Here is a 115,343-nt window from a genome sequence, read left to right as displayed (position 1 = left end):
CGAGCACCGACAGATCGAAGGTGAACGGCGCGTGGTTGGCGAACCTGTCGTCGGGGCCGGCCGCCAGCTCGGCGACCGCCCAGTCCACGAAGGCGCGGGCGTTGCGGTGACTCAGGCACACGCCCTTGGGGCGGCCGGTCGAGCCGGAGGTGTAGAGGATGTAGGCCGGCTCGTCGGGGCCGACCGCCGCGTTGACCGGCGTCACGTCCTCCAGGTCGGCCAGGTCCATGGCGATGTCCTGGCACCGGTACGCGGGGCCGAGCTCGCCGGAGATCAGCGGCAGGCGCTCGAAGGTGGTGCAGACGACCCTGGCCGAGCAGTCGCGGGCCACCATGGCCGCCCTGTGCATCGGCATCATGCCGTCGAGCGGCACGTACGCGGCCCCGAGCCGCAGCACGGCCTGCATGGCCACGATGACGAAGGGGGACTTCTCCGCCCAGATGACCACGCGGTCACCGCGTACGACCCCGAGGGCGGCGAGCTGGTGCGCCAGCGCGTCGGCCCGCCGGTCGAGCTCGTCGTAGCTCAGCGCCCCCTCGGGCCCCGCCACGGCGACCCGCAAGGGGTATCGCGCGGCGGAGTCGATGACGAGCTGGTGCAGGTTCACAACCCGACCTCCCTTGCGATGACTTCCTTCTGGATCTCCGTGGTGCCGGAGAAGATCGCACCTGGTACGGCGTCCCGCAGCTGCTGCTCGATCCCGGTCTCCACCAGGTATCCGGAGCCGCCGAAGATCTGCACGGCGTCGAGGCCGTTGGCCACGGCGGCCTCGGAGACGGCCGTCTTGGACAGGGCGGCGGCCAGCACGTGCTCGCGCCCCCGGTCCTCCTGGTCCAGCAGCCAGCAGGCGCGGTAGAGCAGCAGCCTGGCCGCTTCCAGGCGCTGCTTCATGGTCGCCAGGCGGTGGGAGACGGCCTGGAAGCGGCTGATGCTCTGGCCGAACTGCTTCCTGCCGCGCGCGTGCTCGACGCACCGCTCGATCTGGTTCTGCATCACGCCCAGGTAGAGCCCGAACAGGCAGGCCCGCTCCCAGCCCATGGAGTGCTGGAAGATGGCGCTGCCCTGCCCCTCGTAGCCGAGCAGGTACGCGGCGGGCACGCGGCACCGCGAGAAGGTCACCCGCCCGGCCGCGCAGCCGTGCAGGCCCATCTTGCGGAACGGCCCCTCCACCGAGACCCCCACCAGGTCCCGGGGGACCGCGAAAGCGCTGACCCCGAGGAACCCGGAGGCCGGGTCGGTCACCGCGTAGGTGACGAACAGGTCGGCCATGGGCGCGTTGCTGGCGAACGACTTCACGCCGTCGATGACGTAGTGATCGCCGTCGGCGACCGCGGTGGCGCTCAGCCGTCCCACGTCGGAGCCCGCGTCGTCCTCCGTCATCGCGTTGGCCGCCAGGATCGTGCCGCCGGCCAGGCCGGACAGCAGATGGTCGCGCACCTCCGCGCCGGCGAAGTCGCGTACGGGCACCGCGCAGGCCAGCAGGTGCGCGGCCACCCCGAACACCAGTCCGGTGTCCGGGCAGCCGCGCCCGAAGGCCTCCAGGCACAACGCGGTGTCCAGCGCGCCGAGGCCGGACCCGCCGTGTTCCGCGGGCAGGCACAGGCCGGTCAGTCCGAGGTCGGCGGCCGTTTCCCAGTCGTCCCTGGAGAAGGGGCTGTCCGGGGTTCTGCGCGCGAACCGGCTCGTCACCGCGCCGAGAATGTCGTCGTAGCGCTTGGTCTGTGTGTCGGTCAGGTCGAAATCCATACCGGGCTCTTTCGATCATCCGAATATGCGTGGGCGAATGCCATTCCGCCCGACTGTTCCCACTGTCGTGCCGAGCGCTGAAGGCGTCCTAAGCCCGTACCAAACCATTTGGGCCGCTTTTAGCGGCCATTCAGCGTTTATCGCGATATTTGTTTAAATCCGACAAAGGAGAGGACATGCGGACAACAGATGTGTTCATCAGGGGGCTCGGTGTATACCTGCCCGACTCGGTGAGCATCGATTGGGCCGTCGCGCAGGGGCTCTTCCCGGCCGACCAGGTCGGGGTGCAGGGATGGACCGGCGCGGCCATCGCCGGTGACGTACCGGCGCCGGAGATGGGCCTGCAGGCCGCCCAGCACGCGCTCAAGCGCGGCGGCTGGCAGGCCGACGACGTGGACCTGCTGCTCTACGCCAACTCCTGGCACCAGGGCCCTGATGGCTGGCAGCCCCAGTACCACCTGCAGCGCCACCTCCTCGGGGGCCGGCCGCTGAGCGTGCAGCTGCAGCACGGCTGCAACGGCATGTTCAGCGCGTTCGAACTGGGGGCCAGCTACCTGCTGGCCGACGAGCAGCGGCGAGCCGCGCTGCTGGTCTCCTCGGACAACTGGGGCACACCGATGATCAACCGGTGGCACCCGGGCCCCGGGCTGATGATGGGCGACGCGGCCTGCGCCGTGCTGCTCACCCGTGAGCCCGGTTTCGCCCGGCTGCTGTCGGTCTGCTCGATCACCGTCCCCGAGGCGGAGGAGGTGCACCGCGCCGGCGAGCCGATGTTCCCGCCCGGCGTCACCGTGGGGCGCGCGATGGACCTGCACGCCAGGAGCCAGCGCTTCCGCGAGCAGATCATGGCGGGCCAGGGCGACCCGGCCGCGCTGCTGAAGGTGCAGCAGACGATGCTCCTCTCGGTCGAGCAGAGCCTGGCGGAAGCCGGGATCACGGCCGCCGACGTCACCCGCGTCGCCTTCATGAACATGTCGCAGGAGGCCATCAACGATCGCGGCACCGCCGCGCTCGGCCTGCGTCCCGAGCAGACGACCTGGGACTTCGGCAGGACCGTCGGCCACATGGGGGCCAGCGACCAGGTCATGTCGTTCGAGCACCTGGTGGACTCGGGCCGGCTCGGCGCCGGAGACCACATGCTGCTGGTGGGCGTCGGCCCCGGCATCAACCTGTCCGCCGCGGTCATCGAGGTGGTCGACACGCCGCCCTGGAAGTGACCTGACGCACGAGGAGGGGGCGGCCCGGCGGGCCGCCCCCCTTCTCGTGCGCGGCTACACGGCCGCTTCCTCCTTGGCCGCGGCCTGCGCGGCCGGGGCCGTACGCGGCAGGAACAGCGCCGGTACGACCGCGACGGCCGCCAGCGCCACCACCCACCAGAAGGTGTTGGCGTACGACGCGGCGATGCCCGCCATGCCGGCCGCCGCGCGCGCGGTGAACTGCTGCTGCAGCACCACGATGAGCACGGCGAGCCCGATCGAGCCGCCGAGCTGCTGGAAGATCCGGACGGCCGTGGTGCCCCGCGGCACCGCCGGTCCGTCCAGGCCGCGCAGGGCTGCCGTCGTGACGGGGACGAGCACGCAGCCGAGCCCGGCGCCGCCGAGGATGAGCGCGGAGCTGATGAACAGCGTGCTGGTGTCAGGGCCGAGCCCGAGCAGCATCGCGCCGCTCAGCCCGGCCAGCACGAGCCCGCTCAGCACGATGGGGCGCGGCGCCATGCGGTCGCTGAGCCCGCCCGCGACGATCAGGGCGACGCCCATGCCGATGCCCTGCGGGGCCAGCAGCAGGCCGGCCACGAGCGGGCTCTCGCCGCGTACCTGCTGGTAGTAGAGCGGGACGAGGACGGTCGCGGCGAACATCGGGATGCCGGTCAGCAGCACGACGAGCGACGACATGCTGAAGCTGCGCGAGCGGAACAGGCTCAGGTCGATCAGCGGCTCGCTCCTGGTGACCAGCGCGTGCACGACGAAGCCGAGCACGAGCGCGGCACCGCCGACCAGCGTGCCGAGCACCAGAGGATCGGTGAAGGAGCCCTTTCCTGCCGCCTCGGACAGCCCGTACACCAGGACGGCCAGTCCGGGCGAGAGCAGGACGAGACCGGTGAGGTCCAGCCTGCTCGCCCCGGGCACGCGCGGCGTGTCGGGGATGACGCGGCGCGCGACCACGATGGCGGCCAGGCAGACCGGCAGGTTGACGAAGAAGATCCAGCGCCAGCTCAGCTGGTCGACGATGACGCCGCCGAGCACGGGGCCGAACACCGGGCCGAGGATGGCGGGGATGCCGATGGCGGCCATGACCCGGCCGAGATAGCGCGGGCCCGCGGCCGTCGCGAGGATCATCTGCGCCAGCGGGATGATGGTCCCGGCGCCGAGTCCCTGCACGACGCGGAAGGCGATGAGGCTGTCCGCCGACCAGGCGATGCCGCAGAGCATCGACCCCACCAGGAACAACCCGATCGAGGCGATCCACACGCGCCTGCTGCCGAAACGGCCGACCGCCCAGCCGGTGGCCGGGATGGTCAGCGCCATGGCCAGCATGTAACCCGTGCCCACCCACTGGATCCTGGGCAGCGTGGAGTGGAACTCGTTCAGCAGCGTGTTGAACGCGACGTTGACCATGGTCGCGTCGAGCTGCATCACGATGGAACCGAGCATGATGGCGCCAGCCAGCTTGAGCAGCCCGGCAGGGATGCTGTCCTGGGCCGGCGCTCCGCCCGTGGCCGTCTGCTCAGACACGGGTGAACTCCTTTCAAGAGAGAGAAGGAAGGCGGGCCTGCTTTCGGTCCGTGCGTCCAGTTGAATCGTCGGTTCGCCCCCGGTCCGGGGGCACCCCAGACCCACCCCTAATCAGGCGGCCGCCTCCCGTGACCACCACCAGCGGTTGTCGCGGTACCAGGCGACGGTCTCCGCCAGGCCCACGTCGAACGGCACCGCCGGGGCGAAGCCCAGGGTCCGCTCGATCTTGCTGGAGTCGAGCGAGTAGCGCTCGTCGTGCGCCTTGCGGTCGGGGACGTTCCTGACGCTGTCCCATCCCGCGCCGCACAGCTCCAGCAGGCGGCCGGTCAGCTCCAGGTTGGTCAGTGTCGCGCCGCCGCCGATGTTGTAGATCTCGCCCGCTCCGCCGCTGGTCAGGACCTGGTGGATGGCCCTGCAGTGGTCCTCGACGTGCAGCCACTCGCGTACGTGGTGGCCGTCGCCGTACAGCGGGACCGTGCGGCCCCTGAGCAGGTTCGTGACGAACAGGGGGATGAGCTTCTCCGCGAACTGGTACGGGCCGTAGTTGTTGCAGCAACGGGTGACCGACACGGACAGGTCGTGGCTGCGCCAGTACGCGCGGGCGATCAGGTCGCTGGCCGCCTTGGACGCGGCGTACGGGGAGTTGGGCTCCAGCGGCAGCGCCTCGGTCCACGAGCCTTCGGAGATGCTGCCGTACACCTCGTCGGTCGAGACGTGCACGACGCGCTCGACGCCGGCCCGCCGGCAGCTTTCGAGCAGGGTCTGGGTGCCGACGACGTTCGTCATGGCGAAGTCGGCGCCGCTCATCAGCGAGCGGTCGACGTGCGACTCCGCGGCGAAGTGCACCACGGCGTCGTGTCCGGGCAGCACCTCGGCCAGCAGCCGCCCGTCGCAGACGTCGCCCTTGACGAACGTGAGGTCGGGATGCCCCATGGGCAGGTTGTCGAGACAGGCCGCGTAGGTCAGCTTGTCCAGGACCGTGACCGTGTCCCCCTCCGTGCCGGGGTAGGTCTCGGCCAGCACGTTGCGCGTGAAGCAGGAGCCGATGAAGCCCGCTCCCCCGGTGACGAGCAGCCTCACAGCGGCACCTCCAGCCTGCTGTTGTCGCCCACGACCAGGCGCAGCGGCCCGCGCCGCACGTGCGCGGAGCGGCCGACCAGCGAGCCTTCGATGGCGCGTACGCCGTGCACGTTGACCTGGTCGAGCAGGACCGAGTTCTGCAGGCCGGCGTCGGTCAGCGTGCACTCCGCGCCGATCGACGTGTACGGTCCCACGTCGCTGCCGCGGATGACGCAGCCGGGCCCGACGATGACGGGCCCGATGATCCTCGACCCCTCGACCCTGGCCCCGGCCCCGATGACCACGGGACCGACGATCTCACTGCTGCCGTCCACGCTCCCCCGCTGGTCGGACACGAGGCCCTCCAGCAGGGCGCGGTTGCAGTCGAGCAGGTCGCCCATGTTGCCGGTGTCCTTCCAGAAGCCCTCGAAGACGTGGGCCCTGACCTCGCGCCCGGCGGCCACGAGCCACTGGATGGCGTCGGTGATCTCCCACTCGCCGCGCTTGCTGGGCGTGATGTTGCGGATGCCCTCGTGGATCTCGCCGGTGAAGAAGTACGCGCCGGTCACCGCCAGGTCGCTCTTGGGCTGCTTGGGCTTCTCCTCCAGCCGGACGACCCGGCCGTCCTCGACCTCGGCCACGCCGGACTGCGAGGGGTCGTCGACCCTGGTCACGACGAGCTGGACGGCCGGACGGAACGTCTGGAACTCCAGCATCGGGGTGAGCAGCCCGCCGGCGAAGATGTTGTCGCCCAGGTACATGACGAAGTCGTCGCCGGCCAGGAAGTCCTGCGCGATCATGACGCAGTGCGCGAGCCCCAGCGGGTCGTCCTGGCGCAGGTAGGTGATGGACATGCCGAACTCGGAGCCGTCGCCCACGGCCGCGCGGATCTGCGCGCCGACGCCGTTGACGATGATGCCGACCTCGGTGATCCCGATCTCCCGCAGCGCGTCGAGGCCGTGGAAGAGCACGGGACGGCCCGCGACGGGCACGAGCTGTTTGGGGATGCTGTGACTGAGCGGCCGCAGCCGCGTGCCGGCGCCGCCGGCCAGGACAAGAGCTTTCATAGTGTTTCCTCAAGGGTGGTGACCACCTGGGCGGGCGAGGGCTGCGCCAGCATCTCCTGCCGGAGCCGCGCCGCCGCCTCACGTGTGCGGTCGTCGAACAGGACCTTGGCCACACCGGACTCGATGTCGCCGGCGTCGGCCGACTCCGCCTTGAGTGACACGCCAGCGCCGGTGTCGGCCAGCAGGTCCGCGTTGAAGCTCTGGTCGGGTACGGGGGCGACGATCACCTGGGGGACGCCGTGGTAGGCGGCCGTCAGCATGGTGCCGGCGCCGCCGTGGTGGACGATCGCGTCGCAGGTCGGCAGCAGCAGGCTCAGCGGGAGGTTCTCGACCGCGCGTACGGCGTCGCCGTGCTCACGGGCGAAGGCCGCGCCGTCCCGTACGGTGACGACCGCCTCCACGTCGAGCCCCGCCAGCACCCGCAGCATGTCGGACACCTTGGACTGGTCGGGCGACTGCAGGCCGGGCACGGCGGTGGTCGTGCTCCAGCTCACGCAGACGCGGGGCCTGGCCGGCGGGCCGTGCAGCCAGCCGGGCAGCACGCCGGGCCCGTTGTACGGGACGCAGCGCACGGGCAGCCGCACCGGCACCGGCACCTGCAGCGGGACCGGGCACGGATCGATGGTGTGGACCGCGTAGTCCTCGCGCGGCACCACGCCGAAGCGCTTGTAGAGCTCGACGAGCTCGGCCGGCCACCGCTCCGGGGGCAGGCCCGCGCCGGGGAAGCCGATGTGCCGCGAGACGTCGGGCCCGAACAGGTGCCTGACCAGCGGAATCCCCTCCGGCTCCGTGACCAGCGGCGCCACCAGCGCGGTCGGGTCGGCGATGACCAGGTCGGGCCGCCAGCTCCTGGTGAACCCGGCCAGGTCGTCGGCCATCGCCTCGGCGGCCTTGACGTGCGGGGCCATCCGGGCGGAGAGGATCTTCCCGAGCTCCTCCGGCGACAGCCGTCGCGCCGCGCCCATGCTGGCCGGCTGGCTCAGCCGCCGCTGGACGTCGGCGAGCCCGGCCAGCAGGTCGTAGCCGCCGCCGACGGGCACCGCCGTCATGCCTGAACGGAGTATCGCGTCGACGACGCCCGGCTGCCCGGCGACCCGTACCTCGTGCCCGGCGGCGCGCATGGCCCACGCCTGGGTCGCCATGGGCATGTAGTGCGACGGCCACGCGAGCGGGATGAACAGCACTCGCATGCTAGACATGAGCGGCGACCTCCACGTATCGGTCTATGACTGAGCGGTAGTAATCGGGGCCGAACCCCAGCTCCGCCACGGCGGGGACCAGGCGGGTGAGCCGGGCGAGCGAGACCGAGTAGGTCCCGTGCGCCTCGACGTAGATGCGCTCCGGCGCGAGGCCGAGTCGCTCCTGCAGGTGATCGACGATCAGCTCGGCCGGGACGGACACGCCGGAGGCGACGTTGACCACCTCGTCCGTGTGGCCGCTGTCGAGCAGCTCGTCGAGGATGGTCACCGCGTCGGCCACGTCGATCACATCCCGGCAGGCGCCCCGGTAGACGGTGACCACGCCGCTGCGCACCTGCTCCACCAGGGAGGGGAGCAGCTGGTGCGGCTGCTGGTGCGGGCCGGCGACGTGGCCGAGCCGCAGGATGAGGTGGCGCACGCCGGACAGGGCGATGGCCCGTTCGAGTGCGAGCTTGTGGCGGCCGTAGTGGGTGCCGGGGAAGACGAAGCCGTCCTCGCGTCCCGGGCACCCCTCCGCGCCGTACATGCCGGCCGACGCGGTGGAGAAGAACACCAGGGTCTCGCCCCAGCGCCCGCACCGGCGCAGCCAGTCGTAGACGAAGGCCGACTCACGGTGGTAGTCGGCCTCGGACGCGTTCCGCGTGTCGGTGACACCGGCGGCCAGGACCACCGCTCCGGGATGGGAGCGGCCGCGGGACCTGAGGTTCCGCGCCAGGAAGCCGCGTCCGATGATCTCCATTGGCTCGCTGCCCTCTCTGAGAAGTCTGAGGGCGACCAGCACATCAACCGGGTCTGAAGGGCGGGCAATGCGGCGCTGAAGGCGGTCAGGGCGTTAGAGCGGCTTAAGGCGCCCCGATCACGATGAGTGCTCCCACCGCTCCATCCTGAAAGGGAACGACCGACATGCGGAAACTCGCCCTCGCGGCGGCGCTCACCCTGACGTGCGCCGCCGTCCCCGCCAGCGCCGCGACCGGCGGCAAGTGCGTCACCTTCCCCGACCTGTCCGAGCACGTCACCATCACCACCGTGGTCCACGGCGACCCGACCACCCGGGTCGGCGAGTACGGGAAGAGCCACAGCGACTTCTACGACACCTCCGGCAGGCTCGTCGGGACCGAGGAAGGCGAGTTCGTGGTGTACGCCTCGGCCGACGGCAAGCCCTTCGAGCTGTTCCAGTACACCTCGAAGATCGCCGGCGGGACGACGTTCGGCGGCGCCAACATCTCGATCCTGAACGTCATCTCCGGCGGGACGACGAGCATGACCGCCGTCGGCACCGGCGGGTGGCTGCGCGGCAAGGTCGGCACCCGCGACTTCGTCTTCGTCGGCCGTCCCGCACCCGACCAGACCCGGTTCACCACGACCATCAAGCTGTGCGGCTGACCGGCGAAGAGCCGTGCGCCTGACGACCGTCGGGCTGTGCGGCTGACGACCGTCGGGCTGTGCAGCTGACGACCGTCGGGCTGTGCGGCTGACGACCGTCGGGCTGCGCGCCTGACGACCGTCGGGCTGCGCGGATGACGGGCAAAGAAGGGCGTTAGGGCCGCTTAAGCGGCCCCGCCCAGGATGACAGGACATCCCCGACCACGAAGGACGGCCCGCTGCGATGACGAGTGATCACACGTCCGCCACCGAGGCCGTCGCAATCATCGGGCTGTCCTGCCGACTGCCCGGCGCCGCCGGCCCGAGAGCGTTCTGGCGGCTGCTTCGCGACGGTGTGGACGCGGTTTCCGAGGTGCCGGCCGGCCGCTGGCCCGGCGAGGCCGGAGTCCGGCATGGCGGTTTCCTCGACGACATCGACCGTTTCGACGCCGGGTTCTTCGGCATCTCCCCCCGGGAGGCCGTGGCGATGGACCCGCACCAGCGCCTCACGCTCGAACTGAGCTGGGAGGCCCTGGAGGACGCCTACATCGTGCCGCGCGGGCTGGCGGGCGGGACGACCGGGATCTTCGTGGGCGCGATCTCCAGCGACTACGCGGGCCTGGTGCTCAACCGGGGCGAGTTCTCGCCGTACACGCTGCCGGGCCTCAACCGGGGGCTGATCGCGAACCGCGTGTCGTACGCGCTGGACCTGCGCGGGCCCAGCATGACCGTGGACACGGCGCAGTCCTCCTCCCTCATCGCGGTGCACCTGGCCTGCGACAGCCTGCGCGCCGGAGAGTGCGAGCTGGCCGTGGCGGGCGGCGTGAACCTGAACATCCTCGGCGAGACCACCGCCAGCGTCGCGCTGCTCGGCGCACTGTCCCCCGACGGCCGCTGCCGCACCTTCGACGCCGGGGCCAACGGCTACGTGCGCGGCGAGGGCGGCGCCGTGGTCGTGCTCAAGCCGCTGTCCAGGGCGCTGGCCGACGGTGACCGCGTCTACGCCGTCATCCGCGGCAGCGCGGTCAACACCGACGGGCTGACCGACGGCCTGACCGTGCCGAGCCCGCGCGCCCAGTCCGAGGTGCTGCTGCGGGCCTGCGCGCGGGCCGGGCTCCAGCCGTCCGACATCCGGTACGTGGAGCTGCACGGCTCGGGCACCCGCGTGGGCGACCCGGTCGAGGCGGCCGCCGTGGGTGCGGCGTACGGGGTGGCCAGGCCTGCGGGCGATCCGCTGCCCGTGGGCTCGGTCAAGACGAACATCGGCCACCTGGAGGGCGCCTCCGGGATCGCCGGGCTGGTCAAGACGGTCCTGAGCATCCACCACCGGCAGCTCCCCGCCTCTTTGCACTTCGAGCGCCCGAACCCGGACATCCCGCTGCGCGAGCTGAACCTGCGGGTGCAGGACTCGCCGGCCTCGTGGCCGGAGGGGCCGCTGGTGGCGGGGGTGAGCTCGTTCGGCATGGGCGGCGCGAACTGCCACGTCATCCTCTCCGAGCCACCCCGAACCCTCGTCCCGTCACGCCCCTCCACAGAACAGGCCCCCTCACGGACCACCGCCGAGCCAGGAACATCGGCCACCGCCGAGACGGCGGGGCGGCGGGCGGTTCCCTGGGTGTTGTCGGGCGCCTCCGACCAGGCGGTCCGCGAGCAGGCCAGGAGCCTGGCCGCGCACCTGGACGAGCACCCCGGCCTCGCACCCGCCGACCTGGGCTACTCTCTGGCCACCACCCGCACGCACTTCCCCAGGCGGGCCTCGGTCACGGCCGAGGACCTGGACGGCTTCCGCGCCGGTCTGGCCGCGCTGGCCCGCGGCGACAGCGCGATCGAGCAGGCCGCCGCGGGGCCGCGCCGCAAGGTCGTCTTCGTCTTCCCCGGTCAGGGCTCCCAGTGGCCGGACATGGCGGCGGAGCTGATGACGTCGTCCCCCGTGTTCGCGAGCCACCTGGCCGCCTGCGCCCGGGAGCTGGACCCGATCACCGGCTGGTCGCTGCTCGGCCTGCTGCGCGGCGAGCCCGGCGCGCCGCCGCTGGACCGGGCCGACGTGGTGCAGCCAGCGCTGTTCGCGCTGATGACCTCGCTGGCGGCGCTCTGGCGCTCGGCCGGGGTCGAGCCGGACGCGGTCATCGGGCATTCGCAGGGCGAGATCGCGGCCGCGTACGTCGCCGGGGCGCTCAGCCTGCGCGACGCCGCCCGCGTGGTGGCCCTGCGCGGCCAGGCGCTGTCGGCGCTGTCCGGCAAGGGCGGGATGGCGGTCGTGCCGCTGCCCGTCGAGGAGACCTCGGAGCTGCTGACCGGACCGGCGGACGCGCTCAGCGTGGCGGCCATGAACGGTCCGGCGACGACCGTGGTCTCGGGGGACGTCGAGGGCATCGACCATCTGCTTGCGGCGTGCGCGGCCAAGGACGTCCGCGCGCGTCGCGTCCCCGTCGACTACGCCTCGCACTGCGTACACGTCGAGGAGATCCGCGACCGGCTGCTCGGGCTGCTGGCCGGCATCGAGCCCGCCGCCTCGGACGTGGCCTTCTACTCCACGGTCACCGGCACGGCGGTGGACACGGCGACCCTCGACGCCGCGTACTGGTACGAGAACCTGCGCAGGCCCGTCCTGTTCGAGCAGACCACCCGGGCCCTCATCGAGACGGGCCACCAGGTCTTCATCGAGTCCAGCCCGCACCCGCTCCTGGTGGCCGGCATCCAGGACATCGCCGACAGCGTCCGCTCCACAGGCGGCCCCCGAACGCACGGGAACGCGTCCGGCAACGGCCACACCCACGCGGACGCACGGAAATCCGGCCGCACACACCCGAACGCGCCGGGGGACGACGGGGCCCGCCCGGACGACGCAGGGACCGGCCGGACCCATCCGGGTGCGCTCTGGAAGGGTGCTGCCCGGGCGGTCGGCGAGGTCGGCGAGGTCACCGCCATCGGCACCCTGCGCAGGAACGACGGCGGGCTCCGCCGCTACATGTCCGCGCTCGGCCAGGCCCACGACCGTGGCGTGGCGGTGTCGTGGGAGGCCGTCTTCGCCCCGCTCGGCGCCCGCCGCGTGCCGCTGCCCACGTACGCGTTCCAGCGCGAACGCCACTGGCCCGCGGACGCTCCGCCCCGCCGCACCGACGCGGGCTGGTGGCCCGCCGTGGCCGGCGCCGACGCGGCGACCCTGGCCAGGACCCTCGGCCTCGACGAACGGGGCCGCCAGGCGCTGGACACCGTGCTGCCCGCGCTGACGGAGTGGCACCAGCGGCAGGACGACGCGAGCGAACTGGAGCGCTGGGCGCACCGGCTCTCCTGGACCAGGCTTCCCTCCCCCAGGGGCCGGGCCGGCGGCAGGTGGCTGGTCCTGCTGCCCGGCCCGGCCGTCCCCCCGTACGCCGCCGCGGTGGCCGAGGGGCTGGCGGCGGCGGGCATGGACGTCACGCCCATCGAGATCACGCCTTCGGACGGGTGGAGCGGCATCTCCGCCGCCCTGGACGAGGCCCCGGTGTCCGGCGTGCTGTCCCTGCTCGCCCTGTCCGACGACCGACCGGCCACCCACGTACCCGCCCTCCTCGACCTGCTGCCCACCACCCCTGCGAATCAACTGGCCGACCATCTGCACAGCGACCTCCGTCTGTGGTGCGTCACCCGTGGCGCGGCAGGCGGACGTGATGAAAGCCGCCCGCCCAGCCCGGCGCAGGCCCAGCTCTGGGACCTGAGTCCGGCGCTGACGCGGGCCCACCCCCGCCTCTGGGGCGGGGTCGTCGAGCTCCCCCCGCCGCTCGACGAGCGCTCGGTCGGTCTCCTGGCAGGGATCCTGGCCGAACCGGGCAACGGGGACCAGGTCGCCGTAAGCCCATCGGGCGCGCGGTCCCGGCGCCTGGTCCCCACCACCTTGACCGGTCCCGGCACCCGTCCGGGCCGGGGCCCCACCGGCACGGTGCTCGTGACGGGCGGCGACGCCGAGTGCGGCGGGCACCTGGCCCGCCGGCTGGCCTCGGACGGCGCGGACCGCGTGCTCCTGGCCGGCTTCCCCGCCGACCCGTCACTCGACGCCGACCTCGGCGACCGCGCCACCCGCGTCTCCCTCGGCGACCTGCCGGCCGGCCTCGCGCCGACCGCCGTCTTCGTCACCGGCCCGCTGACGGCCGACGAGAGGGACGTACTCGACGCCTGTACGCCGGCCCAGCCGCCACCCGCCTTCATCGTCATCTCCCCGGCCACGTGGATCACCGGCGAACCGGCCACCCCCCAGCCGCCCACCCCGTCCGGTGCGGGTGGTGTGGTCGGGGAAGCACTGGCCGGGGCGGTGCTCGACGGGATGGTGCGGGAGCGGCGTTCGCGCGGCCTGCCGGCCACCTCCATCGTGTGGGGCTCCCGTGACGTCGTGACCGCGCGGATCGTCGCGGCAGCGGCGCTGCGGGCGCTCGACCGCGACGAGGAGCGGCTGATCCTCGTCGAGCCGGCCGTGGCGGAAGCCCCGGTCACCGCCGGCGAGCAGGACGGCCCCGAGGAGTCGTGGGCGGAGCGGCTGAGCTCGCTCGACCCCGGCGACCGGGAACGCGCCCTGATCGGGCTCGTCCGCGCGAACGTGGCCGCCGTGCTCGGTCACGCCACCCCGGAAGCCGTCGACATGGAGCAGGCCTTCAAGCGGCTCGGCTTCGACTCGGCCGCCGCCGTGGAGCTGCGCAACAGGCTGAGCGCCGCGACCGGCCTGCGGTTGCCGGCCACGCTGCTGTTCGACCACCCGACACCGGTCGCGGTCGTCGCGTTCATCGAGAGCCACCTGGCGCCCACGGGCCTCGATCTGGAGGCGCTGCACGCGTCCATCCTCGAGAGCCCGCCCGACCAGGCGACCTGCGCCGAGATCGCGTCCCAGACGCGGAGTTTCCTCTTCAGCCTGAACCGGATTCTCGGCGACGACACCACGGAAAAACTCGAGTCCGCCACGGACGAGGAAATCTTCGACTTCATCGACCACGAGCTCGGAATGGTCGGGAACGAGAGCTGACCACTCCCGGTAATTGTGAAGGTGTGAACATCAGATGGCGAATGACGAAAAGCTCCGCGATTATCTCAAGCGCGTGACCACCGATCTGCACCACACCCGCAGGCGGCTGGCCGAGGCCGAGGCGAGCAGGCGTGAGCCGATCGCGATCGTGGGCATGGCCTGCCGTTTCCCCGGCGGTGTCGGCTCACCCGAGGAGCTGTGGCGGCTGGTCGCCGACGGTGTCGACGCGATCGGCCCGTTCCCGGAGAACCGGGGGTGGGCGCTGCATGAATTGTTCGACCCGGACCCTGACGCGATCGGGAAGACGTACGCGAAAGAGGGCGGCTTCCTTTATGACGCCGACCGGTTCGACGCTGATTTCTTCGGCATCAGTCCGCGCGAGGCGCTCGCCATCGACCCGCAACAGCGGCTGCTGCTGGAAACGTCATGGGAGGCGGTCGAGCGCGCCGGCATCGACCCGGCCGTGCTGCGCGGCAGCCGTACCGGGGTGTTCGCGGGCGTCATGGGCCAGGAGTACGCCTCGCTCTGCCACACCGGCGAGGAGGGCATCCAGGGGCACCTGCTGACCGGCACCACGCTCAGCGTCGCCTCCGGGCGCATCTCGTACACGCTCGGGCTTGAGGGCCCCGCGGTCACCGTGGACACCGCGTGCTCGTCGTCGCTGGTGGCGCTGCACCTCGCGGTGCAGGCGCTGCGCAACGGCGAGTGCGGCCTCGCCCTGGCGGGCGGCGCCACCGTCATGGCGGGCCCGGGGATGTTCCTGGAGTTCAGCCGCCAGCGCGGGCTCGCGCCCGACGGCCGGTGCAAGCCGTTCTCGGACGCGGCCGACGGCACGGCGTGGGCCGAGGGCGCGGCGGTGCTGGTGCTGGAGCGGCTGTCGGACGCGCTCGCCAAGGGGCGTCGCGTGCTGGCGGTCGTCCGGGGCAGCGCGGTCAACCAGGACGGGGCCAGCAACGGCCTGAGCGCGCCGAACGGCCCCTCGCAGCAGCGGGTGGTCCGTGAGGCGCTGGCGTCCGCGGGACTGCAGCCGTCGGACGTGGACGCCGTCGAGGCGCACGGCACGGGCACCACGCTGGGCGACCCGATCGAGGCCCAGGCTCTGCTCGCCACCTACGGCCAGAACAGGGAGACGCCGCTCTGGCTCGGCTCGGTCAAGTCGAACCTCGGCCACACCCAGGCCGCCGCCGGCGTCGCCGGGGTCATCAAGATGATCCAGGCCATGCGGTACGGCCTCCTCCCCAAGACCCTGCACGTGGACGCCCCCAGCCACCACGTGGACTGGGCGGCCGGAGCCGTCAGCCTGCTCACCGAGCCCACCCCGTGGCCCGAGCTCGACGACGACCGGCCGCGCAGGTCGGCCGTGTCCTCCTTCGGGATCAGCGGCACCAACGCCCACGTCATCCTCGAAGCGGTCTCCCACGAGGAGGCCGAGCCGACGGCCGCCGACGGCCCGATCCCGTGGACGCTGTCGGCCAAGAGCGAGCAGGCGCTCCGCGACCAGGCCGCCCGCCTGGCCGGCCACCTGGACGCGCACCCCGAGCTGTCCCCGGCCGACGTGGGTTACACGCTGGCCACCACCCGCAGCCGCTTCCCCTACCAGGCGGCCGTGGTGGGCGCCACGCGTGCGGACTTCGAGGAGACCCTGCGCGCCCTGGCCGACGGGCAGCCCGCGGTCGGCCTCACCCTCCACCAGCCGCCGCCGTCCGGCAAGACGGCGTTCCTGTTCACCGGGCAGGGCAGCCAGCAGTCCGGCATGGGCGCCGACCTGTACCGCACCCAGCCCGTCTTCGCCGAAGCGCTCGACGAAGTGTGCGCCGTGATAGACCCGCACCTCGACCGGCCGCTCAGAACCGTCATGTTCGAGGCCGTGCACAGGGGCCTGCTCAACGACACGCGGTACACCCAGCCCGCGATCTTCGCCTTCCAGGTCGCCCTGCACCGCCTGCTCACCCACCACGGCATCGCCGCCGACTACTACGCGGGCCACTCGCTCGGCGAGATCACCGCCTCCCACCTCGCAGGCGTCCTCAACCTCCAAGACGCCGCCCGCATGGTCACCACCAGAGCAGCCCTGATGGCCAGCCTGCCGCCCGACGGCGCGATGACGGCGGTCACGATCACCGAGGACGAGCTCCGGCCGTACCTGACCCAGGACGTGTCCGTCGCGGCCGTCAACACGGCCACGTCGCTGGTGATCTCCGGGCACCACGAGCCGGTCCAGGCCCTGACCGTGACGCTGGCCGAGGCCGGGTACAAGACCCGCCCGCTCAACGTCCAGAACGGCTTCCACTCCGCCCAGATGGAGCCCGTCGCCGACCGGCTCACCGTGGCGCTGGACGACTTCGACTACCAGCCGCCGGCCATCCCGATCGTCTGCAACCTCACCGGCCGCCTCGCCGCGGACGACGACCTGCGCACCGCCGCGTACTGGACCCAGCACCTCCTGCGGCCGGTCCGCTTCGCCGACACCCTGAGCACCCTTCAGGAGCTCGGCGTGACCACGTTCGTGGAGCTGGGCCCCGACGCCGCGCTCACCCCGCTGGCCGCGCAGGCCGGTCACGCCATCCCCACCAGGAGCCAGCGCAGGCCGGAGACCACCACCCTGGCCACCGCGCTGGCCCAGCTCCCCGCCGACCCGGGCACGCTCTACCCCGGCGCCCACCCCACCGCGCTGCCCACGTACGCCTTCCAGCACCAGTCGTTCTGGCTCGCGCCCGCGCAGAACGGCGGCAATCCCGCCAGCCTGGGGCTGGCCGCCACGAAGCACCCCATCCTGCACGCCACGGCGGACCTGCCCGACGGCAGCCACCTGTTCACCGGCCGCATCACGCTGCACGACCAGCCCTGGATCGCCGAGCACGCCATCCACGGCACCCTCATCTTCCCCGGCACCGGCTACATCGACCTGCTCCTGCACGCCGCCCACCACATCGGCTGCGACCAGATCGAGGAGCTGACGCACTACGTCTTCCTGTCGGTGTCGGAGGGCGAGGCCCGCAGCGTCCGGCTCGTGATCGGGGCCGACGACCGCGACGGCAAGCGCTCGTTCACGGTGCACTCCCGTCCGGAGGACGCGTCGGAGGACGGCGAGTGGACGCAGCACGCGGCGGGCGTCATGGCGAAGACCGAGCAGGCGCCCCGCGTCATCGAGGGCCAGTGGCCGCCGGCCGGCGCCGTCCCCGTGGACCGGGAGGAGCACTACGAGCGGCTGGCCGGGACCGGGCTCGGGTACGGGCCGCTGTTCCTCGGCATGCGCGCGGCGTGGCGGGCGGGAGAGTCGTACTACGCGGAGGTGTCGCTGCCCGAGGGGGCCGACCCCGGCGCGTACGGCATCCATCCGGCGCTGCTGGACTGCGCCATCCACCCGATCGTGATCGACTCGGCGCAGAGCGGCGTGCGCGGTGACGGGCCGGGGCAGGTGCTGGTGCCGTTCTCGTGGGGCGGCGTGTCCCTGTACGCCACCGGCGCGACGACGCTGCGGGTCCGGCTCGACTACATCGGCAAGGACACGCTGCGGCTGACGATCACGTCGCCGACCGGCGCCCCGGTGGCGGCGATCGACTCGCTGACCGTGCGCGCCGTGTCGACCAAGCAGATGGACGCCTCCCGCGAGAACCCGCTCTACGAGGTCGCGTGGAAGGAGGTCACGTCGCCGGAGCCGGTCGAGTCCGTCGTGCTCGACGACTTCACCATGCTGGAGAACGCCCCCGAGGTCATCGTCGTCCCCCTCCACAGCACGGACGGCGACCACCTCGACGCCACCCACGCGCTGGCCGAACGCGCCCTGCGCCTGATCCAGGACTTCCTCGCCGACGAACGCCTGGCCGGCTCCCGCCTGGTCCTCGTCACCCAGGGCGCCATCGCGACCGGCCCGGACGACGTCATCACCGACCTGGCCGCCGCCACCGTCTGGGGCCTCGTCCGCACCGCCCAGAACGAGCACCCCGGCCGCTTCCAGATCCTCGATGTGGACCAGCCTGGCCACGACGGCTGGATCAGCGACGAGCCGCAGGCCGCCGTCCGCGCCGGCAAGCTGCTCGTGCCGCGCCTGGCCAAGGTCGCCGAGTCGGACCCGGTCCCCGTCACGCTCGACCCCGGCGGCACCGTCCTGATCACGGGCGGCACGGGCGCGCTGGCCGGTCTCCTCGCCCGGCGGCTCGTCACCCGGTACGGCGTCCAGCACCTGCTGCTGGTCAGCCGGCGCGGCCAGGACGCCCCCGGCGTGGCCGGCCTGACGGAGGAGCTGGAAGCGCTCGGCGCCCAGGTCACCGTCGCGGCCTGCGACACCGCCGACCGCGACGCCGTGGCCGCCCTCCTGGCGACGATCCCGGCCGAGCGCCCGCTGACCGCCGTCTTCCACACCGCGGGCGTCCTGGAGGACGCCACCGTCGACGCCCTCACCCCTGACCAGCTGCACGCCGTACTCAGGGCCAAGGTGGACGCCGCCTGGCACCTGCGCGAGCTGGCGGGCGACCTCGACGCGTTCGTCCTGTACTCCTCGATCGCCGGCCTCATCGGCAACGCCGGCCAGGCCAACTACGCCGCCGCCAACACCTACCTCGACGCCCTCGCCCACCAGGCAAAAGGCACCTCGCTCGCCTGGGGACTGTGGGACACCGGCATGGGCGCGACCCTGGACGCCGGTGACACCGGCCGCCTGGCGCGCACCGGCCTGCTGGCCATGCCGGCCGAGACCGGGCTCGGCCTCCTCGACGCCGCTCTGACCAGCGGCCGCACGCTGCTCGCCCCGGCCAAGCTCAACACCCGCCCGTCGGGGTCGAGCGCGCCGCCCGCGCTGCTGCGCGACCTGGTGCGCACCGCCCGCCGCACCGTGGACAGGACCGCGGGCTCGGGCGCGCCGCTGCAGCAGCAGCTCGCCGGGCTCGGCCCCGACCGGCAGCGGGAAGTGCTGCTCGGCCTGGTACGCGGCCACATCGCCACCGTGCTCGGCCACGCGAACCCGGAGGGCGTCGACGCCAAGCGGACGTTCCAGGACCTGGGCCTGGTGTCGCTGACCGCGGTCGAGCTGCGCAACAGCCTGACGGCCGCGAGCGGGATCCGGCTGCCCGCGACGTTGGTCTTCGACTATCCGACGCCGGCCGCGCTGGTCGAGTACCTGCGTGACGAGCTGGTCGGGGAGATCGGCGAGGAGGCCGAGGTCGTGGCGGCACCGGTCGCGCAGGGCGACGACGCCGACGCGATCGCGATCGTGGGGGTCGGCTGCCGCTTCCCCGGCGGGGTGCGTTCGCCCGAGGAGCTGTGGCGGCTGATCGCCGACGGGACCGACGCGATCGGGCCGTTCCCGACGAACCGCGACGGCTGGGACATCGACGAACTCTACGACCCGGACCCGGACGCGATCGGCAAGACGTACGCGCGAGAGGGCGGCTTCCTCTACGACGCCGACCAGTTCGACGCGGGGTTCTTCGGCATCAGCCCGCGTGAGGCGCTGGCCATGGACCCGCAGCAGCGTTTCATGCTGGAGACCTCGTGGGAGGCGCTGGAGCGGGCGGGGATCGACCCGGCCACGCTGCGCGGCAGCCGTACCGGCGTGTTCGCGGGCGTCGTCGGCCAGGAGTACGTCTCGCTCTGCCACACCGGCGACGAGGGGATCCAGGGCTACCTGCTGACCGGCAACCACATCAGCGTGGCCTCGGGCCGGATCGCGTACTGCCTCGGGCTCGAAGGCCCGGCGATCACCCTGGACACGGCCTGCTCCTCGTCGCTCGTGGCGATGCACCTCGCGGTGAAGGCGCTGCGCAACAGGGAGTGCGAGCTGGCGCTGACCGGCGGGGCCACGATCATGTCGGCGCCGGGGATGTTCCTCGAGTTCAGCAAGATGCGCGGGCTCGCTGCCGACAGCCGGTGCAAGAGCTTCGCCGACGCGGCCGACGGCACGGCGTGGGGCGAGGGCGCGGCGATGGTCGTGCTGGAGCGGCTGTCGGACGCGCGGGCGAACGGGCGGCCCATCCTGGCGGTGATCCGCGGCAGCGCGGTCAACCAGGACGGCGCGAGCAACGGCCTGAGCGCCCCGAACGGTCCCGCGCAGCAGCGGGTGATCCGCCAGGCGCTGGCCGACGCCCGCCTGACGGCCGCCGACGTGGACGCCGTCGAGGCCCACGGTACGGGCACCTCGCTCGGCGACCCGATCGAGGCGCAGGCGCTGCTGGCCACGTACGGCCGGGCGCACGAGCCGGAGACGCCGCTGTGGCTGGGCTCGATCAAGTCCAACATCGGCCACACGCAGGCCGCCGCGGGCGTCGCCGGGGTCATCAAGATGGCCCTGTCGATGCAGCACGGGCTGCTGCCCAGGACGCTGCACGTGGACGCGCCCAGCCACCACGTGGACTGGGAGGCCGGCGGGGTCAGCCTGGCCACCGAGCCGACCCCGTGGCCGGAGCACGACGACCGGCCCCGCAGGGCGGCCGTGTCCTCGTTCGGGATCAGCGGCACCAACGCCCACCTCATCCTCGAAGCCCCGCCCGCCCGGCAGGCGCACCGGACGCCCGATCAGGACGGCCCCATCCCCTGGGCGCTGTCGGGCAAGACCGAGCAGGCGCTGCGTGACCAGGCCGCCCGCCTGGCCGACCACCTGGACGCGCACCCGGACCTGTCACTGGCCGACGTCGGTTACGCGCTGGCCACGACCCGCGCCAAGTTCCCGCATCAGGCGGCGGTGGCCGGTGCGACGCGCGAGGAGTTCGGGGAGGCGCTGCGCGCCCTGGCCGGCGACCTGCCCGCGCCGAATCTCACCGTCCACCAGCCGACCGGCAAGACCGCGTTCCTGTTCACCGGGCAGGGCAGCCAGCAAGTCGGCATGGGCGCCGACCTCTACCGCACCCAGCCGATCTTCGCCGAAGCGCTCGACGAAGTGTGCGCCGTAGTAGACCCGCACCTCGACCGGCCGCTCAAAACGGTCATGTTCACCGACGCCGACGCACTCAACGACACCCGCTACACCCAGCCCGCCATCTTCGCCTTCCAAATCGCCCTGCACCGCCTGCTCACCCACCACGGCATCACCGCCGACTACTACGCAGGCCACTCCCTCGGCGAAATCACCGCCTCCCACCTCGCAGGCGTCCTCAACCTCCAAGACGCCGCCCGCATGGTCACCACCAGAGCAACCCTGATGGCCAGCCTCCCCCCGGACGGCGCCATGACCGCCGTCACCATCACCGAACAAGACCTCCAGCCCTACCTCACCCCCGACGTCTCCATCGCCGCCATCAACACCGCCACCTCCCTCGTCATCTCCGGCCACCGACACCCCGTCCAAACCCTCACCGCGACCCTGGCCGACGCCGACTACAAAACCCGCCCCCTCAAGGTCCAGAACGGCTTCCACTCCACCCAGATGGAACCCATCGCCGACCAGCTCACCGCAGCGCTCAACGACTTCGACTACCAGCCACCAACGGTCCCGATCGTCTGCAACCTCACCGGAGACCTGGCCACCGACAACGACCTGCAAACCGCCGCGTACTGGACCCAACACCTCCTCCGCCCCGTCCGCTTCGCCGACACCCTCACCACCCTCCAGGAACGCGGCGTCACCACCTACCTGGAGCTCGGCCCCGACGCCGCGCTCACCCCCCTGGCCGCCCAGGTCGGCCAGGCCATCCCCACCCGCACCCAGCGCAAGCCGGAGACGATCACCGTGGCCACCGCGCTGGCCCAGCTGCGCGCGAACCCCGAGACCCTCTACCCCGGCGCCCGCCCCGCCCCCCTGCCCACCTACGCCTTCCAGCAGGAGCGGTACTGGCTCGACCACCTCCCCCAGCCGGCCGGCGACCGCAACCTGAACCACCCGCTGCTGCACACCGCGATCCGGCTCCCCGACGGCAGCCACCAGTTCACCGGCCGCGTCTCGCTGAAGGACCACCCGTGGTTCGACCAGCACGCGGTCCACCACACGGTGATCCTGCCCGGCACGGCCTACATCGACTTCCTGCTGCACGCCGCGCACCACGTCGGCATGACCCACATCGACGAGCTGACCCACCACGCGTTCCTGGCCATCCCCGAGGACACCGCGAGAGTCCTGCACGTGACCGTCAGTCCCGCCGAGGAAGGGCGGCAGGCGTTCACCGTCCACTCCCGTCAGCAGGACGAGGAGGAGTGGATCCACCACGCCAGCGGCTGCTTCACCACCCGCGAGCCCACCAGGGTCACGCCTCCTGCCGCATGGCCGCCGGAGGGCGCGGTGGCGGTGGACGTCGCGGCGCACTACGAGTCGATGGGCGAGCGCGGCTACCACTACGCGCCGCCGTTCCGCGGCATGAAGGCCGCGTGGCGGGCCGGCGACGACATGTACGCCGAGGTCGAGCTGCCCGAGGACCATCACGGGACCGCGCGCAGGTTCGGCATCCACCCGGCGCTGCTGGACTGCGCGCTGCACCCGATGACCCTGCTGTACGAGGACCAGGTGCGGCTCCCGTTCGCGTGGACCGGGATCGAGCTGCACACGCCGGGCGCCACCGCGCTGCGGGTGCGGATGGAGCACACCGCGCCCGACACCATGCGGATCACCCTCACCGACCCGTGGGACGCGCCGGTGGTGAGCATCGAGAGCCTGATCGTGCGGCGCACCTCCGCGCAGCAGATCCCCAGCTCTGCCGGGCAGCAGCCGCTGTACGAGCCCCGCTGGGCCGAGGCGGGCCGCCCGGTGGAGACGCCGGGCTCGTGGGCGGTCGTCGGCCCGGATACCATCACCACCGACGTCCCGACATATCCGGACCTGGCCGCGTTGCTGGCCGCCGGACCCGCCCCCGAGGTCATCGTCGTCCCCGCCCACGGCCAGGACGGCGACCACCTCGAAGCCACCCACGCCCTCGCCGAGCGCACCCTGCGCCAGGTCCAGGACTTCCTCGCCGACGACCGGCTCACCGGCTCCCGCCTGGTCTTCAACACGCGGGGCGCCATCGCGACCGGCCCCGGCGACCCCGTCACCGACCTCCCGGCCGCCACCGTCTGGGGCCTCATCCGCACCGCCCAGAACGAGCACCCGGGCCGCTTCTCCATCGTGGACGCCGACCGGCCCGAGCCGATCATCACCTCGGAGCCGCAACTGGCCGTCCGTGGCGACCGGATGCTCGCCCCGCGGCTCGCCAAGGTCACCGAGTCCGACGCCGTGCCCGTCACGCTCGACCCCGAGGGCACGGTCCTCATCACCGGCGGCGGCGGCGAGCTGGCCGGTCACCTGGCCCGCCACCTCGTCACCTGGTACGGCGTCGGCCACCTGCTCCTGGCCGGCCGCCGCGGCCCCGACGCCCCCGGCGTGGCCGGGCTGACCGAGGAGCTGGAAGCGCTCGGCGCCCAGGTCACCGTCGCGGCCTGCGACACCGCCGACCGCGACGCCCTGGCCGCCCTGCTCGCCGCCATCCCGGCGGACCGGCCGCTGACCGGCGTGTTCCATCTGGCCGGCGTGCTCGACGACGCCACGGTCGGCGCGCTCACGCCCGATCAGCTCCACGCCGTGCTGCGGGTCAAGGCGGACACCGCCTGGCACCTGCACGAGCTGACCGGGGACCTGGAGGCGTTCGTCGTGTACTCCTCCGTCGCCGGGCTCATCGGCAACCCGGGGCAGGCCAACTACGCCGCCGCCAACACCTACCTCGACGCGCTCGCCCACCACCGCGGCGGCATCTCCCTGGCCTGGGGCCTGTGGGACGCCGGCATGGCGGCGACGCTCGGCTCCGGCGACACCGGCCGCCTGGCCCGCACCGGCATACTCCCGCTCTCGATCGAGGCCGGGCTCGGCCTCCTCGACAAGGCGCTCACCAGCGGCCGTTCCCTGCTGGCGCCCGTCAGGCTGGACACCTCCGCCCTGCGCACGCGGGCCGCGTCGGGCACGGTCGCGCCGGTGTTGCGCGATCTGGTCCGCACGGGACGCCGTACCGGGGAGCAGGCCGCCGCGTCGAGCGTGCCGCTGCGGCAGCAGCTCGCCGGGCTCGGCGGTGACCGGCGCAGGGACGTGCTCCTCGACCTGGTACGCAAGCAGATCGCCGCGGTCCTCGGACACGGGAACCCGGAGGCGATCGACGTCGAACGCGGCGTGCTCGACATGGGGCTCGACTCGCTCACCGCGGTCGAGCTGCGCAACAACCTGGGCACGGCGGCGGGAGCGCGGCTCCCCGTCACGTTGATCTTCGACTATCCGACGCCCCTGGCCCTGGCCGAGCACCTGGACGGCGTCGTCGCGCCGGACGAGCAGGCCGCCGGCGCCGCCCCGGCCACGCAGCCCATCATGGCCGAGCTGGACCGGCTGGAGTCGGGCCTGGCCGCGGTGCCCGCCGGGACGCGACCCGAGGTCGCGAGCCGGCTGCGCGAGCTGCTGTTCCAGCTCAACGAGCCCCAGAACAACGCCATGAACGCGCAGAGCATCGAGTCTGCGGCGGACGACGAGATCTTCGACTTCATCGACAACGCGCTCGGCCTGTCCTGAGTTAAGGAAACGAATTCCATGTCGAACGAGGAAAAGCTTCGCGGCTATCTCAAGCGGGTGACCACTGACCTGCAGCGCACCCGGCAGCTGCTGGCCGAGGCCGAGGCGGCCAGGCACGAGCCGATCGCGATCGTCGGCATGGCCTGCCGCTTCCCCGGCGGGGCCGGGTCGCCGGAGGACCTGTGGCGGCTGGTCGTGGACGAGGTCGACGCCATCGGCCCGTTCCCGACGCGGCGGGGCTGGAACCTCGACGAACTGTTCGACCCGGATCCTGACGCGTTCGGCAAGTCGTACGCGAGGGAGGGCGGGTTCGTCTATGACGCCGACGGGTTCGACGCGGAGTTCTTCGGCATCAGCCCGCGCGAGGCCATCGCCATCGACCCGCAGCAGCGGTTGTTGCTGGAGACCTCGTGGGAGGCGATCGAGCGGGCCGGGCTCGACCCGACCTCGCTGCGCGGCAGCAGGACGGGGGTTTACGCGGGGGTCTCTGCGCAGGAGTACGTCTCGCTGACGAACCCGGGCAACGACGACGTCCAGGGGCATGTGCTGACGGGCACCACGGTCAGCGTGGCCTCCGGGCGGATCGCGTACACGCTCGGGCTCGAAGGGCCCGCCGTGTCGGTGGACACGGCCTGCTCGTCCTCGCTGGTGGCGCTGCACCTGGCGGTGCAGGCGCTGCGTAACGGCGAGTGCGGGCTGGCGCTGGCCGGCGGCTCTACGATCATGGCCGCGCCGGGGATGTTCCAGGAGTTCAGCCGCCAGCGCGGGCTCGCGCCCGACGGGCGGTGCAAGGCGTTCGCCGACGCGGCCGACGGCACGGCGTGGGGCGAGGGCGCGGCGATGGTCCTGCTCGAACGGCTGTCGGACGCGCGGGCGAACGGGCATGACATCCTGGCCGTCGTCCGGGGCAGCGCCGTCAACCAGGACGGCCGCAGCAGCCAGCTCACCGCCCCGAACGGCCCTTCGCAGCAGCGCGTGATCCGCCAGGCGCTGGCCGACGCGCAGCTCACCCCGCCGGACATCGACGCCGTCGAGGCGCACGGCACCGGCACCAGCCTCGGCGACCCGGTCGAGGCCCAGGCCCTGCTCGCCACCTACGGCCAGAACAGGGAGACCCCGCTCTGGCTCGGCTCGGTCAAGTCGAACATCGGCCACACCCTGGCCGCCGCCGGCCTGGCCGGCGTCATCAAGATGGTCCAGGCCATGCGGTACGGCCTCCTCCCCAAGACCCTGCACGTGGACGCCCCCAGCCGGCACGTGGACTGGGAGGCCGGAGCCGTAAGCCTGCTCACCGAGCCGACCCCGTGGCCCGACCATGACGACCGGCCGCGCAGGTCCGCCGTCTCGTCCTTCGCCATCAGCGGCACGAACGCGCACGTCATCCTCGAAGCGGTGTCCCCGGCCGGCCGGGAGCCCTCGATCACCGACGGCCCGGTCTCCTGGACCCTGTCGGCCAAGACCGAGCAGGCCGTCCGCGACCAGGCCGCCCGCCTGGCCGAGCACATCCGGGAGCACCCCGAGCTGTCCTTGACCGACGTCGGCTACAGCCTGGCCACCCGCACCCGCTTCCCCTACCGCGCCACCGTCGTCGGCAGCACCCGCGAAGAGCTCTTGGACCAGCTCGACGCCCTGCCCGAGCCCACCACCGTGCCACCAGGCAAGACCGCGTTCCTGTTCACCGGCCAAGGCAGCCAGCAAGCAGGCATGGGCGCCGACCTCTACCGCACCCAGCCGATCTTCGCCGAAGCACTCGACGAAGTGTGCGCCGTAATAGACCCGCACCTCGACCGGCCGCTCAAAACGGTCATGTTCACCGACGGCGAGGCCCTCAACGACACGCGGTACACCCAGCCCGCCATCTTCGCCTTCCAAATCGCCCTGCACCGTCTGCTCATCCACCACGGCATCACCGCCGACTACTACGCAGGCCACTCCCTGGGTGAGATCACCGCCTCCCACCTCGCAGGCGTGCTCAATCTGGAAGACGCCGCCCGCATGGTCACCACCCGCGCGGCGTTGATGGCCAGCCTGCCACCGGACGGCGCGATGACCGCCGTCGCCATCACCGAGCAGGAGCTACGCCCCTTCCTGACCCCCGAGGTGTCGATCGCCGCCGTCAACACGGCCACTTCCCTGGTCATCTCCGGCCACCGAGACCCAGTCCAGGCCCTGACCACGACGCTGGCCGAAGCGGGCTACAAAACCCGCCCCCTCAAGGTCCAGAACGGCTTCCACTCCACCCAGATGGAACCCATCGCCGACCAGCTCACCGCAGCGCTCGACGACTTCGACTACCAGCCACCCACGGTCCCGATCGTCTGCAACCTCACCGGCGACCTGGCCACCGACAACGACCTGCAAACCGCCGCGTACTGGACCCAGCACCTCCTACGCCCCGTCCGCTTCGCCGACACCCTCACCACCCTCGGCGACCTCGGCGTGACCACGTACCTCGAACTCGGGCCGGACGCCACGCTCACCCCCTTGGCCGCCCAGGCGGGCCACGCCATCCCCACCAGAAGCCAGCGCGCACCGGAGACCACCACCCTGGCCGCCGCCCTGGCCCAGCTCTCCACGAACCCCGGCCCCCTCTACCCGGGCGCCCGCTCCACCACGCTCCCGACGTACGCCTTCCAGCACCAGTCGTACTGGTTCACCGCCCCCCAGACCGGCGGCGACCGCAACCTCAGCCACCCGCTGCTGCACACCGCGACCCAGCTCCCCGACGGCAGCCACCACTTCACCGGCCGCGTCTCGCTGAACGACCATCCCTGGCTCCGCCGGCACGCCGTCCACGACACCGTCGTCCTGCCCGGCACGGCCTACATCGACTTCCTGCTGCACGCCGCGCACCACATCGGCTGCGACCAGATCGACGAGCTCACCCACCACGCGTTCCTGGCCATCCCCGAGGACACCGCCAGAACCCTGCACGTCACCGTCAGCCCCGCCGACGACGGCCGCCGCGCCTTCGCCGTCCACTCCCGGCGGCAGGACGAGGACGAGTGGACCCCCCACGCCGGCGGTTACCTCACCACCAGCGAGCCCGTCCCTGCCACGCCGCCGGCCGTCTGGCCGCCGGAGGGCTCGACGCGGATCGACCTCGACGGCCTGTACGACCGGCTGAGCGATCGCGGCTACCACTACGGCCCGCCCTTCATGGGGCTGCGGGCGGCGTGGGAGCTCGGCGACGACGTCTACGCCGAGATCGACCTGCCCGAGGACCAGCACGACCTCGCCCGCAAGTTCGGCATCCACCCGGCCCTGCTGGACAGCGCGCTGCACCCTTCCGCGCTGCGCGCGCTGACCGATGGCCAGGTGAGCCTCCCGTTCACCTGGAGCGGCGTGTCACTGCACGCGGCGGGTGCCACGAGCCTGCGGGTACGGGTGTCGACGATCGGCAGGGACGTGGTCGCGCTGGCGATCACGGACGCGTCCGGCGCGCCGGTGGCCACGATCGGGACTCTCACCTCCCGCGTGGTCTCCGCCGGTCAGGTCGCCACGACCGCCGAGTCCCTCTACGGGATGGAGTGGACGTCGCTGCCGGCACCGGAGCCGGTCGAGTCCGTCGTGCTCGACGACCTCACCACCCTGGAGAACGCCCCCGAGGTCATCGTCGTCCCCCTCCACAGCACCGGCGAAGACCACCTCGAAGCCACCCACGCGCTGGCCGAACGCGCCCTGCGCCTGATCCAGGACTTCCTCGCCGACGAGCGGTTCGCGGACTCGCGGATGGTCTTCGTCACCCAAGGCGCCATCGCCACCGCCCCCGACGACGTCATCACCGACCTGGCCGCCGCCACCGTCTGGGGCCTCGTCCGCACCGCACAGAACGAGCACCCGGGCCGCTTCTCCGTCATCGACGTGGACCAGAACGGCCACGACGGCTGGATCACCGGCGAGCCGCAGGCCGCCGTCCGCGCCGGCAAGCTCCTGGTCCCCCGCCTCGCCAAGGCCGCCCCCGCCGGCACGACGCCGCTCTCCCTGAACCCCGGCGGCACGGTCCTGATCACCGGCGGCACCGGCGCGCTCGGCACCCACCTGGCCCGCCACCTCGTCACCCACTACGGCATCCGCCACCTGCTCCTGGCCAGCCGCCGCGGCCCTGACGCCCCCGGCCTCGCCGACCTGGAGTCGCTGGGCGCGCAGGTCACCGTCGCGGCCTGCGACACCGCCGACCGCGACGCCGTGGCCGCCCTCCTGGGGACGATCCCGGCCGACCGCCCGCTGACCGCCGTCTTCCACACCGCCGGCGTCCTCCAGGACGCCACCGTCGACGCCCTCACCCCGGACCAGCTCCACGCCGTGCTCCGGACCAAGGTGGACGCCGCCTGGCACCTGCACGAGCTCACCGGCGACCTCGACGCGTTCGTCCTCTACTCCTCCATCTCCGGCCTCGTCGGCAATCCCGGCCAGGCCAACTACGCCGCCGCCAACACCTACCTCGACGCCCTCGCCCACCGCTATGGAGGCGTGTCCCTCGCCTGGGGACTGTGGGAGGCCGGCATGGGGGCCGCGCTGGACGCGGCGCAGGTGTCGCGTACCGGCATCGTGCCCTTCGCCCCCGAGACCGCGCTCGGCCTGCTCGACACCGCGCTCGCCGCCGGGCGGTCCTGCCTGGCGCCCGTCCGGCTGGACGCCTCCGTGCTGCGCGCGCAGGCCGAGGGCGGGACGATCGCGCCGGTGCTGCGGGATCTGGTCCGTACGGCACGCCGTACCGGAGAGCGGGGATCCTCCCTCGCGGACCGGATGGGGGCGCTGGACGCGGGCGCGCGGGAAGGCTTCCTCCTTGAGGTGATCAAGGAGCAGGCGGCCGCCGTGCTCGGGCACGGCTCGGGTGCGTCGATCGACTCCGAGCGGTCGTTCCAGCAGATGGGGTTCGACTCGCTGATGTCGGTGGACCTGCGCAACCGGCTCAACACCGCCACCGGGCTGCGGCTGCCCGCCACGACCCTGTTCGACTATCCCACCGCCGACGCGTTGGCCGGTCACCTGCGCGACCAGTTCGCGGACACCGCTCCCGCGCCGGCGCCCGTCGCCGTGACCCGCGCGCCCGCCGTCGATGACGATCCGATCGCGATCGTCGGCATGGCCTGCCGCTACCCCGGCGGGGTGGCCTCGCCCGAGCAGCTCTGGCGGCTGCTGGCCGACGGTGTGGACGCCACCGGCCCGTTCCCCGGCAACCGGGGCTGGTCCGTGACCGACCTGTACGACCCGGACCCGGACGCCGCCGGCAAGACCTACGCCCGCCGGGGCGGCTTCCTGTACGACGCCGACCGGTTCGACCCGGCGTTCTTCGGCATCAGCCCGCGTGAGGCCGTCGCCATCGATCCGCAGCAGCGGCTGTTGCTGGAGACCGCCTGGGAGGCGATCGAACGGGCCGGCATCGATCCGGTCGCGTTGCGCGGCAGCCGTACCGGGGTGTTCGCGGGGTTCGCCGGGCAGGAGTACGCGACGCTGTGCGACGTCGGTCCCGAGTCGTCGGCCGGGTATCTGCTGACCGGGATCGCGGGGAGTGTGGCGTCGGGGCGGGTCTCGTACACGCTGGGGCTTGAGGGTCCCGCGGTCACCGTGGACACGGCCTGCTCGGCTTCGCTCGTGGCCATGCACCTGGCGGTGCAGGCGCTGCGCAGCGGGGAGTGCGACCTGGCGCTTGCCGGGGGCGCGACCGTGATGGCGAGCCCGGGGATGTTCCTGGAGTTCAGCCGCCAGCGCGGGCTCGCGCCCGACGGGCGGTGCAAGCCGTTCGCGGACGCCGCCAACGGGGTGGCGTGGGGCGAAGGCGCCGGGCTCGTGCTGCTCGAACGGCTCTCCGCGGCCCGCGCCAACGGGCATCCGGTGCTGGCGCTGGTCCGGGGCAGCGCGATCAACCAGGACGGGGCCAGCAACGGCCTCACCGCCCCGAACGGCCCTTCGCAGCAGCGCCTGATCGGTCAGGCGCTGGCCGTCGCCCGCCTCGCGCCGAGCGACATCGACGCGGTGGAGGCGCACGGCACGGGCACGATGCTGGGTGACCCCATCGAGGCCCAGGCCCTGCTCGCCGCCTACGGCCAGAACAGGGAGACCCCGCTCTGGCTCGGCTCGGTCAAGTCCAACCTCGGCCACACGCAGGCCGCCGCCGGGGTGGCCGGGGTCATCAAGATGGTCCAGGCCATGCGGTACGGCCTGCTGCCCAAGACCTTGCACGTGGACGCTCCCAGCCACCACGTGGACTGGACGGCCGGCTCGGTCAGCCTCCTCACCGAGCCCACCCCGTGGCCTGAGCACGATCGGCCGCGCAGGTCGGCCGTGTCCTCCTTCGGGATCAGCGGCACCAACGCCCACCTCATCCTCGAAGCGGTCCCCCAGGACGAGGCCGAGCCGACGGCCGCCGACGGCCCGATCCCGTGGACGCTGTCGGGCAAGACCGAGCAGGCCGTCCGCGACCAGGCCACCCGCCTGGCCGAACACGTGCGCACACACCCCGAGCTGTCCCCGGCCGACATCGGCTACAGCCTGGCCACCCGCACCCGCTTCCCCTACCGCGCCACCGTCGTCGGCGCCACCCGCGAAGAACTCCTCGCCCAGCTCGACGCCCTACCCCAGCCCACCACCGTGCCACCAGGCAAGACCGCGTTCCTGTTCACCGGCCAAGGCAGCCAGCAAGCCGGCATGGGCGCCGACCTCTACCGCACCCAGCCCGTCTTCGCCGAAGCGCTCGACGAAGTGTGCGCCGTAGTAGACCCGCACCTCGACCGGCCGCTCAAAACCGTCATGTTCACCGACACCGACGTACTCAACGACACCCGCTACACCCAGCCCGCCATCTTCGCCTTCCAAATCGCCCTGCACCGCCTGCTCACCCACCACGGCATCACCGCCGACTACTACGCAGGCCACTCCCTCGGCGAGATCACCGCCGCCCACCTCGCAGGCGTCCTCAACCTCCAAGACGCCGCCCGCATGGTCACCACCCGAGCGGCATTGATGGCCAGCCTCCCCCCGGACGGCGCCATGACCGCCGTCACCATCACCGAACAAGACCTCCAGCCCTACCTCACCCCCGACGTCTCCATCGCCGCCATCAACACCGCCACCTCCCTCGTCATCTCCGGCCACAAAACCGCCGTCCAGGCCCTCACCGCGACATTGGCTGAGGCGGGCTACAAAACCCGGCCCCTCAAGGTCCAAAACGGCTTCCACTCCACCCAGATGGAACCCATCGCCGACCAACTCACCCAAGCGCTCAACGACTTCGACTACCAGCCACCCACGGTCCCGATCGTCTGCAACCTCACGGGCGAGCTGGCCGCCGAAAACGACCTGCAAACCGCCGCGTACTGGACCCAGCACCTCCTCCGCCCCGTCCGCTTCGCCGACACCCTCACCACCCTCGGCGACCTCGGCGTGACCACGTACCTCGAACTCGGGCCGGACGCCACGCTCACCCCCCTGGCCGCCCAGGCGGGCCACGCCATCCCCACCAGGAGCCAGCGCGCACCGGAGACCGCCACCCTGGCCGCCGCCCTGGCCCAGCTCTCCACGAACCCCGGCGCCCTCTACCCGGGCGCCCGCTCCACCACGCTGCCCACCTACGCCTTCCAGCAGCAGTCGTACTGGCTCACCACGACCAGCACCGACCTGACCGCCACCGGCATGCAGGCGGTCGAGCATTCCGTCCTGCGGGCCGTGACCCGGCTCCCCGACGACGGCTACCTGTTCACCGGCCGCATCACCCCGCACGACCAGCCCTGGGTCGCCGACCACGCCGTCCACGACGCCGTCATCCTGCCCGGCACCGCCTACGTGGACCTGCTCCTGCACGCCGCGCACCACATCGGCTACGACCAGATCGACGAGCTCACTCTGCACGCGCCCCTGGTCGTCACCGCCACCCACCAGCTCAACCTCACCGTCCAGCCGGCCGACGACGACCGCCGCGCGTTCACCGTCCACTCCAGGACCCAGGACGACGACGAGTGGACCCACCACGCCACCGGCCATCTCGGCATCGACGGGGCGGCTGCGCCTGAGGTCCTGGCCACCTGGCCGCCCGAGGGCGCGTCGAGCGTGGACATCGACGACCTCTACGCGCACCTGTCGCTCACCGGCCTGCAGTACGGGCCGCTGTTCCAGGGGGTCGGGGCCATCTGGCGGGACGGGGAGACCGTCTACGCCGAGGTCGCGCTGCCCGAGGACGCGGACGTGTCGCGGCACGCCATCCACCCGGCGCTCCTGGACGCCGCGCTGCACCCCGCCGTGCTGGCGATCCAGGACGGCGACGACGGGTTCGGCGCCGCCCGGATGCCGTTCGCGTGGACGGGGATCGCGCTGCACGCGACCGGGGTCACCGCGGCGCGGGTGCGCATCCGGCGTACCGGTGCGGAGACCGCGGCGCTGACGTTGCACGATCGGGACGGCGCGGTCGTCGCGGAGATCGAGTCGCTGACGGGACGGCCCGTCACCGCCGGCCGGCCGGCGTCGGACCCGGTCTACCAGGTCGAGTGGACCGAGACGGCCGCGGACGCCGACCCCGCCCCGTGGGTCGTGCTCGACGGCGACCTGGCCGCACTGGAGGACCCCGCCGATATCATCGTCGTCCCCAGCCACGGCTCGGCGGGCGACCACCTCGAAGCCACCCACGCGCTGGCCGAGCGGACGCTGCGGCTGCTCCAGGAGTTCCTGGCCGATGAGCGGTTCGCGGACTCGCGGATGGTCTTCGTCACCCAGGGGGCCATCGCGACCGGCCCCGGCGACCCGATCACCGACCTGGCCGCCGCCACCGTCTGGGGCATGGTCCGCTCGGCGCAGAGCGAGCACCCGGGACGCTTCCACCTCGTGGACACCGACGAGCCCCGGCAGGTGACCGTCCCGGCGGAGCCGCAGGTGGCGGTGCGTGACGGCAGACGGCTCGTCCCGCGCCTGACCAAGGTGACGGGACCCGGCGCGGCCCCCGTCACGCTGGACCCGGACGGCACCGTACTGATCACCGGCGGCACCGGCGCGCTCGGCACCCACCTGGCCCGCCACCTCGTCACCCACTACGGCATCCGCCACCTGCTCCTGGCCAGCCGCCGCGGCCCCGACGCCCCCGGCATCGCCAACCTGGTGTCGCTCGGCGCGCAGATCACGATCGCCGCCTGCGACACCGCCGACCGCGACGCCCTGGCCGCCCTGCTCGACACCATCCCGGCCGAGCACCCGCTCACGGCCATCTTCCACACGGCCGGCGTGCTGCAGGACGCCACCGTCACCAGCCTCACCCCCGACCAGCTCCACACCGTGCTCCGCGCGAAGGCGGACCCGGCCTGGCATCTGCACGAGCTGACCGGCGACCTGGACGCGTTCGTCCTGTACTCCTCGATCGCCGGGCTGCTCGGCGGCCCGGGCCAGGCGAACTACGCCGCCGCCAACACCTATCTCGACGCCCTCGCCCACCTCGGCAAGGCCACGTCGCTGGCCTGGGGCCTCTGGGACACCGGCATGGGCGAGTCGCTCGACACCACCAGGATGGCCAGGAGCGGCCTCCTCCCCATGCCCGCCGACACCGCGCTCGCCCTCCTCGACACCGCGCTGGCCACCGGCCGTCCCCTCGTCGTCCCCGCCAAGCTGAACACCTCGGCCGTACGCGATCACGACCTGCTGCGCGGCCTGGTCCGGCCCGCCGCCCGCCGTGGCGCGGCCACCCGGCAGAGCACGGGATCGGTGACCGACCGGCTCGCCGGCCTGGGCGCGGCCGAGCAGGAACGGTTCCTGCTCGACCTGGTGACCGGCCGGCTCCGCGAAGTGCTCGGGTACGCGCCGGGCACCACCGTCGACCCCGACGGCGGCTTCCTCGACGTGGGACTCGACTCGCTGATGGCGGTCGAGCTGCGCAACCGGCTCAACGCCGCCACCGGGCTGCGGCTGCCCGCCACGATCCTGTTCGACTACCCGAGCTCCGCGGCCCTCGCGGCGCACCTGCGCGGCATCCTCGTCGCCACGACCACAGCGGCCCCCGTCGCCGCCGCGCGTGCCGCGGTCGCCGGCGACGACCCGATCGCCATCGTCGGCATGGCCTGCCGCTACCCGGGCGACGTCGACTCGCCCGAGGACCTGTGGCGGCTGGTCACGGAGGCCGCCGACGCGACGGGGCCGTTCCCCGACAATCGCGGCTGGCCGCTGGCCGACCTGTACGACCCCGACCCCGACGCCCTCGGCAAGAGCTACGCCTCCCGCGGCGGCTTCCTGTACGACGCCGACCGGTTCGACCCGGCGTTCTTCGGCATCAGCCCGCGCGAGGCCACCGCCATCGACCCCCAGCAGCGTCTTCTCCTGGAGACCGCCTGGGAGGCCATCGAACGGGCCGGCATCGACCCGGCCACGCTGCGCGGCAGCGCCACGGGCGTGTTCGCCGGGATCATGTACGACGACTACGCGACCCGGATGTTCCAGCAGTCGCCGAGCGAGTTCGAGGGCTATCTCAGCACCGGCAGCGCGAGCAGCGTGGCGTCGGGGCGCATCTCCTACACCTTCGGCTTCGAGGGCCCGGCCGTCACGATCGACACGGCCTGCTCCTCGTCCCTGGTCGCCATGCACCTGGCCGCGCAGGCGCTGCGCAACGGGGAATGCGACCTGGCGCTGGCCGGCGGCGCGACCGTGATGGCCACGCCGAGCATCTTCGTCGAGTTCAGCCGCCAGCGCGGGCTCGCGGCCGACGGGCGGTGCAAGAGCTTCTCCGACACGGCCGACGGCGTGGCCTGGGGCGAGGGCGCGGGTCTGCTCCTCCTGGAGAAGCTGTCCGACGCCCGCGCCAACGGCCATCCGGTGCTGGCGATCGTCCGGGGCAGCGCGATCAACCAGGACGGCCGCAGCAGCCAGCTCACCGCACCCAACGGCCCGTCCCAGCAGCGCGTCATCCGCCAGGCCCTCGCGAACGCCTGCCTCACCCCCGCCGACGTGGACGCCGTCGAAGCCCACGGCACCGGCACCACGCTGGGCGACCCCATCGAAGCCCAGGCCCTCCTCGCCACTTACGGCCAGGACCGCGAGGTCCCGCTATGGCTGGGGTCGGTCAAGTCGAACATCGGCCACACCCAGGCGGCCGCCGGCGCGGCCGGGGTCATCAAGATGATCCAGGCCATGCGGTACGGCCTGCTCCCGCCCACGCTGCACCTCGACGAGCCCAGCCGGCACGTGGACTGGGAGGCCGGCGCGGTCAGCCTGCTCGCCGAGCCCACCCCCTGGCCCGAGCACGATCGGCCGCGCAGGTCCGCCGTCTCCTCCTTCGGGATCAGCGGCACCAACGCCCACGTCATCCTCGAAGCGGTCCCCCAGGAGGATGCCGAGCCGACGGCCGCCGACGGCCCGATCCCCTGGATCCTGTCGGGCAAGACCGAGCAGGCGCTCCGCGACCAGGCCGCCCGCCTGGCCGACCACCTGGACGCGCACCCCGAGCTGTCCCCGGCCGACGTCGGCTACGCCCTGGCCACCGCCCGCGCCCAGTTCCCGCATCAAGCGGCGCTGGTGGGCAGCACCCGCGAGGACTTCCGGCAGACCCTGCACGCGCTGGCCGACGACCGGCCCGCGCCGAACCTCACCCACCACCAGTCCCCGCCCCCCGGCAAGACCGCGTTCCTCTTCACGGGTCAGGGCAGCCAGCAGTCCGGCATGGGTGCCGACCTCTACCGCACCCACCCCGTCTTCGCCGACGCGCTCGACGAAGTGTGCGCGGCGCTGGACGCCCACCTGGAACGGCCGCTGAAGACGATCATGTTCGACGCGGCCTGCACGGAGGAGCTCAACGACACCCGCTACACCCAGCCGGCCGTCTTCGCCTTCCAGATCGCCCTGCACCGGCTGCTCACCCACCACGGCATCACCCCCGATTACCTGGCCGGGCACTCGCTCGGCGAGATCACCGCCTCCCACCTGGCCGGCGTGCTCAACCTGGAAGACGCGGCCCGCATGGTCACCACCAGGGCCGCCCTGATGGCCACGCTCCCGCCGGACGGCGCCATGACCGCGGTCACCATCAGCGAGCAGCAGCTGCAGGCCTATCTGACTCCTGAGGTGTCCATCGCCGCCGTCAACACGCCCAGCTCGCTGGTCGTCTCCGGCAGCGGGGAGGCCGTACGGGCGCTGACCGCGACCCTGGCCGAGGCCGGGTACAAGACCCGCCCGCTCAACGTCCAGCTCGGCTTCCACTCCACCGAGATGGTGCCGATCGCCTCCCGGCTCACCCGGGCGCTGGAGGACTTCGACTACCGGCCGCCCGCCATCCCGATCGTCTGCAACCTCACCGGCGATCTGGCGACCGGCGCCGAGCTGCAGACCGCCGACTACTGGACGCAGCACCTGCTGGAGCCGGTCCGCTTCGCCGACACCCTGTTCACCCTGCACGGGCTGGGCGTGACCACGTACCTGGAGCTGGGGCCCGACGCCACGCTCACGCCGCTCGCGGCCACCCAGGTCGGCCACGCCATCCCGACCAGGAGCCAGCGCAAGCCGGAGACGACCACCCTGGCCACCGCCCTGGCCCAGCTCCGCGCGAACCCGGCGACCCTCTACCCCGGCGCCCGCTCCGTGGCGCTGCCCACCTACGCCTTCCAGCGGGACAGGTACTGGCTCAACAGCACCGCCACCGGCGGCGACCCCGCCAGTCTCGGGCTGGCGGCCACCACCCATCCCATGCTGCACGCCACGGCCGACCTGCCCGACGGCAGCCACCTGTTCACCGGCCGCGTCACCCGGGACGAGCAGCCCTGGGTCGCCGACCACGCCGTCCACGACACCGTCATCCTGCCCGGCACCGCGTTCGTGGACCTGCTCCTGCACGCCGCCGCGCACGTCGGGTCCGACCGGATCGGCGAGCTCACCCTGCACGCCCCGCTGGTCGTCACCGCGACCCACCAGCTCAACCTCGCGATCCAGCCGCCGGAGGAGGAGCGCCGCGCGTTCACCGTCCACTCGCGCACGCAGGACCAGGACGAGTGGACCCTGCACGCCACCGGCCATCTCACCGCCGGGCAGGCCGCGCCGCCGCACGCCCCCACCACCTGGCCGCCGCAGGACGCCACCCCGATCGACCTGGACGACCTCTATCTGGGGCTGTCCGGCGTCGGTATGCACTACGGACCCGCGTTCCAGAACCTGGACGCGGCCTGGCGGCACGGCGACGACGTGTACGCGGAGGTCAGGCGGGACGGGGCGGGGTTCGACCTCGATCCCATGCTCCTGGACGCCGCGCTGCACCCGCTGGCGCTGACCGGCGACGGGTCGATCCGGCTGCCGTTCTCGTGGAGCGGGGTCCGCCTGTACGCGACGGGGGCCGACCGGCTCCGCGTGCGCCTGACCGTCGCCGGTGAGGACGCCGTGTCGATGACCGTGCACGACGCGTTCGGGGCGCCGGTGGCCGTGGTGGAGGAGCTGGCCACGCGCCGGATCGTGCCCGGCCAGTTCGGGGAGCCGGCGCTGCGGAACTCGCTGTTCGAGGTCACCTGGCAGCCGGTCGCGGCCTCCGATGGCGCGGAGCCGGGCTCGGTGGCGGTGCTGGGCTCGTACGCGGCCATGCCCGATGTACCGAAATATCAGGACCTTGCGGCTCTCCTGGACGCCGGCCCCGCCCCCTCGGTCATCGTGGTCCCCAGCCACGGCACGGACGGCGACCACCTCACGGTCACCCACGCGCTGGCCGAGCGGACGCTGCGCCTGGTCCAGGACTTCCTGGCGGAGGAGCGGTTCGCGGACTCGCGGATGGTCTTCGTCACCCAGGGGGCCATCGCGACCGGCCCCGGCGACCCCATCACCGACCTGGCCGCCGCCACCGTCTGGGGCCTGATCCGTTCCGCGCAGAACGAGCACCCGGGACGCTTCCACCTCCTGGACGCCGGCGAGCCGGCCGAGGTGACCGGCACCCGGCCCCAGCTCGCCGTGCGCGACGGCAAGCAGCTCGTCCCGCGCCTGACCAAGGCCGCCGAGCACGACGCGGCCCCCGTCACGCTGAACCCGGACGGCACCGTACTGATCACCGGCGGCACCGGCGCGCTCGGCACCCACCTGGCCCGCCACCTCATCACCGGCCACGGCGTCCGCCACCTGCTCCTGGCCAGCCGCCGCGGCCCCGGCACCCCCGCCGCCAGCGAGCTGACCGCCGAGCTGACGGCACTCGGCGCCGAGGTCACCATCGCGGCCTGCGACGTCTCGGACCGCGCCGCCCTGGCCGCCCTCCTGGACACGATCCCCGCCGACCGCCCCCTCACCGGCGTCTTCCACACCGCGGGCGTCCTGCACGACACCACCATCACCGCGCTCACCCCCGACCAGCTCCACACCGTGCTCAGGACCAAGGCCGACACCGCCTGGCACCTGCACGAGCTCACCGGCGACCTCGACGCCTTCGTCCTCTACTCCTCCATCTCCGGCCTCCTCGGCAACCCGGGCCAGGCCAACTACGCCGCCGCCAACACCTACCTCGACGCGCTCGCCCACCAGGCGAAAGGCATCTCGCTCGCCTGGGGGCTGTGGGAGGCGGGCATGGGCCAGGATCTCGACACCGCGCGGCTGGCCCGCGGCGGCGTCCTGCCCATTCCCACCGACACCGGGCTCGCCCTGCTCGACGCCGCGCTGGCCACCGGACGGCCGCTGCTCGCCCCGGCCAAGCTCAACACCGCCGCCCTGCGCGATCACGACCTGCTGCGCGGCCTCGCCCCCGCCCGAACCCGGACGACCGCGGCCGCCGGGCTGGCCGACCGGCTGGCGGGCAAGGACACGGCGGAGCAGACGGAGCTGCTCCTGGAGTTCGTACGGGCGGAGGCGGCGGCCGTGCTCGGGCACGCCGCGCCCGACCAGGTGGCGCCCGACCGCGGGTTCCTGGACCTGGGCCTCGACTCCCTCACCGCGGTCGAGCTGCGCAACCGCCTGAGCACCGGAACCGGGCTGCGGCTGCCCGCCACGCTCCTGTTCGACTACCCGACGCCGTCGGCCATCGTCGACCACCTGCGCGCCGAGCTGTGCCAGGAGGAATCCGACCCCGAGTCGGGCCTGCGCGCCGCGATCGCCGCGATCCCGCTGGCCCGGCTGCGGGAGGCGGGCCTGCTGGACGTGCTCGCCGAGCTCGCGGGCGCGCCGACCGGCACAAGTACCAGTGCGTCGACCGGCTCTGCGGCCGACGCGTCCATAGCGTCCGCGGACGCTCTGGACGCGATCAGGACCGCAGACGTCGACGACCTCATCAACCTCGCGCTCGGCACGGCCGACGCCTGACGCACCAAGGACGGTCATGGCTACTTCAACCGACAGGGCCATCGAGGCGCTGCGCGCGGCGCTGCTCGAGAACGAGCAGCTGCGCAGGCAGAACCGGCGGCTGGTCGAGGCGTCGAGCGAGCCGATCGCGATCGTCGGGATGGCCTGCCGCTACCCGGGCGGCGTCGCCTCGCCCGAGGACCTGTGGAACCTCGCGGCAGGCGGCGTGGACGCCATCTCCGCGTTCCCCGAGCGGCGCGGCTGGAACATCGAGGAGCTGTACGACAGCGACCCCGAGCGTCCGGGCACGACCTACGCCAAGCAGGGCGGGTTCCTGCACGACGCGGACGGGTTCGACGCGGGCTTCTTCGGCATCACGCCGCGTGAGGCGATGGCCATCGACCCGCAGCAGCGGCTGCTGCTGGAGACGTCGTGGGAGGCGTTCGAGCGGGCCGGCGTGGACCCGGACGCGCTCAGGGGGAGCCGCACGGGCGTGTTCGTGGGCATCATGTACAACGACTACGCGGGCCGCCTCTACCACCGGATCCCGGAGGAGCACGAGGGGTCGCTGGGCATCGGAAGCTCGCCGAGCGTGGCCTCCGGCCGGATCTCCTACACCTTCGGCTTCGAGGGTCCGGCGGTCACCGTGGACACCGCGTGCTCGTCGTCGCTGGTGGCGCTGCACCTGGCGGTGCAGGCGCTGCGCAACGGGGAGTGCGCGCTCGCCCTGGCCGGGGGCGTCACGGTGATGTCGACGCCGGGCATCTTCGTGGAGTTCAGCCGGCAGCGCGCGCTGTCGCCCGACGGGCGGTGCAAGGCGTTCTCCGAGGCCGCCGACGGCACCGGCTGGGGCGAGGGCGCGGGCATCCTGCTCCTGGAGAAGCTCTCCGACGCCCGCGCCAACGGCCATCCGGTGCTGGCGATCGTCCGGGGCAGCGCCATCAACCAGGACGGCCGCAGCAGCCAGCTCACCGCACCCAACGGCCCCTCACAGCAGCGCGTGATCCGCCAGGCCCTCGCGAACGCCCACCTCACCCCCGCCGACGTGGACGCCGTGGAGGCGCACGGCACCGGCACCACGCTGGGCGACCCCATCGAGGCCCAGGCCCTGCTCGCCACCTACGGCCAGGACCGGGAGGTCCCGCTCTGGCTCGGCTCGATCAAGTCCAACATCGGCCACACCCAGGCCGCCGCCGGGGTCGCCGGGATCATCAAGATGATCCAGGCCATGCACCACGGCCTGCTCCCCAAGACCCTGCACGCCGGCACCCCCAGCCACCACGTGGACTGGACCGCCGGAGCGGTCAGCCTGCTCACCGAGCCGACGCCCTGGCCCGCCCGCGACGACCGGCCCCGCAGGGCCGCCGTCTCCTCGTTCGGAATCAGCGGCACGAACGCCCACGTCATCCTCGAAGAGGTCCCCCGGGTACCGGCCCAGACAGCGGCGCAGCCCCCGGTCACCCAGGCGGCGGCCGAGCCGGCGGCCGTCGGTGACCCGGTCCCGTGGGTGCTGTCCGGCCGGACCGAGCAGGCGGTGCGCGACCAGGCCGCCCGGCTCGCCGTGCACCTGACCGGGCACCCCGAGCTGGATCCGGCCGACGTCGGGTACACGCTGGCCACCGCCAAGACCCACCACGCCTATCGGGCGGGTCTCGTCGGGAGCGACGGCGGCGAGCTGATGCGCGGGCTGGAGGCGCTGGCCTCGGGACGCGCGGCGGCCAGGCTCGTCAAGGGCACCGCGAACGGCGGCAAGGTCGTGTTCGTCTTCCCCGGTCAGGGGTCGCAGTGGCCCGAGATGGCCAGGGGCCTGCTGGACTCCGAGCCGGTGTTCGCCGGCCATCTGCGGCGGTGCGCGGAGGCGCTCGCCCCGTACACCGACTGGTCGCTGATCGACACGCTACGCGGCACCGGCGCCTCGCTGGAGCGGGTGGACGTGGTGCAGCCGGTGCTGTTCGCGGTCATGACGGGACTGGCCGCGCTCTGGCAGTCGGCCGGTGTGCGCCCGGACGCGGTCGTCGGCCACTCGCAGGGCGAGATCGCCGCCGCGTACGTCGCCGGGGCGCTCTCGCTGGAGGACGCCGCCAAGGTCGCGGCCCTGCGCAGCCGGGCGATCACCGCGCTGGCCGGCACGGGGACGATGGCCTCGGTCCCGCTGCCCGCCCCCGAGGTCGCGGCCCGCTACGGCTGGGTCGAGATCGCGGCGGTCAACGGTCCTTCCGCCACGATCGTGGCCGGCTCCGATGAGGCCGTGGCCGAGCTGATCGAGCGGTGCCAGGCGGACGGCGTACAGGCCAAGACCGTCAAGGTGGACTACGCCTCGCACTCCTCGCACGTGGAGGCGGTCCGCGACCAGCTGGCCGAGGCGCTGGCCGGGATCCGGCCGCGCAGCTCGCGGATCGCGTTCTACTCGACGGTCACCGGCGAGCCGCTCGACACGGCCGGGCTGGACGCCACGTACTGGTACACGAACCTGCGCAGCACGGTCCGCTACGAGACGGCGGTGCGCGCGCTGCGCGCGGCGGGACACCGGGTGTTCGTCGAGGCCAGCCCGCATCCGGTGCTCACCTCCGCGACCGAGGACACCCTGGACGGGACGGGCGTGGCGATCGGATCGCTGCGCCGCGACGACGGAGGGCGCGAACGCGTCCTGCTGTCCTTCGCCCAGGCCCACGCCCACGGCGTCCCGGTGAACTGGACCGCCGTCTTCGCCGGCATCGGCGCCGGGGACCGGGACACGGCGACCACCACCGCCGGCCCGGACGAGACGGCTCCCACAGTCGGCCAGGTCCGGACGGCCGCCGGTGGCGGGGACGGTGACGACGTCGTGGCGCGGGTCTTCCGGCGCGTGGAGCTGCCGACCTATGCCTTCCAGCGCAGGCCGTACTGGCTGGATGCGCCCAAGACGCTCGGTGACGCCTCGGAGCTGGGACTGGCGCCGTGCGCGCACCCGCTGCTCGGAGCAGGCACGGACCTGCCGGACGGCGGGCGGCTGTTCATGGGGCGGGTCGGCGCCGGGTCCTTCCCCTGGCTGGCCGACCACGTGGTCATGGGCTCGGTGATCATGCCGGGGAGCGCGTTCGTGGAGCTCGCCCTGCACGTGGCGGACGTGGTCGGGGCGGCCGGGGTGGAGGAGCTGACGTTCCAGGCGCCGCTGGTGTTCCCCGCGGACCAGCCGGTCCAGCTGCAGGTCACGCTCAACGGGAACGACCTGGCCATCCACTCCCGCCCGGCCCCCGACGACCCGTGGACCTGCCACGCGGCGGGCGCCCTGAGCACCGAACCGCCCCACACCCCGGCCCGGTCGGCGACGCCGCCTCCTGGTGCGGAGCCCATCGCCGTCGAGTCCTTCTACGACGAGCTGGTGGCCGGCGGTTTCGAGTACGGTCCCGCGTTCCAGGGCCTGCGGGCCGCCTGGCGCCACGGCGGCGACGTCTACGCCGAGGTGGAGCTGGCGGAGGAGCAGCGCCAGGAGGCCGGGCAGTACGCGATCCACCCGGCGCTGCTGGACGCCGCCCTGCACACCGCCGGCCTGCTGGAGTCCAGGGAGCCGGGCCTGGCCTTCTCCTGGAGCGGGATCACGGTGAGCCGCCCCGGCACGGCGAAGGTCCTGGTGCGGCTGTCGCCCGAAGCCGGCGGCTCCATGTCCCTGACGATCGCGGACGAGGACGACCGGCCTGTCGCCGGGATCGCCGCGCTGGCCATGCGCCCGGTGACCGTGCCGCGGCGGCTCCCGTACCGGCTGGAATGGTCGGCCGCGCCCGCCCGGCGGGACGGCGTGCCCGAGGCGGTGGTGGTCTGGCCCCAGGCGGGCGAGCTGCCCGAGCAGGTGCACGAGACGGCGGAGCGGACGCTCGCGCTCGTCCAGGAGTGGCTGGCCGACGACCGTGACGGCCGCCTGGCGCTGGTCACCAGCGGCGCGGTGGCCATCAGCGCCGCCGAGGACGTCCGCGACCTGGCCGGGGCGGCGGTCTGGGGCCTGGTACGCACGGCGCAGGCCGAGCACCCGGACCGCTTCGTCCTCGTGGACGTGGACGACCCCGACGCGCTGCCGGCCGCCCTCGCCACCGGCGAACCCCAGGTCGCCATGCGCGCCGGCCAGGCCAAGATCCCCCGCCTGACCCGCATCACCCACCCGCCCACCCCGGCCGAATCCAGTGACACCGGCCCCGGCAACGCCACCTCAGACGGATCCGGTGAGGCCGTACCGGGCGGGTTCCGCGGTATCGATCCGGAGGGGACCGTGCTGGTCACCGGGGCCACCGGCGGGCTGGGCGGGCCGCTCACCAAGCACCTGGTCAGCGGGCTCGGCGCCCGGCGCCTGCTGCTGGCCAGCAGGCGCGGGCAGGACGCCCCCGGCGCGGCCGAGCTGGCCGGCGAGCTGCGCGAGCTGGGCGCCGACGTTCGCCTGGCCGCCTGTGACGTGGCCGACCCGGACTCGCTGGCCGCCCTGCTGGCGGAGATCCCCGCCGCGCACCCGCTCACGATGGTCGTGCACGCCGCCGGCGTCGTCAGCGGCGGCATCGTCGGCTCACTCGGGACGGCGGAGCTGCACACCGTACTGCGCCCGAAAGTGGACGCCGCCTGGAACCTGCACGAGCAGACGCGACGGCTGGGCGTGCGGTCGTTCGTCCTGTTCTCGTCCCTGTCGAGCGTGTTCGGCAACCCCGGCCAGGCCAACTACGCCGCGGCCAACGCCTACCTCGACGCCCTCGCGCACCGCCGCCGCGCACTCGGGCTGCCCGCCGTCTCGCTCATGTGGGGCGTGTGGGAGACCGACGGCGGCATGGCCGAGCTGCTCGACGGCACCGACAGGGGCCGCATGGGCAAGGCGGGCGTCGTGCCGATGTCGTCGGAGGTGGCGCTGGAGCTGTTCGACGCCTCGCTCGAACTCGACCTGCCGGTCGTGGCCCCCGCCGAGATCGACCTCTCCGCGCTGCGCGGCCTCACCCGTGCCCCCGCCAGGCGCGCGGGCACGGGCGAGACGCCCTGGCCGGCCCGCCTGGTGGGCCTCACCGGCGACGAGCAGCACCAGGTGCTTCTCGACCTGGTACGCGAGCACGTCGCCGCCGTCGCGGGACACGACGCGGCCGAGGACATCGACCCCGACCTGGCCTTCCAGGACCTGGGCTTCAACTCGCTGACCGCCGTGGAGCTGCGCAACCAGCTCGGCGAGGCGATCGGCCGGCGGCTGCCCGCGACGATGGTCTTCGACCACCCGACCGCCACCGCGCTGGCCGGCTACCTGCGCGACAGCCTCCAGCCGAAGGAGACCGGCGGCCCAGGACGGCTGATGGCGGACCTCGAAAGCCTGGAGAACGCGCTGGACCTGCTGCCCGAGCAGGACAGGCAGCGGGCGGCGGCACGGCTGCGCGCCATCCTCTGGAAGATCGACGGCGACGTGCCGGAGACAGACGAGATCGACCTGCTGTCCGCGGAGGACGAGCAGCTCTTCCAAGTCCTTGAAAACGAGCTCGCGCGCGGAGGGGATTCCCCACGATGAACGAAGACCGGCTACGCGAATACCTCAAGCGAGCGACCACCGACTTGCGCCAGGCCAACCTACGGCTCAGGGAGAGCGAGGCCAAGGACCGCGAGCCCATCGCGATCGTGGCCATGAGCTGCCGCTTCCCCGGAGACGTGGACTCTCCTGAAGGCTTGTGGCGGCTGGTCGCCGAGGGTGGCGACGCGATGTCCCCCGTCCCCGAGGCCCGGGGCTGGGAGGAGGCGTGGGAGGGCGGCTTCATCGGCGACGTGGCCGGGTTCGACGCCGAGTTCTTCGGCATCAACCCGCGCGAGGCGCTGGCCATGGACCCGCAGCAGCGGCTGCTGCTGGAGCTGACGTGGGAGGCGTTCGAGCGGGCGGGCATCGACCCGGCCGCCGCGCGCCACTCGCGCACGGGCGTGTTCGTGGGCAGCAACGGCCAGGACTACCTGCGGCGCACGGTCGCCGGGATGGAGAGCGTCGAGGGGTACCTGGGCACGGGCATCTCGGCGAGCGTCATGTCGGGGCGGATCGCGTACACGTTCGGCCTGTCCGGGCCCGCGATCACCGTGGACACGGCGTGCTCGTCCTCGCTGGTGGCGCTGCATCTGGCCGCGCAGTCGCTGCGGGCCCGGGAGTGTGAGCTGGCTGTGGCCGGCGGGGCCACCGTGATGGCCACGGCGAGCGTGTTCACCGAGTTCAGCCGCCAGGGCGGGATCGCGCCCGACGGCCGCTGCAAGGCGTTCGCGGCCGCCGCCGACGGCACGGGCTTCTCCGACGGGGCCGGCGTCGTCCTGCTCGAACGCCTCTCCGAGGCCCGCAGGAAGGGCCATCCCGTGCTGGCCGTGCTCAAAGGCAGCGCGGTCAACCAGGACGGCGCCAGCAACGGGCTCACCGCCCCGAACGGTCCCGCCCAGGAGCGCGTCATCCGAGCCGCCCTGGACAGCGCGATGCTCGGCCCCGAGCAGGTGGACGCCGTGGAGGCGCACGGCACGGGCACCAAGCTCGGCGACCCGATCGAGGTGCAGGCACTGCTGGCCACGTACGGGCAGCAGCGCGCCACGCCGCTCTGGCTCGGCTCGATCAAGTCGAACATCGGCCACACGCAGGCCGCGGCCGGCATCGCCGGTGTGATCAAGGTGGTCGAGGCCATCCGGCGCGGCGTGCTGCCCGGCAGCCTGCACATCGACGCGCCGACCCCGCAGGTGGACTGGTCGGCGGGCGCGGTCGAACTGCTGACCCGGAACGTCCCCTGGCCCGAGACCGGCCGGCCGCGCCGGGCGGGCGTGTCCTCCTTCGGCATCAGCGGCACGAACGCCCACCTCATCATCGAACAGGCCGAACCCCCCACCGAGCCTCCTGTCGCGGCCCCGAAGCCGGTCGGCGGGGTGGCGGCGAGGGCCGGTGCCGGGCTGCCGGCGATCGTCAGCGCCAGGTCGGAGGAGGCGCTGTGCGCGCAGGCCGCCCGGCTACGCGCGTTCGTCGCGTCCGAGTCCGGCCTGGAGCCGGCCGACGTGGCCGCCGCGCTCATCGACCGGGCCAGGTTCACCCACCGGGCCGCCGTCGTCGCGGAGGACCGCGACGCGCTGCTGTCCGGCCTGGACGCGCTCGCCGCAGGTGGGGAGAGCGCGCTGCTGCTCCGGGGCACGGCGAGCAAGCGGAAGACCGCGTTCCTGTTCTCCGGGCAGGGCTCGCAGCGGCCCGGGATGGGACGGGAGCTGTACGAGGCGTTCCCGGTGTTCGCGGCGGCGTTCGACGAGGTGTGCGCGGCTCTGGACCCGCACCTGGAACGGCCGCTCAAGGACGTCGTGTTCGCCGCGCCCGGCACACCTCTCGCGGCCCTGCTCGACCAGACCGCCTACACCCAGCCCGCCCTGTTCGCGCTGCAGACCGCCCTGTTCCGGCTGGTCAGGCAGCTGGGGGTGACTCCCGCGTACCTGATCGGGCATTCGCTCGGCGAGCTGAGCGCGGCGCACGCGGCGGGCGTGCTCAACCTCGACGACGCCTGCGCGCTGGTCGCGGGCCGGGCCCGGCTCATGCAGTCGGCCCCGTCGGGCGGAGCCATGATCGCGATCCAGGCCACGGAAGCCGAGGTCCAGACCGCCATCGCCGACGCCCAGCAGGCCGGCGGGCAGGTGGCGATCGCCGCGGTCAACGGGCCGCGGTCCGTGGTCGTCTCCGGTGATCGCGACGCGGCCGAGGCGGTCGCGGAGACGTTCAGGGCGGCGGGGAGGAAGGTCACGAAGCTGCAGGTCAGCCATGCCTTCCATTCGCCGCACATGGAGCCGGTGACCGCGGAGTTCGCCGCGCTCGCCGCCGGGCTGGACTTCCACGCGCCGCAGCTCCCGATCGTCTCGAACCTCACCGGCGCCGTCGCCACTCCCGAGCAGCTCGCCTCGCCGGACTACTGGGCCGACCACATCCGCAACGCGGTCCGCTTCCACCAGGGCGTGGCCGAGCTGCGCCGCCTGGGCGTCGACACGTTCCTGGAGCTGGGCCCGGACGCCACGCTGACCGCGATGGCGGGCCAGCTGGCCGACGACGCGTCCGTGCTGGTGCCGTCGCTGCGCCGGGACCGCCCCGAGTCCGCGACGTTCCTCGCCGGGCTGGCCGAGCTGCACACGTACGGCGTGCCGGTGGACTGGTCGCCGCTCGCCGCCGGCGCCGAGCGCGTCGTGCTGCCGACGTACGCCTTCCAGCGGCGCCGCTTCTGGCTGGAGACCGCGGAACCCGCGGGCGACGTGTCCGCGGCCGGGCTGAACGCCGCCGGCCATCCGCTGCTCGGCGCGGCCGTCTCGATCGCCGACGGCGACGGGCTCCTGCTGACGGGCCGGCTCAGCGTACGCAGCCACCCGTGGCTGGCCGACCACGTCGTGCACGGCGTGGCGCTGCTGCCCGGCACGGCCTTCGTCGAGCTGGCCCTGCACGCGGCCCAGCTCGCGGGCTGCGCCGGGGTCGACGAGCTCACGCTGCACGCGCCGCTGACGTTCGCCGGGGACGAGCAGGCCCAGGTGCAGGTACGCGTCGACGCCGCCGACGAGGCGGGGCTGCGGCCGGTCGTCGTGCACTCCCGCACCGGCGACGGCGACTGGATCCGGCACGCCACCGGCACCCTCACCACCGGCGACCCCGCGACCTCGCCTGCCGGTGCCGCATGGCCGCCTCCCGGGGCTGTCCCCGCCGACGCCGGCGAGCTCTACCCCCGCTTCGCCGACCTCGGGGTCGCCTACGGCCCGGCCTTCCACGGCGTGCGCGCCGCTTGGCTGGCCGGTGACGACGTCTACGCCGAGGTCGTGCTGCCCGAGGAGGTGGACGCGGACGGGTACGGCGTGCACCCGGCGCTGCTCGACGCCGCCCTGCACGCCTCGCTGCTGGCCGGCGAGTCCGGGCAGGTACGGCTGCCGTTCTCGTGGTCGGGTGTGACGCTGCACGCGGCCGGTGCCACCAGCCTGCGGGTACGGCTCTCCGGCACGGGCGACAACAAGGCCGCGCTGACCATCTGGGACGACACCGGGGCACCGGTCGCGACGGTCACCACCTTGACCGTGCGCCCTGTCAGCGCCGCGCAACTCGCCGGATCCTCAGGCGGCCCGGACGCCCTCCTCAGAGTCGACTGGATCGACGCCGGCTCCCTCTCCCTTGACGCAGGCGGGGCCGGGGCGTTGCGGTGGGCCGTGACCGGCGCACTACCGGTCGAGCCGGGGCCTGAGGTCGCACGATGGCCCGACCTCACGGGCACGACCGACCCCACGAGCGCGGCCGATGTCGTAGTCGCCTTCTGCGACGGGAATGCGCAGGAGGCCGCCGGCCGGGCGCTCGCTCTCGTCCAGGAATGGCTGGCCGGCCGGCGCGAAGACGCGAAGCTGGTCCTGCTGACCAGGAACGCCGTGGCCGCCCAGCCCGGCGAGCGCGTCGCCGGCGTGGGCGCCGCCGCCGTCTGGGGCCTCGTCAGGTCCTGCCAGGCGGAGAACCCCGGCACGTTCGTCGTCCTGGACATCGACGACACCACCACCTGGCCCGGCGTCGCGGCCGCGGTCGAGTCGGGCGAGAGCCAGGCCGCGATCCGCAGCGGCGTGCTCCGCGTACCCCGGCTGGAACGGGAGACGGCGGCCGACCTGCTGAAGCCCCCGGACGGCCCGTGGCGGATCGACGTCACGCGCCCGGGCACCCTGGCCAACCTGACCATGGCCGGCACCCCGGACGCGACGCTCCCGCTGGAGCCCGGCCAGGTGCGCGTGGCGATCAAGGCGGCCGGGCTGAACTTCCGCGACGTCCTGATCGCCCTCGGCATGTACCCGGGCGCGGCGCTGATCGGCAGCGAGGGATCGGGCGTCGTCATCGACGTGGGCGCGGGCGTGACCGAGTTCGCGCCGGGCGATCGCGTGATGGGCCTGTTCACCGGCTGCATGGGGCCGGTCGCCGCCACCGAGCGGCGGATGCTCGCGCATGTGCCGTCCGGCTGGACGTTCGCGCAGGCCGCCGCCTCCCCGATCGTCTTCATGACCGCCTTCTACGCGCTGCGCGACCTCGCGGGGCTGCGCCCGGGCCAGCGGCTGCTCGTGCACTCGGCGGCCGGCGGCGTCGGCATGGCCGCCACCCAGCTCGCCCGCCACTGGGGCGCCGAGGTGTACGGCACCGCCAGCCCCCCGAAGTGGGCCGCGCTCCGCGAGCTCGGCTTCACCGGCGACAGGATCGCCGGCTCCCGCACCCTGGACTTCGAGCAGGAGTTCCTGGCGGCCACCGGCGGCGAGGGCGTGGACGTCGTGCTCGACTCGCTGGCCGGCGAGTTCGTCGACGCCTCGCTGCGGCTGCTGCCGCGCGGCGGCCGGTTCCTGGAGATGGGCAAGACCGACATCCGGCGGCCCGGCGAGGTCGCGGCCGGCCATCCCGGCGTCGACTACCAGGCCTTCGACCTGACCGATGCCGGGCTGGACCGGATGCGGGAGATCCTGCTGGAGCTGGGCGAGCTGTTCGACCGCGGCGTGCTCCGGCCCCTGCCGCTGACCTGCTTCGACGTGCGCGCGAGCGGCGAGGCGTTCCGCTACCTGAGCCAGGCGCGGCACATCGGCAAGGTCGTGCTCACCATCCCGCAGGCCCTCTCGCTCCACGAAAAGGCGGCGCTGCGGCCCGACGGCACCGTGCTGGTGACCGGCGGAACGGGCACGCTCGGCGCGCTGGTGGCCCGCCACCTGGTGACCGAGCACGGCGTGCGGCACCTGCTCCTGCTCGGCCGGCGCGGCGCCGCCGCGGAGGGCGTGGCGGAGCTGGTGGCCGAGCTGTCCGGGCACGGCGCCGAGGTGGGGGTGGCCGCGTGTGACGCGGCCGACCGCGACGCCCTGGCCGCCGTGCTCGCCGGAATCCCGGCCGACCGGCCGCTGCGGGCCGTCGTCCACGCCGCGGGGATCATCGACGACGGCATCGCGACGTCGCTGACCCCCGAACGGCTGGACTCCGTGCTGCGGGCCAAGGCGAGCGCCGCCTGGCACCTGCACGAGCTGACCGCCGGGCTGGATCTGGACGCGTTCGTGCTGTTCTCGTCCGTCGCCGGGGTGCTCGGCAGCCCGGGTCAGGCGAACTACGCCGCCGCGAACACCTTCCTCGACGGCCTGGCCGCGCACCGGCACGCGCTCGGCCTGCCCGCGACCTCGCTCGCGTGGGGCATGTGGGCGCAGACCAGCACCATGACGGCGAGCGCCCGCCAGGACCTGCTGGTGCCGCTGACCTCGGAAGAGGGGCTGTCGCTGTTCGACGCGGGCCTGGTCACGGCCAGGCCGCTGCTCGTACCCGTCAGGATCGACCAGCAGGCGCTGCGCGGGCTGGCGGAGTCGGAGCTGCTGCCGCCGATCGCCGGGCGGCTGCTCGGCACGGCGGCGCGGCCGAAGCGGGCGCGGCGCGGCGGTGACGCCGCAGGGCTGCGGCGGCGGCTGGCCGGGCTGGGCGAGCCTGAGCGGCGGCGGGCGGTCCTGGAGCTGGTGCTCGCCGACATCGCCGCCGTGCTCGGGCACGAGTCCGCGCAGGCCGTCGCCCCCGACCGGCCGCTGCAGGAGATCGGGTTCGACTCGCTGACGGCGGTGGAGCTGCGCAACCGGCTGAACGCCTCCACGGGGCTCCAGCTCCCCGCCACCCTCGTCTTCGACCATCCGACCGCGATCGACATGGCCGCGTACGTGGACTCCCTGGTGGAGGGCACCGACGAGAGCGCGCCGGTCCCGGGCCGCGCCGCCGCGGCGGGCTCGGACGAGCCGATCGCGATCGTGGGCATGGCCTGCCGCTTCCCCGGCGGGGTCAGCTCGCCCGAGGAGCTGTGGGAGCTGGTCAGAAGGGGTGACGACGCCGTCACCGGGCTGCCCGGCGACCGGGGCTGGGACCTCGCGCGGATCTACGACCCCGCCGCGGAGCGTCCCGGTACGACGTACACCGACCAGGGCGGTTTCGTACGGGACGCCGGCCGGTTCGACGCCGACTTCTTCGGCATGAGCCCGCGCGAGGCCCTGGCGGCCGACCCGCAGCAGCGGTTGCTGCTGGAGACGTCGTGGGAGGCCATGGAACGCGCCGGGCTCGACCCGGCGAGCCTGCGCGGCACCCGTACCGGGGTGTTCGTGGGCATGGCGTCGCAGCAGTACGCGGTGGGTTCCGGGACGACGCCGTCGAGCGCCGAGGGTTATCTGCTGACCGGTACGACGGGCAGCGTGGCGTCGGGGCGCATCTCGTACACCTTCGGCTTCGAGGGCCCCGCGGTCACCATCGACACGGCCTGCTCGTCGTCGCTGGTCGCCATGCACCTGGCCACCCAGGCCATCCGCAGCGGGGAGTGCGACCTGGCCCTGGCGGGCGGGGTGGCGATCATGGCGACGCCCATGCTGTTCATCGAGTTCAGCCGCCAGCGCGGCCTGGCCCCCGACGGACGCTGCAAGCCGTTCGCGGAGGCCGCCGACGGCACCGGCTGGGGCGAAGGCGCCGGGCTCCTCCTCCTGGAGAAGCTCTCCGACGCGGAGGCCAACGGTCATCCCGTGCTCGCCGTCATCCGCGGCAGCGCCGTCAACCAGGACGGCGCCAGCAACGGGCTCACCGCACCCAACGGACCCGCCCAGCAACGCGTCATCCGCCAGGCACTCGCCAACGCCCACCTCACCCCCGCCGACGTCGACGCCGTCGAAGCCCACGGCACCGGCACGACGCTGGGCGACCCCATCGAGGCCCAGGCCCTGCTCGCCACCTACGGCCAGGACCGGGAGGTCCCGCTCTGGCTCGGCTCGATCAAGTCCAACATCGGCCACACCCAGGCGGCGGCCGGCTCGGCCGGGGTCATCAAGATGGTCCAGGCCATGCGGCACGGCCTCCTGCCCAAGACCCTGCACGTCGACGCGCCCAGCCACCACGTGGACTGGGCGGCCGGCGCCGTGAACATCCTCACCGAGCCGACCCCCTGGCCCGAGCGCGACCGACCCAGGAGGGCGGCCGTCTCCTCGTTCGGGATCAGCGGCACCAACGCCCACCTCATCCTCGAAGCCGCCCCCGCCACGAACGCCGCCGAACCGGACCCCGGCCCGTCCATCCCGTGGCTGCTGTCCGGCAAGACCGAGCAGGCCGTCCGCGACCAGGCCGCCCGCCTGGCCGGCCACCTCACCGCCCACCCCGAGCTGGCCGCGGCCGACGTCGGCCACACCCTGGCCGCCCGCGCGCACCTGCCGCACCGCGCCGCCGTCACCGGCCAGGACCGCGCCGAGCTCGTCAGCGGCCTGCGCGCCATCGCCGCCGCCGAGCCCGCGCCCAACACCCTCCAGGGCGAGGCCGTCACCGGGCGCAAGGTCGTGTTCGTCTTCCCCGGTCAGGGCGCGCAGTGGCCGGGCATGGCGATGGATCTCTACGACTCCTCGCCCGTCTACCGCGACCACCTCGACGCCTGCGCCGACGCCCTCGCCCCGCACACCGGCTGGTCACTCATCGACGTGCTGCGCGGCGACGGCGACGCTCTGGAGCGGGTGGACGTGGTGCAGCCCGCCCTGTTCGCGGTCATGACGTCGCTGGCCATGCTGTGGCGGGCGTCCGGCGTCCACCCCGACGCCGTCATGGGCCACTCCCAGGGCGAGATCGCCGCCGCGTACGTGGCCGGCGCCCTCACCCTCCCGGACGCCGCCCGGATCGTCGCGCTGCGCAGCCGCGCCATCACCGCACTCGCCGGTACGGGCGCCATGGCCTCCGTGCCGCTGCCCGCCGAGCACGTCGAAGCCGACCTCGAAGCCCTCGAAGGCCGGGTCGCGGTCGCCGCCACCAACGGCCCCCGCGCCACCGTCATCTCGGGCGACCCCGGCGCCATCGCCCGGCTGGTGGAGACGTACCAGGAGCAGGGCGTCAAGGCCCGCACCATCCCCGTGGACTACGCCTCCCACTCCCCCCACGTGGAAAGCCTGCAACAGGAGCTGCTGGAGCTGCTGGCCGGCACCACGCCCCAGCCGTCCACGGTGCCGTTCTACTCCACCGTCACCGCCGGCCGGCTCGACACCACCGAGCTCACCGCCGGCTACTGGTACCGCAACCTGCGCGGCACCGTACGCCTCCAGGAGACCACCCAGCGGCTGCTCGACGCCGGCCACCACCACTTCGTCGAGATCAGCCCCCACCCCGTCCTCACCAGCGCGCTCGAACAGACCGCCACCATCGCCACCCTCAAACGCGACCGCGGCGACCGGGCCCAGTTCGACACGGCGCTGGCCCACGCCCACACCCACGGCCTGCCCGTCACCTGGCCCACGTCCGGCCGCGTGGACCTGCCCACCTACCCCTTCCAGGGCGAGCGCTACTGGCTGATCGCCGGCTCCGGCTCCCGCACCGGGCTCAGCGCCACCGGCCACCCGCTGGCCGACGGCCTGACCCACCTCGCGGGCAGCGACGGCCGCCTGCTCACCGGCCACCTCTCGCTGGAGTCGCACCCGTGGCTGGCCGATCACGCGGTGCTGCAGTCCCCGATCCTGCCCGGCACGGCGTTCGTCGAGCTGGCCCTGCTCGCCGGGCAGCAGGCCGGGCTCGGCCGCCTCGACGAGCTGACCCTGCAGCAGCCGCTGCCGCTCGACCACGGCGTGCATCTCCAGGTCAGCCTGGACGCCCCGGACGAGTACGGGCAGCGGGCCTGCGTCATCCACTCGCGCGCCGACGATGCCGCGCCCGACGCCCCATGGACGCGTCACGCCGCCGGACGGCTCAGCGCCGCCGCGCCGCCGCCCCCGGCCGAGCGGCAGTGGCCACCCGCGGGGGCCGAGCCGCTGAACACCTTCGACCTGTACGACCGGCTCGCCACCCTCGGCCTCGACTACGGCCCCGTCTTCCAGGGACTGCGCGCGGCGTGGCGCTCCGGCGACACCGTCTGCGCGGAGGTCGCCCTGCCCGAGGAGGCCGACGGCTTCCTCGTCCACCCGGCGCTGCTCGACGCCGCGCTGCACGCGCTGGCGCTGCTGCCGGCCGCGCAGGAGGAGTCGAGGCTGCGGCTGCCGTTCACGTGGGAGGGCGTCTCGCTGCACGCTCCCGCGGGCTCGGCCATCCGGGTACGCCTGACGCCCGAGGGCGACGACGCCGTCCGGCTGGAGGTCACGGACGAGAGCGGCGAGCCGATCCTGTCGGCCGAGGCCATGACGCTGCGCGAGATCGCCAGGGAGCAGCTGGCGGGCAATCGTGACTCGCTGTTCGAGCTGAGCTGGGTGCCGATGAAGGCCGCGGAGCCCGGCGGCGTCCCCTTGGCGGTGCTCGGAGACGACGGCCTGGCGGCCGCGCTGGGCGCCGTGCCGCACGCCGACCTGGCCTCCGTACGCGCGGCGGCGCCGCCCGTCGTGCTGGCCAGGCTGGGCGGCGGCGCGGACGTGCGCTCGGTGACCGGGCAGGCGCTCGAACTGCTGCAGAGCTGGCTGTCCGAGGCCGCGCTGGCGTCGTCCCGCCTGGTCGTCCTGACCAGCGGCGCGGTCACGACCGGGCGCGGCGACGCGGTGACCGCCCCGGTCTCGGCCGCCGTGTGGGGCCTGGTCCGCACCGCCGAATCGGAGAACCCGGGGACGTTCACCCTCATCGACACCGACGGCTCTGAGGACCTGGCCGGCCTGGCGGGCGCGATCGAATCGGGCGAGCCGCAGGTCGCGCTGCGCGGCGGGGCCGCGTACGTGCCCCGGCTGGCCCGGTACGCCGTCACCGACGCCGCACCCCCGGCCCTGGACGGCACGGTGCTGATCACCGGCGGGACCGGCACGCTCGGCGGCCTGCTCGCCCGCCACCTGGCCACCCGCCACGGCGTCCGCGACCTGCTGCTGACCAGCCGCCGCGGCCCCGACGCCCCGGGAGCGGCCGAGCTGGCCGCCGGCCTGGAGTCCCTCGGCGCCCGCGTCACCATCGCCGCCTGCGACACGGCCGACCCCGACGCGCTGGCGGGCCTCCTGGACGGCGTCCGGCTGTCGGCCGTCGTCCACGCGGCGGGCGTGCTGGACGACGCCACCCTGGGCGCGCTCACCCCCGAACGGCTCGATGCGGTGCTCAGGCCCAAGGCCGAGGCCGCCTGGCACCTGCACCGGCTGACCAGGGATCAGGATCTGTCAGCGTTCGTGCTGTTCTCCTCGGCGGCCGGCGTCTTCGGCAGCCCGGGGCAGGGCAACTACGCCGCCGCGAACGCCTTCCTGGACGCCCTGGCACAGCATCGCCAGGCGCAGGGGCTGCCCGCGACCTCGCTGGCGTGGGGTCTGTGGGGCGAGACCAGCAAGATGACCGCCGAAGCGGCCCCGGCTCGCGACGGGCTCGTGCCGCTGGGATCGGAGGAAGGGCTGGCGCTGTTCGACGCGGGTCTGGCCGCGGGGGCCGCGGCGCTCGTACCGATCCGGCTGGACCTGGCGGCGCTGCGGGCGCAGGCGGGCGGCGGGATGCTGCCTGCGGTGCTGCCCACAGTGCTGCGCGGCCTCGTCACCGTCCCGGCCCGGCGCGCCGACACCTCGGCGGCGGCGCTGACGCAGCGGCTGACGGGCCTCGACGCCGCCGCCCAGACGCGGCTCCTGCTCGACCTGGCCCGCGGCCACATCGCGGCGGTCCTGGGCCGTGGCGCGTCCGAGTCGGTCGATCCCGACCGGGCCTTCCAGGAGCTCGGCTTCGACTCGCTGACCGCGGTGGAGCTGCGCAACCGGCTCAACGCCGCCACGGGCGTCCGGCTGCCCGCCACGGCCGTCTTCGACTATCCGACCGCCGCCCTGCTCGCCGCGTACCTGCGGGAACGGCTCGTACCCGAGGCGCCGGGCGCACCGGTGCTGGCCGAGATCGACCGGCTGGAGGCCGCGCTGGACGCGGCCGAGCCGACCGACGAGGACCGGGCGCAGATCACGACGCGGCTGCAGGCCATGGCCGCCCGCTGGTCCGACGCGCAGGCCACGCAGAACGACGACGTCCAGGACAGGATCCGCTCAGCCACCGCCGACGAGGTCTTCGCCTTCATCGACAGGGAGCTGGGACGGGCTTGACAACCGTCACACAAGGGTTTGATGCGACATGACGAACGAAGAGAAGCTGGTCGACTACCTCAAGTGGGTGACGGCCGACCTGCACGCCACCCGGCAGCGGCTGGCCGCGGCCGAGGCGGCGGCGTACGAGCCGATCGCCATCGTGGGCATGGGCTGCCGCTACCCCGGCGGCGCCCGCACGCCGGAGGAGCTGTGGCGGATCGCGGCCGACGGCGTCGACGTCGTGTCCGGTTTCCCGTCGGAGCGCGGCTGGAACGTCGAGGAGATCTACGACCCCGACCCCGAGGCCGCCGGGAAGTCGTATGCCAGGGAGGGCGGGTTCGTGCACGACGCGCACCTGTTCGACCCGGGGGTGTTCGGTATCAGCCCGCGTGAGGCGCTGGCCATCGACCCGCAGCAGCGGCTGTTGCTGGAGACCGCGTGGGAGGCCGTGGAACGGGCGGGGATCGCTCCTTCCTCGTTGCGCGGGAGCCGTACGGGGGTGTTCGCGGGGGTGATGTACGACGACTACGCCGCGCGGCTGATGGATCGCCCGCCTGCCGGGTTCGAGGGGCTCCTGGGCAACGGCAGCGCGGGCAGCGTGGCGTCCGGGCGGATCTCGTACACCTTCGGATTCGAGGGCCCCGCCGTCACCGTGGACACGGCGTGCTCGTCCTCGCTGGTGGCGATCCACCTGGCGGTGCAGGCGCTGCGCAGCGGCGAGTGCGACCTGGCGCTGGCCGGCGGGGTGGCGATCCTGGCCACGCCCATGCTGTTCATCGAGTTCAGCCGCCAGCGCGGCCTGGCCCCCGACGGACGCTGCAAGTCCTTCGCCGACGCCGCCGACGGCACCGGCTGGGGCGAAGGCGCCGGGCTCCTCCTCCTGGAGAAGCTCTCCGACGCGGAGGCCAACAACCACCCCGTACTCGCCGTCATCCGCGGCAGCGCCGTCAACCAGGACGGCGCCAGCAACGGGCTCACCGCACCCAACGGACCCGCCCAGCAACGCGTCATCCGCCAAGCACTCGCCAACGCCCACCTCACCCCCGCCGACGTCGACGCCGTCGAAGCCCACGGCACCGGCACCACCCTCGGCGACCCCATCGAAGCCCAGGCCCTCCTCGCCACCTACGGCCAGAACCGCGACGTCCCGCTCTGGCTCGGCTCCATCAAGTCCAACATCGGTCACACCCAGGCCGCCGCGGGCGTCGCCGGCATCATCAAGATGGTCCACGCCATGCGCGACGGGCTGCTCCCCAAGACCCTGCACGTCGACGCCCCGAGCCGGCACGTGGACTGGGAGGCGGGGGCGGTCAGCCTGCTCACCGAGCCCACCCCCTGGCCCGGCCACGACGACCGGCCCCGCAGGTCCGCCGTGTCCTCGTTCGGGATCAGCGGGACGAACGCCCACGTCATCCTCGAAGCGGTGGCTCCGGCGGAGGTCGAGCCCGGGGCCGCCGACGGGCCGATCCCCTGGGTGCTGTCGGGCCGGACCGAGCAGGCGCTCCGCGACCAGGCCGCCCGCCTGGCCGAGCACCTGACCCGGCATCCCGAGCTCGACCCGGTACGCGTCGGCCACGCACTGGCCAACGCCCGTACGCACTTCTCGCACCGGGCGACCGCCATCGGCCACGGCAGGGAGGAGCTCATCGAGCGGGTGACCGCGCTGGCCGGCGACCAGGCCACGGGGAACCTCGTCTCCGGCGTCGCCACGGGCGACGGCAAGATCGCGTTCTTGCTGACCGGGCAGGGCAGCCAGCAGGCCGGCATGGGTGCCGACCTCTACCGCACCCAGCCGGTCTTCGCCGCGGCGCTGGACGAGGTGTGCGCGGTGCTGGACGCCCACCTGGAGCGGTCGTTGCAGGAGGTCATGTTCACCGACGGCCAGGCGCTCAACGACACCCGTTACACCCAGCCGGCGATCTTCGCGTTCCAGGTCGCCCTGCACCGGCTGCTCGCCCACCACGGCGTCACCGCCGACTACCTGGCCGGGCACTCGCTCGGCGAGATCACCGCCGCGCACCTGGCCGGGGTGCTGACGCTGGAGGACGCGGCCCGCCTGGTCACCACACGGGCCGCCCTGATGGCCACCCTTCCGCCCGACGGCGCGATGACCGCCGTGACGATCACCGAGGAAGAGCTCCAGCCGTACCTCACGCCCGACGTGACCATCGCCGCCATCAACAGCCCGACCTCGCTCGTCGTCTCAGGGCACAAGGACGCCGTCCAGGCCCTCACCGCGACCCTCGCGGGAGCCGGCCGCAAGACCCGCCCGCTGAAGGTCCAGCACGGTTTCCACTCCCCCCAGATGGAGCCCGTCGCCGACCGGCTCACCGAGGCGCTCGACGGCTTCGACTACCGCTCGCCGTCGATCCCCGTCGTCTGCAACCTCACCGGCCGGCTCGCCGCCGGCGACGACCTCCGGACCGCCGCGTACTGGACCCGGCACCTCCTCCAGCCGGTCCGCTTCGCCGACACCCTCGCCACCCTCGGCGACCTCGGCGTCACCACGTTCCTGGAGCTCGGCCCGGACGCCACCCTCACCCCCCTGGCCGCCACCCAGACCGGGCAGGCCATCCCCACCCGCACCCACCGCAAGCCGGAGGCCACCACCTTCGTCACCGCCCTGGCGCAGCTGCACACCCACGGCCGCGCCGTCACCTGGCGCTTCCCCACCGAGCACCCCGCGCCGCTGCCCACCTATCCCTTCCAGCGGCAGCCGTACTGGCTCAACCCCGTGGCGAAGCCGGCGTCGAGCGCGCGCGAGGCGCGCTTCTGGGACGCCGTGGACCAGGAGGACCTGGACGCTCTGGTGTCGGCGTTGCGGGTGCCGGAGGAGCAGCGGACGTCGCTGCGCACCGTCCTGCCCGCGCTCGCGTCGTGGCGGCGGCAGCAGCGGGCCAGGTACCGGCTGGTGTGGAAGCCCGCGCCGTCCGCCGGGCCACGACGGCTCACCGGTACGTGGGCCGTGATCGTCCCGCCCGGCTCCCGGACGGCGGACGAGGTGGTGGCGGCCCTGTCCGCGGACGGTGTGACGGTCGTCAGGGTCCCGATGGGCGGCGAGCTGCCGCGTACCGGGATCGACGGTGTGCTGTCCCTGGCCGCGCTGCACGAGGAGCCGCACCCGTCGCTGCGGTCGGCGACCGAGGGCGTCGCGGCGACCGCCGACCTGCTGCGGTCCGGGGGCTGCCTCGACGCGCTGCGGTCGGCGGACGAGCGCGACGTGCCGTTCTGGGTCGCGACCAGCGGGGCCGTCCGGGTGGGCGGGGCCGATGAGCCGCCCCGCCTGTCGCAGGCCCAGGCTTGGGGCCTGGGCCAGGCCGATCCCCGGGTGCGCCTGGTGGACCTGCCCCCGTCTCTCGACCCGGCCGTGGCCGCGCTGCTCACGACCGTGCTGGCCGACGGCGGCGAGGACCAGGTCGCGGTACGCGGCTCCGGCGCGTACACGCTGCGCCTGGCGCCCGCGGCGGCCACCGAGCCCGCGTGGGACCGGTCGGGCACGATCCTGCTCACCGGCGCGGACACCGCGGCCGGTGGCGCCTTCGCCCGCCGCCTGGCCGCCGACGGGGCCGAGCGCCTGCTGCTGCCCCTGCGGCCGGGCGGGCGGCGCGCGCAGGCTCGCCTGGAGGCCGAGCTGAGCGCGCTCGGCGCCCGGGTCACGGTGGTCGCCTGCGACCCGTCGGACCGGGAGGCGCTGGCGGCGGCACTTCGAGCCGCCCCCGCCGACCGCCCCCTGACGGCCGCCGTCCACGTCGCCGCCACCCATCCCCCCGTGTCCGGGCCGTCCCTGCTCGAACGCGCCGACGCCGCGCTCGACGCCGAGCTGCGCGTCATGACGAACCTGGACGAGCTGACCCGCGACCTGGGGCTCGCGACGTTCGCGATCGTGTCACCGTCCTCGGCCACCTTCGGCGTGCCGGGCCTGGTGGAACGCGCGCCGGCGGACGCCTGCGCGCAGGCGGTGGCAGAACGCCGCCGCGCCGCCGGACACGCCGCCGTCTGGATCGCCTCGGGCCCCTGGGCCGGCGACGACCGCCCCACCGAACCACCCCAGCCCGAGCCCGAGCCCGAGCCGGAGCCGGAGCCGCGCGAAAGCGCGTCCGGCGGGACGCCTGGGTTGCGGGATACCGCGCCGGCCGCCGTGGTCGCCGCGTTGTGGCAGAGCGACGGCAACCTCGTGGTGGCCGACGCCGACTGGAAGCGGCTGACGGCCGAGCGGAGCCGGGCGCTGCTGCGCGGCGTGGGCGACGAACCGCCGACCGTGGCCTCACCGGTTCCCGGATCGTTCGCGGGCGCCGCAGGGCCGGGGATGTTCGCCCCCGGAATGTCGGTGCTGCGGGACCTCAAGGACCGCCCCGAGTTCGAGCAGCTGCAAGTGCTCCTCGACCTGGTACGCACCTACGCCGCCATGGTCCTGGGCCACGACACGCCCGAGGAGATCACCCCCGACAGCGACCTGCTGACCCTGGGCTTCTCCTCCTTCACCGCATTGGAGCTGAGCAGCCACCTGGCCACGGTCGGCCTGGACATGGAGCCGACGGCGATCTTCGACGCCCCGACGATCGCCGCGCTCGCCAGACACCTGCAACTCGGCGCCGTCGGCGCCACCCGATCCTCGGGAGGATGATCAGGATGGACGTCGTCATCGCGGGCGCGGGACCCGTCGGCCTGATGCTCGCCTGCGAGCTGGGCCTGGCCGGAATACGCCCCTTGGTGCTCGAACGGCGGGCGGTCGCCCGCCCCGACTCCCCGGGCATGGCCATCAACGCCACCACCGTGGAGCTGCTCGACCGGCGCGGCCTGGCGGACCGGGTGCGCGCGGGCGGCCTGGAGTGGCCGCAGGCGCACTTCGCCCACCTCATGCTGGACCCCGCCAGGCTGCGGGAGCGGCACGCGAGCACCGTACTGGTGCCGCAGGCGCACCTGGAGTCCTGCCTGGAGGCGCGGGCCCGCGAGCTGGGCGCGGAGATCCGCCGCGGCCACGAGGTGACCGGCGTCCGCCAGGACGGCTCCGGCGTCACCGTGTACGCGGGCGGCGACGAGCTCTCCTGCCGGTACCTGGTGGGCTGCGACGGCGCGAACAGCGTCGTGCGCCGGCTGGCCGGCATCTCGTTCCCCGGCGTGGACGCCCCCTTCCACGGCATCGTGGCCGAGGTGGACGCCGACGGCGAGCTGATGCCGTATCTGGGCGCGCACCAGTACCCGGGCGGGGTGTTCACGGTCGGGCCTTCGGGTCCTGGGCTGCTGCGCGTCTCGACCGGCGAGTTCGGCGTGCAGGGCTGGGACGACGAGATCCCCGCGACCGTGGACGAGATCGAGGCGAGCATCGCCCGGCTGGTCGGGCACGACGTCAGGATCGGCACCCCGCACTGGCTGGCCCGCTGGCACAACGTCACCCGCCACGCCGAGCGCTACCGCGCGGGCCGGGTGTTCGTGGCCGGCGACGCGGCGCACGTGCACTTCCCGCTCGGCGGGCAGGCGCTCAGCACCGGCGTCGAGGACGCCGTGAACCTGGGCTGGAAGCTCGCCGCCGACCTGGCGGGCCGCGCCCCGGCCGGGCTGCTGGACAGCTACCACCGGGAGCGGCATCCGGTCGGGGCGCGGGCCTGCCTGACGACGCGGGCGCAGGTCGCGCTCATGCATCCGTTGCTGGAGGTGTCCCCGCTGCGCGAGGTGATCTCCGAGCTGATCGGGTACGACGACGTCAACGAGCACCTGGTCAGGATGGCCGGGGGCCTGGACGTGACGTACGCGGCCGACGACGACCGCCCTCTGGTGGGCCGCCGGTTCGGGGCGGTCCCGCTGAGCACGCCCGACGGCGTGGTCTCCCTGGCCGAGGTGTCACGTGCCGGGCGCGGCCTCCTCCTCGACCTCTCGGCGCACACCGCCGCGGGCACGGATCCCGGCGTCCTGGCGGCGGTCTCGGGCTGGTCCGGCCGGATCGACGTGGTCGTGGCGTCCCCCACGACCGAGATCCCCGCCGATCGCCTGCTCCTGCGCCCCGACGGCCGGGTGGCCTGGACGGGCGGGCGCGGCGACGGCGTACAGGGACTGAAGGAAGCACTGCAGACCTGGTTCGGCGACCCCGCCGCATGACGCAGCGCGCACCCCGCCGCACAGCTCCACCACCGGCTCGGACACTCCGCCGCATAGCGGCGGATTAGTCCGGCTTAAGCCCCTGAATCCACCATTGGCCTAGTCACCGGCATTTCCTAGGAGGACTCCGGATGCACAGCCCAGACATCCACATCCTGGCGGCCGGGACCGCGCTGCCCGGCCCCCCGATCGACAACGCGACCCTGGCCCGCCTGCTCGGCATGCCCACCGTCTGGGAGCGCTGGATCGACGCGTTCATCGGCACCGACAACCGCCACTTCGCCGTCGACCTGGCCACGGGAGAGCGCCGCCACACCCTCACCGACCTGGGCGAGCAGGCGGGCGCGCGGGCCATGGCCGCGGCCGGCGCCAAGCCGGGGGACATCGACCTCATGGTCATGGGCACCTCGTCGCCCGACATGCTCATGCCCGCCACCGTCAACCTCGTCGCCGACCGGCTCGGCATCAACGACATCCCGACCTACCAGCTCCAGTCCGGCTGCTCCGGCGCCGTGGGAGCGCTCGACGTGGCGCACCAGATGCTCCAATCCGGCCGCCACCGCACCGCCCTCGTCATCGGCGGGGACTCCTGCGCCAAGCACCTGGACGTCACCGTCGACATGGCCAAGCTCCCGCCCGGCGAGCAGGTGAACGCGGTCCTGTTCGGGGACGGCGCGGGGGCGGTCGTGCTGAGCTCCGAACCGCGCACGGACTCGGTCGTGCTGCGCCGCGTCTTCGCCCGGCTCACCGGCCTCAACCGGCCTCCCGGCCAGGTCATCGAGTGGTACGGCGCCGCCGAGCTCAACTCCGGCAAGCCGCCGGCCGTGGAGGACTACAAGGCCATCGAGGACTCAGTCCCGATCATGGCCGCCGAGGCCCTTCAGGAGCTGCTCGAAGACCTGGACTGGAAGGACGACGAGATCGACTTCGTCCTGCCGCCCCAGCTGTCCGGCACGATGACCGCGCGCATACTCAAGACGCTCGACCTGCCGATGGCCGACGAGGTGAGCTGCGTCCGCAGCACCGGGAACACCGGCAACGCGCTGCCGTTCTTCCAGATCGAGCTGGCCCTGCCCCGCATGGTGACGGGTGACAGGGCGGTCGGCGTGGCCATCGAGTCGAGCAAGTGGATCAAGGCGGCGTACGCGCTGGAGAAGGTCTGATGACGATCGAGGACCTGCACAGGGCGGGCCGCCTGGCCGCCGAGTACCCCCGCGTGCGCGGCCTGCTCGGGGATATGGAGCAGAACGGCTCCGGCCTGAGCAGCGCCGAACTGATCCGGGCCGGCCGGCTGCTGGCCAGGCTCGACCCGGAGGAGGTGCTGCGCGAGCATCCCGAGACGCCGACGACGACCGTCGCGATCACCGGCCACAGCACGCTCTCGATGCTGCCTCCCGCGCTGACCGCCGAGCTGGCCAGGCACGGCCTGCTGGCCGCGGTCGCGCTGGGCGACTTCGACGGCTACGTGTTCGAGCTCGGCGACCCCGCCAGCGACCTGTACACCCGCGACCCCGACCTGGTGCTGTGCGTGCTCGACCCGGCGATCGTCTTCGACGAGGTGCCGTGCCCGTGGCGGCCCGAGGACGTCGCCACCGTGTTCGAGGCCAAGATCGACCTGATCGAGGGGCTCGCCGCCAGGTTCGCCGGCACCGCCAGGGGCACGCTGGTGCTCAACACGCTCCCGCTGCCCCGCCGGTTCCCCGCCCAGCTCGTGGACCTGACCTCGCGGGCGCGCCTCGGCGCGATCTGGCGCGAGGCCAACGCCCGCCTGCTGCGGCTGTCCGGCCAGGGCTCGACGGTGGTCATCGACCTCGATCCGCTGCTCGCCGACGGCGTGCCCGCGTCCGACACCCGGATGAGCGTGTACGCCAAGGCGCACCTGTCGGCCGAGCTGCTGGCCGCGTACGCCAGGCAGGTCGGGCACCTGGCCCGCCACCTCGCGGGCCGGACGAAGAAGACGCTCGCCGTCGATCTGGACGGCACGGTGTGGGGCGGCGTGCTCGGTGAGGACGGCCCCGACGGCATCGAGGTGGCCGACAGCGTCAAGGGGGAGGCGTTCCGCGGGTTCCAGCGGGCGCTCAAGCAGATCTCCGGCCAGGGCGTGCTGCTCGCCGCCGTGAGCAAGAACGACCTGCGCCCGGTACGCGAGGTGCTGAGCAGCCATCCCCGCATGACGCTGCGCGAGGACGACTTCGTCAGGATCGTGGCCAACTGGCGTCCCAAGCACGACAACCTGACCGAGCTGGCCGGATCGCTCAACGTGGGGCTCGACTCGTTCGTCTTCGTGGACGACAGCCCGTACGAGTGCGGCCTGGTCCGCCACGCCCTCCCCGACGTCGCGGTGATCGCCGTGGACGACGACCCGGCGCTGCACCTGGACCGGCTGCTCGCCGACGGCTGGTTCGACACGCGCGTGCTGACCGACGAGGACCGCGGCCGGGTCTCGAAGTACCGCGACGAGCTGGTGCGCAAGGACTTCCTCGACAGCTTCGACTCCTTGCAGGACTACCTGCGCGAGCTGCGGGTCGCCGTGCGGCTGGGCCCGGCGGGCGAGGCGGAGCTGGCCCGCGTGTCGCAGCTCTCGCTGCGTACCAACCAGTTCAACCTGACCACCAGGCGGCTGCAGCCGCAGCAGGTGCGCGAGCTGGCCGGCGACCCGGCCACGCAGGTGCTGGCGATCAGCTCGGCCGACAGGTTCGGCGAGAACGGGCTGGTCGGCGTGGTCACCGTGCGGCGCGATGGCGACGTCGCCCACCTCGACGACTTCCTGCTGAGCTGCCGGGTCTTCTCCCGCGGCATCGAGCAGGCCTGCCTGTCCGCCGTGCTGCGGCACGCCAGGGACAGCGGGGCGCGGGCGGTGGCCGGCTACTACCGCAGGACGCCCAAGAACGGCATGGTCGCCGAGTTCTACCCCCGCTACGGCTTCCGGCCCGCCGAATCGGACGGAACCTTCGTGCACGACCTGGCCGACATCGTGTCCGCGCCGGAGACCGTACAACTGACCGCGAGCCTCGGAGGGCCGGCGTGACCACCATCGACGACTTCATCGCCCTCGTCCAGGACGAGATCGGCATCCCCGTGACCGTGGCGGACGCGGAGCGCGGGTTCGACGAGCTCGACCACTGGGACTCGGTGCACCTGCTCGCGCTGCTCATCGCGCTGGAGCGGGCCACCGGGCAGCGCGTCTCCATGCCCGACGTGATGGAGGCGACGAGCCTGCAGGACATCTTCGAGCTGGCGGTGCCGCGATGACGATCGCGCCGGTGGCCAGGCAGCGCCGGCACACCCTGCACTTCCTGCGCGAGATCCGCCCGATCGTCCCCGTCTTCCTCGACACCGAGGTGGACGCCACGGCGGTGCTCGGCCACCGCCGGGCCGCCCGCGCGGCGGGCGAGCAGTACTCGATCGTCACCTACCTCCTGTACACGGCCGCCCGCGTGCTGGCCGCGCACCCCGAGGCGAACGCCGCCGTCCGCGGCCGGCTGCGCCCCAAGGTCGCCAGGTACGGGACGGTCAACGGCAAGCTCACCCTGGACCGCGTGATGGGCGGGCAGCGCGTCGTGCTCTCGGCCGTCTTCCCCCACCTGCAGCGCACCAGCCTGGACGACGTCCAGCGGCGGGTGAACCATCTGCGGGACGGCGACCCGGCCCGCCTGCCGGAGTTCGCCCCGGCCCGGCTGCTGCACCGGCTGCCGCCGCTGCTCGGGGGCGCGCTGTTCCGGCTGGGCGTGCGGCCGCTGCGCAGGCGGGCTGCGGCGTTCGGCACGTTCGCGGTGACCTCGCTCGGCCACCGGCCCGTGGACGGCTTCTACTCGGTCGGCGGCACCACCATCACGCTGGGCGCCGGTCGCATCGTGGACCGTCCCGTGGTGCGCGACGGGGAGCTGGCGGTCGCCCCGGCGATGCGGCTGAGCCTGACCTTCGATCACCGGGTGATCGACGGGGCCGAGGCGGCGGACGTACTGACCGCCATCAAGGACGGTCTGGAGCGCTTCACCGAAGGGACTTGCGATGAACGACGTGGACGAGCTGAAGAAGTTCGTCGTGGTGCACGCGCGGGGGCAGCGGATTCCCCGCTACCGTGAGCTGCTCGACCGCATCACGCATGACGGGGAGGGCCCCGGCTCGTGGACCGGCGAGTGGTCACGGGCCGCCGCCGAGCTGGCCGGGCGCGGGCGTCACCTGGACGCCTGCCGCCACTACGCGATGGCGCGCTTCCCCTTCGCCGACGGCCCGGCCCGGCAGGCGGCGATCGCCGAGGGCGTGACCGAGCTCGACCACTGGCGGTTCTCGGCGGGCATGGACATCCAGCGGCTGGACCTGCCGATCGGCGACGGCCGCGTACGCTGCTGGGCCGGCGGCCTGTCGGCGGCCGAGCCGCGTCCCCTTCTGCTGATCATGGGCGGGATCGTCACGGTCAAGGAGCAGTGGGCGCCGCTGCTGGCCCAGATCGGCCGGCTTGGCATGGCGGGCATCGTCACCGAGCTGCCGGGCGTGGGCGAGAACACCCTCCGTTACGACGCCGGCAGCCACCGGATGCTCTCCCAGCTGCTCGACGCCGTCGCGGACGTCGCCGACGTGAGCCAGACGTACGCCATGAACCTGAGCTTCAGCGGCCACCTGGCGCTGCGCTGCGCGCTGGAGGACCCGCGGATCAGGGGCGTCGTCACCACGGGCGCGCCGATCTCGGAGTTCTTCACCGACCTGGACTGGCACGCGCGGCTGCCCCGGGTGACGACCGACACGCTCGCCCACCTCACCTGGACCGACCCGGCGGACCTGGCCGAGTCCATGCGGGACTGGGCGCTCACCGGCGACCAGCTCGCCGCGCTGGACATCCCGGTCTGCTACGTGGCCAGCTCCCAGGACGAGATCATCCCCGCCGGGGACCCGGCGCTGCTGGCCCGGCATGTCCGGGACCTGCACCTGATCGAGCACGACGACGTGCACGGCTCCCCCGGTCACGTCATGGAGACGCGCCTGTGGAGTGTGCTGTCGCTGTTCCGCATCCGCCGGATCAGCAACCTGCAGAGCGCCACGTTCGGTCTGCTCTGGCGCGCCGCCAAGGCCCGCCGCGCGCTCACCGCCTCCCGGGCGTAGGACGCCATGTCATGAAAAGGACCCCCGCGGTTTCGCGGGGGTCCTTCTCGTGTGAGCCGCGCGGCCTCCTGGAGGTTCGGCCGCCTGCGCTCACGCCGACTGGGCCGTGCTCTCGTAGGCGCACATGTCCATCAGCCGGTCGTCGGCCAGCAGGATCGAGCTGTGCAGCTCCTGCAGCGCCTTGCAGGGCTCCAGGCCCAGCTCCTTGGTGAGCGTCGCCCTGGCCCTCTGGTAGACCTGCAACGCGTCCCCCTGCCGTTCGGCCCGATAGAGCGCCAGCATGAGCTGCCGGTAGAACGTCTCGCGCAGCGGATACTCCATGACGAGCGCGTAGAGCCGGCCGATGAGCTCGCGGTGCCTGCCCAGCTCCATCTGCGAGTCGATCAGCATCTCGATGCACTCCATGCGGACCTCGTTGAGCCAGATCACGAAGCCCTCGATGATCGGCCCGGTGCGCAGGTCCTCCAGCGCGGGCCCGCGCCACAGCGCGAGCGCGTCCTCGAAGCACGTGACCGCCTGCTCGTGGTCGTGCCGGCGGACGTGCGCCCGGCCGAGCTGGACGTACCGCTCGAAGATCTGGAAGTCGAGCTCGGCGTCGCCCATCCGCAGCAGGTAGCCGGGCGGGCGGGTGACGACGGCGGAGTCCGGCGAGCCCTCGCGGGCCAGGAACTTACGCAGCTGGGAGATGTAGACGTGCAGGGCCGCGATCGCCCTGCGCGGCGTCTTGTCGCCCCACAGCTCGGTTTCGAGCTGCTCGATCGAGACGACCTGGTCGGACCTGATGAGCAGGGTCGCGAGCAGCGTCTCGACCTTGCGCGCGCTGATGAAGGAGCTGGCGCCCCCGTCGACGACCCGCAGCGGGCCGAGGATCTCGTATCTCACGACGCCGTCCCCTCCGCCGTCGGCACGGGCAGGCTCCGGTTGAGCGCGCCGGTGATGACGGCCAGCACCTCGCGGCGGCGGGACTCCAGGTAGAAGTGGCCGCCGGGCAGGACCTTCAGGTCGAAGCGTCCCGTGGTGTGGCCGGCCCAGTCGGCCGCCTCCTCCAGGGTGACGTCGGGGTCGCTGTCGCCGATCACCACGGTGATCGGGCAGCTCACGGGGGTGCCCAGGGTGTCGACGTACGTCTCGACTGCCTGGTAGTCGGCGCGCGTCGTCGGCAGGATCGCGGCGCGCAGGTCGGGCTCGGCCAGCAGCCTGGGGTCGGTGCCGCCCAGCCGGGTGAGCTCGGCCGTCAGGCCGGGATCGTCGAGCAGATGCACGCGCCCGTCGCGGTACCTGGACGGCGCGCGCCGCCCCGAGGCGAACAGCAGCAGCGGGACCGACCGGCCCAGCGCCTCGCGTCTGCGCGCGACCTCGAAGGCGAGCAGCGCCCCCATGCTGTGTCCCCAGAACGCGAACGGCATGTCCGTCCATTCATCGAGCGCCTCCCCGATCAGGTCCGCCAGCACGGCCAGGTCTGTCACGCACGGCTCGGTGCGCCGGTCCTGCCGGCCCGGATACTGCACGGCCAGCACTTCGACGTCACGGCCGTCGAACGAACGCGACATGGGAAAGTAGTAACTCGCGGATCCGCCGGCGTGCGGAAAACAGAAAAGCCTGATCTTGCCGGTCGGTACGGCGTGGAAACGCCGGACCCATTTCCCGCTGCCATTTCCGAGAGAGCCCATGGGCGTCTCCTGTCCTCATGTACAGATGGATCTCCTTGATCCTCAGATTAGGGAGCGCGATCGGCGGCAAACACCCCTGCGGCACCCCTAAGAGCGGCCTTAGAAATGCGAAAGAACCGGCCCTGACGTGCGAAATCGTGGCCGCCCCGCGGTTGCGGGACGGCCACCCGGAGGTGCTGAGCTGGGCGTTATTCGGACCAGTCGGCGATACGGGCATCGGCCCGGAAACGGAGCGCGGGATCGGCGTATTGAGCCTCGGGGACCGCGTAAAGGGCGTCCACGCCGGCGCGCTGAAAGCCGTATCCGGCCGCGAGGAGGGCGAGCTCGTCCTCGGGGACGGTGAGGCCGGCGGCGGTGAGAAGGTGGCCGACGATTTCTGAATGATCGGCAGTGGTCATGGTGGTCTCCTTCGTTGACCGAGCTGAGGTCAGACGGCGGGGTGGGGTCAGGCGGCGGGCTGGAGTCGTCAGACTGCGGGCTGGGGCACGGCGGCCAGGGCAGGGACCTGCCGGTGCCAGTCGGTGACCTGCTGGTAGGCGTCGCCCGCGCGCAGGATCACCGACTCCTCGAACGGCCGCCCGGCGAACTGCAGCGAGAGCGGCAGCCCGCCCTCGGTGAAGCCCATCGGGGTGACCAGGACCGGGTTGCCCACGCAGTCCCAGTACTGGGTGAAGATGTGGGCGAACATCGCCTCCACGTCGATCCGGCCCTCGGCGTCGGTCAGCGACTCGTACGTCGGAGCGCCGGTCGAGGCGGTCGGGCACACGATCACGTCCACCTCGTCGAACAACCGGGCGACCGCGTCTTGCGCGACCCGGCGTACGCGCTGGGCCTGCACGTAGTCGGCGCCGCTGACCAGCGCGCCCCGCGCGAGCATGGCGCGGGTGGCGGCGAAGTAGTCGCCCCAGCGCGCCGCCAGGTCGTTGCGGTGGTAGGCCAGCGCCTCCGCGCACGCCGTCACCAGGTTGGCGGTCAGCATCTCGGTCCAGTACGGAAGCTCCAGCTCGACCGTGGTGGCGCCGAGCCCGGTCAGGGTGGTCACCGCGGCCTCGAAGGCGGGTGCGGCGGCCGGGTCGGCTCCCTCCGGGAAGTGGCGGGCGCGGACGACGCCGATCCGCAGGCCCTCCAGCGAGGGCACGTCGAACAAGCCCGCAGGCAGGTCGAGCGGCAGGTCCACGCAGTCGGGGTCGCTCGGGTGGTGGCCGGCGATCACGTTCAGGACGGCGGCGCAGTCGCGGGCGCTGCGCGCCAGCGGCCCGACGTGGTCCAGGGAGTAGCCGAGCGGCGCGACCCCCGACTTCGGCACCCGTCCGAACGTCGGCATCAGCCCGCTCACCCCGCAGAACGCCGCCGGGATGCGGATGCTGCCCGCCGTGTCGGTGCCGAGCCCGGCCAGGAACATCCCGGCCGCGACGCCGTTGCCGGTGCCCGAGCTGGAGCCGCCCGGCCAGGTACGCGGGTCCCACGGGTTGCGCGGCGTGGGGAACGGCTTCGAGGGGTCCACCATCCCGCAGGCGAACTCCATCGTCGTGACCTTGCCGGTGATCACCGCCCCGGCCGCCCTGAGCCGCGCGACGACCGGCGCGTCCTTGCCCGCCGCCCACGCCGGGTCCAGGATCAGGCTCTGCGCGGTGGTCGGCCCCTCGGCGGCGGCGATGATGTCCTTCACGCCGAACGGGATGCCGTGCAGCGGCCCCTTGTCCACGCCGGCGGCCAGCTCCGCGTCCGCCCTGGCCGCGGCGGCGAGCGCGGTCTCGTCGAACCTGGCCAGATACGTGCCGAGCGCCCCGTCCAGGCGGTCGGCCTGGGCGATGGCGTGCTCGGTGAGCGCCACACTGGTCACCTCGCCGGCGCGGAGTGCCGCGGCGGCCTCGGTGAGCGTCAAGGGAAAGGTCGTCAAGGGAAGAGTCACGTCGCTCCTAGCGGGATGAGGGCATGGGCGTACGCCCGGGATGAGGGCATGGGCGAACGCCCGGGGTGGGATGGGACGGCCGCTAGCGGGCGGCGGGCGGGGTGTGGCGGCGGGCGGCGTTCGAGACGAACAGGAAGCGGTCGCCGCGGACGTGGATGTAGGCGAGGTTGAAGGGCCGGCCGGTCGCGTCCCTGATCACCTGCTCCATGGTGATCAGCGGCGAGCCCTCTGCGATGCCGAGCCGGGCCGCGGTGGCCGCGTCGGCCGGGCTGCAGCCGCAGACGAACTCCGACTCCTCGTAGCCGATTCCGGCCTCGTTGAGCAGGTTGTACCAGTCGTGCACGAACGGCTTGTCCCGCATGCGCTCGGCCTCGGGGTTGAGCACGTAGTTGGTGGCCATGCCGTGCGGCTCGTCACCGAACAGCGACACGTACTCCAGCCGCAGGCACGGCGTCCCCGCGGGCACGCCGAGGCGGTCCGCGGCGAGGGCGGGCAGCGGGATCATGGACCGGTCGAGCACCTGGGGGCGCAGCCGGCGGTTCAGCAGGCTCTCCTGGCTGGGCGGCTCGACGCCGTGGGCCTCCACGAGCTGCGTCATCACGGCCTTGACGACGACGTGCGTGCCGACGCCCTGGCGGCGGTCGATCAGGCCCTCGCGGCGCAGCACCGCGAGGGTCTCGCGGACGGTCGCGCGGGTGGCGCCGTACGAGGCCATGAGCTCGGCCTCGGTGGGCAGCAGGCCGTCGGCGAACGCGTCGCGGAGGATGGCGGACCTGAGGAGGTCGCGCAGCCGGCGCAGGTCCGCCTCGCGTTCGACACCTGACTGGTGCGATCGGAGCGGACGGGCCACCATGAGCCTGGAATTTACGGACATGCCGTTTCTCGCCGATTCCCGCGCCGTTTCGAGCGGGTAAACCGGCGCGGGGCCCTCCAGGCGGGCGGGATGCTCCAGGACGGGGCTTCGGGCGAGATGCATGGCGCCTCCTCGTGCGAGTGCTGCCTCGCCGAAGGACGCTAGGAAGCGCGTGTTGCCCGGGGATGACCCCGCGATTGCGCCCGGTTACGCCGTTACGCACCCCGCCCGCACGGCCGTGACCAGCGGGGACGCGTACGGGCTCGGGTGGTTCCGCCGGACCGGCGGCCGATCCGCCGGGCGCGGCCCCCGGTCCGTGGGTCCGCACCCGCGCGGGCGACCGGCAGGGTTACTCCGACAGGGCGCCGCGCAGCTTGGTGAGGACGGCGCGCAGGATCCGGGAGACGTGCATCTGCGAGATCCCGAACTCGGCGGCGATCTCCGACTGGGTCATGTTGCCGTAGAAGCGCATCAGCAGGATGTTCTTCTCGCGCGACGGCAGGGCGTCGATCAGCGGCTTGATCGAGTGCCGGTCCAGCATGTGGTTCAGCGACTCGTCCTGGGCGGGCAGGAAGTCGCCCAGCTCGGCCCCGTCGTCGTCGGCGCCGCCCACCGGCGCGTCGAGGGACAGCGCGGTGTAGGCGCTGGAGGCTTCGAGGGTGAGCAGCACGTCCTCTTCCGAGATGCCCATCTTGGCGGCGAGCTCGGCCACGGTCGGCGAGTGGCCGAGGGCCTGGGTCAGCTCCGCGGTGGCCTTGTTCAGCTCGATGCGGCGCTCCTGGTAGACCCGCGGCACCCTGATGGCCCACGTACGGTCCCGGAAGTGCCGCTTGACCTCGCCGATCATGGTGATCATGGCGTAGCCCCTGAACTCGTGGCCGAGGCTCGGGTCGAATCCGTTCACGGCCTTCATCAGGCCGACGTAGGCGGCCTGGCGCAGGTCCTCCATGGGCTCGCCGCGGTAGCGGTAGCGGCGGGTGACCTCGTTCACCAGCCCGTCGTGCATCTCCACCAGGCGCTCGCGAATGCGGACCGCGTGCAGGTCCGAGATCTGGGAGTCGGCCATGTCGGCCAGGAGCTCTTCGGCGGTCAACTGCTCGAACGCGATATCCAGGACGGCCATTGTGCTTACTCCAAGCTGTGCAAGCGGCCTCCGCCCAAGAAAAAAAGCCCGAGCAGAGGCACACCTCAGTTTCGTGAGACGAAGCCCTCTGCTGGACTTCGAGATCAAGAATGCCCCACAGAACGGCAGCCATGCACCAAAGGATGGTCACAAATAGGTCACGACATCAAAGGAGTTCTCCTTCGGACACCTCGACCACCGGTGCGAACATGAGGGTCTCCACCTCCTGCGGGAACATCCTCCTGAGCAGGTCCGCGCCCCCGGCCACGGCCATCGCGCAGATCACCTCGATGCCCGGCCGCAGCCCGAACCGCCTCAGCCGGTACGCCCAGGCCAGGTCGTCGTCCGCCGCCGAGCCTTCGGGCTCCGCCGCGCGCCGCAGGGCCGCGGCCCACCAGTTGGCCGGCTCCGCGCGCAGGATCTCGTCGAGCCCGGCCAGCGCGGCGGCCGGCCGGCCCGCCGCCCGGTGCTGCACCGCGCGCACCGCCAGCGCGAAGGGGTCGCGCGAGTCCCGTGCCAGCCGCCGCGACACCTCGGCCGGGTCGTCGGGAGGCGGATCGTCCTCGGCCCACAGGGAGGAGGCGATCTCCGTGAACTCCTCCGCCTCCATCCGCTCCTCCTCGGCGTCCAGATGCTCCAGCACGACGAGCGCCCGCGCCATGTCGGTGACGAACTCCGGCGCGGGCACCGCCTGCTGCAGCATCTCTTCGAGCTGGCGCTCGACGAGGGCGATCGCGGGATCCAGCTCGTTCGCCCGCAGCAGGTCACCCAGCGCGCGATAGTTCTGCCCGAGCAGCCGGTGCACGGCGCCGCGCAGCGCCAGCACCCCCACGTCGTCGGGGTCGGCCTCCAGCACGCGGTCGAAGTCGGCCCGGGCCTCCTCCAGCCGGGTGAGCCGCAGCGCGGCCATGCCCCGGTGCTCGTACATCGCCTTGTCATCGTGACCGAGCTCGATCGCCCGGGTGAAGTCGTCGAACGCGGGCTCGAACAGCTCCAGCTCGTACTGGACGAATGCGCGGGCCCCGACGGCCACCACGTCCTCGGGGTCGAGCTCGACGGCCCGGTCCAGGTCCGTCAGCGCCATGGCAGGACGGCCCAGGGCGAGGTTCGCCTGGCCGCGCAGCACCAGGAGCTCGCTCTCGTCAGGGTCCTCGGCGAGCGCCCGGTCGAGGTCTGCGAGGGCCGCCTCGTGGCGCCCGAGGTCGCACAGCACGTGGCCGCGTTCGCCGTAGGCCGAGCCCTTGCCGGGATCGAGGCCGATCGCCCGGTCCAGGTCGGCCAGCGCCTCGTCGTACCGGCCCAGCTCGCGGTGGGCCTGGCCGCGGACGAAGTGGGCGTACGGCACCTCGGGGTGCAGCGCGATGGCCCGGTCGAGGTCCGCCAGCGCCTCCTGGAAGCCGCCGACGGCGCGGAGCATGCTGGCGCGCCCGGCCAGCGCCCAGAAGTCCTCCGGGTCGAGCTCGATCGCCCGGCCGTAGGAGGCGAGCGCTTCGTCGTCGCGCTCCGGGTACGTCCAGAGCACGTCCGCCCGGCCCCGATGCGCCGCGGCGTCGTCCGGATCGAGCTCGATCATCCGGTCGTAGTCGGCCAGCGCCTCGTCCGTGCGGCCGCACGCCAGCAGGAGCTCCACCCGCTCGGCGTAGACCCAGCCCAGCTCGGGGTCCAGCGCCGCCGCCCGGTCGAGGTCGGCCAGCGCCTCCGAGAAGTGCCCCATGGCGTTGAGCGTCTGGCCGCGCGACCCGATCGCGTACGCGTATTCCGGGACGAGGTCGACGGCCACGGTGAACTCCTCGACCGCGGCGGCGAACCGCCCCGCCAGCCGGTGCTCCTCCCCGCGTATGGCCGCCCGCTCCGCCAGCTCGATCCTGGAACCCACATGTCCCCCATCGGTGTGACAAATCGGCTATATCGAAGGACTCCGCGGTCCTGCGGAAAAGTTCCGCCTCAAGCGAGGCTCTCGGTCAGAGTTCGTGCCGCCCGCGTGACCAGCTTGCCGTATTCCGCCCTGAGCTCGTCGGGCATGCGGCTGGCCGGGGTGGAGATGCTGAGGCTGGCGATCGGCCCGTCGGAGCCCAGCACGGCGGCGGCCACGGCGGCGATGTCGGAGCGCCATTCGCCCCGGTTGTCGGCGTACCCGCGCGTGTGCACCGCCGCCAGCTCGGCGCCGAGCGCCGCCGGATCGGTGATCGTGGTCTCCGTGTACGCCGGCAGCTCCGCCGGCGCCCTGGCCAGATGAGCGAGCACGGCCTTGCCGTTGGCCGAGGCGTGCAACGGCAGCCGGATGCCCAGCGGCAGGACGATGCGCAGCGGCTTGTCGGTCTCCAGCCGTTCGATCAGGACGACCGCGTCACCCTCGGGCACCATCAGGTGGATCGTCTCGCCGGTGCGCTGGCGCAGCTCCTCCATGACCGGCATGGCCGCGTCGCGCAGGCCCAGCTCGGTCCTGCGGGCCACCTGCAGCGCCTTGCTGGTCACCTGCCAGCGCGTGACCTCGCCGCCGGCCGGCCTGATCCACCCGGCCTCGTGCAGCGTCCGCAGCGAGCGCTGCACCGTGCTCTTGGGCAGGCCGAGCCCGCGAGCCAGCTCGCCGACCCCGGCGGGCTGCCGGGCGGCGACCTCTTCGAGGACTCGAAGGGCGTTGATCACGTTCTGCATCCATTGACTCCTCTGCGGGTCGATTTTAATGTTAATGAACCGCAACACGGCACGCCGTGCCGTAGCACGGCACGGAGGTAGTCAGACAGTGGGCCGTCATTTCCTGCAGATCCCCGGGCCGACCAATGTCCCCGACCGGGTGCTGCGCGCCATCGCCCAGCCCACCATCGACCATCGGGGCCCCGCCTTCGCGCGGCTGGCGGGCGATCTGCTGGAGCGGCTGAAGCCGGTCTTCGGCACGAGCGGGCACGTGATCCTCTACCCGTCGTCGGGCACGGGGGCGTGGGAGGCGGCGCTGGTCAACACGCTGTCGCCGGGTGACAAGGTGCTGGCGTTCGAGACCGGGCACTTCTCCTCGCTCTGGTGCGAGATGGCCACCCGGCTCGGGCTGGTCGTCGAGCTGGTCCCCGGCGACTGGCGGCACGGGGCCGACCCCGGCGCCCTGGCGGATCGGCTCACCGAGGACGTGGCCGCCGTCATGGTGGTGCACAACGAGACCTCGACCGGCGTGCGCAGCCGGATCCCGGAGATCCGCGCCGCCATGGACCGGGCCGGGCATCCGGCGCTGCTGCTGGTGGACACGATCTCGTCGCTGGGCTCGATGGACTACCGGCACGACGCGTGGGGCGTGGACGTGACCGTGGGGTGCTCGCAGAAGGGCCTCATGCTGCCGCCCGGCCTCGGCTTCAACGCGGTCAGCGCGAAGGCGCTCGCGCACCGGGGCCGGCTGCCGCGCTCGTACTGGGACTGGGAGCCGATCATCGCGGCCAACCGGCAGGGCTTCTTCCCCTACACCCCGCCGACCAACCTGCTGTACGGCCTCGGCGAGGCGCTGAGCATGCTGGAGGAGGAGGGCCTGGCCGCGGTCTTCGCCAGGCACGACCGGCACGCCGAGGCGACGCGGCAGGCCGTCCGCGCGTGGGGGCTCGAGGTGCTCTGCGCCGACGAGCGTGAGCACTCCAGCTCGCTGACGGCGGTGCTGATGCCGGACGGGCACGACGCCGACGCGGTCAGGCGGCTCATCCTGGAGCGCTACGACATGTCGCTCGGCACCGGGCTCGGGCGGCTGGCCGGGCGCGTGTTCCGGATCGGGCATCTCGGCCACTTCAACGACCTGATGCTCGCGGGCACGCTGAGCGGGGTCGAGATGGGGCTGAGCGCGGCGGGCGTACCGATCAAAGAGGGCGGGACGCGGGCGGCGCTGGCCGCCCTGGAGAGCGGCGAATGAGCCGGGACCACTCTGGCGCGAGCCTGGCGCGGACGCTGTCGCCGCTGATCGGCGGTGACGTCAGGGACGACCCGTACACCAGGCACCTGTACTCCTCCGACGCCAGCATGTACGCCATCGAGCCGCTCGCCGTCGCCTTCCCCCGCGACGAGGGCGACGTGCAGGCGCTGGTGGCGGCGTGCGGCGAGCTGGAGGTCCCGGTGCTGCCGCGCGGGGCGGGCACCAGCCTCGCCGGGCAGACGGTGGGCGCGGCGGTGATCGTCGACTTCTCCCGGCACATGAACCGGATCCTGGAGATCGACGGCAGGACCGCCAGGGTGCAGCCGGGCGTGGTCCAGGACCAGCTCAACCGGGCGGCCGGCAAGCACGGGCTGATGTTCGGGCCGGACACCTCGACCAGCAACAGGGCCACGATCGGCGGGATGATCGGCAACAACTCGGCGGGCAGCCACTCCGTCCTGTACGGCTCCACGGTCGACCACGTCCAGGCGCTGCGCGTGGTGCTCGCCGACGCGACCATGCCCGACCTCGCCACCGACGCCCGGCTCAACGACGCGGTGGCCGCGATCCTGAGCGGGCTCGACCTGTCGGGGTTCCCGCGCTTCTGGCGGCATTCGGGCGGCTACCGGCTGGACCTGGCCGCCCGCGACCTGCCGTCGGTGGACCTCAGCAAGCTGATCACCGGCTCCGAGGGCACGCTGGCCGTCGTCACCGAGGCCACGGTGGGGCTGGTCGAACGGCCGCGGGCCAAGGCCATCGCCGTCGGCCACTTCACCGCCACGCCCGCGGCCATCGCGGCCACCGCGGACGCCCTGTCCTTCGGCGCCGCCTCGGTCGAGCTCCTGGACAAGGCCATCCTCGACCTGTCCAGGCAGCGCGTCGACTACGCAGGTCTCGGCGACATCCTGGAGGGCGATCCGGAGGCGCTGCTGTTCGTCGAGTTCTTCGGCGACAGCCCGGCCGAGGTGGCCGACCGCGTGGACAAGCTGGCCGCCACCTGGAAGTCGGGCGGCCACGGCTACCACACGCTCAGGGCCGTCACCGCGCAGCAGCAGACGGCCGTGCTCAAGGTGCGCAAGGCCGGGCTGGGCCTGCTGATGGCCTCCAGCGTGGGCAGCCGCAGGCCGCTGGCGTTCGTGGAGGACACGGCCGTGCCGCCGGAGCGGCTGCTGCCGTACGTGACGGAGTTCGCGCGCATCCTCGACCGGCACGGCCTGCGCGCCGGCTTCTACGGCCACTGCTCGGTCGGCTGCCTGCACATCCGGCCGTTCGTCGATCTGCGCGCGCCCGGCGAGATCGGGACGATGCGGACGGTCGCCGAGGAGATCGCCGAGCTGGCCGCCAGCCACGGCGGCGTGAACTCCAGCGAGCACGGCGACGGGCTGGCCCGCTCGGAGTTCAACCGGCGGCTGTTCGGTGACGCGGTCTACGAGGCGATGCGGCAGGTCAAGCGGGTCTTCGATCCCGGCGGCCTGCTGAACCCCGGCAAGATCGTGGACGCGCCGCCGATGACCGACCACCTGCGCGACCCGGCGCTGCCCGAGCCGCCCCCGCTGCGCACGACGCTGTCCTTCGGTGCCGGTGGCATGCACGCCGCCGCCGACCGGTGCATGAACGTCGGCGTCTGCCGCAAGGAGGACACGGGCGTCATGTGCCCGTCGTACATGGCCACCCGCGAGGAGGAGCACTCCACCCGCGGCCGGGCCAACGCCCTGGTCAAGGCCCTGTCCTCGCCCGATCCCCGGCAGGCGCTCGGCGACGAGCGGCTGCACGGCATCCTCGACCTGTGCCTGGAGTGCAAGGCGTGCCAGTCGGAGTGCCCGCTGGGCGTGGACATGGCGGCGCTCAAGAGCGAGTTCCTGCACCAGTACCAGCAGGAGCACGGCGTGCCGCTGCGCTCGCGCCTGTTCGGCGCGATCAGGACGCTCAACCGGCTGGGCTCGGCGACCGCGCCGCTGTCGAACTGGCTGGCCGGCGCCGTACGCGGCCCGCTCGGCCTGAGCAGGCGGCGCCCCCTCCCCCGCTTCCGCCGCGACAACCTGGTCCGCTGGCACGCCCGCAGGCCGCCGGCGGCCGGGCGCGAGGTCATCCTGCTCGCCGACTCCTTCACCACCTACAGCGAGCCCGGCATCGGGCGGGCCGCCGTCGAGCTGCTGGAGCGCGCCGGCTATCGGGTACGCCTGGCCGCCGAGGGCTGCTGCGGCCGCGCCAGCATCTCCAAGGGCCTGCTCGACCGCGCCAGGACGATGGCCGGGTCGATGGTGGACCGGCTGTCCGGCTCCGACGCGCCCATCGTGGGCCTTGAGCCGTCCTGCCTGCTGACGCTGCGCGACGAGTACGCCGCGCTGCTGCCGGGCGATCCCCGCGTCGCGGCGGTGGCGGCCCGCGCCCGGCTCGTCCCCGAGCTGCTCACGGAGGCGATCGACGACGGCTCGCTGACGCTGGGCGACGCGCTGAGCGGGCGCTCGATCCTCCTGCACGCCCACTGTCACGAGAAGGCCGTCACCGGTACGTCGGCCACACGAGCACTGCTGTCCAGGATCCCGGGAGCGGAGGTGGCGGAGATCGACGCCGGCTGCTGCGGCATGGCCGGATCGTTCGGCTTCGAGGCCGAGCACTACGACCTGTCCATGAAGATCGGCGGTCTCCGGCTCTTCCCGGCGATCGCCGCATCCTCGCCCGACACTCTGCTGGCGGCGACGGGGGTCTCCTGCCGGCAGCAGATCGCCCACGGTGCGGGACGCGCTGCCCGCCACCCGGTCGAGCTGGTCCATTGGGCGGCCGGCCGGCCATAACGTTCGGGGGAGATCGGAGTAAGCAGTGTCCGCAGAGCTCCTGTCCATTCTCGCCCTCATCGTCATGTTCGTCGTGGCCACCCTCTTCCCGGTGAACCTGGGAGCGCTGGCCCTCGTCGGAGCCTTCCTCGTCGGCACGCTGGCGGCCGGCATGAGCACCGACGACATCCTCGGGGCCTTTCCCGGCAGCCTGTTCGTGATCCTCGTCGGGGTGACGCTCCTGTTCGCGATCGCGACCAACAACGGCACCGTCGACTGGCTCGTACGAGCCGCGGTGCACCTGGTACGGGGGCGGATCGCCGCCATACCGCCGGTGGTCTTCGTCATCTCGGCGCTCCTGACGGCCGTCGGGGCGCCGGCTCCGGCGGTGGCGGCGATCCTGGCCCCGATCGCGTTCGGGTTCGCGGCCGACTACCGGATCCATCCGATGCTCATCGGCCTCATGGTCGCGCACGGGACGCAGGCGGGCGCGTTCTCGCCGATCAGCGTGCTCGGCGGGATCGTGAACGGCGTCACCAAGGACGCCGGGCTGCCGAGCGACAACCTGGTGCTGTTCCTGTCGAGCTTCGCCTTCAACGCCGCGGCGGCGGCCGTGGTCTTCTTCATCTTCGGCGGCCCGCAGCTCGTACGGCGCGGCGCCATCCCCGTCACGACGCCCGCGTCCGACGGCGACCCGGCCGGCGAATCACCCGCGTCCGGCGGCACGGTCACGGCCGAGAAGCCTTCGTCCGGCGGGACGGCCGGAGACCCGTCATCGTCCAGTGGCACAGTCACGGCCGAAGACCCGTCCTCGTCCGGCGGCACGGTGCGGGCCGGAGCGCCATCCTCATCCGGCAGCACGGTCACCGCCGGAGCGCCATCCTCGTCCGGCGGGTCCGTCGCCACCGCCGTCGAGCCCCGCACCGGGCTGGACGGCGGGCTGCGGCTCACCGCGCACCAGGCGCTGACGCTGACCGGCATCGTCGCGCTGTGCGTCGCGGTGCTGGTGTTCAAACTCGACGTCGGCCTCACCGCCATCACCGTGGCCGTGATCCTCTCCCTCACCTCCCCCCGCTCCAACAAGGGCGCCGTCGAGCGCGTCGCCTGGCCGACCGTGCTGCTGATCTGCGGCGTCGTCACGTACGTGGGCGTGCTGCAGGAGATCGGCACCGTCGACTACGTCGGCTCGTCGGTCGCGGCGATCGGCATCCCGATCCTGGTGGCGCTGCTCATCTGCTACGTGGGCGGCGTCGTGTCGGCCTTCGCCTCCACCGTCGGCATCCTGGGCGCGCTGGTCCCGCTGGCCGTACCGCTGCTGTCGCAGGGCACCCTGGGACCGATCGCGATGATCGCGGCGCTGTCGGTGTCGTCGGCCATCGTGGACGTCAGCCCGTTCAGCACGACGGGGGCGCTGCTCGTGGCCAACGTCAGGGGCATGCCGCGGGACGACTTCTACCGCCGGCTCCTCGTGTACGGCGGGGCGATCGTCCTGGTGGGTCCCCTCGCGGCCTGGGCCGTCCTGGTCGTCCCTGGCTGGCTCGGCTAACGCCGGCCACCACCAGCCCCGGCACCCCGCCCGTGACCGGCCGCCCGCCCCAACGGCGCCTCCGGCCACGGACGGATGCCAGGTCCGGTGCCAGCCACAGTCGGGCACCGGTCGCAAGCGGCCACCGGTCAGGGCTTGCGGCCGACTCCGGCGAGCCACCACGAGGTCGCCTCCGGGGCGGCCCTGCGCCACGAGCTCACCCCCACCAGCCCCGGCTCCACCAGCTCCAGCCCACCGAAGAGCGCCTCGATCTCCGCACGCGAGCGGAAGTGCAAGCCCCCCTGGTACAGCTCCCTGGCACGGGCGATGCGCAAGTCACCGGGCACTCCCCCGTCCGACAGATGCGTGATCACCACATGGCTCCCCGACGGCAGCCGATCGACCAGCCGCCGCACCAGGCCGGCGGGATCATCGGAGTCGGGCACGAAATGCAGGACGGCGATGAGCACCACCCCCACCGGCACCTCGAGGTCGATCAGCTTGGTCAGCTCGGGCGATTTCAGAATCGCCTCGGGCTCGCGCACGTCACCGGCCACGACCGCGGTGCCCAGACCCCGGCCGAGCAGCGCCCGGGCGTGGACGAGCACGACCGTGTCGTTGTCCACGTACGCGACTCTGGCGTCGCGGTGCACCTTGCGCGCGACCTCGTGCACGGGCCGTTTCGCGGGAATCCCCGCCCCGATGTCGACGAACTGCCGGATGCCCGCCTCCTTCGCCAGATAGCCGACGGCGCGGGTCAGGAAATCACGGTTCTCCATAGCCGCGATCCGCACTTGAGGCGCCATCGACAACACCATTTCGGCGGCGGTCCGATCGGCGGCGAAATTATCCTTGCCGCCGAGGAAGTAGTTGTAGATCCGGGCCGCGTTGGGGATCCGCGCGTCGACCTCCGGGACTCCCGCCTCATCGTCGGACATATCCCCAAGATATAGATCACCAGGGCCCTCCGTGAAGGGGATAACTCGGGATCCTGACAGCAGGAGAACTCCTTCCGAAAGCGCTCGGCCACCATTAACGCCGGCCACTTGGCTTTCCCTATCGACAATGCCAGGATCCACCAGGGAAAGGCGCGCAAAACACCACGGGCAGGCGATACTAAGAACCTCGGGGCACGCGGTCCGGGGCAGAATCAATAGCGACCCTCTCGCTGGCGAGGATGCCCCCATCGACCGCCTGGAAGGCCGATGCCAGGCGGGCCGACGGCGATCCGCTGGACACCGGAGAGCCGCACCTCAATTCGCGAATGTCGAATTCCCGATTGCGCTCTGCCCGGCCCGAGGCCCGACGCGGCAACTCCCCGCCAGGCCGACCGGACCCGGCCGGGTCACGCCGTACCAGGCGGACCCGGACCGGTGACACCACGCCGCGCGACCGAGCCCAGCCCGATGACACCACGCCGAGCGGACCGGACCCGGCCGGGTCACGCCGTACCGGGCAGGCCCGGACCGGTGAAGCCGCGCTGGGCGGGCTGGCCGCGAGCGTTTCTCGATCGTGGCCGGCCGTCGGCGCGTTACTCGGCGCGCAGGTTGTCGATGTAGACCTCGCCGCCGCTGTTCAGGAACACCCAGACGGCCCGGATCGCGCTCGGGTCCAGGGTGACGCCTGCGGGGCAGCTGATCTGGTCGAACCTCTCGGTGATCGTCCTGCTGGAATGGGGGTTGGTCCAGGCCCAGAAGCCGCCCTGGCACCAGGACATGGCGTCGCCCACCTGGATGGCGATCTCGCCGACGGTGCCGATGTCGCCGGCCTGCACATCGAACTTGAGCATGGTCTTGCCGGTGAGGTCGAGCGGCGCGCTCAACGCCCGGCCGAACCAGTTGCCGCCCGCGGGGGTGGCCACCTTGAGCCCGGCCGCGCCGTCCGTGTGGAAGAGCGGTGATTGCGCCACGGTGCCGCCGTCGCCCGGGTTGGCGATGGTGAAGCCGTCGGTGCCCGACTCGAAGGAGAACAGGGTTTGCGACTGCGGCAGGACAGGGCTGTCGTCAGGCACGCCGCCGCAGGTCAGGACCGGGTTCGCCCAGTCCGTCCGCACGGCGGCGGCGCTGCCGGACGTGGTGACCAGGCGCAGCCAGGCCGCGCCGGTCAGGTCGGCCGTCAGAGTCTTGGCCGCCTGTCCCGTCGCGACGCTTCCGCTGGTCGCGGCCAGGGTGTCGTCGGCGTAGACGGAGAACGTGGCCGTGTCGCCCGCGCCCGCCGTGTCGTCGATCCCGGCGTCGGTGACCAGCTTCGAGCAGCGCCCGCCGAGGTAGTACGTGATCTCGCTGGCGGCCGTGGTGCCGAGGCCGCGCGTGTGGACCGCGCCGCCGACGGTGATCAGGCTGCCGTCGTTCTCCAGCGGCCCGCCGTTGCTCTGGTCGAGCTCGACCGGTCCTGTGGCGTTGACGGAGGTGACCGGGGAGAGCGTGCTGAGGTGCCTGCGCCCGTCGGCGGGAGCGTTCACGACCACGGCGACGATCTCGCTGCTCGTGGTGGCGGCGCGATGCCTGGGGCCCCAGCGGTACGCGGCGGTGACGGTGATCGGGTAGCGGCCCGCAGGGGTGTCCGCGGGCACACCGATCGCCCAGGTCGTCTCCAGCGTGGCGTCGGTCGCGAGCCGCTCGCGCCGATGCCCGCCGACGACTGCGCCGCCGCCGCCCGTGGCAGCCGACGTGACGATCTCAGTCGGCGTGGCGGTCCAGCCGGCGGGGACCTTCGTGCTGACGTCGAGGTCGTGGATGGCGCCGGCGCCTCGGTTGGTGACGGTGGTCGTCAGCGTGCCGCCCCCGGCGGGGCCTGGCACGACGGTGCCGAGCTCCGCGCCGACCGCGACCGCGGGCGCCGTCGCCGACGGGTCGCGCAGCGGCCGTACGCGGTAGACGACCGTGCCGTGCGCCGGTACGCCGGCCGAGATCGTGGACCTGGCTTGGAGCGTGTCGCCCGTCCACACGTCACGCAGCCGGTACGCCCCCGCCCGCGCGAGCCCCGTGTCACCGGCCGCCACGCTCACGACGGCCAGGGAATCGGTGGAGTTGTACAGCGCGATGGCCCGGTCACCGCCGGCCAGCGGCTTGTCCAGGACCATGAGACCCCCGGAATCGGACACGACCGACGCCTGGACGCCCAGCCGGTCCTGGTCGATGGCGATGACCTCCCGGTTGCCGAGAATGGACAGGGTCTGCGCCGAGGCCTGCCGCAGGTCGGTCCCGATGATCAGCGGCGCGGCCATCATGGCCCACATGCTCATGTGGCTGCGGTATTCGGTCGCGCTCATCCCGCCGTTGCCGACCTCCAGCATGTCGGGGTCGTTCCAGTGGCCGGGCCCCGCGTAAGGGGCCAGGGGCGCGTTCTGCCTGATGATCGAGCGGATGCTGGACCAGCTGTCGCTGATGTCACCCGTGGTGCGCCACAGGTCGCCGATCCCCTCGGCCCAGAGCCAGGGCTGGGAGGTGCCCCACTCGCAGATCGAGTACACCATCGACCGGCCGGTCGCGTCGATGGCCGCGCGCATGGCGGTGTAGCGCCGGACATAGTCGGCCTGCGACCCGTCGGACTGGTTGTTGCAGTTGTCGTACTTCAGGTAGTCGACGCCCCAGTCCGCCCACGTCTGGGCGTCGACCTCCTCGTGGCCGAGGCTGCCCGGGTAGCCGGCGCAGGTCTTGGTGCCCGCGTCGCCGTAGATGCCCAGCTTGAGGCCCTTGGCGTGGATGTAGTCGGCGACGCCCTTGATGCCGTCCGGGAACTTCACGGGGTCGGGCACCAGCCGGCCGTCCGCGCCGCGTTCCCTGGCCGACCAGCAGTCGTCGATGTTGACGTACTGGTAGCCGGCGTCCTTGAGCCCGCTGGAGACGAAGATGTCGGCCGTCTCCTTGATCAGCGCCGCGTTGACGTCGCAGCCGAACGCGTTCCAGTTGTTGAATCCCATCGGCGGTGTCGCCGCCTGCACGGGCGCCGCCTGTGCCGGTCCTGGCACGACGACGGCTCCGGCGATCAATAAGTACGAGGTGAGCGCTGCGACGGCACGCCTCAGCCGTCCCTTGTTCCCCATCACGCGCCTCCAAAGGCAGTGAACGCGGATCCGGGAGCCACCGAAGCGGTGTCCGCGATTGAGGACGCTATAGATCGACACGACAGCCGTCAATATCCCGATTAACTGGTTCACGAACCGAAATATCGTATTTATCCGGGCCGTTGCCGATGGACCGTTCCGCCCGCGACGCTACGCCATGATGCGGTTAAGCGGCCTCACTGCTCGAAGAGGGTCTTGGCGAGCTCGTACGACTGCCCCGCCACATCCTCCTCGGCCTTCCCGAACGCCTCCATGACCGCCTCCGCCAGCGCCTGCGAGCCGAGGCGCAGCGCCCTGGGGTCGATGTGCAGCGCGGCCAGCGACCCGGTGGGCGTCAGCTCGACCGCGACCTGGCCGCCCGCGCTCTCGCCGCGCCCCCTGGTGTCCTCCATCCGGCGGCGCACCTCCTCGAACCCGGCCGTCAGCGCGGCCATCTCCGCGAGCGCGCGGTCGAGCTCCGGATCCCCGGTACGCGGTGGTGTCGTCATCGTTCCTCGTTCAGCGCTTGAAGATGAACGCCCTGGGCGCGTGTGCGAGCGCCGAGCGCAGGGCGCCCTCGTCGGTCAGCGAACCGCTGGCGACCAGGGGGTAGATGGTGGCGGCCGACACCGTACGCCGGAAGAACTTGCCCGCGGGGCCCGCGCCGAGCAACGTCTCGGTGAGCTTCGTGGCGGGGAAGAACCTGCGGACGTCGGCCATGGCCTTGATGCCGCCGTTGTAGGCCATCTCGGCGGCGAAGTGGTTGCCCGCGTACGCCCAGAGGTTGCCCATCGGCTGACCGGTGGCGGCGGAGCTGGCCGCGTGCACGCCGGTCTTGAGCGCCGTCCACAGGACCGAGTCGGCCAGCGCGTCGAGCCCCTCGCGCACCACGTAGGTGCCCACGCGGCGCTTGCCGATCCGCTGTTCCAGGATGAACTTGGTGATCTTCTGGAAGAGCGTGCGCTCCAGCCTGGCCCTGGCCACGAGCCATTTGAACGCCTGCTCCGCCGCGAACCTGGCGGCCGGGTAGATGAAGCCGAACATCATGGTGAACGCCATGGCGGCGAGCTGGGTGCCGATGATCCAGAGCTGTTCCCGGTGCTTCTCCACGGCCTCGGCGTACTCGTCGCAGCCGTCGGCCAGCTCCAGCAGCTCCTCCTGGATGGCGGCGTAGCGGGGCGCCAGCTCGTACGGCCACACGTCGGCGAAGCGGTCCACGGCGCGGCTGTCGTTCGCCTCGCGGACCTTCGTCACGCCGGTGCCGGTGTCGCCCGCCAGCTTGCCGATCGACGTGGCGAACTCGCGCAGGTCCTTGGCCCGCGCCCGCAGGTTGGACGCGTCGGCCTCGGGCACGTGCACGTTCGCGAACCAGGCGAGCGCCTGGAAGGGGTCGAACATCAGGCGCCCACACCACGCGGCGGGGCCTGCGGGATCGGCGGCTCAGGGATGTCGGGGATCTCGGGCAGCGTACTGATGATCTTGTGCTCCAGGTAGTCCCACAACTTGTCGAAGTCGCGCAGATTGCCGGCCCACGTGAAGTTCTGCTCCGCGATGCGCGTCATCGAGCCGGCCAGGGAGTCGAACCCGTCGGCGTACCACTCGGCGAACGCCCGGCCCTCCTCGTCGCCGCCGACCAGGCCGGACGTGCTGCTCAGCGAGGCGGCCGCGCGCTTGAGCCCGACCACGTCGTCACCGAGCTCGTCGAAGAGGGCGGCCAGCTCGCGGATCGACTTCCAGTCGATGAGGACCTGATCGCGTGGTCCCGACATGAACCCTCCAACTACGACAAACAGGCATGATCACCTGCATTGAGACATTAACACCGACAAATTTCCTCGGTGTTAATTGCGGCGTCACTTCAGGAATGAGGAACGTTCAGGAATGAGGAACGTTCAGGAATGAGGAACGTTCATCCACTGCGGCATCTCTTCGAGCAGGTCGCCCAGCTCGTCCAGCGGCTCCTCATCGACGGTCCCCGCCCGCGCCAGCTCCTCGACGCGCTGGCAGAGCGCGGCCTCCCTGCTGGCCCCGACCGTCGCGCAGCTGCCCTTGAGCCGGTGCGCCAGCGACGCCACCGTGGCCGTGTCGCCGGCCGCCGCAGCCCCCTTGAGCTCGTCGAACGTCCGCGCGGCGGTCTCCAGGTACGCCTGCGCGATATCGGCCAGCGCCTCCTGCGACAGCCCCGCCAGCTCGGGCGGGAGCCCGGCCGAGGCCGCCCATGACGGGATCTTGGCCAGCACGTGCGGCCAGTCCACCGGCTTGGCCAGGTGGTCGTCCATCCCCGCGGCCAGGCACCGTATCCGCTCGTCCGGCAGCGCCGCCGCGGTCATCGCGATGATCGGGGTGTGCGCCTCCTCGCGCCTCCTGATCTCCACGGTCGCGGCCAGGCCGTCGAGCACGGGCAGCTGGCAGTCCATGAACACCAGGTCGTAGCCGCCGCCCAGCACGGCGCGCACGGCCTGCGCGCCGTCGTTCACCGCCTCGACCTCGTGGCCGGCCTGGCGCAGCACGATCGTGGCCACCTGCCGGCTCACCTCGTCGTCCTCGGCCACCAGGATGCGCACCCCGCCGCCGGTCCCCGCGGCCTCCAGGCCGGCGCGCGGCTCTCCCGGCCCCTCGTCGGCGCGCAGGGCGTTCTCCACCGCGGCGAGCAGGCGGCGGCGGCTGAGCGGCCGGGTGATCGACTGCACGGTACGCTCTCCCGCCGCGGCCGGCCAGGCGAACCCGGCCCGGCCCGGCGTGACGACCACGATGACGCTGGTGTCCTGGAGCAGCGGATCGTTGAGTATCGCGTGCGCAAGAGACTCGGACGCGCCCAGGTCGAGCGCGACCACGGCCAGCTCGTACGGCTCCCCGTCCGCGACGGCGGCCCGCAGGAGCGTCAGAGCGGACTCCTCCTCCTCGGCCTCCTTCACCTCGACGCCGGCGTCGCCCAGGAACCGCTCGGCCATCGCCCGGTCCTCGGGCCGCGGGTCGGCGACCAGCGCGCGCAGGCCCGCCAGCGCCCCCGCCCCCGGCTCCGACCAGCGCTGGACCTTCACCGGCAGCGTCACCCAGAAGCGGCTGCCCACGCCTTCGACGCTGTCGAGCCCGATCTGCCCGCCCATCAGCTCGGTGAGCTGCCTGCTGATGGCCAGGCCCAGGCCGCTGCCACCGGTCCTGCGCGTGATCGGCGAGTCGACCTGGCGGAAGACGCCGAAGACCCGCTCGCGGTCGTCGGGACCGACCCCGATCCCGGTGTCGGCGACGGCGAACCTGAGCACCGCCCGCGATTCGCCCGGCTCTCCCTCGTCGAGGGCGACGTGCAGGTCCACACCGCCCTGGACGGTGAACTTGAGCGCGTTGCCGATCAGGTTCGTCAGGACCTGACGCAGCCGCGCGGGATCCCCCGTCACCTGACGGGGCACGTCCTCGTCGAGCCGCAGCGTGAGCCAGAGCCCCTGCTGGTAGGCGTGCGGCGCGAACGGCGCGATCGCCTCGTCGCAGAGCCGTGGCAGGTCGAACGGCGTCTCCTCGACCTGGAGGTGGCCCGCCTCGATCTTGGACAGGTCGAGGAAGTCGTCGAGCAGGCGCAGCACGTTGGCGGCCGACCCCTGCGCGGTGCTCGCGTAGTGACGCTGCTCCTCGTCCAGGTGGGTGCCCATGAGCAGCAGGTTCATGCCGAGCACGCCGTTGATCGGGGTGCGGATCTCGTGGCTGATCTTGGCCACGAACTCGGACTTCGCACTTGACGCGCTCACCGCCGCGTCCCTGGCCACGGCCAGCTCGTCGGCGTACCTGGCCAGCGTGGCCTGCGCCCGCCTGCGGCCTCTCGTGGTGTGGATCTGCAGCCCGAGTCCGATCAGAATCAGCAGCGCGAGCAGGGCCGCGACGGTCAGCACGTTCGCCCGTAACTGCTCGGCGGAGGCCAGCGCCGTGGCGGCGGACACCTCGGCGGTCACCGTCCAGCCGATGCTCGCGATCGGCTCGGACGCCGACAGCACGGTGCCGTCGACGCCGTGGAACTCGCCGTTCCAGGTGCGCCCGGCCAGCGCCGCGTCCACGCGCGGATCCTCACGCAGGGAGGTGAGCGCGTAGAGCTGCCTGCCCGGGTCGGCCACCAGCACGCCGGCCTGGTCGGTGATCAGCAGCCGGATGGCCTGTGCCTCGGCGGCCTCCTCGGCGAAGACCTGGATCGCGTCCAGGCTGTAGACCACGGTGAGGATGCCGAGCATGCGCTTCTCGTCGGCGCTCAGGATCGGCGTCGCCACCGCGACGGCCCTGGACACGCCGACCATCGTGGGCGTGTACGCCTGCGAGACGTACGCCTGCCTGCGGTCGCGCACGGCCCGGTACCAGTCGGTCGTGGTGGCGTCCTGGGGCAGGACGCTGTGCGGCTCGGCGCCCAGCATGCGGCCCTCGGGCGAGAGCAGGATCAGCCCGCTGACGCCGTCACGCAGCTCCTTCAGGTCGCCGAGCCGGTCGCGCAGGGCGGCGGCGGAGGTGTGCTCCACCTGGTCGCGTACGTTGTCCCGCTGCGCGAAGGCGGTGACGAGCTGTTTCAACGAGCTCATCTGCTGGTCCACCACGACCCGGCTCACCGAGGCGGTGGTCTTGACCCGGTCGTCGACCTCGTTCCGCACCGCCTCCCTGGACAGGGAGATGCTGGAGGAGGTCAGCAGCGCCAGCGGGAGCAGGCCGAGCAGCGTCCACAGGGCCGTCACCGCGAGCAGCCATCTCACCGGCGTCCGTCCCTCCCCCGTTTCACTCGTCGTACAGACTAAGAGGGATCAAGCGCGCACGGAGGATCGCAGTGAGCAGAACGCGCAAAAGTAGATCTATGTTAATAAAACCAGCCTAAGCTGCCGAGATCTACAACAGTTTTTGACGAGGAGTGGCGATGCCTGAGCCCAGGGACATCACCGTTCTCATCGTGGACGACGATCCGGTCGTCACCGCGGCTCTCCACGCGCAGGTGAACCGGGTGCTCGGGTTCAGGGTGGTGGGCATCGCCCACACGGGGCACGCGGCGCTGGCCGCGGCCCGCCGGTTCGCGCCCCGGCTCGTCCTGCTCGACCTGCACCTGCCCGATCTGCCCGGCTTGGAGGTGGCGCACCGGCTGCGCCAGCCCGACCAGCCGCCCACCGACGTGATCGTCATCTCCGGTCATCACGAGCTGGGGGCGGTCCGCGCCGCCATCCAGCGCGGAGCCCTCTACTACCTGGTCAAGCCGACCAGAGCGGGCATCCTGGAGCAGACGCTGCTGCGCTACGCGGCCACGGCCGAGCAGTTGGCGGCCGGCGACCGGCACGCCGAGCAGCAGGAGATCGACCGCATCTTCCGCTCGCTGCACCTCGACGAGGTGGCCCGGCCGAAGAGCATCTCCCCCGCGACAGAACAGGCAGTGCTCGACGCCCTGTCCTCCGTCGAGGAGGACGTGTCGGCTCGCGAGCTCGCCGACATGATCGGCATCAGCCGCGCCACCGCCCGCCGCTACCTGGAGCACCTCGCCGAGCGCGGCCAGGTCGAGGGCCGGCCACGGTACGGGCCCACCGGGCGGCCCCAGCACCGGTACCGGGCACGGTGAGGCCGCTCAGGGCGCTGCTCGCGGTGCTGATCTGCCTCCTGCCCGCGGGCTGCGGCGAGGACGGGGACTTCCCCGAGGACTCGACCATGGCCCGCATCAGGGATCGCGGCGTCCTCATCGTCGGCATCAAGTTCGACCAGCCGATGTTCGGCTACAAGGACCCGGCCAGCGGGCGGATCACCGGGTTCGACGCGGAGATGGCCCGGCTGGTGGCCAGGGACCTCACGGGCGGCGAGCGCAACATCCGCTTCGTCGAGACCGTGTCGCGCGAGCGCGAGAACTTCCTCTCCCAGCAGGTCGTGGACCTCGTCATCGCCACCTACTCGATCACGCCCGCCCGCTCCGAGCTGGTCAGCTTCACCGACCCCTATTACTACGCCGGCCAGGACATGCTGGTCAGGACGAGTGACGAGAGCATCGACGAGGTGTCCGACCTCGGGGACAAGACCGTGTGCACGGTGGAGGGCTCCACGTCGGTCGACCGGCTGCGCGAGCGCGTGCCCAGCGCGGACCTGGAGATCGTGGACGCCTACAGCGTGTGCGTGCCCGCGCTCCTGGCCGGCCGGGTGGACGCGGTCAGCACCGACAACACCATCCTGCTCGGCCTGCTCGCCCAGCACTCGGACACGCTCAAGCTGGTCGGCAAGCCGTTCGGGCGCGAGCCGTACGGGATCGGGGTGCGCAAGCAGGACACCGCCTTCCGCGACTACCTCAACCAGCTCATCGCCCGCTCCCTGCGCGACGGGGGCTGGGACCGGGCCTTCAGGGACACCATCGGAGTGACCGGTGTGACCCCTGATCAGTCCAGACCGGCCAATCGCTGAGCAGAACGATCACAAGTCTTTTCGTGACACATGCGGCTCCTACGGTTACGCCAACGCTGACCGAGACAAGGAGCGTGACGCATGACCGAGTCGGACCTGATCGTCCTGGACCAGGTCAACAAGCGGTACGGCGACCTGCATGTGCTCAGGAACGTCAGCCTGAGCGTCCGGCAGGGCGAGGTCGTAGTGATCATCGGCCCGTCCGGAGCCGGGAAGTCCACCCTGTGCCGCGCGATCAACCGCCTGGAGACCATCGACTCCGGCACGATCACCGTGGACGGGACGCCGCTGCCGGACGAGGGGCGGCCGCTGGCCAAGCTCCGCGCCGAGGTGGGCATGGTCTTCCAGTCCTTCAACCTCTTCGCGCACAAGACCGTCCTGGACAACGTCGTCCTCGGCCAGGTCCACGTGCTGAAGCGGCCCAGGGAAGCGGCCGTCGCCAAGGCCCGTGAGTTGCTCGACCGGGTGGGCATCGGCGGCCAGGCGGCCAAGTTCCCCGCCCAGCTCTCCGGCGGCCAGCAGCAGCGGGTCGCGATCGCCCGCGCGCTCGCCATGGATCCCAAGGTGATCCTGTTCGACGAGCCCACCTCGGCGCTCGACCCGGAGATGGTCAACGAGGTGCTCGAAGTCATGACCGCGCTCGCCCGCGAGGGCATGACCATGGTCGTCGTCACCCACGAGATGGGCTTCGCCCGCCGGGCGGCGGACCGCGTGGTGTTCATGGCCGACGGCGAGATCGTCGAGCAGAACACCCCCGGCGACTTCTTCGGCGCGCCCAGCAGCGAGCGCGCCCAGTCCTTCCTCGCCAAGATCCTCACCCACTAGGAGGTCCCCCATGTTCGGCAGATCCCTTTACGCCGTCTTCGCCGTGGTAGCCCTGGCCGCGACCGCCTGTGGCGGAGGCCAGGAGAGCTACGCGTCCGTCGTGGACAAGGCCAAGAACGACAAGAAGCTCGTGATCGGCGTCAAGAGCGACCAGCCCGGTCTCGGTCTGCGCACGCCTGACGGCAGCTTCACCGGGTTCGACATCGAGGTCGCCAAGTACGTGGCCAAGGAGCTCGGCGTCGAGACGAAGGACATCACCTTCAAGGAGACCGTGTCGGCCAACCGGGAGGCGTTCCTCCAGCAGGGCCAGGTGGACATGGTGGTGGCGACGTACTCGATCACCGACGCCAGGAAGCAGAAGGTCTCCTTCGCCGGGCCGTACTTCGTGGCCGGGCAGGCCCTGCTGGTGCGTGCGGACGACGCGAAGCTGACCGGGCCCGACACGCTGAACGGCAAGAAGCTGTGCTCGGTCGCCGGCTCCACTCCGGCGCAGAAGGTCAAGACGGAGTACGCCAAGGAGGTGCAGCTCCAGGAGGAGCGCACGTACTCGGCGTGCGTGGACCGGGTGCTCGGCGGCCAGCTCGACGCCATCACCACCGACAACGTCATCCTCGCCGGCTACGCCGCGCAGCACGCCGGCAAGCTCAAGGTGGTCGGCGAGCCGTTCAGCACCGAGAAGTACGGCATCGGGCTGAAGAAGGACGACACGGCCGGACGTAAGGCCATCAACGATGCGCTGACCAAGATGTTCTCCGACGGGAGCTGGAAGAAGGCGCTGGAGTCCAGCGTCGGCGCCTCCGGATTCCCGGTGCCGGCGGCCCCGCAGCTGGAGCGTTACTGACCTCATGGAAGCGCTGCTGCTCGAACGCGAGACCATCTTCGCCGCGTTCTGGATGACGGTACGGCTGACGGCGGTCAGCGCGCTCGGCTCCCTGGTGCTGGGCACGTTGCTGGCCGCCATGCGGGTCGCCCCGCTCGGCACGCTGCGCGGCGCCGCGAACTGCTACGTGGTCGTGGCCCGCAACACGCCGCTCACCCTGGTGCTGCTGTTCACCGGACTGGGCGTCGGAGCGAACCTGGGCGTGGAGCTCTCCGACGACATCGCGACCAACAACTTCTGGCTCGCCTCCATCGGCTTGACGGCCTACACCTCGGCGTTCGTCTGCGAGGCCCTGCGCTCGGGGCTCAACACGGTGCCGGTGGGACAGGCCGAGGCCGCCCGCTCCCTGGGCCTCGGCTTCATCCAGACGCTCGCGCTGGTCACGCTGCCGCAGGCGTTCCGCGCGGTGGTGGCGCCGCTGGGCAGCATCCTGATCGCGCTGACCAAGAACACCACGATCGCGCTGGTGGTGGGCGTGGCCGAGGCGTCCGTCCGGATGCGCGAGATGATCGAGACGTACGGGGATCAGGTCATTGAGATCTTTCTGGGATTCGCCGCCGGGTTCGTCCTGCTGTGCCTGCCGATGGGGCTGCTCTTCGGCTGGCTGTCCCGGCGACTGGCGGTGACGCGATGAGCTACGCCAACCTGTACGAAGTCCCCGGGCAACGCGGGATCCGCCGCAACCGGCTGCTGGCCGTGTTCGTCGGTGCCGTGCTGCTGGCTCTGGCGTACGTCGTCTACGTGCGCTTCGACGCCAAGGACCAGTGGGCGGCGGAGAAGTGGACGCCGCTGCTGCGAGGCGACGTCTGGGTCACGTTCATCCTGCCGGGACTGGCCGGAACCCTCGGCGCGGCACTGGCGGGGGTGGTGCTGGCGGGCCTGTTCGGGCTCGTGTTCGCCACCGCCAGGATGTCGGACCACCGGTGGGTCCGGATGCCGGCCGCCGCGATCGTGGAGTTCTTCAGGTCCGTCCCGCTGCTCCTGCTGATCTTCTTCGCCTTCTTCGGGTCGTTCGCGCTGATGGGCGTGAACATCTCGGCGTTCGCGGCGGTCGTCTTCGGCCTCACGCTCTACAACGGGTCGGTGATCGCGGAGATCATCCGGGCCGGGGTGCACAGCCTGCCCAAGGGCCAGGGCGAGGCGGCGTACGCGATGGGCATGCGCAAGGGGCAGGTGATGCGGCTCGTCCTGCTGCCCCAGGCGCTGAAGGCCATGCTCCCCGCAGTGATCAGCCAGTTCGTGGTGCTGCTCAAGGACTCGGCGCTGGGGCTCATCGTCGGCTACGACGAGCTCGTGGACCGGGGGCTGAACGGGATCGCGGCCAACTTCTCCAACATCATCCCGGCGGCGATCCTCATCGCGGCCATCTTCATCCTGATCAACCTGTCGCTCGACCGGCTCGCCACCCGGCTGAGCAACCGCTGACGGCGTGGCGCCCCCGGTCCTCGCACCGGAGCGCCGCCGCCGGCCGGCCACCTCGCCGCAGCGCCGCCGCCGGCCGGCCGCCCCGCCACCGCGCCGCCGTCAGCCGTCCGCCTTGTCGAGGCGCTGGTAGAGGCCGTACACGAAGCGGGCGCGGTAGTTCGTACCGTCGTGGGCGAAGTCGACCGCCCAGTGGTGCGGCGCCGCACCCTCGCACTGCACCGCTCCTGGGAAGCTCGCGGCGACGTCGGCGACGACGCAGGTCCAGGGGGTCAGGTCCGCGAACGACAGCGCCGCGTCGCCGCCAGGGCGGACGAACCACTGGTTCCACACCGCGCGGTCGGGCCCGGCCAGGACCTCGAACTCCAGGCCCGGCCAGGACGGCAGCGCCCAGCGCACCTCCTCGCAGCTCAGGCTCCCGATCGGCCGCTCGCCCCGGTGCGCCGGCGGGCCGAGCAGCCGCCGCAGCATGGACAGCCCCTGCGGGACCCTGCTGGAGTGGGCCATCTTCGTCCACGTGGTGTGCGCGGCGCGCAGCTCGGCCCACGACGCGCCCATGCCGACGAGCGCGTCCTCCACCCGATCGGGGTTGAGGTCCCGCATCCGGTGCATCAAGGCCAGCTCGAACTGGCGGATCCCGAATCCCATGACCGCCAGCCTGCCAGAGCCGCCGTCACCGCGCACGGAGCCCGAATTATCGCCATTTAATAGCCATTTGTATTTCATCATTCCCTAAAAGCGCGCCGCGTTTCGCCATTTCCCTTCACCGAATCCCGCGAATGTATAGTCGCCGTATCCATTCAGCGGGGGGCGGGCCGGAAATTGTCGCTTTTGTTGCGTATGGCACGAGTGCGGAGAGTCGCGGCAGGCGTGGCATTCTGCTGGGTCGCTCTCACGGTCGCCGCCGTCCTCGCGACCGGTCAGCTCAACGACGTCAGGATCACCAGCGGCACCTCGATGCTGGCCCGCGACGCCGAGTCGGCACGGGTGCTTGACCTGCTCGCCAAGCAGGGCGGCAGAATGGTCCCGACCCTGGTGGTCTACGAACGCGCGGGGCCGCTCGGGCGCGCCGACCACGCGGCGGTCAGGCGGCACATCCGGCAGTTCGCCGGGGTGCCGGGCGTGATCGACGAGAAGATGACGCCCATCCCCAGCCCGGACGGGCACGCGCTCCAGGTGCCGGTGCTGCTGTCGGGCAAGCAGGGCGTGCTCGTCAGCCCGATGGTCGAGCGGCTGCGCCAGATCGTCACGACGGACCGGCCGCCCGGGCTGAGCGGCTACGTGACGGGCGCGGGCGGGATGGCGGCCGACTACGTCGAATCCTTCCGCCACATCGACGTCACGCTCCTCGCCCTGAGCCTGGCCGTCGTCCTGCTGGTCCTGCTCGCCGTCTATCGCAGCCCCATCCTCTGGGTGATCCCGATGCTCGCCGTGGTGGTGGCCTACCTCGGCTCGGCGGCGGCCGTCTACGCGCTCGCGCGGGCCGGTCTGGTGACCCTGCGCGGCGCCACTCCCGAGGTCTTCACCGTGCTGGTGTTCGGGGTGGCCACCGACTACGCGCTCCTGCTCATCGCCCGCTACCGCGAGCAGCTGCGGGTGACCGCCGACCAGACGGCGGCGCTGCGGGCCGCGCTGACCGGCGGGATCCGCACGGTCGTCGCCTCGGCGCTCACCGTCGCGGGCGGGGTCGGCTGCCTCCTGGTCGCCGACACCAACGCGCTGCGCTCCATCGGCGCGGTGGCCGCCATCGGGATCCTGATCACCATGGTGGTGATGGTGACGTTCCTGCCCGCGCTGATGCTCCTCGGGGGCCGGCGGGTCTTCTGGCCGGCCACGCCGCTGCCCGGGCAGTCGGCCCGCGACGGGCTGTGGACCAGCGTCGCCGGCTTCGTCGGCCGCCGCGCCCGGCTGTCGTGGGTGGGCTCGTCCCTGCTGCTGGCCCTGCTCTGCCTGGGGCTGGCCACGGTGGACGCCTCGGGCATCCCGCCGTCCGCGCTGTTCACCATGCGTACGGACTCCGTGGCGGGCCACGACGCGCTGGAGCGCCACTACCCGGCCAACGCCCCCGTGGTGGTCGTGTCCAAGGAGAGCGTGAGCGCCGCGGTCGCCAGCGCGGTGCGGGGCGTGGAGGGAGTCACCTCGGTCCACACCGGCCCGCCCGCGACGTGGCGCGTCCACGACGTCGTCCTGGCCGCCGAGCCGAACACCCATGAGGCGCAAGTGCTCGTGCAGGACCTGCGGCAGGCCGTGCGCTGGGCGGCGGGAGACGCCGCGCTGGTCGGCGGGTTCGCGACCGAGCTCCTCGACGTCAAGAACGCCGCCCTCGACGACGCGCTCCTCATCGTCCCGCTGATCCTGCTGGTCGTGGGGCTGATCCTGGTCGTCCTGCTGCGCTCGGTGGTGGCCCCGCTGCTGCTGATCGGCACGGTCGTGCTGTCCTTCGCCGCCACGCTCGGGCTCTGCTCGGCGCTGTTCACGAAGCTGCTCGGCTATCCCGCCATGGACGCGGGGTTCGCGCTGTACGCGTTCGTCTTCCTGGTCGCCTTCGGCATCGACTACAACATCTTCCTGATGGCCCGGGTGCGCGAGGAGGCCGCGCGGCTGGAGACGCGCGAGGCCACCCTGCACGCGCTGCGCGTGACCGGCGGGGTGATCACGGCCGCCGGGGTGGTGCTCGCGGCGGCGTTCTTCGTGCTCACCGTGCTGCCGCTGGTGCCCGTCATCCAGCTCGGGATGCTGGTGGCGGTCGGGGTCGTCATCGACACCGTCATCGTCAGGTCCCTGCTCGTGCCGGCCCTGGCCCACCACATCGGGCAGGTCATCTGGTGGCCGCGGCGTGGAGCTCTGTGAGCGCCGGCCGCAGCAGACCCATCAGCTCGTCCGGCCGCGACACCCGCGCGTCGAAGATCCCGGAGAACGACACGGCCTCGCCCGCGTGCAGGACCACGATCATGCCCGCCACGCCCGGGGCCAGCGGCGGGAGCACGAACATCTCCCGCGCGCCGTGTCCGAACCTGGCCAGGTGAATGGCGCTGACGTTGAGCTGCCGCGCCTCCCCGAGCGAGGCGAGCGGCGAGAGCATCCGCAGCAGCGGCACCGTCAGCCGGGCGGGGACGCGGTAGAGCGCCCTGGCCTTGCGGCGCGCGTCGCCGAGCCTGCGCAGGGTCGTCTGGGCGGCGACGCGCTGCAGCCGCGCGATCGCGCCGGGCTCGCCGCAGGGCAGCGTGACGGGGATCAGCCCGGCGTGGTTGCCCAGTCCGGTATGCCGCCCGAGGCCCAGCAACGCGACCGGCAACGCCACCACCACGTCCCGCCCACCTGCAACACCTCCGCCCGGCCCACCGCCTGCGACGCTCCTGGCGGCGGCCGGCCCGGGCTGGGGTTGCCCCGACCTCCCCGAGCCCCAAGAGCGCAATGCACCCGCGATGAGTGAGACGCCGATCTGGGCGACGCTGGCCCCGGTGGCGCGGGCGATGTCGTGGAACGGCTCGATGTCCAGGCCCACGACGTGCAGGTGGCGTCCCGGCCCGCCGGTGGCGGGGCTGAACCAGCGCGGCGGCGGCCCGGCCAGCCGCAACAGGTCCGCCAGCGCCCCACCCACCCCCGCACCGCCACCCGTACCCCTGTTCGTGGAGCCGGACCAGGCGGGGGTGGTTTCGGGAGAGGGCAGCTCATGGTCGCCCAGCAGGGCCCGGAATGCGCTGATCACGCCGATCCCGTCCTGGAAGGCATGGTGTGCCCGATAGCAGAGCAGGTGCTCGTCGTCGGCGTGCCCATGGAGCACCATCAGGCTCCACAACGGCCGCTCGCGGGGCAGCCCCCGGACCCGCATGGCCTCCACCGCCGCCTGCCGCACGTCGCTCCCCCGCGGCACCCGGTGGTATTCGACGTGGTACGCCGGATCGAACGCGGGATCCGGCTCCCACCGCGCCCGCCGCCCCTTCCCCACCAGGCGGCAGGCCAGCACGGGCGCCTGCGTCGCCACCTTCTTGGCGACGAGCTCGCGCAGCTCCGCAGGCGGCGGCGGGGATCCCGGCATGCGCAGGGCGAGCCCGACATGCATCCGGGAATCGTCCGCGACCCCGGCAGTCAGGCGCAACACATAATGATCCCCGAAGGTAAGCGGCACCCCGTCAGCGGTAATATCGCCATTCACGCTCGCAACACTACTTTGTTTTCGCAGGCGTAAATGCGAGGTTTTTCATGGGTATACGACCGGTCGAGACACTAATGCTGGGATATTTCGGGCTAATGGCGATAATCGTCTATATATCCCGAGAAAGCATCACCGACTGGGCCGCGCTCCTCGCCGGCTACGCACTCGCCGCGTCGTTCCTGCTCGCCGCGCAGTGGGCCGCGCAACGCTTCCCCGGCAACCGGCCGGTGTCGCTCGCCAGGTTCGCCGCCCCGCTCCTGGTGCTCCCCTTCGTGTACTCGGCAGCCGCCCGCACGGTCCTCATCCTGCACGGACACTACGTCGACGACACCGTGATCGCCTGGGAGACCTCGCTGTTCGGCGGCTCATCGAACGTCCTCGCCGGAGCCGTCGGCGGCCGGCTCCTGACGGAGCTGCTGACGTTCTGCTACTTCTCCTTCTACGGCTGCTTCCTGATCCCGTTCCTGCTCTACGCGCGGGGGCGCCGGGCACTCGGCGAGCGCTACCTGTTCGCCGCGATGCTGACGCTCCTGACGTGCTACCTGGGGTTCATCGCCGTCCCGCTGGCCGGACCCGTCGCGGCGGCGCCGGAGCTGTTCGCCGCGCACCGGCCGTACGGATACGTGATCACCCCCCTGCAGAGCCAGATCATGGCCACCTTCGACCCGCCCGGCACGTGCTTCCCCTCGCCGCACGTGGCGGGCGCCTGGATCACGCTGCTGTGCCTGCGCCGCCACCTCTCCCGCGTCTCCAGGATCGTCCTGTGGGTCCTGACCCTCGGGCTGACCGCCGCCGTCGTGTATGACTGGTACCACTACGTCTCCGACGTCGTCGCCGGGCTCGCGGTGGCGCTGGCCGTCCACGCCGTCGCGGAGCGGCTCAGCGTGCGCCGAGCGCGGCCGCGAATCCCTGTGCAGGCCTGACCGTCGCACCGAACCCGAGGTCGCGCACCGCGTCGTCGGGCACACAGGTCCAGTCGGCGCAGCGCATCTCGCGGGCCTTGTCGCGGTTGAGCGCGGGCACCCGCCCCCATGCGGCCCCGGCCAGCTCGGCCAGGGCGGCGGCGGCGTACACGGCGGGCATCGGGAGCGGCACCATCAGCGGGTCGCGGCGGCCCGCAGCCCTGGCGACCGCCCGGCAGATGTCGCGCCAGTGATAGACGGCCCCGTCGCTGATCGGGTAGAGGCCGGCGCGCGGGTCGCCGGGCTCGACGGTGCGGCCGTGGCCGGCCGCGGCGAGCAGGGCGGCGCACAGGTCGTCCACATAGACCAGGCAGTAGCGGCGGGGGCCGAGCCCGGCCTTGACCGCCAGGCCGAGCCGGATCATGGGCAGGAGCGCGGGCAGCAGCGCGGGCTCTCCCGGCCCGTAGACGATGCCGGGACGCAGGATCACCGTCGGCACCCGGCCGGCCAGGGCGCGGGCGGCCTGCTCCCCCGCCAGCTTGCTCGCGCCGTACACCGACACCGGCGCGGCCCCGTACGGCGATGCGGGGCCGCCCGCGGCCAGGGAGGAGCAGAGCACCAGGCGCGGCGGGCTGGGACACGCGGCCAGCGCCCGCACCAGGCGAGCGGTGCCGTCGCGGTTGACCGTCCAGTAGTCGGCGGCCAGGCGCGCCTTGACGACGGCGGCCAGGTGAATCACCCGGTCGGCGCCCCGCAGCGCCTCGGCCAGCCCCTGGCCGGTGCCGAGGTCACCGTGCACGACCCGCACACCGAGGCGGCGCAGCGCCCGCGCGCGGTCCGAGGGCCTGGCCAGCGCCGTGACGGCGGTGCCGCGCGCCAGGATCATCCGGGTCAGCCGCCCGCCGACGAACCCGGTGGCCCCGGTGACCAGGTAATGCACGCCCGCCTCCGTCACAGGGCCCGCTGGTAGATCCGGTACGTCTTGGTGTGCGTGCAGCCGCCGGCGACCAGGTAGCGGTTGACGGCCTCGTTGTCCTCAAGCGTCCAGCCGAGCTCCAGACCCCCGGTGTACCCGCGAGCCTTGATCGACTCGTACGCCCGGGTGAAGAGCAGCGTCTCGATGCCGCGCCCCTGCAGGCGCGGGACGACGCCGAAGAGCACGGCGCGCGTACGGTCGATCCGGCGGGCCGCCAGGACCAGCCGGATCAGCCCGATCGGCAGGCCGAAGCTGCTCAGGCGGCCACGCGCGGCGGGCAGCGCCTGGTTGGCGTCCGGCAGGACGAGGGCGACGGCCACCGGCTCGCCCGCGATCTCGGCCAGGTGGATGAGCGCGGGATCGATGATCCCGCGCAGGCGGCGCGCCAGCGCGGCGAACTCGGCTTCGGTCATCGGCGTGAAGCCCCAGTTGTGCTGCCACGCGCGGTCGTAGACGTGCTTGATGCGCAGCGCCTCGGCGTCGAAGTCCGTCATGTCGAGAGTCCGTACGGTGAGCCCGTGCCGCCGCCGCACCTGCCCCGCGATCCGCGCCAGCCGCTCGTCGAGCGGGCCCAGCTCATGGGACCACGTCCACAGATCCTTGGCCTTGCCGAGCCCGCAGGACTCCAGCAGGCCCGGATAGTAGGCGGGGTTGTAGGGCATCATCACCATCGGCGGGGAGCCGAAGCCGTCCACCTGCAGCCCGCACTCCCCGTGGGTGGTGAGATCGACCGGCCCGAGCATGGTCCCGAGCCCGCGAGCGCGCAGCCAGTCCGCGGCGGCCGACAGCAGGGCCTCGGCGACCGGCTCGTCGTCCACGCACGCGAACTGGCCGAAGAACCCGTCACGTGCCTGATGAGCGGCGTTGTGCCGGGGATTGTCCACGGCGACGACCCGCCCGGCCACCCGCCCCGCCCGCCGTACGGTGAACAGCTCGGCCGCGCCGTAGGCGAAGAACGGGTTGCGCCGCCGGTCGAGCAGGCGCCGGCAGTCGCCGCGCAGCGGCGGCACGAAGCAGGGGTCGGCGCCGTGCAGCCGGTAGGGCAGCTCGACGAAGTCCCTGAGCGCGCGGCGCGTGCGTACGGGCTCCGCCACCGCGCCCAGCGGCTCAGCCGTCTGCCGGGGTGAAGACGAGGCTGGCATTGTGGCCCCCGAACGCGAACGAGTTGGACAGCACGGCGCCCGGCGCGATGGGACGCGGGCGGCGTACCACGTCGATCTCGCACCGGGGGTCCTGGTTCTCCAGGTTGATGGTGGGATGCGCCAGGAGCTCGTGCAGCGTCAGCGCGCCGGCCACGGCCTCGATCGCTCCCGCCGCGCCGATCGCGTGGCCGACGATGCTCTTGGTCGAGGTGACGGGGACCTGGCCGAAGAGCCGGGCGATCAGCCGGGCCTCGGTGACGTCGTTGAGCTGCGTGCCGCTGCCGTGCGCGTTCACGTGCGTGACCTCCTCCGGGGACAGGCCCGCGTCGGCCAGCGCCTGGCGGACGCAGCGCTCCGCGCCCTCGCCGTCGGGGTCGGGCGACGTCAGGTGGTGGGCGTCGGAGGTGCGGCCGTAGCCGGACAGCTCGGCGTACACCCGGGCGCCGCGGCGTACGGCGTCGTCGAGGCGTTCGAGCACCATGAACGCGGCGCCCTCGGCCAGGACGAACCCGTCGCGGGCGGCGTCGAAGGGGCGGGCGGCGCCTTCCGGGTCCGACACGCGCTGCGACAGCGCGCCGCACCGGTGGAAGGCGAGCAGGATCGTCGCCGACACGCACGCCTCCGCGCCTCCGGCGACCACGAGGTCGGCCGAGCCGTCGCGCAGCAGGCGCAGCCCTTCGCCGATCGCGTGGCCGCCGGAGGCGCAGGCCGTGGACACCGTGAGGCTGGGGCCGAGGATCCGGTGCTCCATGCTGATGAAGGCGGCGGCGGCGTTGTGCATGACCTTGGGCACGTACAACGCGGACGGCCGCCCGTACGTCTCGTACCCGAGCAGGGCGGTCTCGGTGGTCTCGTTGCCGGCCAGCCCCGTGCCGGTCACGACCGCACGGCGCTCGGGCACGACGCCCGCCGGTCCCGCGTCGGCGATCGCGTCGGCGGCGGCGCACACGGCGAGCAGCGTCGTACGGTCCATCCGGCGCGCCTGCCTGCCCGTCACGTAGTCGGCCGGGTCGAAGTCGAGCACCTGGCAGGCGAAGTCGACCGGCAGGCCGGTGGTGTCGAACGAGCTGATCGTGCGCGCGGTGGACCGCCCGTCGATCAGCGTGCTCCAGAACGTCTTGAGATCGTTGCCCGCCGGGGTGCGCACGCCGAGTCCGGTGACCGCGACGCGGGTCCGCTGGTGCATCAGGAAGCGGCCCGGACCAGGGTGACCACGTCCGCGAGCGTGCGGGCCTGCTTGGCGGTGTCGAGGTCCACGATGAGCGCGAAGCGGTCTTCTGTCGCGGCGGCCAGCTCGGCCATGTCGAGACTGTCGGCCTCCAGCTCCTCGCGCAGGTCGACGTCCTGCGTGATGTCCGAGGGGTCGACAGAAAGGATCTTCGCGCAGATAACGCGCAGCTCTTGGAACACTTCGTCATCACTCATGCAAATGTCCTTTGTTTTACAGATTGGGGCGGTGAAGGCGCGTGAAGGCGCGGCTCAGCCGCCACTCGTTCAGCATCCTTGATCCACGCATGCGGCGATTACTCTACTATTACGCTTGCTTACTGTCAGCAACAGTCGCGTGGTGGAAGGTGATCATTGGCATGCTCGCGAGCGGGATGGTGAGTCCAACACGGTGACGGACGCCTTCGACAAATGCCGGCTCCCCCAGGAGATCGAGGCACTTATCGCCTCCGGCCTCTACCCCTACTACCTGCCGGTCGAGGAGCGGCTGCAATACGGCGAGGTCGTCATGAACGGCCGCCGCGTGCTCATGGCCGGCTCCAACGACTACCTGGCGCTGTCGAACGACCCGCGGGTGAAGGCCGCGGGCGCCGACGCGCTCCGGCGGCTCGGCGCGGGCAACTCCGGCTCCCGGGTGCTCAACGGCACGCTGACGCTGCACCACACCCTGGAGGGTGAGCTCGCCGAGTTCCTCGGCCACGAGGCGGCGATGGTGGTCTCCACCGGCTATCAGGCCAATCTCGCGCTCGCCCCGCTGTTCGGGCCGCGCGACCTGCTGCTCGCCGACCGGCACATCCACGCCTCGCTCATCGAGGCCGCCCGGCTGGGCCAGGCGAAGCTGCGGCGCTACCGCCACAACGACACCGCCCACCTCGGCCGCCTCCTGGAGTCCGCCGACCAGGGCGGCGGGCGTCTCATCCTCACCGAAGGCATGTTCTCGGTCACCGGTGACCTGTGCGACCTGCCCGGCATCGCGGATCTCGCCGACCGGCACGGTGCCCGCGTCATCATCGACAGCGCCCACGACGTCGGCCTGCTGGGCCCGCGCGGCAGCGGCGCCGCCGAGCACCACGGGCGGCAGTCGGCGGTCGACGTGCAGACGGTCACCTTCTCCAAGTGCTTCGGCACCCTCGGCGGCGCGGTCGCCGGGCCCCGCCAGGTCATCGACTACCTGCGGCACAGCTCGCGAGCAGCGCTGTTCTCGGCCTCGCTGCCCGCCGCCTGCGCCGCCGCCGCGCTGACCTCCCTGCGCATCATCCGCACCGAGCCCGAACGCCGCCGCCGCGTCCTCGCCTCCGCCGGCCGCCTGCGCGACGGCCTGGCCGCGCTCGGCTTCGACGTGCCCGCCCACGGCACGCCGACCGTTCCCCTCCAGGTCGGAGACGGCCTGCTGTGCTGCCGTTTCTGGACCGAGCTGTTCCAGGAGGGGATTCTGGCCAACGCCATGCTGCCACCGAGCGTCCCCGAGGGAAAGGCACTGATCCGGCTCAGCGTCACCGCCGCGCACACCGACGCCCACGTCGACCGCCTGCTGGAGGCCGTCGGCACCGTCGCCGGGCGCCTGGGGCTGCCCGTACGCACACCGCGCGGGCCGGTCGCCCGCCGCACGAGGAGGTCCGATGCCTGACGCGTCCGCGCCACCGTTCTGGGAGTCCTGGGCGGGCACCGCGGTCATGCCGGCCGCGCTGATGCTGGGCGAGCGGGTCGTGGACGACATGTTCGGCCGTACGGGCAGCATGTTCGGCCTGTGGATCCCCGGCGTCGGCAGGAGCGTGATGGTCCGCGACCCCGCCCTGATCAGGCAGGTCCTGCTCGCCTCCGGCGACGTCATCGACGACGTCGAGGTCAACCGCGTGCAGGAGCCCATCATCGGCCGGCAGGGGCTCGCGGTCCTCGACCCGGACGGCAATCGCCGGCTGCGCCAGATCATGCTGCCCGCGCTGCGGCCCCAGTCGCTGCCCCTGATGCGGGAGATGACGGAGTCGCTCGCGGAGCGGGTCGTGGCCGGGTGCCCCGCCGGCGAGCCGTTCGCCCTCGGGCCGCGGCTGCGCACGGCGATGATGGAGGCGATCCTGGCGCTTACGATCGGCGTCGACCAGCCCCGGCAGTTCGACGAGTGGATGGGGGCGCTGTGGCAGGTGTTCCGGCGGGCGGTCTCCTCCGAGATCACCGTGCGCTACATGCTGCGGCATGCCGGGGGGATCGCGCTGTGGCCGTCGTTCCACCGCAGGAAGAGCGAGTGCGACGGGCTGATCTACGCGGAGGTCGAACGCAGGCGGCGGCGCGGCGAGGACCGGGACGACCTGCTCGGCGTGCTGATGCGGGCCCGTGACGAGCGCGGGGCCCGGCTCACCGATCAGGTGCTGCGCGATCAGGTGATGAGCATCATCGCGGGTGCGCGTACCACGACGGCGACGGGGCTCGCGTGGACGTTCGAGCGCCTGGTCCGCCACCCGGACGCCCTGCGGCGGCTCACCGCGGAGAGCGACGCGGCCGCCCGGGACGGCGAGGCTGATCCGGACGGCGAGGCTGTTCCGGACTGCGAGGCGACGGACGGTGGGGATGCTTATGTGAGCGCCGTCTGTTACGAGGCGTTGCGGGTACGTCCGCCGGTGGCGTTCTTCGGCAGGCAGGTGATGCGGCCGTTCGAGCTGGGCGGTCGGGTGCTGCGGCCGGGCACGGCGGTTCTGGTCCACATCCGGGCCCTGCACCACGATCCCGCCCTTTATCCGGATCCGGCCGAGTTCCGCCCGGAACGCTGGCTCGCCAGGCGGCCGGGCGGCTACGGGTGGATGCCGTTCGGCGGCGGCCGGCGCACCTGCATCGGCGACCGGCTGGCGCTCATGCTGATGAAGACGTTCCTGCAAGTCTTCACCCGGGCGGCGACGCTGGAGCCGGCGGAGCAGCGCGACGAGCAGATCCGCTGGCGGGCGGTCTCGAACGTGCCGGGCGACGACTGCCGCGTCGTGCTGCGCCCTAGAACGCCGCGGCGCGGATTTCCACCCCCGGCGCATTGCCACTTCCTTAATCACTGATAGGCCACCCGTCAAGCGCCGGACCGCGCAAATCCAGAACGTGGATGCGTTTCTTCAAACCGGCCATTCACCTGCGGATTCGATTGTCCAGCGGCCGTTGGACAATGCGCGGACATTCGTCGTCCTTAAATCCCTTGGCAGGTCCGGCGGCGGCGGGCGAAAGTGTGAGCAGGAAAGAACGGCAAGCCCAATCGAATAGGGGGAAAGTCTCATGAGGATCCGCACGAAGGCGACGTTCACGGTGGCCTCCCTGGCGGCTTCGATGTTCGCCTACTCCGCCGCGGCGCCCGCGTCGATCGCCGCACCCGCGCCGGCCGCGAACGTGGCCGTCGCCGCCGGGGCACAGCAGGCGCTCGACGTCGTACGCGGAAAGACCCGTTGCTTCCGCTACTCCTACGGCGACGACGGCACCTCCAGCGTCACCGTCTACTTCCACAACCGCTGCAAGCACTCCCGGGGCATCAAGATCCGGGTCGCGCAGGCGAGTGACGCGTGCATCTGGGTGCGCGGCGGCGACTTCGACAAGAAGAAGTTCAAGGGCCCGCACCCGACGGTGCAGTCCATCAAGGAAGTCTCCCACTGCGGCTGACGCGCCGCCGTACGCCCTTCGGGGGCTCGGCCGAGTGGATACACGGGGGTGTCCGCTCGGCCGGAGTCCTATCTCTCCGTGACGAGTCGTTCACAGTGGATGACTTTGGTAACCTCATTTGGTCTTGACGTGGTGCATGCCGGTGTCGACCGAAGCAGAGGTGGGATGGCGGAGTCGTCCGGTCTGGAGGACGAAGGGGCAGGCTCGCGGCGTGGGCGCAAGCCCATCCGGCCTGATCCGGAGTCCGGCCCCGTCGCGCTCCTCGCGCACCGCCTGTGGCAGCTCAAGGAGCAGGCGGGCGATCCGTCGTTCGCGGACATGGCCGCCCGGCTCGGGGCCGCCGCCTCGAAGTCGTCGCTGGCCGCCGCCGCCCGTGGGAGCGCGCTGCCGACGTGGGAGACGACGTGGGAGTTCGTCCGCGTGCTGGCGGTCGATCGGCTGGGGCAGGATCAGGACGAGGCCAGACGGGAGTGGCGGGCGTACTGGGAGCAGGCCGGGATCACCGGCGACTCCGCGAATGAGGCCCGCATGCCGGATCAGTTGCCCCCGGAGCCACCCGAACCCAGCGTCCCGCACCGCCGCCCTCGGAAGCTGACGGTGCTCGCGACGGCGTCCGGCGTGGTGGGCGTCGGCGCCGTGCTCCTCGCCTGGTTCCTCACCTTCGGCGCGGACGAGCCCGCTCCCCCGCAGACCGCCCCCACCCCGGCCACCCCCGCGCCGCGCGACGACTCCGCTTTCGAGCGGGACGTCACCTATCCGGACGGCAGCGTGGTGAAGAAGGGGTCCGACTTCGACAAGACGTGGCGGATCCGCAACACAGGCACCGTGCCGTGGCAGGACCGCTATCTCACGCGAATGAACGACACCCCCTGCCGGGCGCCCAAGCGCGTCGGCATCGGTCCCGTCCTGCCCGGCGAGCCGGTCGACATCACCGTACGCGTGCGCGCGTCCGATGCGCCCGGCAGGTGCAAGATCTTCTGGAAGATGACCGACGCGGACGGGACGCCGCTGCTCGCGGGCAAGAGGCCGATCTTCCTCGACGTCACCGTGGCCTGACCGCCTCGACCCCTCCGACGTAGCGCGCCGCCGCCACCTGCGGCCCTCCGGTGACCTGCCGGTGAAGAGCGTTCCAACATTGACGAGCCCGTCGGCGACGTCCTGACGACCAATGTCATGAGTCCATCAACAGCCCCGGTCCGGCTCGGCAAACCTGGCCATATATGGACCAACTGGACGCTGTCACCGTCAAGGTGCCCGCCTTCCTCGCCCCCCTGACCGGCGTCTGCGCCCGTCCGAGGACGGCGGCAGAAGGGGCATCCCCTCATGCGTCGCAACCGCGCGTTATCCGCCGTCCTCGGCATCGCCTGCGCCACCGCGGTGACCCTGGCCATCACCACCCAGCCGGCCGCCGCCATCCCCCCGAACATCCCCTCCGCCGCCACCGCCGCCTCCCGCCTCGGCTCCATCGCCGTGGCCGCCGAGTCCCACAGCAGCACGTACGACCGTGACCTGTTCCCGCACTGGAGCACCGTCAGCGGCTCCTGCAACACCCGCGAGGAAGTGCTCAAGCGCGACGGCACCAACGTCGTGACCAACTCCTCCTGCGCCGCCACCTCCGGTAGCTGGTACAGCCCGTACGACGGCGCCACCTGGACCGCCGCCAGCGACGTCGACATCGACCACATGGTGGCCCTGGCGGAGGCCTGGGCCTCCGGCGCGTGGGCGTGGACCACCGCGCGGCGCCAGCAGTTCGCCAACGACCTGGGCGGCCCGCAGCTGTGGGCCGTCACCGACAACGTCAACCAGTCCAAGTCCGACCGGGACCCGGCCGAATGGCAGCCGCCGCGCGCCGCCGAGCGCTGCCGCTACGCGCGGGCCTGGATCCAGGTCAAGTGGTACTGGGGCCTGAGCCTCGACAACACGGAGAAGTCGGCGCTGGGCACCATGCTCTCCGCCTGCTGACCGCATTCTGATCCGTCTGTATGAGGCGCCTCCGCTCCGGGCCGGACAGCGGAGGCGTCAGCGGTGCCGCAGAAAACCGCCGGCCTGCATCGCGAAGATGAGCGCGCTGCCGAGGGTCAGCGCCGTCCACAGCCCGGCCAGCCCGAACGCCGCCGTCACCGGGATCATCGCCAGGGCGAGCAGCCCGTGCCCGGCCACGGCCGAGCCCAGGCTCCAGGCCGAACGCTTGAGCGCCACCATCCCCGCCGACGTCACGATCCCGCCGCCGTTGACCACCGAGTACGCGACCAGCAGCGGCAGCAGGGCGAAGGCCGCGCCGGCCACGTCCGCGTCCGAGGTGAACAGCCCCAGCACCGCCCGCCCGGCGACGAGCAGGACCAGCGCCCCGGCGAGCACCCCGGCCGTCCCGATCGCCAGCGCCGCCCGGTTGATCCTGCGGGCCTCCGCGGCGGAGGCGGCCCTGGCGATCTCCGGCGTGGCGGCCTGCCCGACGGCGAACGCGGTCAGCGTCAGGAACCCGCCGAGGGATCCGAGAATGGCGTGCGCGGCGGCCCCCTGCGTCCCCGTCCGCGCGGCGGCGTAGGTCACGCCGCCCATGACCGTGAACTTGATCAGGATCGTGGCGGACATCGGCAGGCCGACCTTGGCCATGCGCAGGATCTCCCGCGGTCGCGGCCGCCCGAGCCATGACGGCTGCCCGGCCAGCTCGGGCAGGCGGAGCAGCAGGGTGTTCGACACGGTGACGGCCACGGCGCTGGACGCCAGCATGGCGAGGCCCGTGCCCGGGAGCCCGATCCTGGGCACGAGGACGAGGGAGAGGATCACCCCGGCGGCGGTGCTCGACAGGCTCGACCAGAGCACCTGATGGCTGCGGCCCAGCGCGATCAGCATCCCGTTGGCGCCCCCGCCCGCCGAGAACAGCAGCACCTGCAGCGCGAGCAGCAGCGGCAGGGCGCCGAGCTCGGCCGTCACCTCATCGGGCGTCCCGGCCGCTCGCGCGATCAGCGGCACGGCGAGCACGGCGCCCGCACCGGCCGTTCCGATCGCGATGCTCAGCCAGCGCGCGTCCCGCAGGATCGGCAGGGCTTCGGCGGGGGTCTCGCGCAAGGGGGCGATGAACGGCGCCATGCCCCGCAGCGCGCCGGACACCGCGGCGGTGACCGGCGTGAGCACCGCACCGGCCACCGCGAACGCCGCCAGCTGGGCCGTCGCCTGATGTCCGAGCAGAGAGGTGCCGATGAGCTGCGCGACGGTGCCGGCGCTCATGGACAGGAGGAGGGGGACGGCCGCGCTCAGGATCGCGCGATGGGGAGAGGACATGAAAAGCAAAATCCCCGGCGGTACGTCCGCCCGGGGTCGTGATCATTCTACCCGTCCGGCCCGCCCGGCGAGTCGCTCGCGCAGCAGGGACAGCCGGGCGATCTCCGCGTCGAGATCGGCGAGCCTGCGCTCCGCCACGCCGCTCTCCGTGCTGCAGCCGGGGCCGCCGCGCGGCGGCAGGGTGTCGTCGTCCAGCAGGCGCAGGCGTTCGGCGCAACCGCGCAAGTCCTCGATGGTGAGTCCCAGCGAGAGCAGCTCGCGGATCAGCCGGTCGGCCTTCTCCCGCGAGCCGGTGCTGCCGATCACCCGGCCGGCGCCGAGCAGCCGGGCGATCGGCCCGGCGAGCGATCCGACGCCGCCCGCCGCGCCCGAGACGAACACCGTGTCCCCAGGCCTGACCTCGGCATCTCTGGTCAGCGCCGTGTAGGCGAGCGCGCCCTGCCCCAGGTGCGCGACGGGGTCCGGCAGCGCCTCGCCCAGCGGACTGACCTGGCCGGCCGGGACGACCGCGTACTCGCGCCAGCCCAGCCGGTGCGCGACCAGGTCACCCGCCCGCAGCCCGTTTCCGCCCGGAGCAGACACGACCTCCCCGATCGCTGGGCCGTACAGGGTGTCGCCCGGGTGCAGCGGTGGCACGGGCGTGGCCCGCGCGCTCGCGCCGAGCAGGGTGCGGAGCGCGGCGAACACGTGGAAGAACCGGTTGCGGACCAGCACCCGGCCCTCGTCCGGCACGGGCAGCGGGACCTCGGCGAGCTCGAAATGCTCCGGCCCGGGCGATCCGGCGGCGGGCACGGCGGCGAGCCGGATTTCTCTTGACATGCGCGGCAGGGACGGCACGTTGCGCTCCTCAGACGTACGACCGGACAAGGCGTCGAGACCCTAACCCCTGACCCGCGCGTCAAGGGCAAGCCACGGGATGGCCGCGCGCTGATTCGCACCCCCGCGATCGCCGATAAGTTGTGGCCATGCCCCGCGACACGCTGACCCGCGAACAGATCGTCAGGGCCGCCGTGGAAGTGCTGGACGCCGAGGGGGTCGAGGGCCTCAACATGCGGCGGCTGGGCAGCCGGCTCGGCGCGGCGGCCACGGCGATGTACTGGCACGTCAAGAGCAAGGACGACCTGGTCGTGCTCGCCGCCGACCACGTATGGGACGAAATCGAGCTGCCGGATCCGGCCGAGGTCGGCTGGCGGTCGGCCGCGGCGACGCTGGCCGCGGGCGCGCACGCCATGGTCGGCAGGCACTTCTGGATGGTGTCGGCCATGAGCACGCATCTCGTCTACGGTCCCGGCAAGGCCCGGTACGACGACCAGTGCCTCGCGGTCTACGAATCCGCCGGGTTCAGCCCCGCCGACGCCGATCAGGCCGCCGCGACGGTCCTCATGTTCGTGCTCGGCGCCGCGCACGGTGAGGCGGCCGAGCAGGCCTGGCGGGCGCGCCTGCGCCGGGCCGGCGCGGACGAGGAGCAGCAGTTGCGCGACACCGTCGCGCGCGTCGCGGAGATCGCGCAAGCCTTTCCGCGCCTTCGCGCCCGCACGATCCCGGAGCAGGCTCCCGCGTTGCCCGACGCGGGCACGTTCGAGTTCGGGCTGAACGCCATCCTCGACGGCTTGGCGGCGCGCCTCGCCGCCGTCCGCTCCACGTGCAGGCGGCCGGGGTGATCGCGAGGTAACGGGCGGTTTGCAAGTGATCGTCAAGTGAAGTCAGTACAGTCCTGGCCGTGACCGGACGATGGCAGATGCTCGCGGCCCTGACCCTGTGTGTGGCGATCTTCTCGGCGAACTGGACCGTGCTGACCGCCGCGCAAGAGGTGATCATCACTGACCTCGCCCTGACTCCGATGTCCGCCGTGTGGCTGATCTACGCCTTTCCCATAGCTCTCCTGGGCGTCCTGATCCCGGTGAAGGGGCGCTTGAGCGTGCTCCTGTGCGGGCTCGCCGTCTTCGGCCTGGCGTCGGCGGCGTGCGCGTTCGCGGTGCACGGGGGCATGCTGATCGCCTGCCGGTTCGGGCAGGGGCTCGCGGCGGCGATCGTGCTGCGGGCGGGCTTCGAGCTCATCAGGACCCATTTCCGCGGCACGCGGTGGTGGCCGGCTCTGGTGATCCCGGTCGTGGCGGTCGTCCTGGGGCAGATCGCGGGGCCCGTGATCGGCGGCATCCTCGCCGAGTACGCCGGCTTCCGCTGGATCTTCCTGCTCGACGTGCCGCTGGTCATCGGGGCCATGGTGATCGTGGCGCTCTGCACGCCACGCTTCGCCCCGGCCGCCGCGGCCGACCGGTATGAGCGGTAGACGTGATGGGCTGATCCGCCGAATTTCCGCCTCCACGCCGCCGTAGCCGGGCACTGGCCCGTGCGTCAGCCGAAGTAGGCGGCCGCCGCAGGGGTGGCCAGCAGGAGGATGACGGCGAGCGAGCCCAGCGTCGTGAGCGCGAACCGGATCACGACGAGCGGCCTCAGCACAGCGGGGAACGCGTCCTGAGCGGCGCCGATCACCGCTCTCGCGTCGAGTCCGCGCACGGCGGGGTCGCCGGACTTCCTGAAGGCGGCTTCGACGACCCGGGCCGCGAACAGCTGGCTGCCGGTGACCAGGCCTCCGGCGGTCATGAGGAGCGCCGCGGCGATCCACGACAGGATGCGGCCGGGCCCGTTCCCGGCGAGCCCGAGCGAGGCCAGCGTCGCCAGCGCGATGCCGATGGCGACCGGGAAGAGCAGCTCCGCCACGCTCTCCTCGATCTTGATCCGGTGCTCGGCCAGGACCCCCGGCGGGACGCCTTGCCTGGATACGGCTGCTTCGGCGGCTCGCTGAGCAGGTCCGCCGTGAGTGAAGACCAGGACGGGGATGACCAGGAAGGTCGCCGCGAGCAGGTATTGCAGGGTCGACGCGATGACGACGGGAACCGGCATGACGGGCCTCCTGGCGAATCGACTTGCACAATGTTCAAGTCGAAAAGGTAGGCCCTACTTGAACATTGTGCAAGTACGTTCCTGAGAGGTCCGCCGGACTGCGGGCGGGGCTGGTGCGGGTCAGAACCGGTAGCGGAGTATGCGCGCTCCCTGTCGTGACAGGGCCGTGCTGCGGGCGGTGAGCCGGGTGAGCGCGCGCAGCGGCTGCGGGAACCGCGCTACTTCGGGTGCGCGGGTCAGCATGTCCTCCTCGACCAGTTCGAGGCCCGCGCCCCAGCTCTCGGGCTCGTGCGGGTCGTCGAAGCCCTGGGCGGCCTTGATGCCGAGCGTCTTGATGGTCGGGTGGTACTTCATGGCCCAGGCGGCGAATCGGGTATAGCCGTTGAGCGCGAGTTCACCCGATGGGAAGTGGCTGGTCAGCTCGCGGGTCATTCGCTGGAACGAGTCGCCGGGCATGAACGGGAGCAGCCCTTCGGCGATGATCACTGCCGGCCGGTCGCCGGGGATGGCTTCGAGCCAGCCGGGCTTCGTGAGGTCGCCTCCGATCAGACGGGAACGGCTGGGGAGGCACTCGGAGCGGAGATCCACGACTTCGGGGAAGTCGATGTCGTACCAGTCGACGTTCGGCGGAGGGTCACAGCGGAACATCCGGGTGTCCAGGCCGCATCCCAGATCGAGCACCACGCATTCAGGGTGCGCGGCGACGTAGGCGCGGACGACGTCGTCGAGTTTCTTGGCGCGCAGTGCGGTCGTGACGACGAGACTGGGCTTGACCTTCAGCTTGGCGAAGTCGTAGTCGATGGTGCCGGCCAGCTCGGCGGAGAGCGTGTCGCCGAGGATCGGGCTGGGCCGCCTGGCGTCCAGGGCCTTGGCGTGGAGGGTGAGCAGCAGCGTTTCTTGAATCAGCCCCAGCTTGGGTGTCCGGCGATGCATGAGCCTCCTCCTGGTTGCTAGTCATTTCAATCATGACTGAAATAGCTAGCATCGTCAATACGGAGCGGTTGAGGCCGCCGTCGACGAGCTGGGCGATCTCAGTGGTGGTCTGTGCGTATGCGTCAGGTCCGTCATTCGGCCCGCTAAGCCGGACAAGCCGGTGTCCGTGGATCTTGTCACCAGGCCGTTCGACTGATGGGAAGATCGGGGGTGCTCCGAATAGCAAAGGCCGTACTCGCGAGATTGCCGGAACCGCTGCACGCACTCGCACTGAAGCACCGTGAACTGCTGAAGTTCGCGGTGGTGGGTGGAACAGCGTTCTTAGTGGACAACACGGTGTTCTATGGACTGAAGCTCACCGTTTTGGAACCGAAGCCGGTGACCGCAAAGATCATCGCGGTGCTCGTGGCGACGATCGTGTCCTACGTGCTGAACCGCGAATGGTCGTTCCGGACCAGGGGCGGCCGCGAGCGCCGCCACGAGGCGGCGCTGTTCTTCCTGGTCAGTGGCGTCGGTCTATTGCTCAGCTCCGCGCCGCTCTGGATCTCCCGGTACGTATTCCGCCTGGAGACCCCGGAGGTGAGCCTGGTGACCCAGGAGATCGCCGACTTCGTGAGCGCGCAGATCATCGGCACGCTGATCGCCATGGTCTTCCGCTTCTGGGCGCTCCGGAAGTGGGTCTTCCCCGACGAGAAGACCCCGTCCGGCAGCCTGCGGCTGGTCCCCGCTCGCGATTCAGCGGACGAGGCGGCTTGAGCTCATGATCAGCCGCACTTGCTCACGGAATCGCGGAACCTCCAGGCCCCTGGTCATCGGTAGGCGCTTGCTTGGAGGGTGTAGAGGTCGGCGTAGAGGCCGTCGAGGGTCATGAGGGTGGCGTGGTCGCCTTGTTCGGTGATCTTGCCGTGGTCGAGGACGTAGATGCGGTCGGCGTAGCGGACGCTGGCCAGGCGGT

At 72.5% G+C, this 115,343-nt stretch carries 64 protein-coding genes (1 of these 64 running past the window's edge); 33 read left to right on the top strand and 31 right to left on the bottom strand.

The features are described from left to right. Positions 1 to 607 carry the beginning of an amino acid adenylation domain-containing protein gene (locus tag ABEA43_RS26985; RefSeq protein ID WP_345566029.1) on the bottom strand. Its footprint begins 884 nt before the window's first position, so the window shows 607 of its 1,491 coding nt (coding positions 1-607); its start codon is at positions 605 to 607; the stop codon falls past the left edge of the window. Next, positions 604 to 1,746 (bottom strand): acyl-CoA dehydrogenase family protein, encoded by a 1,143-nt coding sequence (locus tag ABEA43_RS26980; RefSeq protein ID WP_345566028.1) that lies wholly within the window; start codon positions 1,744 to 1,746, stop codon positions 604 to 606. The genes ABEA43_RS26985 and ABEA43_RS26980 overlap by 4 nt, the downstream gene beginning before the upstream one ends. Before the next feature lie 176 nt (positions 1,747 to 1,922). Between ABEA43_RS26980 and ABEA43_RS26975 the strand changes: the two genes are divergently transcribed. After that, a complete protein-coding gene (locus ABEA43_RS26975; protein WP_345566027.1) occupies positions 1,923 to 2,963 on the top strand; it encodes a ketoacyl-ACP synthase III family protein in 1,041 nt (346 codons plus the stop codon). Between the two features lie 54 nt (positions 2,964 to 3,017). Here the strand turns inward: ABEA43_RS26975 and ABEA43_RS26970 are convergent, their stop codons facing one another. The 5 genes from ABEA43_RS26970 to ABEA43_RS26950 all read right to left on the bottom strand — a co-directional run bounded on the left by ABEA43_RS26970 (position 3,018) and on the right by ABEA43_RS26950 (position 8,542). Further along, positions 3,018 to 4,478, bottom strand: a complete 1,461-nt coding sequence (locus ABEA43_RS26970; protein WP_345566025.1) for a DHA2 family efflux MFS transporter permease subunit — start codon at positions 4,476 to 4,478, stop codon at positions 3,018 to 3,020. A 111-nt stretch (positions 4,479 to 4,589) separates the two neighbouring features. After that, positions 4,590 to 5,558, bottom strand: coding sequence for a dTDP-glucose 4,6-dehydratase (rfbB, locus tag ABEA43_RS26965; RefSeq protein WP_345566023.1), 969 nt, complete (start codon positions 5,556 to 5,558; stop codon positions 4,590 to 4,592). Next, positions 5,555 to 6,604: a glucose-1-phosphate thymidylyltransferase gene (locus tag ABEA43_RS26960; RefSeq protein WP_345566022.1), complete on the bottom strand. Its 1,050-nt coding sequence runs from the start codon at positions 6,602 to 6,604 to the stop codon at positions 5,555 to 5,557. Before ABEA43_RS26960 ends, rfbB begins: the two co-directional genes overlap by 4 nt. After that, positions 6,601 to 7,803 (bottom strand): nucleotide disphospho-sugar-binding domain-containing protein, encoded by a 1,203-nt coding sequence (locus ABEA43_RS26955; RefSeq protein ID WP_345566021.1) that lies wholly within the window; start codon positions 7,801 to 7,803, stop codon positions 6,601 to 6,603. The genes ABEA43_RS26960 and ABEA43_RS26955 overlap by 4 nt, the downstream gene beginning before the upstream one ends. After that, entirely contained in the window at positions 7,796 to 8,542 is a 747-nt protein-coding gene (locus ABEA43_RS26950) for an NAD-dependent epimerase/dehydratase family protein (protein WP_345566020.1), read from the bottom strand. The genes ABEA43_RS26955 and ABEA43_RS26950 overlap by 8 nt, the downstream gene beginning before the upstream one ends. A gap of 164 nt (positions 8,543 to 8,706) precedes the next feature. Here ABEA43_RS26950 and ABEA43_RS26945 point away from each other — a divergent pair, with 164 nt between their 5' ends. From ABEA43_RS26945 to ABEA43_RS26885, 13 genes are all read left to right on the top strand, one after another. Further along, positions 8,707 to 9,186 carry an allene oxide cyclase barrel-like domain-containing protein gene (locus ABEA43_RS26945; protein ID WP_345566018.1) on the top strand — a complete coding sequence of 160 codons (480 nt, stop codon included), beginning with the start codon at positions 8,707 to 8,709 and terminating at the stop codon, positions 9,184 to 9,186. A gap of 223 nt (positions 9,187 to 9,409) precedes the next feature. Next, positions 9,410 to 14,155 carry a type I polyketide synthase gene (locus ABEA43_RS26940; RefSeq protein WP_345566017.1) on the top strand — a complete coding sequence of 1,582 codons (4,746 nt, stop codon included), beginning with the start codon at positions 9,410 to 9,412 and terminating at the stop codon, positions 14,153 to 14,155. A 34-nt stretch (positions 14,156 to 14,189) separates the two neighbouring features. Further along, positions 14,190 to 24,602: an SDR family NAD(P)-dependent oxidoreductase gene (locus ABEA43_RS26935; protein WP_345566016.1), complete on the top strand. Its 10,413-nt coding sequence runs from the start codon at positions 14,190 to 14,192 to the stop codon at positions 24,600 to 24,602. 18 nt (positions 24,603 to 24,620) lie between these two features. After that, positions 24,621 to 39,824 carry an SDR family NAD(P)-dependent oxidoreductase gene (locus ABEA43_RS26930; protein WP_345566015.1) on the top strand — a complete coding sequence of 5,068 codons (15,204 nt, stop codon included), beginning with the start codon at positions 24,621 to 24,623 and terminating at the stop codon, positions 39,822 to 39,824. A 16-nt stretch (positions 39,825 to 39,840) separates the two neighbouring features. Continuing rightward, positions 39,841 to 45,303, top strand: a complete 5,463-nt coding sequence (locus ABEA43_RS26925; protein ID WP_345566014.1) for an SDR family NAD(P)-dependent oxidoreductase — start codon at positions 39,841 to 39,843, stop codon at positions 45,301 to 45,303. Then, positions 45,300 to 56,765 (top strand): SDR family NAD(P)-dependent oxidoreductase, encoded by an 11,466-nt coding sequence (locus ABEA43_RS26920; RefSeq protein ID WP_345566012.1) that lies wholly within the window; start codon positions 45,300 to 45,302, stop codon positions 56,763 to 56,765. The genes ABEA43_RS26925 and ABEA43_RS26920 overlap by 4 nt, the downstream gene beginning before the upstream one ends. Positions 56,766 to 56,793: 28 nt before the next feature. Continuing rightward, entirely contained in the window at positions 56,794 to 61,371 is a 4,578-nt protein-coding gene (locus ABEA43_RS26915) for a type I polyketide synthase (RefSeq protein WP_345566010.1), read from the top strand. Beyond that, positions 61,368 to 62,840, top strand: coding sequence for an FAD-dependent oxidoreductase (locus tag ABEA43_RS26910; RefSeq protein WP_345566008.1), 1,473 nt, complete (start codon positions 61,368 to 61,370; stop codon positions 62,838 to 62,840). The genes ABEA43_RS26915 and ABEA43_RS26910 overlap by 4 nt, the downstream gene beginning before the upstream one ends. Before the next feature lie 131 nt (positions 62,841 to 62,971). Next, positions 62,972 to 64,003 carry a thiolase family protein gene (locus tag ABEA43_RS26905; RefSeq protein WP_345566007.1) on the top strand — a complete coding sequence of 344 codons (1,032 nt, stop codon included), beginning with the start codon at positions 62,972 to 62,974 and terminating at the stop codon, positions 64,001 to 64,003. Continuing rightward, positions 64,003 to 65,868, top strand: coding sequence for an HAD-IIIC family phosphatase (locus tag ABEA43_RS26900; RefSeq protein ID WP_345566005.1), 1,866 nt, complete (start codon positions 64,003 to 64,005; stop codon positions 65,866 to 65,868). Before ABEA43_RS26905 ends, ABEA43_RS26900 begins: the two co-directional genes overlap by 1 nt. Continuing rightward, positions 65,865 to 66,092 carry a phosphopantetheine-binding protein gene (locus ABEA43_RS26895; RefSeq protein WP_345566003.1) on the top strand — a complete coding sequence of 76 codons (228 nt, stop codon included), beginning with the start codon at positions 65,865 to 65,867 and terminating at the stop codon, positions 66,090 to 66,092. Before ABEA43_RS26900 ends, ABEA43_RS26895 begins: the two co-directional genes overlap by 4 nt. Further along, on the top strand, positions 66,089 to 66,925 hold the full coding sequence (locus tag ABEA43_RS26890) for a 2-oxo acid dehydrogenase subunit E2 (protein WP_345566001.1): 837 nt from the start codon (positions 66,089 to 66,091) through the stop codon (positions 66,923 to 66,925). The genes ABEA43_RS26895 and ABEA43_RS26890 overlap by 4 nt, the downstream gene beginning before the upstream one ends. Then, positions 66,852 to 67,940 (top strand): alpha/beta hydrolase, encoded by a 1,089-nt coding sequence (locus ABEA43_RS26885; RefSeq protein ID WP_345566000.1) that lies wholly within the window; start codon positions 66,852 to 66,854, stop codon positions 67,938 to 67,940. Before ABEA43_RS26890 ends, ABEA43_RS26885 begins: the two co-directional genes overlap by 74 nt. Before the next feature lie 90 nt (positions 67,941 to 68,030). On the opposite strand, the gene ABEA43_RS26880 is transcribed toward ABEA43_RS26885, so the two are convergent. The 8 genes from ABEA43_RS26880 to ABEA43_RS26845 all read right to left on the bottom strand — a co-directional run bounded on the left by ABEA43_RS26880 (position 68,031) and on the right by ABEA43_RS26845 (position 76,153). Beyond that, on the bottom strand, positions 68,031 to 68,822 hold the full coding sequence (locus ABEA43_RS26880) for an AfsR/SARP family transcriptional regulator (protein ID WP_345565998.1): 792 nt from the start codon (positions 68,820 to 68,822) through the stop codon (positions 68,031 to 68,033). Further along, complete coding sequence (locus ABEA43_RS26875; protein ID WP_345565996.1) at positions 68,819 to 69,610, bottom strand: thioesterase II family protein; 792 nt, start codon at positions 69,608 to 69,610, stop codon at positions 68,819 to 68,821. The genes ABEA43_RS26880 and ABEA43_RS26875 overlap by 4 nt, the downstream gene beginning before the upstream one ends. Before the next feature lie 188 nt (positions 69,611 to 69,798). Then, a complete protein-coding gene (locus ABEA43_RS26870; protein WP_345565994.1) occupies positions 69,799 to 70,008 on the bottom strand; it encodes a hypothetical protein in 210 nt (69 codons plus the stop codon). Between the two features lie 68 nt (positions 70,009 to 70,076). After that, complete coding sequence (locus ABEA43_RS26865; RefSeq protein ID WP_345565992.1) at positions 70,077 to 71,522, bottom strand: amidase; 1,446 nt, start codon at positions 71,520 to 71,522, stop codon at positions 70,077 to 70,079. 82 nt (positions 71,523 to 71,604) lie between these two features. Next, entirely contained in the window at positions 71,605 to 72,375 is a 771-nt protein-coding gene (locus tag ABEA43_RS26860) for a GntR family transcriptional regulator (RefSeq protein WP_345565990.1), read from the bottom strand. A gap of 349 nt (positions 72,376 to 72,724) precedes the next feature. Continuing rightward, complete coding sequence (locus ABEA43_RS26855; protein ID WP_345565988.1) at positions 72,725 to 73,498, bottom strand: SigB/SigF/SigG family RNA polymerase sigma factor; 774 nt, start codon at positions 73,496 to 73,498, stop codon at positions 72,725 to 72,727. Between the two features lie 166 nt (positions 73,499 to 73,664). Further along, on the bottom strand, positions 73,665 to 75,374 hold the full coding sequence (locus ABEA43_RS26850) for a tetratricopeptide repeat protein (protein ID WP_345565986.1): 1,710 nt from the start codon (positions 75,372 to 75,374) through the stop codon (positions 73,665 to 73,667). Between the two features lie 68 nt (positions 75,375 to 75,442). Further along, the gene (locus ABEA43_RS26845) at positions 75,443 to 76,153 is read right to left on the bottom strand and encodes an IclR family transcriptional regulator (protein ID WP_345565984.1); all 711 of its coding nucleotides are present in this window, start codon (positions 76,151 to 76,153) and stop codon (positions 75,443 to 75,445) included. A gap of 88 nt (positions 76,154 to 76,241) precedes the next feature. On the opposite strand from ABEA43_RS26845, the gene ABEA43_RS26840 reads away from it, so the two are divergent. The 3 genes from ABEA43_RS26840 to ABEA43_RS26830 are packed head-to-tail and all read left to right on the top strand — an operon-like array spanning position 76,242 to position 81,701. Next, on the top strand, positions 76,242 to 77,381 hold the full coding sequence (locus ABEA43_RS26840; RefSeq protein ID WP_345565982.1) for a pyridoxal-phosphate-dependent aminotransferase family protein: 1,140 nt from the start codon (positions 76,242 to 76,244) through the stop codon (positions 77,379 to 77,381). Then, positions 77,378 to 80,176: an FAD-binding and (Fe-S)-binding domain-containing protein gene (locus ABEA43_RS26835; RefSeq protein WP_345565980.1), complete on the top strand. Its 2,799-nt coding sequence runs from the start codon at positions 77,378 to 77,380 to the stop codon at positions 80,174 to 80,176. Before ABEA43_RS26840 ends, ABEA43_RS26835 begins: the two co-directional genes overlap by 4 nt. A 25-nt stretch (positions 80,177 to 80,201) precedes the next feature. Continuing rightward, the gene (locus ABEA43_RS26830; RefSeq protein ID WP_345565978.1) at positions 80,202 to 81,701 is read left to right on the top strand and encodes an SLC13 family permease; all 1,500 of its coding nucleotides are present in this window, start codon (positions 80,202 to 80,204) and stop codon (positions 81,699 to 81,701) included. 128 nt (positions 81,702 to 81,829) lie between these two features. On the opposite strand, the gene ABEA43_RS26825 is transcribed toward ABEA43_RS26830, so the two are convergent. The 6 genes from ABEA43_RS26825 to ABEA43_RS26800 all read right to left on the bottom strand — a co-directional run bounded on the left by ABEA43_RS26825 (position 81,830) and on the right by ABEA43_RS26800 (position 90,446). Continuing rightward, positions 81,830 to 82,618, bottom strand: a complete 789-nt coding sequence (locus ABEA43_RS26825) for an SAM-dependent methyltransferase (RefSeq protein WP_345565976.1) — start codon at positions 82,616 to 82,618, stop codon at positions 81,830 to 81,832. 593 nt (positions 82,619 to 83,211) lie between these two features. Further along, complete coding sequence (locus ABEA43_RS26820; protein ID WP_345565975.1) at positions 83,212 to 85,725, bottom strand: NPCBM/NEW2 domain-containing protein; 2,514 nt, start codon at positions 85,723 to 85,725, stop codon at positions 83,212 to 83,214. Positions 85,726 to 85,922: 197 nt separating this feature from the next. Beyond that, complete coding sequence (locus ABEA43_RS26815) at positions 85,923 to 86,234, bottom strand: YbaB/EbfC family nucleoid-associated protein (RefSeq protein WP_345565973.1); 312 nt, start codon at positions 86,232 to 86,234, stop codon at positions 85,923 to 85,925. A 10-nt stretch (positions 86,235 to 86,244) separates the two neighbouring features. After that, positions 86,245 to 87,123, bottom strand: coding sequence for a WXG100-like domain-containing protein (locus tag ABEA43_RS26810; protein WP_345565972.1), 879 nt, complete (start codon positions 87,121 to 87,123; stop codon positions 86,245 to 86,247). Then, a complete protein-coding gene (locus ABEA43_RS26805) occupies positions 87,123 to 87,494 on the bottom strand; it encodes a hypothetical protein (protein ID WP_345565971.1) in 372 nt (123 codons plus the stop codon). The genes ABEA43_RS26810 and ABEA43_RS26805 overlap by 1 nt, the downstream gene beginning before the upstream one ends. 123 nt (positions 87,495 to 87,617) lie before the next feature. Further along, positions 87,618 to 90,446 carry a hybrid sensor histidine kinase/response regulator gene (locus ABEA43_RS26800; RefSeq protein ID WP_345565969.1) on the bottom strand — a complete coding sequence of 943 codons (2,829 nt, stop codon included), beginning with the start codon at positions 90,444 to 90,446 and terminating at the stop codon, positions 87,618 to 87,620. 158 nt (positions 90,447 to 90,604) lie between these two features. Between ABEA43_RS26800 and ABEA43_RS26795 the strand changes: the two genes are divergently transcribed. From ABEA43_RS26795 to ABEA43_RS26770, 6 genes are all read left to right on the top strand, one after another. Continuing rightward, positions 90,605 to 91,291: a response regulator gene (locus tag ABEA43_RS26795; RefSeq protein WP_345565967.1), complete on the top strand. Its 687-nt coding sequence runs from the start codon at positions 90,605 to 90,607 to the stop codon at positions 91,289 to 91,291. Continuing rightward, the gene (locus ABEA43_RS26790) at positions 91,288 to 92,115 is read left to right on the top strand and encodes a glutamate ABC transporter substrate-binding protein (protein ID WP_345565965.1); all 828 of its coding nucleotides are present in this window, start codon (positions 91,288 to 91,290) and stop codon (positions 92,113 to 92,115) included. The genes ABEA43_RS26795 and ABEA43_RS26790 overlap by 4 nt, the downstream gene beginning before the upstream one ends. Positions 92,116 to 92,196: 81 nt before the next feature. Next, positions 92,197 to 92,940, top strand: coding sequence for an amino acid ABC transporter ATP-binding protein (locus tag ABEA43_RS26785; RefSeq protein WP_345565963.1), 744 nt, complete (start codon positions 92,197 to 92,199; stop codon positions 92,938 to 92,940). Between the two features lie 10 nt (positions 92,941 to 92,950). After that, the gene (locus ABEA43_RS26780; protein WP_345565961.1) at positions 92,951 to 93,781 is read left to right on the top strand and encodes a glutamate ABC transporter substrate-binding protein; all 831 of its coding nucleotides are present in this window, start codon (positions 92,951 to 92,953) and stop codon (positions 93,779 to 93,781) included. A gap of 4 nt (positions 93,782 to 93,785) precedes the next feature. Further along, the gene (locus ABEA43_RS26775) at positions 93,786 to 94,454 is read left to right on the top strand and encodes an amino acid ABC transporter permease (protein ID WP_345565959.1); all 669 of its coding nucleotides are present in this window, start codon (positions 93,786 to 93,788) and stop codon (positions 94,452 to 94,454) included. Next, positions 94,451 to 95,245, top strand: a complete 795-nt coding sequence (locus tag ABEA43_RS26770; protein WP_345565958.1) for an amino acid ABC transporter permease — start codon at positions 94,451 to 94,453, stop codon at positions 95,243 to 95,245. Before ABEA43_RS26775 ends, ABEA43_RS26770 begins: the two co-directional genes overlap by 4 nt. Positions 95,246 to 95,344: 99 nt before the next feature. On the opposite strand, the gene ABEA43_RS26765 is transcribed toward ABEA43_RS26770, so the two are convergent. Further along, positions 95,345 to 95,890 (bottom strand): hypothetical protein, encoded by a 546-nt coding sequence (locus ABEA43_RS26765; protein WP_345565957.1) that lies wholly within the window; start codon positions 95,888 to 95,890, stop codon positions 95,345 to 95,347. A 222-nt stretch (positions 95,891 to 96,112) separates the two neighbouring features. Here ABEA43_RS26765 and ABEA43_RS26760 point away from each other — a divergent pair, with 222 nt between their 5' ends. Further along, entirely contained in the window at positions 96,113 to 98,092 is a 1,980-nt protein-coding gene (locus ABEA43_RS26760) for an MMPL family transporter (protein WP_345565956.1), read from the top strand. Here ABEA43_RS26760 and ABEA43_RS26755 read toward each other — a convergent pair. Next, positions 98,061 to 99,305 (bottom strand): wax ester/triacylglycerol synthase domain-containing protein, encoded by a 1,245-nt coding sequence (locus ABEA43_RS26755; RefSeq protein ID WP_345565955.1) that lies wholly within the window; start codon positions 99,303 to 99,305, stop codon positions 98,061 to 98,063. The genes ABEA43_RS26760 and ABEA43_RS26755 overlap by 32 nt on opposite strands. 188 nt (positions 99,306 to 99,493) lie before the next feature. On the opposite strand from ABEA43_RS26755, the gene ABEA43_RS26750 reads away from it, so the two are divergent. Beyond that, positions 99,494 to 100,321, top strand: coding sequence for a phosphatase PAP2 family protein (locus ABEA43_RS26750; protein ID WP_345565953.1), 828 nt, complete (start codon positions 99,494 to 99,496; stop codon positions 100,319 to 100,321). Here the strand turns inward: ABEA43_RS26750 and ABEA43_RS26745 are convergent. From ABEA43_RS26745 to ABEA43_RS26730, 4 genes are read right to left on the bottom strand one after another with little or no spacing between them, the layout of a single operon-like run. Beyond that, entirely contained in the window at positions 100,278 to 101,240 is a 963-nt protein-coding gene (locus ABEA43_RS26745; RefSeq protein ID WP_345565951.1) for an NAD-dependent epimerase/dehydratase family protein, read from the bottom strand. The genes ABEA43_RS26750 and ABEA43_RS26745 overlap by 44 nt on opposite strands. Before the next feature lie 11 nt (positions 101,241 to 101,251). Next, positions 101,252 to 102,418 carry a hypothetical protein gene (locus ABEA43_RS26740; protein WP_345565949.1) on the bottom strand — a complete coding sequence of 389 codons (1,167 nt, stop codon included), beginning with the start codon at positions 102,416 to 102,418 and terminating at the stop codon, positions 101,252 to 101,254. After that, on the bottom strand, positions 102,384 to 103,604 hold the full coding sequence (locus tag ABEA43_RS26735) for a beta-ketoacyl-[acyl-carrier-protein] synthase family protein (protein WP_345565947.1): 1,221 nt from the start codon (positions 103,602 to 103,604) through the stop codon (positions 102,384 to 102,386). The genes ABEA43_RS26740 and ABEA43_RS26735 overlap by 35 nt, the downstream gene beginning before the upstream one ends. Beyond that, a complete protein-coding gene (locus ABEA43_RS26730) occupies positions 103,604 to 103,843 on the bottom strand; it encodes an acyl carrier protein (protein ID WP_345565945.1) in 240 nt (79 codons plus the stop codon). Before ABEA43_RS26730 ends, ABEA43_RS26735 begins: the two co-directional genes overlap by 1 nt. 142 nt (positions 103,844 to 103,985) lie before the next feature. On the opposite strand from ABEA43_RS26730, the gene ABEA43_RS26725 reads away from it, so the two are divergent. From ABEA43_RS26725 to ABEA43_RS26705, 5 genes are all read left to right on the top strand, one after another. Further along, entirely contained in the window at positions 103,986 to 105,272 is a 1,287-nt protein-coding gene (locus ABEA43_RS26725; protein ID WP_345565944.1) for an aminotransferase class I/II-fold pyridoxal phosphate-dependent enzyme, read from the top strand. Continuing rightward, entirely contained in the window at positions 105,265 to 106,680 is a 1,416-nt protein-coding gene (locus tag ABEA43_RS26720; RefSeq protein WP_345565943.1) for a cytochrome P450, read from the top strand. The genes ABEA43_RS26725 and ABEA43_RS26720 overlap by 8 nt, the downstream gene beginning before the upstream one ends. A gap of 211 nt (positions 106,681 to 106,891) precedes the next feature. Next, entirely contained in the window at positions 106,892 to 107,269 is a 378-nt protein-coding gene (locus tag ABEA43_RS26715; RefSeq protein ID WP_345565941.1) for a hypothetical protein, read from the top strand. 165 nt (positions 107,270 to 107,434) lie between these two features. After that, positions 107,435 to 108,325 (top strand): NBR1-Ig-like domain-containing protein, encoded by an 891-nt coding sequence (locus tag ABEA43_RS26710; protein ID WP_345565939.1) that lies wholly within the window; start codon positions 107,435 to 107,437, stop codon positions 108,323 to 108,325. Positions 108,326 to 108,592: 267 nt separating this feature from the next. Then, positions 108,593 to 109,231, top strand: coding sequence for a GmrSD restriction endonuclease domain-containing protein (locus ABEA43_RS26705; protein ID WP_345565937.1), 639 nt, complete (start codon positions 108,593 to 108,595; stop codon positions 109,229 to 109,231). A 57-nt stretch (positions 109,232 to 109,288) separates the two neighbouring features. On the opposite strand, the gene ABEA43_RS26700 is transcribed toward ABEA43_RS26705, so the two are convergent. Together ABEA43_RS26700 and ABEA43_RS26695 are read right to left on the bottom strand one after the other, a co-directional pair. Continuing rightward, positions 109,289 to 110,551, bottom strand: a complete 1,263-nt coding sequence (locus tag ABEA43_RS26700; RefSeq protein WP_345565935.1) for a hypothetical protein — start codon at positions 110,549 to 110,551, stop codon at positions 109,289 to 109,291. 42 nt (positions 110,552 to 110,593) lie between these two features. Beyond that, positions 110,594 to 111,370 (bottom strand): hypothetical protein, encoded by a 777-nt coding sequence (locus ABEA43_RS26695; protein ID WP_345565934.1) that lies wholly within the window; start codon positions 111,368 to 111,370, stop codon positions 110,594 to 110,596. A 146-nt stretch (positions 111,371 to 111,516) separates the two neighbouring features. Between ABEA43_RS26695 and ABEA43_RS26690 the strand changes: the two genes are divergently transcribed. Beyond that, positions 111,517 to 112,212 (top strand): TetR/AcrR family transcriptional regulator C-terminal domain-containing protein, encoded by a 696-nt coding sequence (locus ABEA43_RS26690; RefSeq protein ID WP_345565932.1) that lies wholly within the window; start codon positions 111,517 to 111,519, stop codon positions 112,210 to 112,212. 59 nt (positions 112,213 to 112,271) lie between these two features. Beyond that, a complete protein-coding gene (locus tag ABEA43_RS26685; protein WP_345565931.1) occupies positions 112,272 to 112,841 on the top strand; it encodes an MFS transporter in 570 nt (189 codons plus the stop codon). A 65-nt stretch (positions 112,842 to 112,906) separates the two neighbouring features. Here ABEA43_RS26685 and ABEA43_RS26680 read toward each other — a convergent pair whose 3' ends face one another. After that, the gene (locus tag ABEA43_RS26680; RefSeq protein ID WP_345565930.1) at positions 112,907 to 113,455 is read right to left on the bottom strand and encodes a hypothetical protein; all 549 of its coding nucleotides are present in this window, start codon (positions 113,453 to 113,455) and stop codon (positions 112,907 to 112,909) included. A gap of 120 nt (positions 113,456 to 113,575) precedes the next feature. Continuing rightward, positions 113,576 to 114,388 carry a class I SAM-dependent methyltransferase gene (locus ABEA43_RS26675; protein ID WP_345565929.1) on the bottom strand — a complete coding sequence of 271 codons (813 nt, stop codon included), beginning with the start codon at positions 114,386 to 114,388 and terminating at the stop codon, positions 113,576 to 113,578. 243 nt (positions 114,389 to 114,631) lie between these two features. Between ABEA43_RS26675 and ABEA43_RS26670 the strand changes: the two genes are divergently transcribed. Then, on the top strand, positions 114,632 to 115,144 hold the full coding sequence (locus ABEA43_RS26670; RefSeq protein ID WP_345565927.1) for a GtrA family protein: 513 nt from the start codon (positions 114,632 to 114,634) through the stop codon (positions 115,142 to 115,144). Positions 115,145 to 115,343: the final 199 nt, after the last annotated feature.

It is taken from the genome of Nonomuraea rosea (assembly GCF_039539705.1).
Taxonomy (GTDB): domain Bacteria; phylum Actinomycetota; class Actinomycetes; order Streptosporangiales; family Streptosporangiaceae; genus Nonomuraea; species Nonomuraea rosea.
This window is presented reverse-complemented; position numbering and strand designations above follow the sequence as displayed.

Excerpts from the sequence above, each read along its gene's own strand:
- ABEA43_RS26875 (WP_345565996.1), bottom strand. The coding sequence starts at position 69,610 with ATGGGCTCTCTCGGAAATGGCAGCGGGAAATGGGTCCGGCGTTTCCAC.
- ABEA43_RS26870 (WP_345565994.1), bottom strand. The coding sequence starts at position 70,008 with ATGACCACTGCCGATCATTCAGAAATCGTCGGCCACCTTCTCACCGCC.
- ABEA43_RS26945 (WP_345566018.1), top strand. The coding sequence starts at position 8,707 with ATGCGGAAACTCGCCCTCGCGGCGGCGCTCACCCTGACGTGCGCCGCC.
- ABEA43_RS26955 (WP_345566021.1), bottom strand. The coding sequence starts at position 7,803 with ATGTCTAGCATGCGAGTGCTGTTCATCCCGCTCGCGTGGCCGTCGCAC.
- ABEA43_RS26820 (WP_345565975.1), bottom strand. The coding sequence starts at position 85,725 with ATGGGGAACAAGGGACGGCTGAGGCGTGCCGTCGCAGCGCTCACCTCG.
- ABEA43_RS26700 (WP_345565935.1), bottom strand. The coding sequence starts at position 110,551 with ATGTCCTCTCCCCATCGCGCGATCCTGAGCGCGGCCGTCCCCCTCCTC.
- ABEA43_RS26905 (WP_345566007.1), top strand. The coding sequence starts at position 62,972 with ATGCACAGCCCAGACATCCACATCCTGGCGGCCGGGACCGCGCTGCCC.
- ABEA43_RS26715 (WP_345565941.1), top strand. The coding sequence starts at position 106,892 with ATGAGGATCCGCACGAAGGCGACGTTCACGGTGGCCTCCCTGGCGGCT.
- ABEA43_RS26845 (WP_345565984.1), bottom strand. The coding sequence starts at position 76,153 with ATGCAGAACGTGATCAACGCCCTTCGAGTCCTCGAAGAGGTCGCCGCC.
- ABEA43_RS26675 (WP_345565929.1), bottom strand. The coding sequence starts at position 114,388 with ATGCATCGCCGGACACCCAAGCTGGGGCTGATTCAAGAAACGCTGCTG.
- ABEA43_RS26810 (WP_345565972.1), bottom strand. The coding sequence starts at position 87,123 with ATGTTCGACCCCTTCCAGGCGCTCGCCTGGTTCGCGAACGTGCACGTG.
- ABEA43_RS26680 (WP_345565930.1), bottom strand. The coding sequence starts at position 113,455 with ATGCCGGTTCCCGTCGTCATCGCGTCGACCCTGCAATACCTGCTCGCG.
- ABEA43_RS26740 (WP_345565949.1), bottom strand. The coding sequence starts at position 102,418 with ATGCCAGCCTCGTCTTCACCCCGGCAGACGGCTGAGCCGCTGGGCGCG.
- ABEA43_RS26730 (WP_345565945.1), bottom strand. The coding sequence starts at position 103,843 with ATGAGTGATGACGAAGTGTTCCAAGAGCTGCGCGTTATCTGCGCGAAG.
- ABEA43_RS26885 (WP_345566000.1), top strand. The coding sequence starts at position 66,852 with ATGAACGACGTGGACGAGCTGAAGAAGTTCGTCGTGGTGCACGCGCGG.
- ABEA43_RS26695 (WP_345565934.1), bottom strand. The coding sequence starts at position 111,370 with ATGTCAAGAGAAATCCGGCTCGCCGCCGTGCCCGCCGCCGGATCGCCC.
- ABEA43_RS26980 (WP_345566028.1), bottom strand. The coding sequence starts at position 1,746 with ATGGATTTCGACCTGACCGACACACAGACCAAGCGCTACGACGACATT.
- ABEA43_RS26755 (WP_345565955.1), bottom strand. The coding sequence starts at position 99,305 with ATGCATGTCGGGCTCGCCCTGCGCATGCCGGGATCCCCGCCGCCGCCT.
- ABEA43_RS26940 (WP_345566017.1), top strand. The coding sequence starts at position 9,410 with ATGACGAGTGATCACACGTCCGCCACCGAGGCCGTCGCAATCATCGGG.
- ABEA43_RS26935 (WP_345566016.1), top strand. The coding sequence starts at position 14,190 with ATGGCGAATGACGAAAAGCTCCGCGATTATCTCAAGCGCGTGACCACC.
- ABEA43_RS26910 (WP_345566008.1), top strand. The coding sequence starts at position 61,368 with ATGATCAGGATGGACGTCGTCATCGCGGGCGCGGGACCCGTCGGCCTG.
- ABEA43_RS26815 (WP_345565973.1), bottom strand. The coding sequence starts at position 86,234 with ATGACGACACCACCGCGTACCGGGGATCCGGAGCTCGACCGCGCGCTC.
- ABEA43_RS26805 (WP_345565971.1), bottom strand. The coding sequence starts at position 87,494 with ATGTCGGGACCACGCGATCAGGTCCTCATCGACTGGAAGTCGATCCGC.
- ABEA43_RS26705 (WP_345565937.1), top strand. The coding sequence starts at position 108,593 with ATGCGTCGCAACCGCGCGTTATCCGCCGTCCTCGGCATCGCCTGCGCC.
- ABEA43_RS26795 (WP_345565967.1), top strand. The coding sequence starts at position 90,605 with ATGCCTGAGCCCAGGGACATCACCGTTCTCATCGTGGACGACGATCCG.
- ABEA43_RS26900 (WP_345566005.1), top strand. The coding sequence starts at position 64,003 with ATGACGATCGAGGACCTGCACAGGGCGGGCCGCCTGGCCGCCGAGTAC.
- ABEA43_RS26950 (WP_345566020.1), bottom strand. The coding sequence starts at position 8,542 with ATGGAGATCATCGGACGCGGCTTCCTGGCGCGGAACCTCAGGTCCCGC.
- ABEA43_RS26770 (WP_345565958.1), top strand. The coding sequence starts at position 94,451 with ATGAGCTACGCCAACCTGTACGAAGTCCCCGGGCAACGCGGGATCCGC.
- ABEA43_RS26775 (WP_345565959.1), top strand. The coding sequence starts at position 93,786 with ATGGAAGCGCTGCTGCTCGAACGCGAGACCATCTTCGCCGCGTTCTGG.
- ABEA43_RS26925 (WP_345566014.1), top strand. The coding sequence starts at position 39,841 with ATGGCTACTTCAACCGACAGGGCCATCGAGGCGCTGCGCGCGGCGCTG.
- ABEA43_RS26915 (WP_345566010.1), top strand. The coding sequence starts at position 56,794 with ATGACGAACGAAGAGAAGCTGGTCGACTACCTCAAGTGGGTGACGGCC.
- ABEA43_RS26930 (WP_345566015.1), top strand. The coding sequence starts at position 24,621 with ATGTCGAACGAGGAAAAGCTTCGCGGCTATCTCAAGCGGGTGACCACT.
- ABEA43_RS26720 (WP_345565943.1), top strand. The coding sequence starts at position 105,265 with ATGCCTGACGCGTCCGCGCCACCGTTCTGGGAGTCCTGGGCGGGCACC.
- ABEA43_RS26785 (WP_345565963.1), top strand. The coding sequence starts at position 92,197 with ATGACCGAGTCGGACCTGATCGTCCTGGACCAGGTCAACAAGCGGTAC.
- ABEA43_RS26855 (WP_345565988.1), bottom strand. The coding sequence starts at position 73,498 with ATGGCCGTCCTGGATATCGCGTTCGAGCAGTTGACCGCCGAAGAGCTC.
- ABEA43_RS26780 (WP_345565961.1), top strand. The coding sequence starts at position 92,951 with ATGTTCGGCAGATCCCTTTACGCCGTCTTCGCCGTGGTAGCCCTGGCC.
- ABEA43_RS26690 (WP_345565932.1), top strand. The coding sequence starts at position 111,517 with ATGCCCCGCGACACGCTGACCCGCGAACAGATCGTCAGGGCCGCCGTG.
- ABEA43_RS26835 (WP_345565980.1), top strand. The coding sequence starts at position 77,378 with ATGAGCCGGGACCACTCTGGCGCGAGCCTGGCGCGGACGCTGTCGCCG.
- ABEA43_RS26960 (WP_345566022.1), bottom strand. The coding sequence starts at position 6,604 with ATGAAAGCTCTTGTCCTGGCCGGCGGCGCCGGCACGCGGCTGCGGCCG.
- ABEA43_RS26825 (WP_345565976.1), bottom strand. The coding sequence starts at position 82,618 with ATGTCCGACGATGAGGCGGGAGTCCCGGAGGTCGACGCGCGGATCCCC.
- ABEA43_RS26750 (WP_345565953.1), top strand. The coding sequence starts at position 99,494 with ATGGCGATAATCGTCTATATATCCCGAGAAAGCATCACCGACTGGGCC.
- ABEA43_RS26890 (WP_345566001.1), top strand. The coding sequence starts at position 66,089 with ATGACGATCGCGCCGGTGGCCAGGCAGCGCCGGCACACCCTGCACTTC.
- ABEA43_RS26765 (WP_345565957.1), bottom strand. The coding sequence starts at position 95,890 with ATGGGATTCGGGATCCGCCAGTTCGAGCTGGCCTTGATGCACCGGATG.
- ABEA43_RS26735 (WP_345565947.1), bottom strand. The coding sequence starts at position 103,604 with ATGCACCAGCGGACCCGCGTCGCGGTCACCGGACTCGGCGTGCGCACC.
- ABEA43_RS26920 (WP_345566012.1), top strand. The coding sequence starts at position 45,300 with ATGAACGAAGACCGGCTACGCGAATACCTCAAGCGAGCGACCACCGAC.
- ABEA43_RS26860 (WP_345565990.1), bottom strand. The coding sequence starts at position 72,375 with ATGGTGGCCCGTCCGCTCCGATCGCACCAGTCAGGTGTCGAACGCGAG.
- ABEA43_RS26710 (WP_345565939.1), top strand. The coding sequence starts at position 107,435 with ATGGCGGAGTCGTCCGGTCTGGAGGACGAAGGGGCAGGCTCGCGGCGT.
- ABEA43_RS26975 (WP_345566027.1), top strand. The coding sequence starts at position 1,923 with ATGCGGACAACAGATGTGTTCATCAGGGGGCTCGGTGTATACCTGCCC.